The organism is Thalassoroseus sp. (genome assembly GCF_984380535.1).
On the sequence record NZ_CFHRBF010000008.1, the window covers coordinates 1 to 115,343 of the forward strand.

Below are 115,343 nucleotides of genomic sequence, written 5' to 3' on the forward strand. Positions count from 1 at the left end.
GCGAGATAGGCATATCGGCACCGAAAGGAGGCTCGTGCAAGATGGATCGCCCTCAAGTACACGGCCTCCGCATTGAGAGACAACGTGCACTCAAGATCACGCGGCATCGTAACCCGAGTCATTCAGAAAGGTCAAAACAGCCGCCTTTACTGCCATCCCAGTCGATTAGCCACCGGTTGATATTCGGATTGCTTTCTGTCGTCGCGGACGTACGTTGCAGTCCGCTTGTTGCTTGACAAAAAGCCTACGCGAACAGTTCTCGGCGGATGTGTCGAGAAAGTCCAGGTTACCGTAGGAGCAGATCATGATGGTACCAGAATCGGAGATCGGTACTGGGAGGCTTAACGCTCGACTCGATACGATCTTGCCAGTCTCGCTGTTGGATGCGAATTTCATCCGTTCCGATCCGAGCCGTTCCAGACTCGGCCCCGGCTGGTCGCGTTATCCGGCTGGCTTCCAAAGCAGTCCGCATCGCTGCAACGTCGATCGGTTCACGGACGGCACGCTGCACTTGCTCTAGGATGCCAGACAACGTTTCTGGCGGAATCTCGAAACGATTAAGAAAGCGATCGTCCCACTTAATAGCCGTTGGTGAGGGACCGGTCAGTCGATGTTGAAGTTCCGCAATCTTCGTTCGAGCTTAGTTCGCCTTCGCCATGAGAATCTCGCCGCTGGCACACAGCCATCTATTCCGAGATTGCTTGCTCGTACTCCGCAAGAAACGGCTTGGGCTGTTTCGCTCGCTCCGCGTCGAGCTTTCTCCTCCAGCCAACGAGCGAAAGCCACTTTGTAAGCTGGAACGTCGCTCTTCGACGGGATGGTTCCCAGATAGGTGTCTGGCCTCGATATTTCTTCTTCCAGCGTCCGCTCCGACCGTCAGTACCAGCTTGCCAGGTCAGCTGAATCTTACGCGGCAAAAAAACACACTTCACATCGCGAGATACCTTTTTCGGAAAAATGGTATCTCGGTGATATTTGTGAGTGAAGGGACAAAAGCCAGAACGTATGAATTTTCAAGGGGGTATGATTGGAGACGATGGGATTCGAACCCACGACCTCTGCATTGCGAACGTGGGTTGTCGCCGTAAGTCGTTATTTTCCAACGGAATTGGCAAGCGCATCTGACCAAATATCGGACTTTTCCTTGCCAAAAGCGCTTGCCAGTTTAAAGTACGCTGCGTACGTACCTTGCCAGTGGTAGCGCACAACACCGGAAGACACGACATGGCCCACAGCGATCCAATGACTTGGCGACAGAACGAAAAACGCTGGAGCAAGTGGTACCGCGGGAAAATATACAATGTCTCGCCCCGCAAGCTGATCAATGAGGGCCTGCTTCCCAAGGGCACGCCACCTACAAAAGACGCGACTCGCACCGCGATGCGAGCTTGGTGGAAGCAGACGCAGGCGGCTCTCGACGCTGAGTTGGAAGCTGCCCGCGAACCTCAGCAACCAACTGGTGTGTACTTGTCCGGCGTGGGCATGGACTACGACGAAGAGGGGCAACCGAATCAACACCGGATCCGCATGCGTGTGACGCGCCAAGTCAGCGACCCAGACGGGGTACTCCCCGACCACGTCAGCAAACTGATCGCGGAGGGAAAGAAACGAGCGGCACGCCTTCACGATGAGCCACCTGCTGAGCAGACGATTGGCCCAAACGTTGCCGACTTCTTAGCATTCAAACGCGGCGGGGAATGCAGCATTGATCGCGTCGATTGTCTACGAGTTCACTTAGACCATTTCATGGCCTGGTTTGGCGACGGGCCCGTCACTGGAATCGAAGAAGACACGTTGGACAACTACTACCAACACGTCCTCAGCCAGGCCCGCAAGGGCACCTACAGCCGAACTTATGCGCGAGACCTGTTTGCTTCTTTCAAACAATTTGCCCGCTGGCTGGCGAGTCGTCGCCGAATCAAAATGCCTTACAACCTAGCATCACGGGAATTCGGCTTCAAACTACGTCCCAAAATCAAGACGTTCTCTGACGAGGATATCAATCTACTTCTTGGGGCCGCCACCGAAAGAACGAAACTCTACATCCTTCTGATGCTCAACACCGGAGCGACACAAATCGACATTGCCGAGTTGAGCAAGAGCAATATCGACTTGAACCGTGGCAAGCTCACTCGGAAACGCTTCAAGACGGAGGACCATGACAACGTGCCAGAAGTGGTTTATCCGATGTGGCCCCAGACGCTCCGTCTCCTGAAAGCCCATCTCAACACGGACGACAATCTCGTCAATCGTCACAATGAGCCGCTGGCTCTGATCGGTGAGAGCGGCAATCCATTGCTAGTCAAGAGCCATAATGCAAAAGGTCAGCTGACCAAAAAGGACGCGATCCGCTCCGCCTTCAACCGCCTGATCCGGAAGCTCAAGCAGGCCGGTACTCCAGTCGACGGCAGCCTGAAACTACTCCGCAAAACGGCGGCCACGAAACTGGAGTCTCACCCAACTTACGGCCGCTACATCATCCATTTTCTCGGCCAGTCGCCCGATACTGTCGCCGGCCGACACTACGTCACGCCGGATTCCAAGCAGTTCGACGCGGCTGTGATGTGGTTAGGCGAGCAGTGGGGGAGCTGAACACGTAGTTCACCGATCGACTCGATCTCGTGGCCAAAGATGCCCACCAACCACCATCGATCTGCGCGAGACTTCCCAAGGTCAGTGTGAATTCGAGCTGAGTCCATTGACCCCGAGATGGCCAACTGGAAGTGTGTACTGCTCCATGTTATCAAATTGGTTGCGAAAACGTTGAACCCCATCAGCTTGTTCGCAACCTCAAGGACCTCGCCCAATCAATGTCCAACGACAAATTTCCCCACGCCACCAACCCCGAAAAAGCGCAACAGATGCTCGACAGAATTCGTGAACGATATTCTCGGGGCCACGAAGCCAACCAAGCCGCGGAGAATGACCCGGACATGAAGACGCGGCGGTTTGCCGGGGAGCAACGAGTCCCTATGCAGCACATCCGTCGGGACAAGCAACTTGCTTCAGTCTTCTCGAAAGCAGAATTGGAACGGGCCTGCAAACTGAGGCAACCAAACGGAATGCCGCTTCAATTGGGGCATTTGCAAAAAGTGGTTTCGATCGCCAACCACGAAGAACGGCAAGATTGGCTGGCAAGAGCTGCTGTCAACGGATGGCCAGCCGATGAGCTATCCACGGGCGTCAAATCAAACAGCCATCGTCTGTTATCAATGGACTCAATCAGCTAGTTCACGAAGGGAATCTTTGGCTCGGGCGGTTGGAGAAATTGGTTGAATTCATTGATGGACAATCCGAAGCCAAGTCGTCTAGCAAGAACTTGGCCGTAGCGTTGGAGGGGCATATCGGCGCAACATCCACGCAGAAGGAACGAAGATCTTTGGCCAAGAAAATAGGGCCGGCTGTGGAAGCACTTGGGGAAGCGATGACAAAGATGCGAAAGTCTTCTTCTCTCAACATCGAGCGAAACTTGAAGGAAGTCGTTGCGAAGCGCTAGTGTGACTCGGCGACAGACAAGCAAGTGTCTAATCCCAACTTACGACGTTTTCGAACGTTCGACACACAAGAACGTGCTTCGGGCAAAACGCGAAGAGTGTTATCTTCTCAGCAACCAAATATTCGCCTGAATCCGGTGCATCCGCGACTCCGAATCGAACGACAACAGCGTGCAAACCTTGGTCAAAGTATTCGGGAAGGACGTCGAACTTTCCGAAGCAATCGCCGATCTATTGTGGACAAGCTGTTTATTGAGGTGCTCTCGGACAGCGAGTACATCAACCTCCTCATCGTGCGATTGGGCAATTTGCACCGGCCCAAACGGTCTGAAGGATGAATTTTGGTGATCGTCAGCCGGTTAACGCTTGCGTTCGGCTTTGGCCTCTGGGATTCTGCGCTTGATGGAACCGCGCAGTGCGTCGTCGAATGTGTTCGTTCGGCGGAAACCAAGAGTCATGATGAGACCGTCGCCATGTCATCGCAATCGTCTGATCGACCGATGAAGCATCGGGAGGTGACCCATTTGCTCCAACAGGTCGCCTCATGGGAGCCGGCAAGTGACGATCGATTGTGGCTCCGGTTGATGTTCTTTGAAGGCCGTCGTCCAGAGGAATTCGCGACGGTCACGGCAAATCTCGGCAGCCGGATCGAGAACCCGCTGGGCACGGTTCACTTTCAATCTCTGCGAGAGAACCAATTTCAGTTGAGAGTCTTGGACCTCTTTCCTGGATTGCGGGTCCACGCCCTCGATGTGATTCCGCCAGCGTGGGTCGATGCTGCAGAATCGATCATGTTGAAACAATCATTTTCGAGCCTCGCGTCGGGACCGGAGCCTTCGTCCAATCTGAAAGCGATTTACCCGATTCGATTACCGCGTGTCTACGCGATAACTTATCAACACTATCAGAGTCTACTGGCGGGCGGGATTGCGTTCGATGCAATCGAATTGACGCCGCACGACTCGCGTTGGCAATTCGAATTTCGAGCAGACTCATCAAACCAGCTGAATCGATTGCTCGATCGCAACAGCGTTTGGTTTCTCGAGTGTACCGTTGATCGAGAGATGCGAAGTCAAGTGCTGCGGGCCTTATTCCCAGGTCGGTAACTGCCCGCTGGTCAACGGACAGTTACTGAACTTCTTCCTCAACTCGCGACTTTAACACTATGGGCTAGATAGGTGTTAAAGGACGGGCATTTCATGTCCAAGTCGGTCGGCCAACGCAGAAATCGCCAACTCATATTGGTGAGCAACTTCGGCTTTCTCCATCGAAAAAACGCCAGCAATACGCGATAAACTCCACGGATCGTACTGTGAAGCCGGCGGAAATCCCACATGCAATCGTACGATTTGCTGATGGAACTTCGAAAGACTTGCGAGTGCCGTTTTCACGATCGACTGGATTTCATTGTTGGCATATGCATTCTCTTCGACGCTGTACCCCTTGCTTGAGCAGACGCTGAACGGGTCGTGACAATCAGGGGCACCGACGCCGATCCCGGTTCCAGAGGCGAGTTGTGAATTGGCGTCCGGAAATCTTCGTTCAAACAGTGTTTTGATGGGCTGGCCATGGTTGGTCAGTTGAAACGCAATCCATTCAAAGTTTGGGTCCGACAGCTGCTCGGTCCGCCAGCGCTCCAGCCAAAGATCCGCCCGTACAATGGCTTCCCAGGCCAGCCAAAAGGTCGCCATAGGTTCTGTTCTGAGAATCATCGTAACAGTGTCATCTTGGACCTCGACTCGGTGACGATACATGGCCCGAGATTGATCGAAGAAAGCTCTAACGGCTTTGGGCCACGAAAGAAAGTCAATGCTATAGACAGCCGCAATTTTCTGAGCCCGCATCTGACGACTCTCGTTCGGAAACAATTTGATGCCCGCCTCCCTTGCCAATTCGTTGGTAACCTCTTCGATCTTCTCCAACTTGCTCATCGGAAACTCTGGGCGAGGCGAGCATTCAATTCCGCATCCTGTCATGGTCATTCCCTTCAAATCGATATTCTTTGGGAACCGCGGCTTTCGCCGGACCTTCGGGCTCGCTCCTTGCGAGGGAAACTAGTCGATGTCACCACGTTACGGGCGGCATGTAAGGGTTTAATAAATCATTAATGAGTTTTGGCCGATGTTGCGATCCACGGTTTCAATGACTTCAATTCAACGAGTTTCTTATCGAAAAGTCGTTTGCTGACTATGCAAGAGGATACGCATCAATATGTGTTTCTGTGTGGGCTGGAAACGAAATTCTGATGAGATCTGCCGGAGAGGTGGTCGCCTTGGACACGACACAACCTTTATGCATAACACTATGTCAAAGCTGGGCTTATAGCATCGCTATCCGCGATTCTGATGAGTGAGCATAGTCAAACTGGCCCAACTTGAATGTTTGCCATCAACCGCATTTTTCCGTCAGCCTGCCGCATCCAAACGCCGGGTAAGACTCGCACTTACAACAATTTGCGTCATAGACGCATTAAGTCGACGCCGGTAAAATATCACTATGTTTATCCTTTAAGCACAAACTGCAAATAATTCAAATTTCGCATTCTCTTAGTATTGCATGCTTTCCCTTAATGGTTTTCGTTTGAAATTCGCGATTGGAGCCCGATGTGACGGATCCGCTGAAGTGGGACGGCGTCCCTGTGGAGATGCTGGCCGAAATTGAGCAAATCTTTTGTCGCTGCCGAAACCGCCGCTCGCGTTTTGGTGGTGATGATCAAAGCGTGATCGGACGCGGTCATGTGGCGATGCTGGGGCTCCTTGTCGCGGGAGTCTACGAGTACGTGGCGAACCACGTTGGGCGGCTCAATCGGAACAATTTTGGCAGTGCCGTCGGGATGAGTTCCAACGAAACCACGAAAATGTTTAACGGAATGTTGCAGAACGAAGATCGACGCAGAACGACGGCGATGGAGTTCCTCGAATTGCTGTTGCTCGGCAATACCGACAAGTATCTCGATCCGGACGGTCGGCGGGGTGCGATCTTTGATCGGGTCAAGGGCTATTTCGAACGCGGTTCCAACGAGGGAAAAGCCTCGTCCTATTTCTCGGAACCAAGGCAGTCTTGCGGGGATCCATGTTCACCAACGGAATTGGCTGGCGAGATTGCGTTTCTCGCTCGCGAACGGCTTTTGCGAAACCGCGAAATGCGTTTGATCTTGGTCTCGGGTGAAAGCGAATTTCCGTTTGACTGGTCGTCGCCGGAACGTCCAATCAAGAAAGCACTCAGCGAAGCACTCGCCAATGGTGTGCGGACCCAATTCGTTTTTTCCACCGATCAGACGCCAGCAGGAATCTCAATCCAGGACTTCTACGACAACAGAGGGAAGTCGCATTGTGAACTGATTGAAAGGCACGCTCTACAGGATGCCGAATCGTCACATCCAAGCTGGTGGGAGTTTCTCAACCCCGTCATGCAATTTGTCTATCTTGATACCGGGCAAGGCCCTCGACATGAGGAAACACTGTTCATCGTCCGGGCACTCCGCCATGATTCGGAACCCCACAATGGGCATGTCGCCCTTGCATTGGAGGCGAACCAGACAGAGCTTGATCGGTTTCGGATGTGGATCAACGATGTGCTTTGAGCTCGTCGGTTTTTGGAGCCTGCCTCACGTCAATTGTGGGTTGCACGGAGGCGGCTTATTCAGTCGACGAGTTGACAAACCGATGGCGAATTGACGGACCATGGGGGCCGATTCATTGGTCCCGTCAAAGGACGCTCTGTTGCAGCGGGTGCTGGCGACATTTCGAACTCGATCCAGTTACTGCACCGGTATCCGTAGGGTCAAGGCGTTTGAGTTGGGGAACCGCGACCGAGATCAGCCCGAAAATTGCTTGGGATCGTTCATGGCTATTACGCGTCAACACTTTGTTCTGATTCGCATTTTTCCGATGGCGGACCATCACCATGAATGCTGACAACCAAGAACTGCAAGATCGCAATCACATAGCACAACCATCCGAACCAACCGATGTAGAACAACGCCAGAAGGGCAAAGGCTGGAGTCGAACACCCCAGCCAATCGCACATGGTGTTTCTTAACCAATGGCGAGCATATGAAACACCTGTGTTCCACCAGCCGATTCTTTCTGACCGGGAATATTTCATCGGGCAACGGACTCTTTCCTGCCAAATCGTGAGACCGGGCATCATGACGATCAAACGCATGCCGAGCATTGTACGGAACAAGATTCCGACGTAGTGAGCGGTCGCTTGAAGATCGGTGGAGTGAACTCCGAAGAGCCATTGGTCGACGTTCCGCGAAACAACGAGTAGGATCAAACTTCCCTTGAGCCAATCGACGAGAGTATCTTCCCATCGATCGATTGGCACGCCGCACCATCGGAGCAACTTCAACAGCGGCCACGCCAGAAGGCCGAACGCCCAACGCAATCCGGGACGCGCGGCTTGCTCGAAGAACGGAAGATGTTTGAAGAAGGACCACAAGTGTTGCATTTCGCTCTCCTTCGACGAATCGAGTCAAAGAAAACACCACTGAACCGCCATTGGTAAAGGCAGCTCGGTGGTGATCGATGCGTTCTCAATCGTCCACGCCCATTTCGTCGTCGACGTCATCTTCGATGTCCGCATCAGCTCCGCCGGCCCCAGCATCATCCATGTGTCCGGCGCTGCCGGCACGGTAGACCAGCATCCGTCTTAGGAAATTTCGAGCGAGCTCGGCGTTGATACCGTATCGCAGGTAGATCAACTGGAAGAAAAGCAAGATCAGCAACAGCACGCACAGCGATTGACTTGTTGTGACAAACAAAGACGTCATTGTCACGGGCACGGAAAAGACGAGGATGACTGTCACCAAGCTAATCATGCGTTCGCCGGTGAAGGCCGAGAGAATCGAAAGCACGACAGCCTCGACGTAATTCGGCAGATTGATCAACCACAGCGTCAGGATCGCAATCGCGATCGCGACGGTTGCGAATCGCCCCAGGAAGAGTAGCGTAGTCACGACTCCCGTCTGATCGCTGCGAACAACGGTTTCTAAGAGTTGCTCCCAGCCTCTCTCGGCGATGTCTAGCCCTGAAAACACTGCGGAACGCAGGCCGAGTCGTTCTTGCATCATGCCCGAAAACATCCACAGGAACGGCACGGTTAGGAGTAATTCGAGAAAGCCTCGAAAACCGCGAGCTGAAACAGATCGTCTGAGCGGATTGAGCAAGTGCAGCGTGCGCCGAATCAGAAAGACCAACAAATTGATGGTCCAACGGATTCCACGACGCAGCCACGATTGTCGACGGCGGGACCGTCCCGCAGAGTGATGGCCAATACTTTGTGCGACAGACATTGAAAAACCTCCTGCAAACTAAAGAGAGTCAGTCGAGCTCACTTCTCTAAAGGCAGCAGGAGGTGGGGCGATGCGGTTCAAAAACCAAATTTCCATGAATTGGAAAGTCCTAGCCTCAAGCTAGTCTTGCTTCGACGGAAACAAGTTCGAGTTTTGTTGTCATGTCGGCGATTCTTCCGATTTTGTAATAACGAATGTTTCCGTCTTCCAAAACCAAGCCATGGGTGTTCGAAACCGTAGGACGGTGGTTATCTGTGGTTCTTCATTGGCACTGCTTCGGCAAAGGTGTTCGATGGAGATCGTGCTTCAAGTTTTGATGTTGGCTGCTGTCTGGGTTGTTCCGATCTTTCCGGTATGTCGAGACTTGATCGAAGCTCCGTCCGATCAGACGAGTCGCAACGTGTTGGCCGCCGCCGTGTCGGAATGGAGATTTGCAGGAAAAATGGATTCTTCCGCACTCTTGGTGGAGCTGATATCCTAAGGTCGTCGGTAGCCAGGGAGGTTTTGATTCTACAAGAGGCAGAAGCACAGATCCGATGGTGCTGCAGGAGTTGTTGCCTGACGGCTCGGGTCTGCGCGTTAAGCAGATCGAGTTAAACAACGCAGACATGGACGTCGATTTGAAGGTTACTCGGCTCCAGGCGAACTGTGGTTCCGCGTGTCATCGAGTGCGTGCTCTTTATCAGTGGACGATCCACGATCAGCCGTGTTTGGGCCGACAAATCGTCTATCGAGTCACGCCGCGGAAATTCCGGTGCGACAATTACGAATGCCAAACTCGTGTGTTTTGCGAGCGGATGCCGGAACTGATCTCGCCATTTTCCCGAACAACGACTTCGCTCACGGGATCTCATCGGGCGATCGGCGAACCAATTGGCGGTGCCGACCAGTCCGGACACGCTGCTGCGGCGAATGCGCTCGACCCCTCGGCCAGTCGGTCCACCACCGCGCTTCGTCGGGATCGACGACTTTGCAACCAAGAAAGGTCAGCACTATGGCACAATCGTAATCGACCTCGAACGCAGTTGTGTACTCGACTTGCTGCCGGGTCGAAATGGGCCGCCTTGGAAGCATGGCTGGACGCCAACCCGCATGTGGAAGTCGTCACTCGCGACCATTGGGCCGTTTACGCCACGGCAATTCGTGCGTCCGCCCCGTAAGCGCAGGAAGTGGCCGACCTTTGGCACTTCTTGAAGAACCTGCGTGAAGCCATCGAGCGAGTGATCAGCCGACATGCCAGCGACGTGAGAACGGTTGCTACGGAGCAGGCAGCTTACAATCTAGCGGCATGTGGTCCCGACGCAGATCAGTCGACTGAAACGATTTCTCAATATGATCACTCCTCGATCGATCCACCACTGTTACACGAGGAAGAGGAACCAATCGATTCTCCTCGACAGTGGAGCCACGCCGACCGCTTCCGACAAGTTTGTGAGTTCGCGCGACAGGGCATTTCGATTCACGGCATCGTGAGGAGAACCGGATTGAGTCGAAAGACCGTTCGCCGCTACCTCCGGGAAGCCCGTTGTACCGATTGGCGTCCCGGTCGGCACGGCCCTTCACAACTCGACCCGTTCCAAGATTTCATCAAGAGTTGGATCGCGGCCCAGGGACGAGTGTGAACACGGTCGATCTGTGGGGGCCGGAGGTCGCAATGCCTGCGAACTCCATCGGCGACTCCTCGACTGAGGTAGCTCGGCTTCCCTGGACAAATTCCGCAGCCATCGTGCTAAAAACCATTGGTGCGTCCGTGCGCTCTTGAAGGCAATCGTTGTCCGCAAGCAAACTCCGGCAATATCAACTCTACACATGATTGTAGAGAGCCCGCTTGAAGCACTTTCCATTCCTCCGAACGGCGATTATGCTCAGCCGCAACTGCGGCAAGCACCAATGAACACATGGCTCCTGCCGATTCAAACGCATTTTCAAATCATGCAACAAGTGCAAATCCGCGAGAGCCGTTTTACGCTCCACAATAATAACCCGCTTCTCATAACCGATTGGTGACATCTTAACGGAAGCATTGTCCGTTTGAAGCCAGTGAATTGAGGTGCTATTAGAATTGACGACACACCAAAAAACGATTGTAGACCTCCCTTCAAGAGAACAACACAGCTGCGAAACAAACTGTAAGCCATTCTCCTCAAACATGTTACGACAAGAAATCCGTGTGCCAGCCAAAAAATTGAAAAACTTGCATGCTTTGGAAGTTAAATGCCTTTGTAGAAGTGTCAAACGTAAGGAGCTTGTGGTGGACATCCCGCCCTAGCACTGCGAACCAATTTCTCAGGAGATGAATGCGATGAGTTTGGACGAAAATGCTTTGAAGCAGTTTCTTGATGGCACATCTACACACGACGAGCAAATCGAATTCTTGAACCGCTGGAACGCACGATCTAAAAACGACATTCAGACAGCCCAAGAAGTGCAACTAATTGGACGCCAACTGCAACGGGAGATTGAACTGGCGACCTGGTTCCGTGGTTTGAGTCTGTGTCAAGTTTCGTTCGACCCGACAGAAGCGAGTGCATACTCGCGTGGTGAATCTAATTCACTCAACATCTTTTTGGATCAGGCGAACAAAGATCCACAATTGGTGCACATCGAACGCGACGATCGTGGTCAAGAAGGTATTTTTAGTGATGGACCGACCCAAGTGATTGCTGCCTTTCCCAAGCCGACGTCCATAGATCCGTTTGTGTATGTCGAAGGAAGCAAATCGGTCAACGAGTTTCGATCAGTACAAATTCAAAAGCCGATATGGTCTTCACATTATCGTCTCTCTCGAATGACAGCTGGGGCTCGACGACCCCGTTCCAACGTTAATCCAAAGCCGGTTTTGGTGCTAAACGCACGAAACGATGACGACGACGAGCCTGCTGCCCGCTTCCGCGCCAGCCTACATCCTAATGGTCGGTTGGAAGTAGAAGTGGCAATTCGATCGCGCGTACATTTGAACGAATTACCCCTGATCATCGAACAAACTGTCATCTCGAGAAAGTCTCGGGATCCATCACCAAGTCAATCAATGCCTCTGGTTGTCAGGAGGGTAGCTGCTGCTGATCATGATTCGTGTGAATTCGTGCGATCATTTGGTGCCGATCCAAATGACTGTATTTTGGTCGGCAGCGTTTGTTTTGAGCAAGCTGTTGGTTTAGACGATAACGTAGCGTTGCATGTTATTGTTCGCTCCATTCTACCGGACGACCCAGGACAATGGCGTTCTCAGAGTGCGTCTGAACCAGTCGTCTGGCTCGCATTGATTGATACACGTCCGCAGATGCCGCCGGATTCCATACGGCGGACTGACGAATCAGAAGCACTGGAACTGGCAAGATTCTTCCATCAACATAAGTTTCAGTTGGTTGTCGTGGCGCGAAGTCAGGCGAAATCGATTGACTTCGTTGAGCCTGAAGACATTGTCCAGGAGTGCTTCATAGCTGCAGTCAGGAGAGTAGAGCAGTGGAAAGCATATACCGGCTCCAAGCTAGCGTGGTTGCTCAAGCTTATGACTTGGACTGCAAACGAAATGAGGCGACGAGTGCGCGGTCGAAATGGGCACAAGAAGCGCGAAAGGCCGATTGCGGATCTATTCCACTTCTCCAAATCCGCTGCCCATATGATCTTTAGGGCGAAGTTCGATGAGTGCCAAGCATTCCAGTTTGCCGAACAGAGTGAGTTTTTCGAGATCCTACTCGATGCAATTTCAGAGCTTCCGGAGCCGCAACGCATTTGCTTTCAGCTGCGATATTTCGAGGAACTCACAATTTCCGAAATTGCCCAGCTGCTCAACGCAGGCGAATCCACAGTGCGATCCCGACTCCATCGATCCAAGGAGAGACTTCAAGCTAAACTCAGCGGCATGTTGGAGTAGGGCAACTGTAGATATGGTTTTTGCTACCGCGAATCCGTCTAGTTTAGAGACTATAACTGCGATAGATGTTTGTGTTGTAATGGCGAAGCCATAGACTGAACGGAAACAACGCAGCGGGTCGCAGACTCCGTTGGGGTCGTCTGGCACCTCAGTGCGCTGTGTAAGGATGGTTGCGGCCCATACGGCAAGGATTGCTCTCCGGCGATGTCGCCGCGCTCAACGAATGCCCCATAATTCAGAGCTGAGACCTAGAAACATTGAGCCGTCCTGTCTGGTTTTGGGTTTCGTCGTGTTCTCAAACGATTTTGTGGTACTTACGGAGTGACGAGTCTGGTTCACGAATAACGCGTTTACTTAGTACCGGTCGTTTAGTTACTGTCTGGTTTGAGTGTGTCGTTCCATCTAAACGGATGACGTCTTTCATCGCCTGTGTGGCTTTGCGACCACGTTCGTAGAGCCGATTGATCACATAGACCGTTGTTCGCAAGCCGGTGGAGGTCGAAGCCTTTCGCATCAGGTTGACAGCCGTTGCTAGTACGTCAAATAGCATCCCGGTGCAAGCCCGCGTGAGGTGTGGAAAGAAGCGGCGTTCAATCGGATTGTACTTGGAACAATAGCTTGGATAGTGAGCGACTCGAATCGGAAGGCCAATCGCGTTGGCCACATCTTGCAGATCGTGCTTGAAGAGATACTTGTTCGCCGAGTTGCTACCACCGCCGTCCATCAACAGCAAGATCGAACTAGCGTGAGGATAACACTGCTGACCGATCCGGCTCCAATACCACTGCAAACTGTCGCAGGCAAGCTGGGTGGTGTCTCGCGACAGGCCGATGTTCAAATGGCCGCGATTGCGAACGATGTCATAGATGCCGTGCGGAATGATCACGCCCTCGGCCCAACTCGGAAAATCATGATCGAACGCTTCGAAGGCTCTGCTGCAGCGAACGCGGCCTTGGCGAAAGAGATGGCCTTAGAACTCTTTGGCCTTGGAATCCACCGAAAAATAGGGAGAGCAGCCATAACTGACTCCCCAACCATGTTACTTCACGGCTCGCCTTCGGCAGCCAAGCTGCAATCGAGTCATTGGGAACGCCAGGCGATCGTCTATGTCCGCCAATCGACGTCGCAGCAAGTCACCGATCATCAGGAATCGACGGCCCGCCAATATGCCCTGAAGGAACGAGCCGTCCAACTCGGCTGGCCGACCACTCGGGTGCTCGTCATCGACGACGACCTGGGCAAAAGCGGCCAATCGATCGAAGGCCGTTTGGGTTTTCAGCGGCTGTTGGCCGAAGTCGCTTTGGATCATGTCGGCTTGATCCTGGGACTGGAGATGAGTCGCCTGGCTCGCAGTTGCAAGGACTGGCATCGCCAGTTGGAGCTGTGCGCTCGATACCGCACTTTGCTGGCCGATGCGGAAGGCATCTATGATCCGACGGACTATCACGATCGTCTGCTGTTGGCACTGACGGGCATGATGAACGAAGCCGAATTGCACGTGCTCAAGGAGCGAATGTACCAAGGTAAACTGAACAAGGCCCGCCGCGGCGAGCTCGTGGTCGGTGTGCCGATGGGGTATTTGAAACGCTCGGGTGGTCAAGTCACGCTGGACCCGGATGAACAGGTGCAGGATATCGTGCGATTGCTCTTCGCCGAGTTCGACCGACAGGGCACGATTCATGGTGTTTTACGATCTCTCCACGAGCATCAGATTCGTTTACCCATTCGCGTGCCGCCCGGCCAAGAGCAGGGAACGCTGGATTGGTAGCAGCCGTGTCGAGAGACGATCCGGCAACTGCTGCACAACCCGATCTATGCCGGGGCTTACCGCTATGGTCATCGCCCGGTCGACCCACGGCGGCAGCAACCCGGAGGACGCAGCAGCGGACGGCTGAGCGGTGCGATGGAAAACTGCATGGTGTTGTTGAAGGACCGCTTCCAAGCTTACATTTCCTGGGAACGATTCGAAACCAACCAAGGTGTGAACAACGGCCCGGCTGGCCGCCAATCGAGCCCGGGCCGAAAGTCCGGGGGGCGTCCGCAACGGCACCGCCTTGTTGGCCGGACTGATGTGGTGCGGTCGTTGCGGGCGGCGGATGTACGTGTATTATGCTGGCCGCGGTCGACGACCGAGATACATCTGCAGTTGGCAACAGAGCGACTAGGGTCTCCCGCTGTGCCAGAGCTTGGCCGCGGAAACAGTCGATGCCTGGGTCGGCGAGCAACTGATCGAGGCCATGCAGCCGGCCGCTCTGGCGGCCAGTCTGACGGCGGTCGCGGAACTCGAGCAACAGCGGGCTCAGCTGACACGGCATTGGCAGCAACGGCTCGAACGCAGCCGCTACGAGGCGGAACGAGCCGCCCGGCAGTACCATGCGGTGGAACCGGAGAACCGCTTGGTCGCCCGCGAATTGTAGCGGTGTAAGCGAGTCAATTCGTCGTCATCGGCCCAGGCGATCCAGGGTCCTCGACGCCCAGTCGGCTGTCGGGCTGCGATCCAGCCGCGTCGTCGCCAACTATGCAAGGTGTGCACGCTCAACCTCAAACGCTCCGCCAAGTCGGCCAGCCACCATTCTTGAGCCCTCTGTTCGTCTTGGTTGTGGGCGGAAGAGGTCTGTAAGTAAACGAAACGACGCAAAAAGCATACGCCATAGCATATCATGCGAGATTTCGATGCGATGGCGTCCTTCCGGCGTGGGTGCAAAGTCTTGAGGAGTGGATGCGGTGAGGATCAGCTCGTGGATGGGAGACCGGCTGGAGCCTGGCGGCTATCTGGTGATCATCAAGGACAACCAGCTGGCTCTGCGGCGGGAATGCGAGCAAGCCTTCTGCGAGCCGGAAGGCTTTTCCCCCCTACCAAAAACGGCTCTGGCAGGCTGATCTGCGAACCGCTCAAACCTGCGGCAAAAGCCGAGGCCGCGTGGAAACTCGCTGCTTGAGCACGGCCACCCGCACCAGCGAGCATCTCTCCTGGCCAGGAGCCGCCCAGGTGCTGCGTCTGGAACGGATCACGCTGCGTGGCGGTTAAACGCACCGCACGGTGAGCTACGCCATCACCAGCGTCGACCGCAGGCGTGCGAACACCGCAGACCTGCTGCGTTGGCTGCGTGGCCGCTGGGCGATCGAAAACCGCACCTTCTGAGTGCGAGACGTGACGCTCGACGAAGATCGCTGCCGCATCCGCACCGGCACTGCTGCCGACGCCTTCAGCCGCATCAGCAATGCCGTCATCAACATGATGCACGCTTGGGGAAGAACAAACATGGCAGCCATGCTCCGAGAACACGCCTGGCAAACCCACCGCCTCCTCCCCAAACTCGGCATCTTCATTCAATGACCAACCCTGTGCATCACGCCACACAGACGCATCGCTTCTGGGAGGTTTTTGCCTCGTAACAGTTGCATGTTGCCTAGATTGCAGATAATTTCTCACTTTTGGACTCTCGGTCAATTCAACGAAAGGTTTTCGACGAATGCCAGGTTCCGGACTCTATTCCTCTGGGGACGGTAACCCTTCAAGAACCACTACGCGTCTCATTCCTACTCACAAACTGCTGCTCAACACTCCAATCATTGCACAAGAGGGAACTGGTGATTGTCAGACGGCCGTTGCCCGAATGATGCTCGGGACGATTCTGGCTTACCCTGAAGTGCACCGTCTCGAAGAGAGCGTCGATAAGTATCTCAGACTGAAGGCGGATCTGCTCAACTGGGCTATCCGTAAGGGAATTTTTGAGCGGCATTGGGGAAAACCCTGTAGTCAGACGTTCGTGACAGACATGATCCCGCACGAATATCTAGAGCATCTTCTTGTTCCCTTACGGGTTGAATCCTGGTGGCACTATTTGGCAGGAGGCCCACCCTCCGAATCTCGACTACTTGAGGAGCTTCGTCATTATCGTCCGGTTGGCCTTTTCTTGGCACCTGTCAATGGCCTTGACTCACAGGGGCATCTGGTGCTGATAGTCGGTGCGCTCGGTATCGTCAGTGCCGATGAAACATTCAACTTGACCAATTTTGTATGCGTTGATCCGCATGCGGAAAGCAGCAACCTCGACGAATTCTTCCCGAGCGGTCTTTCGATCCAGACTCTTGACGGATCTACGAGGCACCAAAATCCTTTGCATGATCTGGATGATTCATGGTCAGATGTTGCAGAGTGTGTTATCGAGCATTTTTCACGAACGTCTTCCAGGTCGTCAGACAGCATTAAGCAACAGCTGCTTCTGATTCCCGGGCAAATACCGCGGCATGTTTTTCGCAATTGGATTGCCACAGAATTCATTGACCTCCCAAATAACCAGGATTAACCCCCATGACTGTTCCCGACGCGACCAAGCCGATCGCTGGACGATCAAATAGCGTTCGTCGCCAGGATCCGTGTATGGTTGACGTGAAAGAAACTTTAGTCAAGTTGGACCAGACGGGGGAAAACTGTGTGCCATTCTATCTCCCGATTCTCTGGCTGAGACCACAGTTTCTACAATCAGTTGGCAAATCCTCAGAAGATGTGGATGCTACGGAGGTTCTTGCACGAGAAGACACTGCTTACTGGCCAGATTCAGACGGTAACACGACTCAACAACTTCATGCTGGATTATACTTTGAGGTGTCATCTAAAGACCCCTCTCGAGGTCGAACGAGTCCGGCATTTGCGTGGATTCGGGGCACCACTGGTCAGCCTGTAGAGCTTACACGCTGTGAACAGTCTGCAATGGGAGCGGCTGTTGGTAATGGATTGTGTTCTTCCTGGGAGAATTGGTTCCACGTAATTGGATCAACTCTGTACGTCGTGATGGTGCACGTACCAAGCACCGCCCGTTCTGCACTTCTTGGCTGGAATGTGGAAGGAAAACGGGCGACTAATCTGCCAGGCTACTTCACCCCTACACCTCTTGAGCTCAGAGAGTTGTTACGCCAAACCGAGACTCACGATCCCGCCTTTCGAGCTCGATGGATCAAGCTGACCGGTGAAATTTCGCATCTATCTGAGGATTGCGAATCTAACGTGGAGGCGTTTCATTGGCTTGCTGAACCAGAACGCCGAACCAGCTTCAGACGTCGTCGCCCTCACAATCGCAACGATGGACGTGACGATGTACGAGGTTTCTTTGGGAAATCTTGGCTAGATTAAGTCTACTTTTCTGAAGGCTTAGCAGAAAGCCGCAAACATCTTATGAATTGAATCTGACGCCAATTGAAGTTGGACTTCTGTGTCCGAAGCTAAATTTCGTACACACTCTTTGCTCGTATTCCAACGGCGCTGGATGATCCCCTCTCAATTTACAGGCCACGACAAATTGTCTTCGATTACAAACGAATCACAATATGGGTTCCGTTATCGGAACCTTCTCGCCATCCTCTGTTTTGTTAAAGACGAGGTAAATACTCGGACGACGCGCACGCTTAGCAATACACCCAGGACAGAGAAAATCGGCCAGTCATTTGACAAGCGAATTGACGAGTATCGCGAAAAACTTGGCAGACAAATTCGGCAGGCTCAACCAAATAGCGCCCATTTAGAAGACTTTCTCTATCGAGTTGCGTGCTTCAATGCGTTTGGCTACACAGATTATGTTAAGTTGCTAGTTGCCGACGACTATGATCTCTTCTTCCGTCTGACGTCGGATCGCGAACTACCCATCAATCAAATCAGCCTAGGTTTCCTTCCAGAACTCGAATCCTTTGGTGTTTACGGTAAGAAAATATGCGGTCCAAACAGGGCTGAATGGGAAGACCACAAACTGGATAATTGGCTTCAGGAGTCGGTTAGCAAGCAGTTTTTTCCAAATTTAGCTAGTGTCGACCGAGATGAATTAATCAGACGATCGCCATTTATCGACATCGAAGATATTCTCCGAAGGCCGAGCGAGTCAGCATCACACCGAGAGAATCCCTTCCATCGCGAAACACCGTTGGTTGCATTCAGTCGATTGCGGCTCAACGGAATAGCAACGCTAGCACCCGGACTTCTAAGAAGACGCGCGATATTCCGCGCACTCGCTCGCCAAGTTGTACGTGTGCAAGCCCGCTTGCTGGAGTCGATAAATTCGCGCGGATGGCTTGGCAGAGCTCGGCATACGCGAAGACTACTTCAGAAATTAGAGATTGACCGAGAAAGTATACTTAATCTATCTGTCGCTTTTCTCGAAATGCAAGGACCAGAAGAGATTGCCGTTGTGATTGGCTGTCGGAACTACTCTATTGCGGCGTCGTTGTCGGTAGCCTTTCAAGATCTTACGTTCGGAGATCTATATGACAATGAAATTGGTGGACAACATCTGAAGGAATTCGAACAACAAACGGATACGCACAGGGTTGTTCGCGATCTGCTCAGGGACACGACACAAGATAGCTTGCTCACCGGTAACCATCTGATCTCCCAAGTTTATTCTGTTATGACGGTTACAGAATCAATCGACCAGGAAGCTCTGTTGGACGAACCTTCTCGCACAATACCGATTTCTGGAAAAGTTGAAGTTTACTCACGCAGCAACGTGAGCGGCGGCCATTTAGCAGGCATACAAGATACATTAATAGATTTCCTGTCGACTCCATCCAGTAATATTCCCATCACAAAGCTGAATTGGCGGGATGTGCTACGATATCTCGTTGGGCGTTACGACTATGACTATTCGTATGCTTGGGGGGTTGATCAGAAACTATCTTTGTTGGCAACCCGTCAGTTCTTAGGCCGATCCTTCGAACTTCAAGTTCTTTTTGGAATTACTTGTCCGAAGCAATTCGAAAATCATTCGATGGACTCTGACGCCTTTGCTGAGGAAACTGGACTGCTCGATATTTCAAGTCATCTTGTAGTCCCGGTGCCACGGATCGATGCGCAAGGCTGGACGTTTCCGAAAACTCAATTCGAGAATCATCATTCGATTAACACTGCACTTGTCCGTCTGGTAGATCGAGTCTTTGGGCCACCCTCATCGCCAAATGACAATTCTCCTCCTCATTTCCGTAATGCCCCCCCTTTATGCTATCGAACATTGGAGCAGGCATTACATGATTCGCGGTTACCGATTCGTGTTCAACGTTCTGTGCTACAACTATTTAAGAACTTTCATCAAGCATTGCAAGATGCTCTACTGTTTGACCACGTACTCGATCTATATGATGCGATGCTCGCATTGCATTCGAAGTTGACAATCGACTTGCCGGCGATGGCAAAGTCTCTACTCGACACTCTACGAAGCGGACAAGGTAACGATTTTAAATTAGATCCGAGAGAATTTGCATCGCGTCAAATTGCCCTATTCGATCAACGTCTGATTGAGGGGATTGTCGATTACGTCGATGCAATGCAAAACGCTCTTGACCACCGAATTTACCAAGAGTCGTCCCTAGAGTTCGCTGAGTGGTCGGTCGATCTTCGCGGAGGTCTAGTCCAACTTGCGTTAGGAGCAACTTTGCCGATGAAGGTCGGTGTCGGTCTTTTGCGTTGGGCAATTGAGCACGATTTCGGAAACAGTCGCAGCGAGGGGCAAACCCACTTTCCGACCGATCGAAAATTCGGTGTCGTTGCCAGGCTGTCATTAAACCAGCGGTCGGAAGTCCGTCAAATGTTTCGCTATCCAAGTGATCGCTCGACACTTGCCATCCTAACATTTTCAGTTGCTCATATATTCAGCCCCGGAGAATTTACGCAGTATCTGCACGAGACTGGACATCTCTTGCTTCGGGAGTGGGATCGTTTCGAAGGCTTACTAGAAACGGACTTGGATCGTGATCAGGAGAATGTGCGGCACCAGAATCTTGAGAATCATTGTTACAATCATGAGGCCACGTTTGACTTGCTCGATCTCGACCTACCCAGCTTATATGAGCAACATTTAAGCGGTCTTGATGCTCGAAAGAAGGAGTTCCGTGAAGAACTCTTTGCTATCCTGTTGACTCAGCTTTTTGTTTTTCAGTCGGATTGGGAGGTTGGGCAACGTCACCGCATGCTCTTGTTCGAAACATCGAATGAATCTGGGGGCTCGAATCTGGACGACGCTTACGCACGCTTCACAGAGGCTGCATTTGATGCATTTCTTGCAGTCAGCGGGATTTTGGAGTTAAGAGAGCAACGCTCTGCAGTGTATTTGCTGCATCCCGGCAATTGGGTCGATCAACATCCGTGGATTGATTATTCCCAGCCATATCAATTACGTAGCGAGTTTGCATGGTCAAAAAACATTGCAGATCGGTTCAAGAAATTTATTGAGTCTGTTGGAAATGTCTATCATGGAGGGAGACGTTACTATAACCCCGATGGCGATACAGGCTGGCTGAATAAGGTACTAGATTGGAGTACGTCGGATTGGAAGTTGTCCGATCATCAACAGAATATTCGAAAGATTCTAAAACAGAAATGTCTTTATGCCCGACGCATTTTGCCAGACGTCTGGCGAAGAGCTGTTCAGATTCGTCGTGCGTTTTTCAATGATTGCTGGGGGAAAAGCGGACATGACACCGATTGGCTCGAATCCTTCAGGGAGACTATTGAAGAATGCTTACAAACTGGTCAAGGGTCCACTTGCGAGCTGTTTCACCGGTTGGCCTTAACCGATTGCAATGCTGCAAAATATTTGGGGCACATCGATGAATTCGCCATATTCTTGGAAGTGATTCGATCGTCAGTTGAGTGGTCTATGAAACATTGGAATAGTTCTGCCGAATTACACATGACCCCGCAGGAGATTGACCGAAGGTCTCCCTACTTTCTGGACTGGGGTCTGCACGAAGCATTTTCTGAGAGGCCGTTTGACACCGCATCCGTGAATACCGACCCACAGATCGACCGTGTTCACACACGTCCCTGCTGGTTGTCACCGGAGTCCCGCCGAATGCAACTTAGACGGGACATTGCAGCGTTAAGATTGTTGTGGGATTTAGCAGCAAGGCAGCGGGCTCGTCGTTTTAAGCGACTGTCCTCCCAGACCCACAAATCGCCTACAATACAGACTTTGCTGGATCCGATTCCTATTTCCCAATGACTGCTTCTACCTCTCAAGCAGAGCATCGCTCCTAATCCAAAGGACTCTCTTTCTGAAATGTTTGTTGGATTAGTACGCCACAGACAAGAATACGGAATCGTCGCTATCCTTGCCTGCGCCAGAAGAAGTCTAGTGCAGCGATCATGAGAGCCACTTACAAATGTCATTGGCAAGCGCACTAGATCTAACACTTGTCTAGACGACCAAGGGACTGTCCCTTAGCGGTCCATCACTTCCAAACGTTCGCGTTTTCGATCGTTTTTGGCATTATGCACTGGTTGGACGTCCAACAGGTCTCGCAACGGCGACCACAAAGTGGCCAGACATGAAGTGGTTCTCGATCGTCGTATAGTTATTGATGCGGCATTTGTAACGATTCCTCTAAAAAAATTCGAAGAACTGTTCCAACAATGCGTTTTTTAACTGATTCTTTGGGGCAGTTCACCGGGGCTGAGCGCAGAGGAAAATATCAAGATTGTTGAGATTTTGCCGTAAACTATTGCCTCCTTGGAGTTTGTGGGTACAGAATATTTTGGAGGCAATTGGGACAACGTGTGTTCGTCACGTGAAATCATGTTTGAACTTGGCAAACCTCGCATTCCCGGAGTGCCGCGACCGCCGCCGCGTTGACTTCGAGGCCGAAGCCATTTTGCCACTGCAATCGGTGCCATTGGGAGTTGCGAACGGTGCCGGCGAGCAAATCGAGCCAAAGCTGGAGGCCGGTCGAAACCGCGAGCGCATTGATTGTAATCAGAGACCCTGCTCGTTCCTCGTGCCAAACGGGTTTCGCTCGCCTCGGAAGAGCGCCCGGGGGTGTCATGAGTTCGTAGCGAGCGTCCACTTCTCGGCTCAAACCACCCACACAACAGACACACCCTTGTTGCGGCAGCAGCAACCGAACATCGCCTGTCAGTGTGCGGCGATCGGGGGCCGATTCGTCTGTCATTACGGCAGTGCCCACATCGAGATGCACCTTCAGGAACCGATGGGCCAACATGGCAGCAGCCAACCGTGGCGTATCGTTGTCGACACAACTGACAATCAAATCGACGTTGCGAGCCTGTTCGACAACCTGGCCGTGAGTGACCGAATGAGGAATCGCCGTGATCGCACAATCCGACCGAAAAGCCAGCAACCGTTCCTGCAAGGCCATTGCCTTGGGACGCCCGACATCCGCTTCGAGTATTGTGTAAGAAGCATCCAAGTTTTCGGGTCCGACATGATCCGGATCGACAATCGTGAGGGACCGGACTCCCAAGGCGACCAACTGAAAGGCAATGGCCGATCCGTTGCGACCGGCTCCGAAGAGCATCACACGACTCTCAGCGGCTTTATGCCAGACGTCGGCACCCAACGCTCCACGGGTGCGACTCCAGCGATCGTCGGTTGATTCGAATGGCTCGACCACATCAGTCACCTCGCGTCGAGCCTGAAGCATGCCGGGACCGATCACCCGGAGTGCGTCAAGTGGATAAGACTGGCCATCTTGGGTCACGATGCCGTCCCAATGGCTTCGCTGGGGACCGAAGCCGACCAGGAGGATCGCGAGCAATTGGCTCGGACGTGGCCAGAGATGTTTGATCCACGCGGCCGCCTGTGAGCTCCGAGTTGCGTCAGGCACGGCCAACACCACCCAATCCGCGAGCGGGGGACGTTCTTTGCCAGTCGGCAATTCGTCGACGATTTCCAGTGTCTCCACAAGGAGTTCGAGGGTCTCGTCATGCGGGTTTCGCCGACATCGGCCCACCGCGAATCGGTCGGGACGAGTCAACATGTCGCGCAACGCCCGCTCCCATGCAGGTCGGGCCAGCACAATTTCGCGAAGAGCTGCGTGAGCAACGGTTGTCATGATGAGCTTTCGATGATGCCTGTTCGTAGTGTTCGATCAAAAAACGGGCCGCGAAACACTCCGCGGCCCGTCGGATTCAGTCACATTGTGCGACCGAGCAACTCGTCAGTCCAAATCTGCGATTCGCCGTAGTCGGGCCAGTTGCTCTTGTCGCCGTCGGTCGATGGCCGCTCGCTCCTCATGTTCGATCCGACTGATGTCGTGACTGAGTTCGAGGGAACTCGCTTCCGGTCGCGATGTGACCTCAGGTTCGTGGACCGCAACCTGGCTGGGCCGCAATTGCGGTTCCGGCTGCCGACTCGAAGCGGCTGTTGGGGTGAGGGTTAGCATGTGACTCTCCTCGTGAATGAGGTTGCAAAGGTTAGGTGGGCGAGACGTTCCGGACCACTAAACGGTTGTTCAGATCTATGAACTAACATCGACTGAGTGTGGTTGCGACGAGTGGGTATGGGACTGCGTCATCGGAAGTTGATGGTCCCGCTCATCGGATTCGGGTGTTGTGTGGTTGGCTCCACCCAGTCCAAGTCGGAACCAAGCTCCGGCGATCCCGATAAATGTCGCCTGTTGTTCGGGAAAACGGACCACACTGAAAAAGCCGTAGTCGATGTATTCGTGGTCGATTGTTGACATCGCAGCCACAGTCATTGAACGACCAATCGCGTTCGCGAAGGACTTGCCAGTTGCTTGTCCGGAGTGCCGAACCATGTGACGCTGGAAACTCTCCGCATCGGGCCGCGAACGCATCGCCATGAACGCGATCAGCAGCAACATGACCATCGATCCCGAAATGAGGCGAACGGGTCGAGCGGATGTCGAGATGGGTTGGGTCGTGGGCTGAGACATGTTTTCTTCTCCATGTTGAGGCAGGTTGTTTTCTGGCCTACAGCTCCAAGAAAATCAGGAGGTGGTTCCTAAAGAATAAAGGCAGTGGGTCCGACTGTTTTCCCTGTCGAATTGAGTCAAAGAAGCAAAACACGAAAAGTTTTGAGTGTGGTTCGATAGGATTAATGGCGGTTTCGACGCGATTACTTGCGCTGACTGGTTCATTGTTGTTGCTCTCGCACACGCAGAACTCGGAATGCCGACATGCCGTCGACAGGATCCGTCTGCATAAACCGAACCACGGTGACGACTCGCCCAGTTGGTTGAGTGCCCGTCTGGGACAGGTATTGTCGCTGCGCTCGGAGGATCTCCTGGTCGTAGGCCACTGGCAGAGCCAACAGCAATTGGAATGGCCGGTTGGCAGACGCTGGGAATTGCTGATGCAGACGATCGAGCAGTGCCCGGGTCGACGGCGTGCGGGGAAGGGGGGCCATACGCGCTGCGTAGCCCTGGAGATCATCGCGTTTGATTTCCTCCCAGCGGGCATATCGCGGATTGAGCGAGCGACCAATTTGCACAAAACGCTCGCCGTCGAAGCCCAGAATCAATCCGCGATGGTTTGCGGCGAGTTCTTCGTATTCTCCCAGTGTCTCTAAGCAAAATGGGGCGGCGGTCACGCCATCGGTCTCGGTGATCGCACCGATCGGCCAAGTTTCATCGTCTTCGGAGTCCTGATTCGCCAATCCGCCATCAGGACTGGATTCATCGGAAAGGATTTCCTCTTCAATGACCTGTGGTTCGGCGATCGGTTCATTGATTGAAACGGGCGGATCGGTTGCTGATTCGGCAATTTGCAGTGAAGTGTCCACTTCGACCGCCGCTGGCTTCGGTGTCGGAGCGTCTTCCGTCGGCGAAGTCGGTACCCCCACCACTGCCCGCGAACGGTACTGGATCGTCGGCGGGGTCTCAGCGTCCCCGTTGTCGGCAGCGAGATCAGTTTTCTGTTCGGAAACAACCCGATCGTCGGCCGGTAATTCGGTGTGCGGAGTCGGTCCCAGCGTGCTGAATGCTTGCCAGCAAAGGACCAACAAAACGAGCATGAATGCGAACACACCTCGAGCCTGCCAACGACTCACTGCATCGACAAGTGCTCGATCTTCGCGATTAGACGCGGCAAGCGAAATTCGAGTACGGTTGATCTCCGAATTCTTGGAAAACTGGTCCATTAGGGATTCCCTTGTGAAAGAGTGGAATCGGATTCTGCAACTTCGACGAGTTCGACTACGGCGATTTGTTCGCGTTTCAGACGCTCCATCAGTTTCACGGGGCACTCGTGCCGGACATCCGGATCACACTGCAGCACGATTCCCCGGGTAGCGTCGTCGGCAAACACCGTCTCAAGATGTTCCACCAATTGGTCACGATCCACGACGTCATCTTGGAATCGGATCAAACCAGCGGCGTCAATTTCGACGACAGGACAATCCGAATAATCCTCGGCAGATTGAGCTTCCGCCGGCTTGTTGTCGACTCGGCTGACGGCAACCCGGATCACTTCGTCTTGGATCAGCAGCGTCAATGCAATCAGCAGGATAAAGACGACATCCAGCAATGGTGCGAGCGTGTCGTCGTGGGTGGAGGGTTCACGCGTTGACATCGGACTCTCCCAGATGGTTCGCTTTCAGTTGGACGAGCGTTGACGACAGGCAATCGGGGCATCGGCCGTTCTGCTCCGGCTGCAAATTCGTTCGTGCCAGTTCGATCGACGTTGTTTTCGCGGTTTGTTTCCGGGATGCCGATTGTTTTTTCCTGCGACGGCTTGGCTTCGACTTGGTTGGTGGGGCATCGGCGGACTCTACATCTTTGGTACTGTGTTGAGCGGTTTGATGGGACTCTCCGATCGTCTGGAGCTTCGCCGCCGCGTTCGCGATCCACAGCCCACATTCCTCGACCGTATCGGTCAGTTCGGCATATGCGGGTGCAAACACCTTGGCTCGCGCGGAATGGACGATCAGAGCCATCACCAAACCAACCGCGGTCGTCCCCAACGCAAATGCCAACGCGCCCATGCGAGCGTCGATTCCGCCATCGACGGCAAATGCTTCCGCCGCGCCAATGACGGTACCCAACAGCCCCATTCTCTGGACCGTGGTTTCCCAAAAGGCTTCTTCATGGACGCGGAACCGCAAGCGGTTCAGATAGATCCGCCGTTCCTGCTCCGCCAATCCGCTTCGCCCATTGAGTTCGTGATCGAGCATGCGTTCGGCCAAGCTGAAGACGTTATCCTCACCGCACTCGGAATAGGGACTCAGCGATTCGGTGGAAGCGACTCTTGTGCCCGGTGATTCGAAGGACGGTGACGGATTCGACTCCCGGGTTGTTAAGAGTTTCTGCTGCATCCGGGCAAACATTACGGGCAAGTCCAAACCCAGCAAATCTTTCCAGCTCCGGATGGCAGCGTGTAGTTGGCATCGTCGACGACGGGTGGCTAAGACGATGGTCAACACTCGGTAGCCCAAATAGACGAAGACCAGCCACACGGTCGTGTCGATTAGGGATGCGTTTGAAGTCACAGTCATTGCAGTTCACACCTCGCGAGTGGGAAGTTGAAAGGAAGTCTTAGCACGGGCGGCCGAGTTGGCCGCCCTAGGATTGGCAACTCAGCGGTGAACTGTGGATGACGAACTCAGCGACTCGATGAGACCTTCCACTTCCTTTTGCAAGCGGTCCAAATCGTCCGCCAGACCCCTCAAGGCCGGTTTCAAACGCGGATTTTCAAGAGGAGCCAGGTTTCGGGCTCGAAATACTCGGATGACTTCCGGACTCGGCGTCGCCATGGGGGGCGGTGGCGGAAACCGCTCCCACGCCGTGTTGATCACTGGTTGTGATTCGGAGGCAACTGGTTCGACGGCACGTGGTTTCTCGGCGATCGCTGGTGGTCGATGGATTGAAGGTGCGTCGCTAGTCGTAGTCAACGGAACCACATGCTCCGACTCTGTTGTCTGAGCAGCTTGCTCACTGGGATTTGCCGTGCTGTCCGGTTCTGTGAGTGGTTGAGCGATCACCGGATCTTCGAGTTTCTGAGGTTCGACCTTGTCCGGCAGCAATGGCTCGGCATCTGTGGGTACCGCTGGTGGTTTGGGGAGCGGATATTCGTCCAACAACCGCTTGATCAACTCTTGCAGTGCTTGCCGATCGCGTTCGGCCCGCTCCTGACGTTCGGGATCAAGCGAGCCTTCAATGATCTGCCGATAGTGCTCGGCGGCGGCTTCGTACTGAGCGGCGACCGATGAACTCGTTTCGGTCGTGGTCGTGGATTCAGGCTCAGCGGCGACGCCGATGCTCGCAGTGGAGGCAAAAAGTAAAGCGATGGCGATCAAGTTTTTCATGGGAACACTCCTAGTTGAAAGGGTCTCATTTTCGGTCGAGGAAAGGGTGACAGGATTTCACACTGATCAGCAGGCCGAGGTCATACGGCTCAGTCGGTTTCGGTCGGGGAACCGGCCTCGGGAATCCGGTCGTTTTCGTATTGCTGGAGCAAGGTTTCGAAGAGGTAATACTCCGGCGACAGGTTGACATCGGGTTCCGGCGTTGTGGCGATGGGAGTCGTTTCGCGTTCCAAATCGTCGACGCCGACATCTGGCTCGGAAACCGGGGACAGCGTTTTCTCGGCTTCGGGTTCAGGAATATCCGTGCTGTATGGAATCGGCGGCATGGCATCGCTCGATGACCCACCGCAACCGAGTGAGCTGAACGTGAAGAGGCTGGCCAATGCCGCGGCCACGAATACGGAACTCACGCCGAGGACCTTGGCAATCGAAGGAGATTTCGACATCGTTGGTTGTCCTTGTAGAATCAGTGAAACGAATTGGAAACTTGGCTACATCGCGAAAGGCTTTAGGGAGTTGCTTCTACGGGTTCAGCGGTCATCTCGCCCGCCAAATTCTCGTCGTCTAGGGGTGGCAAGTGGCTGAGGATGTCGGTTGCCTTCCGGTTGGTTTCGACGTTGCCGGCTGGCCGGACCTCACCACGTTTTCGGAACGTGGCGATTCGCTGTTCGATCTCCCCAAAGGTGGCTGACCAAATCGCCTCACCACCAAGCGGTTTCAATCGGTCTCGATCAGCGGTTAATTGGTTCCGCTGGCCGCGAACCCGGTGGCGACGCATGGCATCGACGCCGTGAGCGGCAATGTCGGCGATCAGCGTTTGATCGTCGGTAGCGATCGAGAAGCGGGTGTCCAATTCGCCCCACATTTGCTTGGCGGCGGTCAGAGTGGCTTCCAAATCGGCTTGATTCTCAAGCGCGGAAATGGCTCGGCTTTCCGCCAACAGTCGCTGACGTTCGGCGTTCTGGCGTTGGTTATTGAGTTTGACTACCGCGAATTGCACTTCACTCGGCAACTGGGTCGCTGGTTGATCCAGCTCGGGAAATCGCGCTTTGAGTTCGTGCAATTGCTTAAGAAAACCGCGGGACTCCTGGCGATACTCCTGGGCGTGCTCCTTATGTCTGCCATATTGACGTTTCTCTCCGGCAATCTGACCTTGGAGGTCCTTTTCCAGCTCTGTGAAAGTCGCCACGACTGCCTTTTGAGTTTGCAGAAACGCTTCGATGTCTTGATCGACATCCTTCAGGGCCGCAGCGAATGCCTCTTCGAAGTCGGCTCGGGCCTTGGGGTCATCAGGGTGCCGAGCGTAGTGCGAGTGGGCCTTGCGAGCGGCTTGAATCGCGAGTGAATCGGGATCGCCGATTGTGTTCCAGGCTTGAACGGCTTGCTTACCGGCGGCTTCGCGGAACTTGTCCAAGCGGTCTTCCAAATCAACGATCACCGAAGGCGGAGCCGCAACCGTATCGGTCGGAACAGAAGTTTTGGTGGCGACTTGACCAAAAACGGTGGGTTGCAATCCGATGAATGCAGCCATTGCAAACAACGTCAATTGGACTGCCTTTGTCAGTTCGACATTCGTTGTGATTCCTGTGCGAAACATTTTGAACATTCCTTTGGCAAGGGGATTGAAAAAGTCAGGTGGTGTTCTCGATCGATCGTTCACGTCTAATAAAGGCAGCGCTCTAGCGGGGACACTCGCGAATTTTTGGAAACTTTCCCGTTTTGTTGGCGACGTGCATTCGCCTTACGACTCATCAGGCGATTGCGACGCAGAGTTGTTCTCTGCGACGTCAGTGGCCTGTTCGGTGATATCCAATTCGACGCGAATGTCGTCGAGGACTCGGCAGGCGACTTCGACGTGCTGTACGATCTGCCGCAAATGACACTCGAGCGAATAAACTAAAGAACGCAGATTTTGTTTGGGCATCGCGGCTCCTTAGGCTTGACGCTTCAAAACGCTGGGGGTGATACGACTGAGCTGGCTACACACTTCAAAGGCAGTTCACCGGCCCGTGTTCGCGAAGAAATTGTCGACTTTCAGCGCCGTTGAGTTGCACGCTACGAGATGGCACAATCAAACGGCCATCCCGACCAAATCGAAGTGTGCTCCTGATACCAAGAGAATGTTTCCCCGTGATGTCGAATCCACCTTTCATTGCCGAGCAACGACTGTTTCGTCTTAACCTCCCATGGCGGTCTGGCGAACAGAAAGATTGGCCAAGCGACGCGTTAGTCCAGAAACGACTTGAACGCTCTGCGGACGACGATGAGGGTCAGTCCGCCGAAAAACGCGGCTGGATTCAGGTCGAAAACCGCCAAGAGTTCTTGACGGACCCCAGTATCAAACGGTTGTGTGTCGTCGAAGATGCTGGCATGGGAAAGACGAAATTGTTGGAACAGATTCAGTATCTACGACAGGCGGACGACCCCGGTCTTCTGGCAATACGGTTCGAGTTCCACGAACTACCGGAGAATGCACGTGACTATCTAGCTGGCCCGTGCCCACGCTTGATCGAGCGTCTTCACAAGTATCTCCCCGGGGTGCCGGAGACTGACGCAGTCGATCGAGGACTGGAGCGGTTGATTCAACGCAAAATCCGCCAAGGAAAGCTGACGCTGATCGTCGATGCGCTCGATCAATCGAATTCCGCCGAGGCCCGTGAAAAAATGGTAACGGCGTTACGTGACTTCCTCACCAAGAATCCGGATGTTCGCTGTGTGATCTCGGGGCGTCAGTTTGCGGTTCAGCGGTTCTGGCCGAAGTTGTTCAAAGAGACCGGTCCGTGGGATTTGGTACAAATTGACTCGTTCACGGACGAGGAACGGAAGACGTTTCTTGGCGACGAAAGATCCAACAAGCTCCAGCAATTGGAAGCCGATGTATTGGCGATTCCGCGGGCTCTGGAAACTGTCCGCGACATCCCAGAGGACGAGTTGAATGTCGTTCGCACGGCGAGTGATCTCTATTGGCGATGTGTCAATCGGATGCTGCAAAGAGGTCTCCGGCAGCAATCGATTCGGATTGGATTCGAACAAGCCTTGAGCCTGTTTGCATTGCTGGCCTTTGAAACCGTGCGGCGGAGCTTGCTGGCCGGTGTCGAGAATCAACCAACGACGTTGGATGGTGTCGAGTGCCGTGAGTTTGTTCGCCAGGTTTGGCAAGCCAGAAAGGATGCGGAGCTTAACGAGTATGTAGACTGTCAACGGCCCTTCGACGAGTTCTGTCGCGATTTGGGCCGGTTAGTGGCGCTGAATTTGCACCTTGATCCGGGGGTGCTGGAGGCGGGAGGCGACGATCCGTACGCTCCGGAACTGACGCAGATTGTTTGGCGGAATCGTACGCTTCAGGATTTCTTTGCGGCATTGTGGGTCACACGGTATTCGCAGTCGGATGCCGATCGGGAGTGGTTGCGGACTCATTTGCATCTTCGCGGCGAGTGGAGCAATCATCATGCTCATCCCGAACTGCATGAGTTTTGGCGTATGGCCGCGGAGATGCCAGCGGATGCGCGAAGCGATGCGGTTTGGGTTCGCTCACTGTCGGTGTTGTATTTGCCGCCACCGGCCGACAAGCCCGTTGTGCGGTCCACAGAGATGGTTTACCGCAGTTGGCGGTGTTTGCTGAAGATCGCCGGGGAATTGTCGGAAGAAAACGGGTCTGAATCGGTTGTCCAAGACGTGACGACGGACCTTCAATTCCAAATTCGCGACGTGGTCGATTCTGGAGATGCCCTCCCGGTGGAGATCGATTGGATGGCGAGTGCCCTCATGGTGGCTCAGCAAATCTTATCACTGTTTTTGAGTGAGTTTCCCCGGATGGTTCGTGAATCCTCAGCTGATAGCGTGCTGTGCCGTTTTGACCGGGACTTGCCGGAAGGCGACCGCGAGGGGTTGATGGCGATTCCGGCCGGGGAGTTTTGGATGGGCAAAACCGAATCGTCGGTGTCGTTGGGATTTCTTATGAGTGGTTGCGCGGTGACGAATGCCATCTATCGATTGTTCGATCCTGGTCATCATGGGGAGCGGTTTTCATCTTACGAAGACTATAGCCCTGAGCCGGATTGTCCAGCAATTTATTTGAATTGGTACGACGGATGGTGTGTGTCACTGTGGCTTCATGGTCGATTGCCGAGCGAGCATGAGTGGGAATACGCTTGTCGCGGGCAACTTGGCACTGACGAGCCTCCTACGAAGTGGTGCTTTGGCGATGACGAAAGCCAGTTAGCGGAATATGCTTGGTACGAGACGAACTCCGAACGAAAGACACATGCCGTAGGTGGGCTTCGAGCGAATGGGATTGGTCTGTCCGACATGCACGGGAACGTGGTTGAGTGGACAAGTAGTTGGCATCATCTGGATCCTGAGGAGGGCCGAAGACCGAATTTTGTCAGCCGGTTTCGTGTGTTGCGGGGTGGTTCCTTCCTCAACTACTCCTCCTTCTGCCGTTCGGCCTTCCGCCTCAACTGGGTCCATCCGTCCGACTCGGGTCACTACTTCGGGGTTCGTGTCGCCAGGGCTCTTCGCGAAAACCTGAGTTCTTAAACCCTCAATCCTATCCTCGCCGCAGGCGAGGATCCGCGCAAAAATTTCGATGCATTCAGTCACTTTCTCATCAAATAATAATCGATGGTTGAAAGCAATTGCTGAAAAACCCGACTATAGCATCGTCGAGCGAAGTCGCATTCCAATACCGCCGTTCTACAAAATCGGAATTGAGGATCCTTGTGTTCGTCTCACACCCTAAGCTCAATTCATTTCCGACGAAGAATACGATTAACTTCTGAACGAATCGAAAATCCATCGAGATCTGCTCCGACAACTGCCTTTGTGAGGGAAAAGCAAGTCACCAAGCCACTTGGTCGATGACAACTCCTTTCACCCTTCGACGAATCCGCAGTTAATCGGAGCTACTACATGCCATGCAACGGCAGTCTGCAACCACGAACAAATTCTTCCCCGATTCTGGGGTGGCAAACCGTCAATCGCCCAGCCTTCGGCTTTGCACCGTCTCAATCGCCTTCGAGTGAAGCCTCACTTCAAGCATTGGATGTCGATGGTCACTTAATGACCGTGGCTCCCACGGGGGCGGGCAAAGGCCGCGGCGTGTTGATTCCGAACTTGCTCACGTATGCCGGGCCGGTGTTCGTGATCGATCCGAAGGGCGAACTCTACAACGTGACGGCTGAACGCCGAAGACAGCTCGGCCAGCACGTCGTGCGGCTCGATCCATTTCGGATCACCGGCAGTGACACCGACGCACTCAATCCGTTCGATGTGCTATCGCTACCAGGAGCCGATCTCGAATCGGACAGCTACTGGCTGGCGTCGTCTCTGACAGTCAATGGAGCAATTTCCAAAGACCCGTTCTGGAACGAAACGGCGACCGCCTTTATCGGTGGGCTGATCACCTACCTCGCGACCCAGTCACACGAGCGGCGGACGTTGAACGAACTCCGTCGCATGCTCCATGCCGACGACACAATCTACAATTTGGCGGTCGTGCTCGACACACAGGGCAAAGATATGAATCCGCTCGCCAAACAAGAGATCGCCGCCGTGCTGCAGATGCCCGACGTGACGCGGGGCGGTGCATTAGCGACCGCCATCTCGTTCCTGAAACCTTTTGCCAGCCAACAGGCTGCCGAAGCGTTTCAGCCCTCGACGGTTCCACTCGAAGATGTGATCTCTGGGCGTCCTCTCAGTATTTATATCACAATTCCCCCGGACAAACTCCGTAGCCATCGGGCCTTGATCAAGTTGTGGGTCGGCACGCTGTTGAAGGCAATTATGGCCCGCACACAACGACCTGCGTTGCCAACATTGTTCTTGATCGATGAGACTGCCCGCTTGGAGCATTTTCCGCTACTCGAAACTGCAATCACACTTTGTCGCGGCTACGGATTGCATGTGTGGACGTTCTGGCAGGATCTGCAACAGATTCAGGACTCGTTCCCAACTGGTTGGCGAACACTAATCAACAACTCGGCCGTGTTACAGACCTTCGGCATTGCCACTCAAGCGATGGCCTACCAATGGGGAGAATTCCTCAGCCACTCGCCTTCGGAGCTGATGTCGCTTGCCCGCGATGAGCAGATTCTGTCAGTCCATGGCCGAGGCGAACAACGGGGGCAACGGTTCGACTACTTGCAAGACGAACTCTTTCAGGGACTCTATCGGGCAAATCCGTTGTTCGCAGATCACGAAGTATCCCCTAGTAAAGCAACGATCTCACAGGAGCAGCCCCATGTTCGCTAGTAAACCTTCCAACTTTTCTGAGCGACTGCGGAAGAAACCAGACCCGAAACCGGATTTCAAAATCATCGAAGCCGAGAACGACTTCCCCTTCGCAGCCGGTTCCATCACGGACATCAGGGTCGGGTCCGCACATGCCGTGGCCACAGCACCTCAGGAAGCAGCGCTCCACGAACTGATGCGAAAGCTCGTCGACCTGGTCAACCACCGAAACACCGATATGCCGAAGTCGAATATTAAAATCGTCTATAAATGAAACCCAACCGTGACGGGAAGTCATCATGAGCTATAGTCTGGAACTCGGCCATACCGAGCGATTGCATTTGCAGAATCTGTATTTGTGCGTCTGTCTGCAAGGTGCAAATCTCGATGGAGAAGAGTGTTATGCGTATTTTGGAATCTTCCTCGATAGCCTGTTGCCGATGTTGAATGCCATCGATGCAGGCAGAGCAATCAACCCGAAGGATCATCAGTCGATCGTGCTCGCCCGTGGACTCGGACAGCCAAGCCAGGAGGTGCAAGAGTTCATGCGTCGCAAATTCAGTTTCGGTCATCCAGACCAGGACGTGATCCTGGAAATCTCTCGGCCGAATGCGTGACGTCTGCGGCTTGGTTGAGGTTCTTCGGACGGCACGGCAAGATGAACAACCTTTGTCCTTGTTGAGCACGAACTGTTGACGTCATCGTGATTGAGTCGCAAATGTGTCAGGAATCCCAACCGCTGTTTATTTCAACGCAGCGATTGTTTCGTCTGAATGCTCCTTGGTCACCCAGACAGACCAAGCAATGGCTTCGCGATCAGCGGTTTCGACACCTGTTGCGAAAGGGCGATGAAGCCGCATTGGCAGAGCCACTCGATGAGTCGCAAGATTCACAGCTTGGCTGGGAGCGGGTCGACGACCGCTCGAAATTTCTATCCGATAGCAGCATTCGGCGGTTGTGTGTTGTGGAAGATGCGGGGATGGGCAAGACCAAAGCCCTGCACCAGATCCAATACCTCCGGCAAACCGCGGACGCCGGTCACTTGGCAGTTCGTGTTGAATTCCACGAGCTGCCATGTCGGTTCGATGAATATCTTGGTAACGAGAAAACACCGTCTTGGCTCGTCGATCAAATTCAACCGCTGTGTGGAGTCGAGGAGTGTGAGGGGCAAGCGGTCTACGAGGGCCTGCGAAACCTGGTGCGTCGCAAGATCCGTCAAGGGAAACTGACGCTGTTGGTCGACGCGTTGGATCAATCGAATCTTGCGGATCAGCCGTTTGAAAGAGCCAAAATTCTAGCGAAGTTCTTGAACCACTACTCCGATGTCCGGTGTGTGGTCTCCGGTCGCCCATATTCGGTACAGGACTACTGGGAAACCCTGTTTGCGCAAACGGGACCTTGGGACTTGGTGCAAATCGATTCGTTCACCGAGGAGGAACGGAGAGCATTCTTAGGAGCCGAACGGTTTGCCCGGCTTGAGCAATTGGAGGCTGATGTCTTGGCGATCCCAAGGGCTCTGGAGGCTGTCCGCAACATTCCAGTTGACGAATTGAATGGCGTTCGCACCGCGAGTGATCTCTATTGGCGATGTGTCGAGAGTATGTTGGAAGAAGGTCTGGCCGACCCACCGGTCGACATGACGGTCAGTTGCGCTCTGAAGTTGTTTTCGTTGTTGGCATTTGAAACGGTTCAGAGCGGATTATGGGCCGAGGTCGATGAGAGTCCGGTGGTGGTCGATGGAGCTCGCTTGGAAGAATTTTTGGGGGAGATCTGGGATCGACGAGAAGGCGTCGAACTCATACGGCGGGACTACCCTGGCGGATACCGCGAATTCCGTCAGGATCTCGACCGGCTGGTCGCGACCAACTTGCTGCTCGATCCAGGTGTGCTGGCTTCCAAATCGTTGACACCGGAATTACGGCATTTGGCTTGGCGGAACCGGACGCTGCAGGACTTTTTTGCGGCATTGTGGGTCACACGGTATTCGCAATCGGATGCCGACCGGGAATGGCTGCGGACCCATTTGCATATTCGCGGCGAGCTTGATTCGCATCACACGCATCCCGAACTGTACGAGTTTTGGCGTCTCGCAGCGGAGATGCCGCGAGACGCCAGAAGCGATGCTGTGTGGATTCGCTCGCTGTCGGTGTTGTATGTGCCATTACCGGCCGACGAGCCCGTTGTGCGATCGACAGAGATGATGTACCGCAGTTGGCGAGGGGTATTGGGGGTTGCTCAGGAACTACGTGACGAGAACACTTTAGAACCGATCGTCCAAGAGTTGACGACGCAACTGCAATTCCGTATCCGCGACGCGGTTGAACGTGGCAGAGATTTCGCAACTGAGATGGATTGGACGGCGAGTGCCCCCATGGTAGCTCAGCAAGTCTTATCGCAGTTTTTGGGAGAGTTTCCGCGGCTGGTTCGTGAATCCTCAGCTGATAGCGTGCTGTGCCGTTTTGACCGGGATTTGCCGGAAGGAGACCGCGAGGGGTTTGTGAAGATTCCAGCTGGAGAGTTCTGGATGGGGGACGCGGAATGCGAACGTGAAAATGAGCCGCTGCACACAGCAACCGTCGACGTGGGTTTTCGAATGAGCGGTTGTGCGGTGACGAATGCCATCTATGACTTGTTCGATCCTGGTCATGCGGAGCGGTTTTCGGATTACGCAGACTTCAGTCCCGATGCGACATGTCCTGCGATTTATTTGAATTGGTATGATGGATGGTGTGTGTCGCTGTGGCTTCATGGCCGGTTGCCGAGCGAGCAGGAGTGGGAATACGCTTGTCGCGGCCAGCTTGGCACGGACGAACCGCCTATGAAGTGGTGCTTTGGCGATGACGAGAGCCAGTTGAAGGAATATGCTTGGTACGAGACGAACTCCGAGAGCCGAACTCATTCTGTGGGCACTCGCCAAGAGAACGCATTCTTGCTGTCGGATATGCACGGTAACGTTTGGGAGTGGACAAGCAGTTGGTATTATAAGGATCCTGAGGAAAGCCGAAGATCGCATTTTTTTGACCCTGTGGTGCGGGGTAGCTCGTTCGACTTCGGCTCCGACTCCGATAGCTGCCGTTCGGCATGCCGCGACTACAACCATCCGGCCAACGCGATTCGCAACTACGGGGTTCGTGTCGCCAGGGGTCATTGCGAAAACCTCAATTCTTCCGCTTGAGGTCAGGTTGAAGGAATGTAATCTCCCGCGCTACGTACAAACGGGTAGCCTGCCAGCAGACGCGCGGCGTACCGCCACGCATCGGCATGCTGTGCGTGTCCCCACCAACTGACGATGCGTTGCCGAACGTCTTCACTGGAGATCTCGCCGGCGGCGTACTGACGCTGCATCTGAAGCAAGCGCCGTCGGAAGCGAACAGTATTTCGTCGCCCCAACTGGCGATGCGTCGGAAACAATCGAAAGCCGAGGAATGGAATGCCATTCTTTACAGGGAAAATCACGGTTTTGTCGTCATGCAGCCGTAATCGCAGTGTCTGTAGGAAATACCTGACGGACCGACGAACGTCGTGCAATTCGGCTTTGTCGTCACCGAAGATCAAAAAATCATCGGCATATCGCACATAGCCGCGACGCCGCAATTTCTCTTTGGCAAAATGATCCAGCGGATTGAGCATCACATTCCCGAAGAACTGGCTGGTTTGGTTGTCGATCGGCAGACCACAAACACGTTCGAGGGGCACAAAGAGATTGTCGCCAGCAAACCAGGATGGCGCACGTTGAGCGGGAAAATGGTGGCGGACAATTTGCTCGACAATCCGAAGCACTCGTTGGTCTTTGAGTTTCCGTCGTAGTCGATCGAGCAAAATCTCATGGTCCACCGTGGGAAAGAACTGCTGGATATCTCCCTGGAGCACGTAGCGGAACTTGCGGGTGAACTGAGTAGCCCGGTTCAATGCGGCATGGGTGCCCTTGCCACGCCGGCAGGCATAGCTGTCGCTGACAAACGTCGGTTCAAACAGTGGCTCAATCACATTGCAGACGGCATGATGGACGACACGATCTCGATAAGGCGCGGCACTGATCTGTCTTCGCTTGGGTTCGTGAATGATGAATGTGCGGTATCGGCCGAGTTCATACGTTCCTTGAGTCAGCTCGGACTGAATTCGCAGCAGTTCATATTCCACGTTGAATTCGAAGTCGGCGACGTTCGGACGGAAACGTTTGCCGCGTCGAGCTCGCGCAGCGGCCATCAGCAAGTTGGGCCACGAGACCAGGGTCTCAAACAAAAATCCGCAACGTTTCATGCTCGGTCATCCAGATGTTTCCGCCACGCACCGATCTGTCGACCGATTTCTGCAAGTCGCTCGCAGCCATGTCCATGACTGTTCAGAGCGAGAATTTGCAAGTCTTTGGACACCCGAAACAGCATGCGAATTTGCTCAGTCCGCAACGCCGCCTGCCGTAACAACTCCGCCTTCTCATGAGCGTACTTCGCTTCGAGCAAGAGATCCAACAGTTCGAAGAACTTCGTCTCGATGCGGTTCCCGACGCCATATCGATGGAGACGCGGGAACTTTTCCACGTGCCGGAGTGTCCAAAGGAGCAAATCGTAGCTGTGGGTGATGACGGCCAGCTCTTCAGTCATCCGTTCCCTATGCAGCCGGCGGGGGTTTCGAACCGTGCGGCCTACTGACTCCACCGGCTGCGGGAATCATTCGGCCGAATCCACAGATTCGACACGGGACGCTGACCTGGGCTCTTCCAGGCCGAATTGTTGGACGGCGAGCGTCGAACAATCCTCCACTCCGCCGATCCGTAAACCGACGGATTCTCACCTCAAAGCGACACGTCGCTGAAGAGCGCTGGCGACACGAACCCCATTGTTGTGATTCGTGTTGGTCGGATGGTTGTTGTTACGGTATGCCGAACGGTAGTTGGAGGTGTTGTTGTTGAACGAGCCACCCCGCAACACACGAGACCAAACGGTCAGTCGCCCACTTGCATCACGGTATCGAAATCACGTGTCCGCGGCAAGAAAAATGAGGGAGACCCCGAAATTTTTTTCGCGGATCCTCGCCTGCGGCGAGGATAGGATTAAGGGTTTAAGAGTTGAGATTTTCGGGAAGAGCCCTGGCGACACGAACCCCATAGTCGTGAATCGCGACGGTCGGATGGTTGAGGTCACGGTAAGCCGAACGGCAGGTGGAGGTGCTGACGCTGAACGAGCCACCCCGCAACACACGAGACCCGTGGGAACTGCCCGGTGCATCGCTAATGGTCTGCACGTATTGACCGCGATAAAGGTCTTGGCACCATTCCTCGACATTGCCCAGCAAATCCATCAGCCCGATGTCCAGTCGATCAAGCGAGCGTGTCGCTGGATTGGCATGTTCGGAAGAAGGAACGGTCGTTTTGCCGATGTTCCAATCCGCATTGCATTTTTGCGGGTCGAACTCCCCGTCCCACCAATAATCGGCATCCCAGAGTGTGCCGTACTTGGCCGCATATTCCCATTCATTCTCCCACGGTAAGCGACAACTCTGTCCCTCCCACCGCGCCCACCAACAAAAGGCCCAGGCATTGAACCAACTCAGATAAATTGCAGGTTGATCACTGCCGGCGCTATATTTCTGGTAGTTAGACTCAAAGGGACTCCCGTTCAAGCCGTGGCGCGGCTGATAGAGCCGGTACCAGCAATTCAATGCTGGTGATCGGCTCAATTGGAAGCTGGCAATCTGTTGGTCAGGGTCATCGGGAGTTTCATCGCTGGGATAGAGGCCGGCACTTAGCATTTCGATGCCGCCACCACTCAACACCCGTAATAGAAAACTTTGAAAATTCGATTTCCTTCGCTGTACGTCTTTTCCAAACCCAAAGTTCCAGTCGGCCAGATAGTCCGCCACATAGTCCGCCACATAGCCGGATGGATCACCCTCGGGAGCTTCGTCAATGAACTCTTGCCAGTGGCGGCGTTTATCCGCTGGCATGCCCGCTTTGCCCAGCGGTGAACCCATGCGATATTTGCCAGCCGGTAATGTGAGGAAGCTATCCCGAAACGCCTTCGCGGCTTCCCGCCGCTCGTCCCCTTGCTGTCCGGCCAAAATCTGCTCGAACTCTCCCCACCAACGCTCGCGAATTTCCAGCGCTCGTTGCTTCCCCCTCATGCACAACGCTTCCAGTCGTGGCCAAGACCGAAAGATCATCTCACTGGAGCGTTTGGCTTCCCAGTCGCCATCCTTGTTCGGAGAACACGGCCGATAGAGCGGTTCAATCGCTTCCAGCCAACATTGCGGATCATGGGCTTTCTGCGGCATCTCGCACAGGAATTGCCAAATGTAATAGAACTCCTCGGTGTCCGTTCGCTCCGTCAAATACACCCACTCCCAAAGCCGCGTACGATCCTGCTCGAGCCGTCGGCTTCCCGATTCACTTTCGGTGTCATCGAGCCAGTGATTGGCCAGATAGTACGCACATAAGAATTCCTGGAGTGAGCGGTTGCGGAACTGAATTTCCTGCAGACCGGCTAGATCGGTATCGAAGACGCCGTGTTCCAAAATATCGTTGAGGGCCGCTAGTGCCGTCATGTCCCGAGCAAAACTGTGGTTGGGTGGAACCAGATACCGATCCCGCCGCAAGCGATCGGTGAATCGTTGAAACTCGCGATTCTGGCGGCCGATCCGATCGAAATTCGGTTTGGTCTGCCACTCCCCGTTGACTTGGACGCGGATGGATTGGCTCGTCATCTCGAAGGCGATGGCACTCAACAACCGAAACCCGTGATCCAAGTTGTCGACATGCGGTTGCTGGGGTGGAGTGTCCGTTTCCCATCCCAAGAGCCGGGCCTGGGGAGAACCGGCCAGCCCTTGTTTCAGGAGTTCGCGGATCGCTTGATAGTACACATCGGCCGCGGTGTGAACTTCGGCCAAATCGTCGTCGGTTAGTCTCCGAAGATAGTCCAACACCCGCGGCACACCAAGGATGGGCCGTGCGTCTTCGGGGATCAAATCAAACTGCGATTCTCCGGAACTCGTTTTGCCGAGATACCGTCGTTGTTGGTCTTCATCAAACTCTTCCAACCGCAGGAACCGCCAGTCCTGGACCTGATTGGCGAAGAGCCGTTCCCAGTTCGATTTGAGCGCGTACGGTCGCCCGGCGAGCACGAAGCGGCAAGGAGACCAGTAAGACGAACTGAGAACATGCTCCAATCCGGCGACACCTTTTCCCGCTTGATCCAACCCATCGAATAGCAACACGAGCCGATTCGTCCGGCGATGAAATTCCACGAGTCGCTCGGCATCAGCCGTCGAGCAGCGATCTTCACGGGCAGCGTTCCGAACTTGCCCCGCCAAGTAGTCGAGCAAACGATCATCCACAGAACCTGCCGATCCGGCCAACTCGGAGATTGGCACATTGAAGGCCAAGCAGCGTGTGTGTGGTCGGTTGAACTGATAGGTTAACCACTCAACGGCCTTCGTCTTGCCGACCCCCGCGTCGGTCGTGATCACCAACCGCCGCAAATCTCCCGGACTGATGCCATCCTGATTGAACCGATCGAGAACCACATCTTCGTGGTCCGGGACTTCGACCCACGGATCGTCGTACGGGACATCCGCCGGCAAAGCGGCCCCCGGCCGGCCCGTCCGAAACTGCGCGGTTGTCAGGTATCGTTCAGGATGCTCGAACTCGGTCAACACACGCCACTCTTGATCAGCGATATAAGGCGGTTGCTGTATGCAGCCATCTGTCATTGGGAATCTCACTCGTCGGAATCGGATGCCATTTCGACCGGCTCGTTTTCATCATCGGGACCAGGACCATCATCCTCGGGATGCCGAGCCGTTCGGGGAGCCCATTGAGTCAACCACTTCTCCCGCACCTGATGTTGGTATTTCTTCAAATAACGGTTGGTGACCAACAACAGATCGAGGGCTTCTCCAACAGTTTGTACGTGTTCAATTACAAGATCTTGAAATCTGTCTGGTCCTGTGTATTCTTCCGTGGCAAAAACGAGCGTGTCGAGAGCTCGATAGGAATTCCCAACTTTTTCAGGAATTCCTCCTACAGGTCCAAGCTGTCGGTCGGCCAGTCTATCTTCGACGCCAAGTGGTCCCAGTTGTGCCGTGATTGCTACATCGTCGACCAAGGGCTCCGCGGGCGTATCCTGATGTAGATCCTCTTGATAAGGATTGCCACTTGCCGCCAAGACAGCGCACAGTGCCGCGGCTTGAGCCGAATTTCCCAAGAAGCGACTCGGGAAGAGGGGACCGCCGTCTCCTCGCTTGATCTCTGGCGGGTTTGTAATTCGCCATCGTCCGCGAAAGCGGGCACCAAGCCCGGACACATCCCATACTTCGTTCATGGCCTCGAACAAGGGTTCCGGTTCGGCGACAATCGAGCTTAAGCCAAGGTACAGCGGATCCGGACAAAACGGGCCGCCGTTTCGCACGGGGCAGAGTTCTACGGTCAACCAAAGCAGTCGATTTCCTTGCCCACCCGGCATTCCGCCGACAATCGGTGTGTAGACTGTACGCCACGCCTCGGATGTCTTGTCGGCTCGAGTTGCGATCCGAAATATCAAGTCGTGAGTTGTCCAATAGCCGACGGCATTCTCCCTTGAGTGGGGAGGTAGAAGTTTTGTCGCCTCGTCATCGAGAATGAGAGCCTGCCATGGACTTCTCTCAATGCTTGATACTTCTTGAGTGAGCGTCGTTTCAGGAACCGACGTGTCTAGCGTTATAACGAATCGTGGATCCCAAGCCGCATTGAATTGCTCAACAGCGATTGCAAATTGCCAGCGGGCGTTGTCAAGATCCCCGACTGAATTGGCATGGACACCGCGAAGGACGGCCGCTTCTCCTGCCAGAGTATGGCGTGCTGCACTTGCTAACCGCTCCTGCTGTCGAAACGCAATCCACGATGGTAGCTTCGGATTATGTGCCAGTTTGGCAAGTCTTGCTGCCAACCCAAGGAGTGGCACATTTCTGTTGCCTGCTCGCAAGAGCAAGTCGGACAATTTACTCGCATCGCCGAATAGCAATTCAGGAGGGATGCCAGTTTGCATTTCACCGCTGAGTAGTTGATCGAGTGCCATCATTCCTGTGTCTCCAATTTCTGTGCAAGTCGTTCGGCTGCTTGTTGTACGTCTGGGTCAGATGCGACTACGTCTTCGTCAAGAAATTCTTCGACTAGCTTGAGTGAGATTCGGCTAAGTACGTTCATATCGTCTCGTACCTGCCAAAGATGGGGGATCAACTCCTGTTCTGGATCGGTAGGCAATTGTGCCTTGATCGGAACTCGTCCCTGAAACCGTGGTGGCTGAGTTCTGTCATTCCGAACGGCTGGTACGAGTTGTGCCGCGACAACCTCTCCCTTGTTGTCACACAGTTCGATGAGTGCTGTGCGATAGGGAAAGGATTTTGAGCGGTCTTCTAATTGGTCTGACGGATAATCAAGTATCACCCATTGACGATTCGACGACAATCCAAACCATTCGCCCTCAGGCAGCTGATTGAGGCTCTCTCCTAGCAGGACTTCTAGATAGATGCTGGTTCCCCGTATTGGTCGCGATGGAGTATACTTCGTTGGCCGAGGGCTGCTACTAGCTGCTAGTCGCGGGATCGGCTGGGGTGGTGGATCGGCTTCAATTGCTGAGGACTCGTTGCGATCGAACAGGCCTAGGGTCTTCAGCGACGCGGGAATCGGGCGATCGAAGTTGAGATGGAAAGACTGACTCCTCACGTGAGCATCAAGCCAAATTGTGAAATGGCCGTTCGTGTTTGTCCAACCATCTGCGACGGGTTGCCCGTGTTGATCAGCCAAGTGCCAAGGCATCTCCCCCACACGCTCACGTATTCCCGGCTCGATCAGTACCGAGCCACACAAAGCCGCTTGCCCGTCGGCAGATGTCTTCCATTCAAGTCGCAATGTGACTAGGCCCCGGGTGACAACACGTGCTTCGCCACGATGCAGACGCAACTCCTCACAGAGTTCGTGAAGATCGGTTTGAACTCGATCCAAAATATCTTTGATCATGGTCATCATTTTATCTCCCATTAGCGAGCTCCAAGTTCGGGCTCAAATGTATTCTGAATGACTTAAAGGTAGCTCACTTCGATTTGCGCTGGTGGTCTGCAAGATGCCGCAGAAGATATACTGACAAAGGACACACGTCGGTTAGCGAATCCGTCAGTTCACCAAGTGTCGTTTGCCACTTCAAACAGACCGCTTCCACGCTGTCTTGGAGATTGTCAATGGCGTTCTCGTGATCGCGTGCTCTGATGAATCGACGAAGAATTTGTCCAGTTTGTTGATGGCATTTGCTGGTGGAATCGAACAGCGGTCGCAGTTCCGAGATGGCGTCTTCGATGGCAGTCTGTCGCGTATTGCAGTCGTCTCCCTTTAAATCGTCTGAGACGGGCTGTACGGTCCGATCATCATCCTCATCGTATGGATCTGAATTTGGGGGTCTGTCATCTTCCCGCTGCCAACCGGGATCGAGTGTTTGGGTCTGGACAGGCACCCAGACATGGGACGGGGGGCTGTCTAACTTCCAGGCGACAGCACCACACCGGGGGCATGGTGTTGAAGTCGGATTGGCAATGATGCTCAATGGATGCTTCCCTTTGGCATCTTGAGGACAAGACTTGCATCGAAATGCTGTCGCCTCCCGACATTCTTCATGGGCAAAGTATTGGAATTTGGGCTCGACAACGGCAGGACTCGCTGAGCAGTTGCAGCGACCTGCTGGCGGCAGATGTTTATCGCAATCGGGGCAGACCAATGCCCGAGCCACTCGAATCTTTCGCGACTCGTTGCTGAAACGGTCGACTTCGCAACTATCCCCATCTGCATCGAAGGCATAATCACCTTCGTACCTAGCGTACGGTACGAGGACTCCCTTGCGAGCATCGTTGATCAAATTGACCGAATCGCTGAGTGGAAGCGGCAAATGCACGAGAAACCGACTAAGAAAACTGTTGAGATGCTCCCCTTCCTGCCAAGCTGAGAGGTGGTGTTCTGTTCGACATCGTTGCAGCCAATTGTCAACCCGCGACGATTCTCTGGAGATCGCTGCCGTCGTCTCTTTGATTACGTCTTGCGATGTCAGGATCAGCGCATCCCACTCCGCGATTTTCTCTTTGATCTGTTCTCGTTCTTTTTCCGCAATCGTTTTCGAGGCTAATTCACGAAGTAATTCGTTTTTTTTGCCAGGGGCCATTTGCCAAATTGCGTAGCTGTCCTGCCAAGTTCGTAGCATTTTTTCGATCTGTATCCGATCAGTTTCCCGGCGAATTTCGTCATGTGATTGACTCGGTGAAAGCCCGCGGCGTTCGAAATGAAGCCAGCAGGTGCAGTTTCCACTGAGCAGCATACCAGCGAGTTCCCCTCCCAGTTGGAATCCAAAGCTCGCGTTTTGACCCCCTTCGATCGGGATCTTGGTCCAATTGACCACCTGAATCGGAACTTGAGTTTGTTGGCGTCGGGATTCGTACTCTTGCCAGCCAGCATCGCCGCCTTGCCAACCCCACCAGGGGCAGACAGTGCCCTGACCAGAAACTTTGCTTCCGACAGCGTGCGTCAAGGCCCCCAAGAAATGCCGCTGTCCGTCTTCGCCAATGACCCACCAGCAATGGTGCATTTCATAGTTCGAGGATTTCTGTTCGGTTGGGCAATCTGGGATCCAACCGCTCCAGCGTCGCAAGGTTCTCAGATTGCTGCCCGTCCCCAAGAGCACCATCTCCCCTAAACGCCGCAGCGGCATGATCTGCAATGCCTCGATTCGCAATGCGAGAGCCTGATAAAGGTTCTGCCACCACGGTTGAATCTTGAGGTGCATTTCTTGTGAGCCCAATTCCTTAATCTCGTCATCTGAGTAAGGCTCGTGAGCCACCCCCAATTCCTCGCAGAGTCGCCGAAACTCCTTCGGCGATGGTCTTTTAGGCAATCCAGACGTCTGACACATGCGTATTAACTCCCAAGTCAGAACAGGAATGTTCATCCACGCTTCAACGTCATTCACTTGAACTTGATCTGGCACACCGATCTCAAAGGTAGGGGGCTCACCCTGAACTCACGACAAATCTGCGAATTTTTGGCACTCATGCTTCCCTTTGAACCCTAAGTGGATTTTTCTGAATGGGTTACGACAAGAGTGAGCCGGAAGATTATCGTTGAATCCGGACAAAAAAGGCCATTTTCGCGTGCACCGTACCATTCCCGACTCATCCACGCGCGTTACGAATTTGAACGTCATGACAGAGACTGATTGTACAGGCATTCAAGTAATTTGTCGCGCCCCTGACGGTATCGGATCGATCTTTCCGGTCGGATTTTCCCAAGATAAAGGCAGCGAAGGAGGTCCCACTGCGACTGTTTCTTCGTTTTGCATGCAGACCGAAATCCAGGGCTACTGCCTTTGGGAAGGGAGGTCCTGATGGTCTCTCAAGTCGAAAGAGTGTCTCGACGGTTGAGCACGGCTTCCTCTGACGGCACAATCACAGGCGACGCAACAGAAGAGCAGGTTCTGTTCCTCGTGAGGTGGTAATGTCCTTAAAGTCAAACGATATGCCCCCGTTTATTGCCGACCAGCAAATGTTCCGATTGAATGCACCGTGGTCGGGCGGCCAGATGAGTGAGTGGTTGCGGGATCGGCGGTTCCGATTCATGGCCGAGGGCGAGAAGAACTCGCCTGATTCGGAGTTTGGCTGGGAGGCGGTAGACGATCGCACCGCGTTTCTGGCCGACCCGGCGATCAAGCGATTGTGCATGGTCGAAGATGCCGGGATGGGGAAAACGAAGTCACTGGAGCAGATTCAATATCTGCGGCAAGCGGCCGATCCTGGTCATCTCGCGGTGCGATTCGAGTTTCATCAGTTGCCGAATGATCACAATGCCTATCTCGGTTCGATTGACGGCAAAACACCCCGACTGATCGCACCGCTGCAGGTTGCACTTGGATCGTCGAGTGCGGGGGCCGATAGCAACGAAGTTCAGAAGAGGCTGTTGCGGCTTGTGCATCGCAAGATTCGCCAGGGTCAGTTCACATTGCTTGTGGATGCGTTGGATCAAGCGAACCAAGCGAAATCTCCGAAGGAGACCGCGGAGGCTTTAGCGAGTTTCCTGGTTGCCTATCCCAAAGTGCGCTGCGTGATTTCGGGCCGACCGTTTGCCGTGCAGTATTACTGGGATTCGTTGTTCGCCTGCGATACGACGATCGGCTCCACGGGGCCGTGGGAACTCGTGCAGATCGATTCCTTCACGGACGAGCAGCAAAAGACATTTTTGGGCTCCGAACGATACAAGAAGCTCAAGCAACTCGACTCGGATGTGATAGCGATTCCGCGAGCTTTGGAGACGGTTCGCAGCCTTTCAAAAAACGAGTTGAACGGTGTCCGCACGGCGAGCGATTTGTATTGGCGGTGCGTGGACAAAATGCTCGAGCGCGGCCTTGCCAATCCGCCCGTGAAGATGAAAAAGAATCGAGCCCTCAAGTTATTCTCATTGCTGGCGTTTGAAACGGTCTCGCAGGGCAACTTTGCCGACTTGGAGACCTTCATCGAGGACATCTGGATTCGCCGTGGTGACGAGCTGCAGTACGAATACAACGGCGATAGCGAAAGGTTCGAGGCGGATTTGGGTCGATTGGTCGCCGTCAACTTGTTGCTTGATCCGGGGGTGCTAGCGGTCAAGGCCGATGGCAATCCGTTTGCCGCGGAACTCACGCATTTGAATTGGCGAAACCGCACATTGCAAGATTTTCTAGCGGCATTGTGGGTGACGAGGTATTCCACCTCGGCAGCCGACCGGGATTGGCTGCGAACGCATCCGTATCTTCGAGGTGAAGGCCATAGACACTATGCCCACGGGAAACTCTATGAATTCTGGCGGTTGGCGGCCGAGATGCCGGGGGCGAAGGGAACGCAGGAAGCCGCTCGGCGTGATCAGGTGTGGATTTCATCGCTGTCGGTACTGTTCTTGCGACCCCCTGAGGGCGAGGCGGTGGTCCGGTCTACGGAGATCATATATCGCAGTTGGCGGGGGCTACTGGGAATTGCCGGGCATCTCCGGGACGAGAACGCTTTTGAGTCCTTGGTGCAGGCGATCACGACGAAACTCCAACATCAGATTCGCGCCGCAGTCGAATCGAATGAGGGATCCGACCTGGAGAGTCAGTTGCCGGACGAACCGCCGTTGGCAGCTCGGTGGGTGATACGGCAGTTTCTAGGAGAATTTCCGCAGTTGGTTGGTGAATCTTCGGCCGATAGTCCGCAACGTCGTTTTGATCGGGATATGCCTAGTGGAGAGCGGGAAGGGTTTGTCAGCATTCTGGCAGGGGAGTTTTGGATGGGGGATGCGGAATCGGGCTATATGAAAGAGCCACTACATAAATCGGCGGTGGATGGGGGTTTTCAGCTCAGTGGTTGTACGGTGACGAATGCGGTGTATCAGCAGTTCGATCCTACTCACGCCGAACGATTTTCCGAATATGAAAAATGCAGTTCTGAGCCAGACTGTCCGGTAATCCATCTGAATTGGTATGACGCTTGGTGCGTGTCTTTGTGGCTGCACGGGCGTTTACCGAGCGAGCACGAGTGGGAGTACGTCTGTCGCGGGAAGTCCGGCATGGATGAGCCGCCAACGAAGTGGTGCTTTGGTGATGATGAAAAGCTGCTGCGAGAATATGCATGGGTTCGTGAAAATACGAAGAAAACGCGAAGTGTAGGCACTCGTCGACCGAATGGCTTTGGAGTGTCCGACGTGCATGGGAATGTGTGGGAGTGGACGAGCAGTTGGTGGCACAAGAACCCTGAAGAAGGCCGGAAACCGGACTTTGTCGGTAGGTATCGTGTATTGCGGGGTGGCTCATTCGACGACGGGGATGTCTCCGTTTGCCGTTCGGCATGTCGCGTGGGCCGCCTTCCACCAGACGCGGTTCACGTCTTCGGGGTTCGTGTCGCCAGGGCTATTCCCGAAAACCATTTTTAAGCCTTCGACCCATCCTCGCCGCAGGCGAGGATCCGCGTAAATAGTCTGCGACGGCATCAAGATGAATCAGGTGATCTTATTCCGAGACAACAGAGTGAAACGAGGTTGCGTCCGAAATCAAGCCAAATCTGAGTATCTGTCGGAAATCTCACCAATTTTCTTCATCTGGTTGATGAGCCCACTGCCTTTGAAATTGTGACCCGCGTAGACATAGATTTCCAAACGCTAGCACGTCTGGCTTTTGGAACTTCTGAAGTCTATCGGTCACGATTGCAAGCAGGGTGTTGGATTCCCTGCCCACAGACTACGGCTTCAAAGGTAGGGAACGGACTATGGACGTCAGCCGAATTGAACAACACGCCGGCGAAATTCGGAGCTGGTTTTGGGGACTTTCGCAAGCTGAGTGGTTGGATGTCATCGAGATTGCTGTTGTGTTGTTCGCGGCGTGGGTGGCTTGGCGACAACTTTCGCTATTGCGTCGGCAAATGCAAGACGACCAGCTACGGCATCGCCGTGAGAATGCGTTGAAATACTCGCTTTCGAACAACCCGATTCTACGGGAAGCCCAGATGCGGGTCGATATGGCATTCTCACCCGAGGTCTGGGGGACACGTCCCATTCCCGCCGAGGTTCTCCAAAAAACACTGACCGATCAACCTGAAATCCGCAACGAGTTAATCACGCTGCTGGCGAATTGGGAAAACCTGAGTTTGTGCAATGCCTCAGACATCGCAGACCACGACCTAGCCTTCGAGATGGTCGCAACAACACTGGTGCAATACGTCGATCGATTTCAGAACTTCATTGCTTTGCGTCAACAGGACAAACCACGGGCCTATGCCTATCTGGTCCATCAAGCGGACCAATGGCGAAGGCCAATTGTCACCCATGAAAAACGCCGACTCTATAAACTCACTCATCGCTGCCTTTAATACCTCGAAGCGAACTTTTTAATTCCAGTTTCAGGTCCACTGATGCAGGGTGCCTCCTAGCATTCCGCAACGGCTCGGCGAACCGCGGTCAATTTCTCACCGGGCAGCGGTGAACGCTGTCTATCACTATTTTCGCGGCTTGCAAGAGCACGTACTCGGCGAACTCAAGAGTCAATGCCAGATGAACTTTGTTTCATTTCGAAATCGACTCGGCAAGGCCACGCCATTCGCATATTGGATTGCCTCGATTTCTGGAATTTTACCCTGAAATCATCGAGTGGCCTGCCTTTCTAAAAGTGACCCCCACGCGAAGCAGCTCGGCAAGTCATACTGAAGCAGGTGTCCTTCGCGTTTCCCAAGTTTTTCATTGGAAAGGCTCAAGGTGCCCATCATGGTGTCAACTCAGAATGCCGAGGTTTTCTATCTGACGTCCGAAACGCTACCGGACCTCATTTCGCATGGTCTCCACGAACAACCAAGGCGGAGTGTCGAAATCGAGATCGAGGACATTCGAGGGATTAGTCGGCCCTGGCTTGAGCAATTTGCCGAACGGTCGGACGTGCAATGGTCTGAACAGGCTTGGAACCAATGGCAAGCGTCTGAGCACCCGTCGCCTCCGCGAGCCTGGATTCCCCGGCAGCTCGCGCTTCGCTTTGCAGCCACGCTGCTCGCCATTTTGGCAACATCATTGGCAGCTGCAGCGTTGATGTAGGTGAAGTGATTTCGAAATTACCCGGTAAAAAGAAGCCACCGGCAGAGCCGGTGGCGTTTAGGACAAGCCTAGCTGAGGCACGGACAGGTCGATTGTCGTGAAAGGAATAGCTTGTTGAAGTTCAGAGAAACAAACATAGTCGTACTGGCAAAGCCGTGAACTCTGACCACCGCCAGGAGGCGGTGAATCTCGATGATGAATTAGAGACCGTATTGGTCGGACGATCAAGAAGCAACGCGATCGCTTCCGGAAGTCACAGCCGGCAGTTCATCGTACCAACCGGCTGCCGTCCACGATGCGACTCGCTGTGGCAGCACTTTCTTCCACGCCGACCGCAGTTCGCTGCGTCGCTTCCGCAGCGTGGCAGCGAACTCGGCCCCCAAGAAAATCCGTTCGTTTTGCAGCAACGCAAAAATGTCTTCGCTATCAACATCGCTTGGTGGCAGCAATTGATCACCGCCGGGGAACACCGGGCCGCACACCCCGAGGCCGGACCATTGGTATCGGCTTGTATTGAAGATCAGCATCCACAAGGAGATCCACGCGGCGATCTTGCGAAATTCGGTCGTTCCACTATGGATGCGAACTTCCAACTTTTGAATGTCGTCATAGGCATGAGCAAGGTTGACGGTGTAATAGCGATCGTTGGCCAGGGCAAAATCTTGCAATCGTAGTCCTGCGATGTCGTGGATTGTTTCCCGCATGGGCCGACAATAGCCGTTGCGTTCGGTGAGGTGGTAGCTTGTGCCATCAAACTCGCAGAACCGGGACGGTGCGACCAGGGTCATCAAACCAGGCTCTAAACGCTGTAATCGTTTGACGAATCCTTGCAAGCGTTCGTCCGAGTCCAAACGCGTGGCGAGCGTGACATGCAGACCCGTGCGATAGTTGAGATGAAAACGGTCATCGGTCCGCACCAACGCATCCAGACCGGAACAGACCCGCTGGAGTTCTTCAAAGCCAGCTTTGTTCTCTAGGATCGGCGAAACGACTTCCCAACCCGCGGACCGGTCGTGCTCGACAACCCAGCGGGTCGGGTCACAACTCTCGTGATAGCCCATCGGGCGAGTCGCGACTGGCGCATGGGCATGGGTTCGCAGACACGCCAGCAATGTATGAGCGCCGGTCCGCCACTCGGGTGAACTCCAATCGGGTATTCCGTTTGGTGACGTCAACTCAATCTCGACCCCAAAGGTCTGATTCGGAACGAAGACCAGTTCACCGACATCGGGCAGCGTCAGCGATTCGAGATGAACTTCACGGGGTTCTGCGTGCCGTCGCGGTCCCACGGGTTTGCGTTGCCACGACGTATCGGTGGCATTCTTGTCGTCAATCAAGTCTGAAGCGTGAAAGAACTCTTCGGCCCGATTTCGAATCTCATCGCTGAACTCGATGATCCAAAATTCAGACTTCTCGGCGGTCAATCGACTCCCACGACCGATCATCTGTTGGAGCATAACTTGGCTTGTCGTTGGTCGTGCGATAAAAACGGAATCGATCTCGGGAACATTTTCTCCCTCGACAAACTTTTGGACGTTGACAAGGACGTCGACAGTCCCAGTCCGAAACTGGCGAAGGATCTCTTGCTGTTGACGAACACGTAAGCCGGAATGCAGCACTCGGGCCGGGGTTCCCCCGATCGTAAGCATCTCGCCAAGCTGTTTGGCATGGTCGATATTGCACGCAAACACGACCGATTTTCGATATTTCCCCTGTTCCCGACCGATCTGCAGTTCGTGAACAATCATCTCATTACGATCACGGTTCGTTGCCAGAACATCGAGCGACTCTGCCGTCACAGAGTGATTGCGAATGATCGGGTCCCAGGAAACTTTGGTTTGGACGTTCTTGACGATCGGACGTGCCAAGCGAGTGCCCACCAGTTCGGCGTACGAAATGTGCGAAACCAATTCGGTGGGCCGGCAGACATTCCGCTTGGGCGTTGCCGACAAGCCAACTACGACCGGCCGTTGTTGCCCACCACGGCCATCGAGATAAAACTTCTGAAACTCTCGGCCGGTTGGGGCATTGATCGCCCAGTGGCATTCGTCCCAAACAACCAGCAATTTGCGATTCCGGCGGATACGTTTCGGGAAGTCTTTTCGACTATGTCGTGTCCGCCAGGTCTGCAAGGTCGTCAAGTAGATTTTTCCCCGGTTGTTCGTCGGCAGGTGGCGTAGCCGTTCCGACTCGCCCCCAACACGTCGCAATTGGTTGCGATAGTGTGGGAAAAGCTGTAGCAATTCATCGGTCACTTGTTCGAGTAAAGTCCATTTCTTGGCCACCCACAAAATTGAATAACCCTGTTCGACGTAGTGTTGGATCAGACCGATCCCGACTCGGGTTTTGCCGAGCCCGGTTGGACCTTGAATGATATAGATGCCCGAACGATCGTTCTCAGCGGCACTGGTTAGGGCCAATGCGGCATCAAGTTGTTCTTCCGAGAAGTCACCATTTAGAGACAGCTGAAATAAACTGCTTTGCATTCAATCTCTCCCGACGATACCGAACTTGGAACACCCTTCTCCAAGAAAAGGCAGCCGGACAACGGAGATTGCCGACGTCCGCAAGGATCTCTGCGATATCGCGGACCGGAAGACCTCAAGGTAGCTGAGATGGTGGCCACTCAGTCATTCACAATGTGGAACTTGTGGTACCCCCTACTTTGACAGTCCAAGTTGTCGCTTCGGCCGCTCTGCCGACTATCAAAGGCAGTTCCCCCCAGCTGAGATTGCAACTTTTTTGCGCACGAGACGACGTAGAAGAACACAGCACCGCAGTCTTACGACCAATGGCAGCCGGTTCGATGCCGTTCACAACGGCGATGGGATGAGGTTGCCAATCACAACGGAATTCGTTCTCACAACGCGAACTGAATCTGGAGCCGTTGTCAAAGCTGCATGACACTAGGGGCGTCTTCGTTTTTAGGTTTACTTTCACAACAACTGAAGCCTGCGTCGTTGCTAGCTCGGACACTTATTTGAGAATCCAATGCTTTGGATTCGTCTTCGATCTCGATCAAGAATTCCCTGAGAACTTCGGATCAGCGAAGCTAAGAAGTGCCTTTATCAAGGTGAGGCCTCAATTGAGCCAGTTCATTGCGGCTGGCACATCGTCGTCGCTCGCGTTTACTTTCACTTTGAGAGGGTCTATCGATGCAGAAAGTTCACACAGAATGCCCGTTCGACGGGTTGGAACGCACAGAAATTTGGACTGGCGACGGTCAACACGACCACACGCGATACGACTTGGATCCCGAGTTTCAAGAAGCGCCCGCTGACCCAGAGAATACCCCTTCGTACTCGCTAATGTGGCCGCGGCTTTTGTGGTTCCATTTGGGCATGTTCGTCGGCGGTCTGGGTTCTTGGCTGTTCTTCCCAATCGCGTAACACAGAACATGCTGATGTCGAACGAGCCTCTGGTAATTACCAGGGGCTCGTTCCATTATGTCCCGGGATGTTCCTTCATGGCGGCAGATCGACATCGTTGTGCTTAAGGCACTCGAACAAGAATATCGCTGAATAGACGCACCCTGACCGCAGCTGACGACTTTCAAGTCGAGACAAAGTTCCTGCCAGAGAGTGGCCTACTGCGGAACTTACCACCTCGACCGCAAAGCAGGTGCATCGAATGGCTCGAAGCCAACGAACTCGCTGAGCACTTCTCAGATCGGTGCTGTTGGAATAGACGACCGGTTTGGCTGTTGCTCTCCTCTCAAATAGTCTCGGCTCGCCCTGAAACAAATCATGATCGTGGGACGTCGCTCCCACGCTCCCGGCGTATGCGGGAGGTCGTTGGTGTGTGCGGCAGCGCACGTGAGATGTAGCAGACAGAAGGTACTGAGTACGGAATTCGATATCGACAGAGGTCAGACAGATATACTGACCTCTATCCAACCGAGCGGGACAACTTCATCCATCGTGTCCTCCCACATGATGCAGCCTCTCGGATTTCCGCCAAGGAAAACTCCCGAAACCCACATCGTCGTGTGATGTTGAGTGCCTGATCCATAATCTCTCGTGATGTCGTGTTCGTGAACGCCGGGCCAATCGCTTCCATCCATCCCGTCACCACGGATCGTGAAATCAGTGTGGGGTTGGGATATTCCATGGATTTGATGAGACCTTGTTCGAGATTCTTAAAGCTGGCTTCCGGGATAGTAAATTTCAACTGGCCATCCTGCCATCTTGGGATTAATCCCAGGACGGATGTGTTGAATTTCGGGTCTCGGATATCCTGGGGGTCGCCATCTGTTCCTTTTAGATTCATTTCCAATTCGGATAAGATAGCTTTGGCCCGGTAGAGAATCTCGTGGCCTTCACGTTCGTTGTTGCAGACGAATGTCAAATTGTCGACATACCGTAGTAACAACGGGTATCCTCGGCGGGGTGTATTGATTACCTCGTCGAAGCGGGTGTGGAGCAGGAGCTCCATGCCGACCGGGCTGTAGGGCGAACCTTGGTCCAGTCCGATCGTGCGTTGGGGGCCGTCATGGCCCCGGAGGATTCGGTCGATCAGCCAGAGCAGCTCTGGCTGGCCAATAAATCGGCGATGTGAATTGAAGACGTCTTCAATTCTCGCGCTGGGAAAACAATTCTCGATGTCGTCAATCGCCAACACGTAGTGATTTCGCTCTCGCATCACGCGCTGCATCTTGGCATAAATGCGGTAGACATCCCGGCCGATGCCGGGAAGTCGGCGGCGCCAAAACGTGTTCAGCGCGAGTTGGAGTGACTTGGCGACGGTGCGATCGGTGATTCGCTGGAGACTCAACTCGCGGAACCGACCGTCACCCTTGGGAGCCAGAACCGACAACGTCTCGTAGGGCTGGTAAGTTTGATTCTGAATCGCCTCCGAGACTTGCCGCAACGCTTCAAATACTTCTCCGGGTGAAAAGTCCTCGAATGTCAAATGGTCGATGCCTGCCCCGTGGCCACCGTCTTGCTCCAGAATCCGGTACGCGGAGTTCAGATTGCGAACGTCAGCCAATTTCTGCAAACAGAACTGGTTTGCCGCTGTCACCTCGTAATACTTGTGTTTGCGATGGTTCCGCCGGCATCCCCAATCGAGTCGGGGGGTATTGAAGTTGGAGGTGAGATTACCGCTCACGAGCATTGTCGTCCTCCTCGCCAGTGGCGATGGAGAAATCGTTCGATTCGGCCAATCAGCGGGTCGACACCGACCTCGAAGATGTCTTGCTGGTCGTAACGTTCGCGCCGTCTGTGCTGCCACTGGCGGGTTTGAGCGTTGAACAAGTCAAGGAAGTCGACCACCAGCAGAGGATGTTCGGTGTCCCGCTCCTGACCAAACCACGAGTCCGGCATTTCCGGGCCATGCGGCCCGCCGCCTGCCCAAATGACAACATCGGAGCAGTTCCCGGCGACCGAGGCGGCGGAGTCCGTCAGCACGATTTGACGGGGGCCGTCGATCCAAAGTTGTCGGCCGCGCTTGAGCCGCGTTTTGATCGAGCGCGGCAAGCCCACAAGGTCGAGGTCTTCGCCGGCGATGATCGGCCAGTCCGGGAGTTTTTTCGCGAGCGCCACCGCATGCACCAAACGGTCGACCAGAACGGTGACTGCTTGGGGCATATAGTTTCGGCCTTCAAACCAAACGACAACACTTTGATGTTGTTCTTCGTCGAGAGCCTCACCCCTGGCCAATGCCTTGGCGAGTTTGGCAATCGCGCGATTCCGTGTCTCGTTGTGCCACAGACATTTGAAATCGAAGGCACTGGTTTCCCGTTGTTCTAAGTTTTGGGGTTGATTGTGCCGGATCCAAGCGACGTGAACATTGCGTCGTGTTCGACCGTTCGGCATCAGTTCAATCACTTCAGGCCCGAGAACACCCATAACTTTGCCTGCTTCGTAGGGTGACAATCGGTCACTGGCACGTGTGATTCCAAACAAGCGAAATTGGGCGTCGATCTGTTGCAGGGCGATTTGGACCCTTTCGTGGACGCAGTGTTTGGCATCCGTGAGGATCACGAGATCGCATGTGGCGAAATCAAGGTCGCCAACGCCAAGTGGAGTCGACAGAACCAATCGGGGCATATCCTCCTCAACATCGAGCGTCAATTGCTCGCGGGAGTAGTGGACCGGATTCGCTCTGTGTTGTGCTTCAGGAATGCCGACTCGATGTTGCGCTTCGCATAACTTCCGTTCCATCTGTTTCAACTTTGCCACCGTTGGGCCGATCACGATGATCTGCCTGGCGGGAAACGCGTCCGCTAGTTCAGCCACCGGAATCACTTCGTCCATCTGATCAGGAACCCGAATGACGCCACGTTCGTGGGCGCGAACGAAGTCCGCTAGCTGTGGATAGTGGAGGTCATCCCGGGTTTCCAACTCCGGGAGTTCGGTAATCGAGACAGCCATTCGCCGATTGATTCGGAAACCCGAAACATGTGCGACGTATCCCAGGAGCGGCAGGCATCCGGCGTTCGCGATTCGCTGGCCCTCGGGAGAATAGAGCAAGGATTCTTGTTGTGGCTGGAGCTCATAGCCATGGTCGGCATCAGCCCTCGCTCTAATGCGCGGTACAGCAATAACTCCCAGCAAGGCAGATTGCTCATCGGTCAGGAAGACGTGTTGGCCGTTTTGTTCGAGTGCGATCACACGCGGTATTGCCAAGTCAGGCTGCATCATCGCTTCGCCAATTTTACAGGTTTGTAACTACCGGCCAAAATGTCCGGCTTCAGGCCGTTCTTCGGGTTGGGATTCATTGCGGGATGTTGCATAGCACGTTTCCAACACATGATCGTACAGAGCCCGGCTGTATTTGCGACGTCCGCAACCTGGGACGCAGTGTTCGTACTGCTTTAACTCCCCACGACACGCCCGCAGGGAAGCCGTCTTCGCTGAAATTCCGAGCAATGCGGCCAGTTCTCCTTGGTCAATCCAATCGGCGCAGGGATCGGGTCGGGGCGTGGGTGTCGAGCCATCATCCGGCGAATGGGTCGAATTTTCCATTTCCTTCTTCCTTTAATGCATTCTGCGAATCATTGACAAACACAGAACACAGTCTATACAATTAGTAATTGAATTCAATACAATAAGGTCTTGTGATGAAAAAACAACCAGCCCAATATGGATTGGAAGTCGAGCGGATTCGTCATCTCTTGGCTTTATTGTTCGAGGGAAACCAGTCCCGGATGGCCCGCGAACTGGGTGTCGCCCAGCCATTGATCTCCCGAGTGCTGAGTGGAGACATCAATCCAGGCAAACGCTTAGTCACCAATTTGTCTGCGCACCCCAAAGTCAATCCCGCATGGTTATCCACCGGCAAAGGCGATCCGCTACTCGCCGAACCGGAGGCCGCTGACTCAGCTGGCTGGCCGATTCCCATTGCATCCTGCCTTTTACCCGGTCCACCAGGTGAAAATCGCATACACCTCACTCCTCAAGTTCATTACGTCCCCGGCGTCACCTATCGCGAGACGCTCTATGCGATCGAAGCGGGTACCTACCTGCCAGAGGATCTATTGGCCCTACTCCGAATTTTTCCCGGCGACCTGTTGCTCATCGAGACGGACGAAACTGTGTGGCGAGAAAACCTTGATGTGCTGCACGGTCGGCTCGGAGTTCTCCGCCTTCAAGCCGGTAGCTCCCAGCGAATCGTGTTGAATTCGCTGCGCGTAGGAAATCGGAAGGACCCCAATGCTGTTCTTGCTGACTCGGTGGATGAACTGCGTGGTCGCCTTTTCCAGGACGAAGAAGACAGGAAATGTTTTGAGGAACACAGAAAGTATCCTCCTGGGATTCAGCTGCGTGAAGAAGCAACCGACCCAAAGAAGCCAAATGCTTCAAAAGCCACAGAGAATCGCGTGCAACTGGACGAGATTATTGGCTTGTTAGTCCAGCTCATCCGAGTATTTCCGCGACGCATTACGGAGGAGGTCTGATGCCAGCGCGTAGAATCGAAAAGCGAAGAATAACGGCACTCAAGCCGCATCCCCGGCAGCGAGAGTTTTTTCGGATGCCCTCGGACGTTGAACTCACGGAACTCGCGGACGACATCGACAAAAATGGGCTACGTAATCACCCCCACATCGACTCGGACAACACGATCCTGATGGGACACCGGCGCATTGAGGCTTGCAAAGTACTCGGTTGGGAGGAGATCGAGGTCGTCGTTCGTTACGACTTAGGTGGCGACGACGCCCGAGCGATGTGCGAGTTTGTTTCTGACAATTTGTATAGTCAACAGTTAGATCCCATTGGCATTGCGAAAAGTTACGAAGAACTACGTGCGCTGGAAGGTCGGCTCGGAGGCCACCATCAGGATGACCAAAATCCTGGAGAGCTTCGGGATCGGATTGCGGCGAAAATGCCCGTCAAGATGTCGGGGCGGCAACTTGATCGGCTCCGCCGACTATTAAAACTGCCGCTGCCGGTCCAAAACGCGATCCGGGAAGGATTGTTGAGAGCGAACCATGGCGACGCGATCCTCGGACGTTCACACGATACACAACAAGAGATTGCTAAGGCCTTAGCGGAAGGCGAAGTCCCAGAACGCATAATCCAGCGCTTTGGGCTGAAAAATTTAACTGCAAGACGAGCCCCAGATAAGTCGTTGAAGAGCTTGTTAGAAGCGCTCAGTAAAGAGCTTCCAGCGTTGCAAGACAATCTCCATGCTGTGGATTCTGTGCGGCTAAGAAACAACCGCAACATCCTGGAAGTGCTCGAAGGCGCTGCGGAACTCTTTGTCAAGCTGCGTGATCGCCAGCGAGCTCGCTCGGCCGAATCTGCGACCGACCCGACCCAGTTTACGAAAGTTGGGTTTCGACCATTGCCGGACAATTTGGCCGATTAACTGGAACCCTACGCAATTGTTTTCTATTTACCCTCCAATTTGGCGAGTCCTATCAGCAAAACTCAAAGAAGTATCGAGAACGCCTAACACTTAAAGAATGGAACCATGAATACCCACCGAGGACGCGAACGAATCGACGAACTCTTACGCCTTCGAGGCCTCGCCTTCATCTTGGTTTTTGGACGTGACTTTAGTTATGAACCGGCGATCGATTTCGTTGTCCGGGTGCTCGAATGGGCCGGCCATCATTGTGCTTACCTCGACCGAGATGTCGCTGACCAAGACGTGGGCCGCGCTAATCGGGCGGTTGCTGAGGCCGTAGAAGCCCTGCGAGCAAGCGGCGAGCCTTACATCCTTGTCACACATGTATTCGGGAACAACGACGTCGACACTCAATGCGGCGGCGGAATGACGCTCGATGACGGCATGGCGCAGATTCGTAACCAGCTCATTAAGGACATTGAGATGCTTGGGTGACCGGCACGCCTCCGTTCTCCTTGATAACAGCCACCCACAAACGGTGTGGCCATACATGTCAGCGACGCTAGTTCATAAACGGACTTGCTGATTTTGTTTCCAAAAGATTCAACAATGAGAAACAAACTGAGAATTGTGGAAGTGCCGTCCATCAAGGAGCCGATTCGTCCCTCGCCTGGCTTTCAGAAGAAGGCCTTAGCCGACCACAAGCTGGACATACTGGGGCTTTGCGGTTTTGGTTGCCGCTACTGCAGCAGCAATGCGGGCAATTACCTACGGATCAATCGTGCCAAATTTGCAGACCTCACCGAGAAGCAGTTGGGAGAGCGGTTGTTGCCTGAGCAGCACCCCCAACTCACATTCCATTGGTCCGATATCGTTGAGAAGTTGACTGCCCAACTCAATCGCAAAAAGAAATCATGGGGCCAAGGTTGGACGCTGGTTTTTTCCATGCTGACAGACGGCTTTTCGCCGTTGTTGGTCGGGCGAGGGATTACGGAGACGGTGCTCAATATGGTCCTTGAAAACACTTCGTTTCGTATTCGGGTTTTGACAAAAAATGCTATCGTCGGCACCGACAAGTGGCTGCAATTTTTTAGCGAGCACCGAGACAGAATAGTCGTAGGGCTCTCGGTCGGCACATTGGATGACACTTGGGCCCGCCGTGTTGAGGTCGGGACATCCAGTCCAACTGCAAGGATTGAGGCCTTGCACCGGTTGCAAAACTCGGGCGTACCAACGTACGGCATGCTCTGCCCAGTTTTCCCGGATGTGCTCCTTGAAGACCGGTTGGACGAACTGGTCGATCACATCCGCCCCGATGTTGTCGAGGAAATGTGGTGCGAGCCCTACAACGATCGTCAGAACTGGCAGGTAGTCCGCGAGGGCTATGCCCCTGGCACTGCCGGCCGTCATTGGTTGGAGACCGTCTATCGAGGAAAGCGTTGGGATTTGTGGAGCAAATATGCAACCGATCTGTTCCTTTCTCTACATGATCGGGCCGAACGTGAAGGATGGCTGTGGAAACTCCGGTACTTGCTCTACGAGGACTTGGTAACCGCGGTGGACGCCAACCGAATGGGTGACATGGCAGGCATCATGCTCCAAGGCAAGCCGAATGAAAAGGGCCAGAGTCGCAATCCGTACATTGCCGCAATCCGGAGGTAATATGATGCCTGAAAATCGGAAATCTATGAGAATCGATACTCCATGGTTAACACCCGATTGGCGATGGCGTCGAGCTTGCCAAATTGTTGAGCGAGGCCTCAACGCCACAAAGAAACGCGACGGACAACTCGTCCAACGAACGGTGCGTTGTGTCAAGAGACTCGACAAAGTGGCGACTGATCGTGGAGTGCGAGGTGTTGTTAAGAAATACCCCAACGTCTTTCTTGCGATAAAACTCGTCCGCGAAGACTCACTGCGGGTGTGGGAGATCAAGGCCCGTACCCTGGCTGGTCAGACTGACCGGACAATCGCCCGTGCAGTCGGCCTGACGGTGTCAATCATCGCCACGTTTCTGGATCTATTCTTCGATGTGCGCGGTCGATTGGCGGCTCGGTCATGGATCCGGTGGCAGGCTATCGGCTTGTGTCTCGATCAGCCTCCGAGTGCGGAATCCCTGGCATTGTGGCACTGCTGGCGACGTGGATCAGCGGTGATTGAGCCCTGGCGAGACTATCTTGAACACCAAGGTCTGCAAAATGATTTGGAAACTGAGATCGGTCGTCGGAGGGCAGCCATTCAACTGCTCATTGATGTCCAACAACTGCACGACTCACCCGAAATCCACGAATCTTTGCTCAAAAAGTTCGCTTTTCTGATTCAGAAACTCCCTGAAATCCCCAAATCCGTGTCGGTTTCAGGGGTGTTTTCCAGAAATGAGGCTCAATTCTTGGAGGAAATTGTCTGGAAGGAGTCTGATGAAGAGGTCGGTTCCCTTGAAACAAAACCTCAACTTGAAAGTCACAAAGCGACTGCGCGTCAAACGGTTGGTTTTGCAAAAGCTGGGTAATAGCTTTTCGGGGGATTACGTTTCGTCAGCGCGCCTTTAGACGCGAGGCCAAAAGTGTAGGACAAAATCGAATCGATGATGACTAATCGGAAGAAACCAAAACGGTATGTCCGACGAAGCGAACGGGTCGGGGATCAGGTTCACACCCACTACATCGGGACCCTGAATGATCCCATCACGCGCATCCTAGTGCAGTCCGATGAACTTTCGCAGGCGATTAAGCGGTCTGCTTCGGATTTCAACGAAAGTGCATTAGTGCGTCAACACGAGTTGGAACCTTGCCAACAATACCTCGCTACCAGGGTCACTCGCTTCCTAGCAGGTGAGCAACAACGCCAGGGTCGTGAACAAGAAAAGCAGGGTTCCCATCGAAGGATATCAAGCATGGAAACCATATTGGAAATGGGTCTCGGCCACGTCTCACTCAGCCGAGACGAGTGGGATGAGATTGTTGAGGATGCAGCCCAGGGCGATGAGACGGCCTTGGCGGAACTCAAAGAGATCCTTTATGCCAACCCAGCCGTTCGAGAGCTGCTCGGAGATTTGAGCCGGCACGTCCAGACAACCCTTATCGACATTGTCGGGGCGGAGTCGATCGCCACTCGGGAAGCATTGAAAATTCAAATCGAGGCACTTCGAAATAAACTTCACCACCGAGACGCCAATCCTTTGGAACGCCTCGTGATCGAGCAGGTTATCACGACCAAACTTGATTTGGCGATTCAGCAAATCGGATGTGCCGGACCGCACATCAAGGAAACCCATCGTCGCCGCTGGGAAGGCCGCATGGCCCGGGCTCAAAAACGGCATTTGGCAGCTCTTTCGGCACTCGCTGAAATTATAAAGTGCTCGAACGGCGAATCTCGGAAGTTTTAAATCTACGACAGCATGAGGAACATGAAGAAATGGTCAAATATAGCCAAAGTTTATGGCCCCACATCCGGGCATTAAAACATGCTCAACGTGAGAACGAACAATGGAAAAAACTCGACCTCTACCGAAGCATTCGCAGCCAAATCAATGACTTTTTCGTTGAATGCAAAGAGGCCCGACGAAGATTCCTCGCGGCTGCTTCGGATTTGTCCATCGATGCATGCCAGATTGAGTCCCTTGTGGCCGACTCCGAAGTTTCATTGCTTGCACTGGTGCGGGAAGATCAACATCAGAGGCTCCTGTCTCAGGCCAACCGATTGGCCTCTGAATGCGCCAAGCATCTCGGTGAAGAAATTGGGCCGGTAGCGTACGGCGAGATGAAACTGCGGAAATTGGTCGTGCTTTGCCTTACATCCGGGCAATACCAATGGGCCAAAAAGGCCCGTCTGTCCGCTTGGGAAGCGCAAATCAGTATTGCTCAGAAGGAGCTTTGGGAGTTGACGAACGAATGGCGGAGATTTCGCAAGGAATTAGGGTGGAGAGGTCTGTTGCAAAGACGGTCTTGAGAGATCAAATGTTTCTCGAAAAAACAGCCACTGACTTTGATACTTCGTCGTTTGGGACCAGAAACAGTGGATTTGGAACGAGAATCCGGCATTTGTGAAGAGAAATCTCTTTCATAATGGACGAGAATCTTAACTTTGTAATCTGACCAAAAGGACTCACAGCAGTTTGTCACAAGCATAGTCATTCTTTTTCTTCATATTATTGGACGAGTAGGGGGGCCAACGATGAACCAAGCATCAACATTGGAATGTGGCGATATTCGACTGCAGATTGAGATTGCGAAACGAGTCGATCACCTGAAACAACAACTTAATGGTGAAGCAACACCAGCATCTCATTGTATTGAAAAAGCAATGTACAACCGAGGCACGGAAACAGACATTGATATTCTGGCAGGTCTGCTGGAAGTTGCCGACCACGAACTTTCCGTGACCGCCGCTCAATGGATCAATCACCAAGCGCAATCCTTTCACGAAGTGGGAAATTCAAGCGGGAGCACATGGTGGTTGCATTCTCACGAGCGGTTCGCGAGAGGAGTGTGATGCGGTCGCGAAAGAGGCCTTTCACGAGTTGAATGGTTATAAGACAGTCCCGAGGTATGCCATTGACGAAATTGCGGAAACGATTGTGACACCCCTCCCAGAGTTGACGGCTGTAGTGTTGGCATCGGCCGCACTCTGCGCGGTGGACCAAGTGAAAAGTGCAGCAATTAATATTCCTCCGTGCGACCACGAGTGGGAATGGGGGAATGAACGAACACCACCTGACGACATGCGTCTCGAACGATGTTCGCATTGTCAGGCTATTCGCCATGTGTGCGATAATATCGCGAACCAAGCTGCAAACTCATGATGGAACACAGTTTTGAAAAGTGAACTTCCGATAAGATGCGAAATCCGTTTCAGGCCTCAGTTTTCCAATGCGGCGAGTTTATGGAGGCAACTTAAAATCGACCGAAAGTAAACGCAACTCGTTCACGGAGTTCAGCAAGGGCCGTGACAGCCGCCAAATGGCGTTATTGAACCCGATCCATCCGCTGTGCGTATCGGCGCTGCAATGTCTCCTTCACATGAGGATGGAAGCAACCAATTTGCTGGATCGACACTGCATTCCCTCTTTGTGGAGCTGTAACTTGAAAAACAATAAAGAACCTAACAGTCATGAAGTTAAATCCCGCGGATTGCGTGCTCTGCAGGCGGCTCAACAGGTGGCCCAGCAAATGCACAGCGAGCCCACCTCCTTGCGTGCCGACCAAAAGATTAAATCGGACGATGATCAGTTTACACACGGCGCTCCTGATTATGGAAAAGAAAGTCTCGACGAAGCGCTGAAACAATTCGGAGCGAAACCTTGGCCACCACTACTCATTCATTTGGCTGAGACGCTCCGAAATGCGAAGTGCATAGCTTTTGCAGTCCAAGTAACCGGTCATATGGCTGAGTGTTATCCCTCCCACGGTCAAGTGATGGATCTGCTGTTCATGTTCACAAGTCTATCTGTGATGACACAATTGAGCAGTGGTGGGGGTTGGAAGCCCAACCGTATAGTGACGAGCTTCGTCAGAAAATTGCGAACGAAATTGATTTCCTCGTCGAAAAGTTGAAAACCGAAACAAACCACGGATTCGTTCTGATTTGGCGATTCGCCGGCGAAGCGGAAGTGCGACTCGATTATGCCGGCCATCGGAACAGCTACACCGCCGTGAAGTCTCTTTCCTTGGACATCGAACGCGGTCTCGAGGCTTGTACGGAATACATAATTTATGAACATGCGGCAGGATGCCTTCACCACGGCAACTTCACCTAAACTAGGGAGCGACAAAATGAGCAACAGCCAAGAACGAAACCGTCAACGATCCGAGGGTGGTAGTGCGACATTGGGATTTGCTGCGAGACATCTAGATCTCCCCCCTTACCACCCAATCGTAAGGCATCTAGTCTACTTGCTGCGCGATGCGGACACAATCGCCTACACGTTGATTGTGAACGACAAGTGGGATTTAGAATATCACCCATCCTACGGTCGGGTGATTGATCTATTGCTCGACGCAAATCTCATATTTCATGATCGCAGATTGACTGATCCGGAAATACAAATCGCAGGTCAAATTGAAGCTGCAGTTTCACGGATTCAATCGGAAACGGATGAGAGTTTTGCATTGATTTGGGCATTCCCCGAAGATCGAGTGCCTCGCTTCGACTATGCACGTTATCGCGACCGTCGAAATGCTGTATCCGCACTTGCCGCGGCTGTCCAATTCGCCGTGAACGATTGCATCGCGGACTGGATACACGCATACGCCGACACCCCGCCCGGAGTCTGATTGTCCACAGCTTCGTGATGGTGTGAGGATTGTATTCAGATCACTATGGCAATCCTCGCCACAAGAGTGGCGAGGATTGCTCAGACCAGTTTGTCAACCAACTAGAAAAGCGTCAGATGCACCCAAGCCGTCGCTTCCCAGCGGAAATCCAGAGCCTCTATCGGACTATTGCATGCATTACGAAGATGCTGGACTCCGTCGTTCGGCGGCATCTGGCCAATTCCACTTCGGACGTGGGCATCGTCAACGCTCCCGTTACGGAGGTAGGAACTCCCATGGAAGTATCGGACTATCAGAAAATGAAAGCCCTCATCGATCCGGTTTGGAGTGGAGATCGCTCAGCCGAAGGTGAGTTGTGCGAATTCTTCGCCCAGCACCCGGACCTTTACAGTGTGGTTGGCAATTTCACCGACCACTTGGAGGAACTTTTACTCCAGGTGGTGATGCGTGAGTCGGTGGCGGGCTGCGTGGCCACCCAAATTGGACTTGAGCAATGGCGGATCATCTGAATCGCGAAGAAGCTTCTCCGTTGGAAATGCTGACTGACCAAGTCGTATGCCCCTATGTACACGTCAGTGTTATCCGCTTCGCATCGACGAATGCTCGGGACACACGAATCAGGAGTGGGTTTACACCGTATTCCACGGCCCTATGCTACCAGGATGAAAATCCGTTAGACAATCCGATTGAGAAATCGAGGGATACTATTGCATCGCTAGCAGCCCTATTGCAGACTCTGTCATCCGTTCTCGCCTCCAACTCCCCCCACAAGTTGGAGTGCGAAATTGGCAACGCAATTGAGCTTGTTCGTCCTCACTTCTGGGGTCCGATTCGCGGAGAAAGCCGGCTGGCTGACCTGCCCCAAAGAACCGTCATGGGGATTCAAAATGCCAGCCTGGCGCCATCAGTTCGACGACACCATTCACCCACATGAGCTGCGGTCGGTCGTTTTCCCCGCTGCAAGTTGCGCCGGAGCTGTAGCCTCCGAGGACGATGCATCCGCCGCGAGTTTGAAAAATCGCGAAATGCAGTCGGTGAGTCCACCTCTGCACTTTGAAACAATCTGTCGTAACTTGATTTCCGGCAGGAGCAGTCAAGGGCTCACACACATCAACGAATTCTCATGGCTAAATTGTGCTCATGACAACGAATTAACCACCAATCTCTCCCCCTCCATTCACTTCGGGGGAAAAGTCCATTTCGTGTGATCGTTCGGTTACATTGATGGAGATGTCTCTCATCAACCAGTTATGATCCCAAGAGCGCGCGGTATCCACATCCGAATAAGTGGAACTTGGCGGTCAAGAATTGGCTCAAACGATTTGGACGCGGGGCAGGAAGCGTCGCACTGCGGGGGCAACGGTCATCTTCACTTTCAGTTTTTTTCGGCAGATTCAATGACCTCGTGCATATGCCTTGTGAAGCCAATCCTTTTATATCAATTGATGCCAAATGACCGATTCCGAACACGACGACTTCACTGCACTTTACGTCGCAAATGAACAGGCGATCTATGGGTTTGTGTACTCATTGCTGCACAGTCGGACGGATGCGGATGACGTGATTCAGGAGACGATGACGCAGCTCTGGGAGCATTTCGGCGAGTACGATCCGTCACGGCCGTTTCTTCCATGGGCCAATCGTTTTGCGTATCGACAGGTGCTGATGCACCGGCGACGCGAGAGCGTGCGGCGAATCTATCTGAGTGAGGACGTGATTCGATCGTTGGCTCAGGACTATCCCGAAACCGCCGAATCGGAAGAGTTGCGGCGACGAGCACTGAAAACGTGCCTGCAAAAACTGACGGATCGGCAACGCGAGTTGTTGAAATGTCGTTATGAGGGCGAGGAACCGCTCGTCGAGTTGGCTGTTCGTAAGGGACGAACTGTCAATTCGCTTTACAAATCGCTACAGAGAATTCGCCAAATCCTTGTGGGCTGCGTCGAGCGACAATTGGCGACGGAGGCGGATGGATGAGTCAGGCTTTGGACAAAAATCGGTTGATCGCGCTTGTCGGCCAGCTTTGCGATCAGGATATCGACGAAGCGGATCTCGCCGAGCTGGAAGCCATGCTCAGGGAGAGCAAGCAAGCGCGGGATCTTTACCACTTGATAGTTGCGCTGAATCGCGATCTTGAGTTGTGTGAAATCGCTGGCGAGGGAAGCACGGAATCGCCCAATACTAGCAAAAGCGAATCGACAATTTGCCCGACTCGCAAGCGTGCGACGGTCACGGCACTCTCCCTGGCCCTTGCCGCCAGCATCCTCTTGGTGGTTTCGCTTGTTGGCTTCTACCTATTTCGCAGTGGGACCAACACGATCCCACCCACGAAGATTGCCATTGTAACGGACTTGATCGGCGTCGAGTGGGCTGAAGGGCAAACCCAATTCCAGTTGGGTGAGGAAATCTCGGCAAAGCGATTGAACTTTGTGACGGGAACGGTGTTTCTGACCTACAAACAGGGTGTCGTCGTTGCCATTGAAGGTCCTGCGGATCTTGAACTGGTGGCCCAAGACCACGCCATCCTGCACGAAGGCCAGTTGGTGGCGTATGTGCCGGAGGGAGCAGAAGGTTTTCGGGTCTCGACTGATGCCGCCAATGTGGTTGATCTTGGAACAGAGTTCGGTGTTACGGCTCGTCACGATGGGAGTTCGGATGTGATTGTGTTTGATGGCGAAGTGGAACTGACTCCGAAAAATGCCTCGCAAGCCGATCTAAGACGCGTTGTCGCCGGACTGGCCTATCGCGTTGAACGCGACGGAACAACTCGTCAAGAAGAATTTCGACAGTCCGGTTTTGAGGAGTCGCGATCGATCCTTCGCGGGCGGAAAATTATTCGCGAACCGTTTCGCAAGGATGAATTGTTTCCAGGAAAAGCAAGAAATGGTTGGGCAGGACCGTGGGAGTTCGATGTTGACAATTTCACAGTGGATGGTAACGAGACAGGCATCTACTCAGACAACCCGCTTGGCTCCGGGTCAAAGAACTACCTCACGATTGCGGGGCACAGTGGAGGCAATGGCAAACCGGGGAGTGTGCGGCTTTTCCGTCCGTTTGATTCGTTTGGTCGATTCGATGCAACGCAGCCTTACACGGTGGAGTTTCTGTTTCGACTGGAAAGCGACCCGACGGCGATTGAGCAGATTCACGTCTTTGGGGTTCAGGTTCCGGTCGATGTGGAAAACCGTCGTAGCGACTGGAGGACGGGTACCGCCCTCCGAAAGGAAAACGATGACCTGCGTTGGCAACTCTACCGACCGCAGGCGACCACCACGGACACGCTGGCCTTAGTACAAGGCCAAACATACCGTTTCTTGATTGAGGTCCATCCTCAACATCTTCGCTGGCGAGCATCAATTTCCGATGGTTCACATGCCATTTGGAACACCATCAAAGATGGCGAACCTCTTCGGCTTCGTACAGGTGAGCCGACCAATCACAATGTTCTTGGATGGGAAATTCGCACCGCGTCCGGCCAGGAACTTCGCTACTCGTTGGACGCAATTTTCATACAAAACAATCCGACTGCCGCGCTGGAGGCAAAACCTTGAAAGATCGAACGACTCTATTGATTTGCGTTCTTGGCCTTGTTTTCGGGCTTCCTCCGCAGACCTTTGCTGAAGGGAATGTGCGGGGGACGCTCCCAGATTATGCCAAACGCGTGAAGCCATTTTTTCAGAAGTACTGTTTCGGGTGTCATGCTTCCGACACTGCCAAAGGGGGAATGCGATTGGATCAGCTTTCCCCGATTGTGGCCGACGAGCATTCGGCAGAAGCTTGGCAGGAGGTGCTTGACGTGCTCAACGGTGCGGAAATGCCGCCCGAAGATGCCAAGCAGCCGGGACGTGACGAGCTTGCGGAAGTCATTGGGCACTTGACGGACGGACTTTTCGACGCACGGAAGCGATTGGTCGATAAGCGGGAAGTCACCATTCGGCGATTGAACCAACGCGAGTACGCCAATACCATCCGGGATTTGCTGGGCGTGCCTGTTGATACAAAGGACTTTCCCGACGACGGGACGGTCGATGGATTTGACACGGTTGGCGAAGCCCATTTCATGTCGGTCACGCAGTTTGAGAGTTACCTGGAACTTGGTCGCCAAACACTTGATCGTGCATTGGTTGCCGGTCGGATGCCGGAGCGGAGTGTTTCCCGAATTGACCCGGAACGGGATCGGAACAAAAAGGCCAAAGGAGACCCAATCGGCGAGGCCTATCTTGCACAACCGGCGTCGCAAACCGGTTTTATTCTGGACCTGACGCAGAAGCCGTTCGGCGGTCAGAGGCATGACAAGGCCTGGGTGGCATTGCCGCGAGCCGATCAAGCGGGGATTGAACCGAACGGCCTAGCAGCGGCGACAATTGGTCGTCCAATCGGCCGTTATGTGGCCCGCTTTCGCGTCGGCCTGACGTGCCCACCGGAACCAGGCCGCCGGCTGTATGTGGAACTGGTGCGAACCGACGCCTTTACGCAGCAGGTTACCTACACCTATCCGTTGGGGACTTTCGAAGTCACCAGCACGATGGATGAACCGCAGATATTTGAAATTCCTTTTGAGAACCTTGGGGAGACACGCGACCTGATCGCGGTGCAGGTGAGTGAACTGAATGCTGCGAAGCGGGGCGACCGGAAAAAGACGAGCAGGCGGGACAAGAAGGATCTTGTTCCTGATTCCAGTCGCATTGCGCATGTCTGGCTCGATTGGCTCGAAGTCGAGGGACCGTTCATCGACCAGTGGCCGCCGGCTGCCTGGAGACAGACGTTCTTCAAGGGACTCCCTGGTGAGTCGACCGATGAATCGGCATACGCCCGCGAAATTATCGAGCGATTCGCCTACCGCGCGTTCCGGCATCGTGAGCCAAGCAAAGTCTACGTCGACAAGCTGCACGCCATTTACGCGGGTCATCGCAAGGATGGGGCCTCGTTTGTCGAGTCGGTCAAGGAATCGCTCGCTGTCGTGCTGGCCTCGCCAAGTTTCGCGTACATGGTTGAGCGGCCAGCGGCCGGGAAAAGTTCACAGCTGAGCGACTTGGAACTGGCTTCGCGGTTGTCGTATTTCCTCTGGAGTCATCCGCCCGACGCGACACTTTATCAACTCGCCGAGCAGGGGCGACTCTCCGCCCCGTCCGTGCTCCGACAACAGGTCGATCGCATGCTCGACGATCCCAAGTCGAACGACTTTTTCGATGCCTTTACTTCACAATGGCTGAATTTGCCTTGGCTCGACATGATCGTTGTGGATACGAATCTTTATCCGGATTTTAACGAGAATTTGCGATCTTGCTTCCGCGAAGAGACCGTGCAATTTGTCCGGCACCTGATTTTGAACAATCTCAGCGTTACGAACTTGATCGACTCCGACTTTGTTGTGATCAACAGAAAGTTGTCCGAGTTCTACGGGATCAACACGCGCTTAGGAAATGGGACCGAGGCCGTCAAGCTGCCGGCGGACTCGCCGCGCGGCGGGTTGTTGGGGCAGGCGTCCGTCCTGACAATGACGGGGACAGGTGACCGAACCTCGCCGGTCTTGCGCGGCGTGTTTGTCTACTCTCGGCTTCTTGGGAAGCAAATTCCGCCTCCGCCACCAAACGTGCCTCAGCTGGAAATTGATAACGAAAAGAATTTGACTGTTCGCCAAACTCTCAACGCGCACATCGAGAAGGCCCAGTGTGCGTCGTGCCACCGCCGTATGGACCCCCTTGGATTTGGTCTGGAACACTTCGACGCGATTGGGCAGTGGCGAGACCGCGAACGCCCGTTGGTAACCGGAGGACGGCGTCGAAGCAAGAAGGCTAAGTCAGCCAATGACGGTTTGACAATCGATGCCACGGGCCTGATGCCTGACGGCAAGCGGGCGTTTGACGGGCACGAACAGATGAAGTCGCTGATTTTGGAGGATACGGACAGTGTGGCCACAGGCTTGGCGACATCCATGCTGACCTATGCACTCGGTCGGCGAGTCGGCTTTGCGGACGGCGACTTTGTCGAACGATTTCAAACGGATTGGAAAAAAAATGGGTACCGCATGCGAGCCCTAATCCATGCCATCGTCCAAAGTGAGGAGTTCCAATCAAAATAGATATCGTTTAAGGAGTGAATTCGCAGGTCAGCTTTGTCGACTGTTCGCTCAGAATGCCGTTCTGTGTCACGGACATCGCACGGAATTCACGACCGCTGGTAAATTTCAACGAACCCTGAACAAGTTACTCAAGGAGATTCTCCATGAAGTCTACGATGAATCGACGAACGGTTTTGCGCGGTGCAGGCGCGGCCTTATTTCTCCCCCTGCTGGGATCGATGTCGCGTGCGGGAGGGTTGGCGGCTTCAGGTAAACCGCCGGTCCGCCTCATCTTTCTCAACTTCGGCTTTGGGCCCTCGTTGGAATGGTACCCGGACACGGCTCAGGCCGGACGAAACTTTACATTGCCCGTTGCCATGCGACCGCTGGCCCGCCACCGCGAATCGTTCTCGGTCTTGAGTAACCTGACCAACATCCAGTCGACAGGCACCGGGTCGCACTGGGGCAGCACGACATTCCTGACGGGTGTGGACGTGCGTCGCACGCCCGGGCGTGAGTTTCACAACGCCATCTCGTGTGACCAGGTTGCCGCGCAGTTCATTGGACAGGATGTCCGCTTCCCTTCGCTCTCGCTAACCGGCGCATCGGGTGATGTGGCGGGGGCGGGGCCCGGGGCGTCGCTGGCCTGGGACACCCAGGGCAATCCAATCCAGGGGATATCGAATCATGTGGCCTTGTTCAGCAAGTTGTTCGGCGATGGCGGGTTGACGATCGAACAACGCCGGCACTTGATCGACCAAAACCGTAGCGTGCTGGATGCCGTTGCCACCGATGCCAAATCAGTCATGGGTCAGGTCAGCACGAATGATCAACGGAAGGTCAACGAGTATTTTGATCTTATCCGCGACATCGAGTTGAACTTGAAGCGAGACGAGGATTGGTTGGAACGTCCCAAGCCTGCCGCCCCCTTCAAGGAGCCATCAGAATCTCCCAAAGGGACGAAAGGCATCGAGTTGATGTTCGACTTGATGGTGGCCGCATTGCAAACAGACTCAACGCGAGTGATTACCTATCGCATGCCGACCGACAGTCTCCTCCAGGAATTTGGAGCAGAGTCCGGGAACAAGACGACGGGAGCCCACCGAATGACACACTCGGGCAAGGGAACGGTCGGTTACGAGCAATTGATTTGGCGCGACCACAAGCTTTGTGAACTGTTCGCGACATTTCTGGACAAACTGAAAGCCACTCTCGAACCCGACGGAAGCACCCTGCTGGACAACTCACTGATTGTGATGGGCAGCAGCTTGCGGTACGGGCATAAGCGTGAGAACTTGCCGATCCTGTTTGCCGGTGGCGGAGGGAGCGGTGTCCGCCAGGGCCAACACGTTGTTTACGAGGAGAACAAGTCCACCCTCTGCAACCTTTGGTTCAGCATGCTGAAGCACACCGGTTGCCCAGTCGACCACTTCTCAGATGGGGATCATGTCCTCAGTGAGATTTTCTCATAAGAAGACGGGCGATATTCGGTCCGCTGTCACTCAGCGAGGGACCAGTCTTGTTACGCAACGGTTTTGCATAGGACACCGCAAATGAAACGCATGATATCAATCACCGTGACGGCCGTCGCCCTCTCTAGCTCATTCGTGATAGGAGACGATAGGGGCCAGGCGATCCCGGGGCTGTCCGCTGGAACGAAGCCTCAGCTGATTTACAGCGATGCTTTCGAGCGTGAGCACCTCGCGGATCCGATGAAGTTCGCCGGGGCGTGGAGACCGGTCGCTAAAAAGGTCAAGAATGGCAACACAATCAAACTGAAGGACGGACGCCTCATCGTCATACACAACCCGGATGTCAAACATCCGCTTGGTCTGTTCTATAGTCTTCACAAGAAGGATTATTTGAAGGACATGGCGGTCTATGCACGATTTCGATTGACAAAAGTGGACGATTCGTTGGACATCGGCTTGACCGGCGAGAATTTCACTGAAGGCCATTCCCGAATCTGCGGTTTGAAAGTGACGCACACGGGATTTGATGTGACGGATACAACCGGCAAAGGCAAACACGAGTCCCGTTCGGTGAAGACCCCGATCGAGATGAATACCTGGCATACGGTGTTCCTGGTCATTCAGGGAACCAAAGCCAGCGTTCACATCGATGAGATGCCCCCGATGACTTTGGAATCCAAGGGCCTGAGCTGCGAAAAGCGAACGTTGAAACTGGGAACAAAGACCGGGTTTGAAGTTGATGAACTCAAGTTGTGGTCGTTGGCTGGACAGTCGCAATCCCCACCGTCTCGGACGAAAATCGAGTGACGGATCAGAACTGCCAGGTATTTCATTTGTTGCTCCTTGAAGTGTAGGGAAAACATAAGGTCACCCAGAAATCAGGCCGCGTAGGTCTGCTTGCCATCCATCCAGGTTTCCAACACCTTGATATCCTTGATCGTGTCCGGGTGGACTTGGCGCGGGTCCTTGTCGAGAATCACCAGGTCGGCAAACTTGCCCGTTTCGAGACTGCCGATTTCATGCTCGGAGCTGAGCTGCCAGGCCGCCTCTGAAGTTAGAGCGCGGATGGCTGATTCGACCGAGACCCGTTCGTCGGGGGCCAGCACATAATCGGGTTCCTTCCAGGTTTTGCGGGTCACCGTCATTTCGATCATGTGCAGCGGGTCGGGATCGGTGACGAAGAAATCGGAATGGACCGAATAGCGAATGCCCGCCTTCTCGCAACTGCGCACCCGGTCCAGCAGTTTCGCCTTGGCCTCGCCAAAGATGACATCGCGCATGGCCACCCCCCAATAGTGGACGTGCCCGATCAGGAAGCTGGGCGAGACGCCAAGGTCCTTCATCCGCGCAATCTGATCGTCGTGTAAAATTGAGCAGTGTTCGATGCGCGGTCGCAGTGCCGCGACATCGAGCCCTTCCTTGCTGGCTGTCGTCAATGCGTCGAGAATGTTGTCGATCGCCTTATCGCCATTTCCGTGGATTGCAAGCGGCCAGCCCTGACCGCCCCGTTTCATGATGAGGCGTTTGAGTTCTTCCGGGGAGTTGTAGGCGAGTCCCGTGCTAGTGGAATTGAGATAGGGCTCGCGCTGGAGTCCCGTAAAGCCCTGGTTGGATCCGTCGGCGATCAGCTTATAGCCTGCGATCCGAACCATCGCGTTGCCGTCGCCGGGTTTCACGCCCGCCGCATCCCACGCTTCATCGACAGTGTAGAACGGATAAACTCGCATCCGCGCGCGTAAGGCTCCGCTGGCGTCTGCTTGTTGGAAGGCCTGCCAGTCCTTGGCGGCATAGAGGCCTCCCATGCCCAAATCACTCAGCGTGGTGAGCCCCTTTTTGGCAAACTCACTTGAGAGCTGAATGAGCGATTTGACGGGGTCGGCATTGCCCAGGGCCGGGTAGTGCTGAAGCACTTTCAAGAACGCAACGTTGTTCTTCATGATGCCGGTCAGTTTTCCGTCCTCATCGCGGACGAACTCCGCTCCCGCCGGGTTCTCCACCGTTTCATCGATCCCGGCGACCTTGAAAGCGGCGCGGTTGGCATAGGCCAGATGTCCGGACGAGTTCAGGACGAAGATCGGGTGCCGGGTGGATACGGCATCAAGTTCCTTGAAAGTCAGCGCCTCGGGGCCGTCCTGCAGGGAAGGATCGAAGTTGCGGGCGACGATCCATTCACCAGCCATTCGCTTGGTAGCAAGCGAACGCAGATGTCCCAACACAGCGGAGGTCTTATCGAACTTCGCCACGCCGACATATTCCATCAGGCTGGCGATCAGTGATCCGGACATCATGTGGGTGTGCGGGTCGATAAAACCAGGCAGCATGACGCGGCCTTTCAGATCGATGACTTGAGCACCTCTGCCTGCGGCTTTGCGGACGTCAGCGTCACGGCCAACCGCGATGATCTTGTTGCCGCGGATGGCAATGGCCTGGGCGATGGAGAACTTCTTATCGACCGTCAGAATTGTTCCGCCGCGGAATACCCGTGTCCCACTCTCCTGGGCATGTGCCGACCTGGTCGCAAGGCCAAGCGAAAGTGACGCTCCAACGATCGCCGATACGCCAAGGTTGAAATCTCGCCGATTGATTTCACGCGCCTCATTCGCATGGCAGCCCTCATCGCCGCATTGACACGTTGCGGCGGCCATTTTCGACTCCAAATCTGTGCCTTTGAAAAGATCGGATACTAGGGGGCTGCAGCACAGGCAGCTGTAGGCATCATGAATCACGGAGGTGTGCTCCCGGAAAGTGGATACGGGCGAACTACCCTATGCACTGGTTTCGCAGAACGCAGTGGCAGTGGCTGGCATTGGAGATCTCTCCCTATTGTTTCATGTTAATGGTCGCGGGTTTCCTCGCCAACCATCGGCGATTCGATTGCGATCATCTCCCGCCGTGAACGGACCAGCGGCTACGAGCCTCCAGTCGGTCAACATGCATAGGTGTCTTAACCTCCGCGAGTTCGTCACGAGTTTAACTCGCTGAAGATGGACAAACCGCCGCGTTTTCAATTCGACGCTAATTCGCAGAGGTGGTAACGACCTCTGCAGCAGTGTAGTCATGTTGATGAAAGCAAGTTTCTGGTTAGAGAGGTGGTGTATTTCCCAACGCCGGGGACACAAAATTCGACGAGCTTGACTTTATATCTGCCCGACAGGGGGTGACGGACCCGGATCCACTTTCTAAATGATAAAGAAAATCCCCCGCCGCCCGGCCACACGGGGCCGGGCGAACGGAGGACCCAAAGCAGGAGGGACGATCTATCTGCGACCGCGACGCCATCGTCGGGGAATGTGATCATGGCCTCGCGGATTCGGTGAATTCTGCAGGCCCGCTTGGTAGCCGGCATATCCGGCCGCTGCAAACAGAGTAATTCCCAAAAGCAGTTCCATTGAACATCTCCTTTCAGGGGATGGGTTGTCCGTTGAAATCTTTGTCTGAAGTGCTCATCCACACCGAGGACGTCGGCGGGATTGACAGTTTTTTGGGGACGCGTGCCGGTTGGACTTGCGATCAAGCATCGAAGGCATGAAGCCATAGAGGGTCATCGCACTGAGAGCCCAGATCACAATCGCTCCCGGTCCGATGAAGGGCAAGACAATCAGGCACGCCACGCCTAGCCAGCTCACAGAATGGTGAATGGCTTGGCGATAGATTGAACTCAAAAGTTTCTCCTTCCGTTTGGATTGCGGAAGTTCAGCTCACGATCAACTCGCTGGCCAACAGATTGAGCGCCAAATCGCGATCCAGCGGCAATCCGCGCAGCCAACGAGCGAATTGATGAACCATCAAGGCCGCACAAAGATTGGCCGTGTAGATCGTGCTCCGCGCGGTGCAGCGGCCCGGTACCGCTGCCGCGGCGGGAAACAGCGTCGTGCCGTAATGTTGCCGATCTTGCTCGGATGAGGCGGTAAGAACCCGGATGGTCTCCGCGAGCATCCTGCCGTCCGCCCAGAAACGGCAGGTCCTCCCGACGTATCGCCAAATGGCTTCGCGGGCGGCGATTTTGTCAACACAGCAGAACACGATCTCGCCCGACTGATAGCGGGGGCGAAAACGATCCAAAACGGGCGTGACAACAATGTCGGGGTCGATCCGACCGATGGCCTGCTGCGTGGCCAGGACCTTCGGCAGGCCGAGATCATCGTACTCGTAGCCCTGGGTCGTAATGTTAGTCGGCTCGACATGGTCGAAGTCAAAAATCTGAAGCTGGCGAACGCCGATCGCCGCAAGCTGGAGGGCGAGTTGCCGGCCCACCGCTCCCACGCCAATCACGGTCGCCGTCAGTGTTTGAAGTTTCTCCTGCGGCACCAATTCGGCTTGGCGGTAGAATCGATCCGTCAAATTTGTATTCGTCATCGTGAATTTCAGTCCTCCCAATATTGGATTTCCTGAGACGGGAAAAGCTCCCAATCCTCGATCAGTTCCAGATAGTCCTCCAACAAGGCCAGTTCCTCCGTGTTTGAGCGCTGCTTTCCGGGAGACTTTTGCGGGGCAACGGGCATCACGCAGGCGTCGTATTCCGCCTCCCAAGCTTCCTGGTCGGTTCCGGCAAACGGCACATCCCAGGCGATCTCCACCGGGACCCGAAGCTCCGCCCTCGAACCGCAGCCGAATCGCAAACGGGCGTACGTTTCTCCGCCGCGAGCCAGAATGAACATCAAAGCCCAGTTTGCATCACCGAACGCCCTTGCGAAGGTCTCCTCATCCGTGCTGCTGGGTGCTGCGCTGTCACCCGGATGTGTATGAATCCAACAACGGCTGAATTGTTCCAACGGTCGCCCGAGGTCGACTTGCTCATCGAAGAAATCCGCGACGGCATCATCGTCGAACTTGACCGAAGCGAAGGTCGAAGACTGCTTGATCAACTGAAAATCTTCGATCAGAAACAGATCGTCATCCGAGCTGATGCCAAACCCGCCGACCTCCGTGTCACCGATGTCGCGTAAATAAAGCAGCTTGCTCCAGGCGTAGGGTGTGAATCGCAACGTCGGCACGGCGGAATCATCCGAGCGACGAAACCACCGGCGAGGGGTGTTCCACACTGACGGAATGTCCCCCGCATCCGCCAAGTGGCGTTTCGGTTTGTTGTTCGGATTGGACTTCTTCGTCACGCGTTTCTTGTTGGCAGGCATTGCAAATTCCTTCATCAAGGCATCGGTCGCAGAAATTCTCCTCGCACCGATGGCAGCGTTCGACGAGATCGGGGCAAAAGTCTTGATCGCAGTCGGAACAGGTTTCAGCACATTCACAACACAACGGATCGCAGGTCCGAGAACAACTCGTTCGTTCATCATCGTTGACGTATTCGCCGCAGGCGGTGCAGGAGATCCCCTGCCATTCGTCTAACGCGACATACGCCGAGCCGCCGTTGTAGGTCTGGAGGACTTGATCCACGATCTGGAAGAAATCCCCCAGTCGGCCTTCAGCGAGGGCGTTGCGGATGGGCAGTGTGCCTTCGCCTTCGCAAAGGCAGTTGTCACGGACGTGGGGATGCGTCACGTCTTCATCGTTGCCGGCAGGATTGGGGTCGGTAGCGATCACCGAGTAGCTCAATCCGTTTGTGCTGTTGGCATCGAGTTCAATGCAGAACGCGCCGAGGTCAACGTCTTCCAGCGTGATCGAATCGGTGATCACCGAAATCGTTTTGCTTCGGAGATTGCAATCGGCATTGGGATACTCGCCGTAGAGCCCCAACAGCTCTTTGTAGAGTTCCCGGAGCGACGGGGACACGACTGGCTTTTGGTTCTGGTTGGTCAGCGTTTGCGTCAAACAGGCTTGGAGTTCCCGCAGGGCTTGCTCCAGCCGAGGACGGATGCGTTGGGCTGCGGCTAACCAGCCCTTGTTGATGGCTTTTTCGTGGAGCCGTCCCAGGCGTTGGCACTCCCGCCATTCGGTTTCTGGCAACAGCAGAGACACGGGTTTTCCGGCCCCGGAGAGCCGTTGGTGCAAAAGCACGGCCATGCGAATCATGTTGCGGCTTTGCTTTTTTCGTTTGGGCATTTTTCATACTTTCCACATTAGGTTTGGGAAACGAAATAACGGAGGCTGCCAGTTTTCGGCTGAGAGCCTCCGTTGTGATGAATCGTGTGTCGCCGCGGAGAACTAAGCCGCTCCTTCAATTTTGCGCGGCGTGATGGAAACGCGGTCGCCGTCTTGCAGGATGTAATCCGCGGCGACCGGCCCGCGATTGAGGCGGATCAGATAATCCTGGGGCGAAGCGTGTTTGACGGTCTGCTCGAACAAGGTTTTGATAGTCGTGCCCTCGGGAAGTTCGACCGTGTCCGCGAAGCCTGCGCCTTGATTATTGATGACAAAAATTTTCATGGTGGATTCCTTGTGAAAAGAAAACGGGTAAGTGGGTGGTGAAGTGCGACCGTGACTTGCTGCGAGGAAGCAATCAGCCAGCGATAGCCGGCCGTTTCCGCTGCGGGAAGATGTTGACGTTGCGGTTCGCTTCGAGTTCGTCCCAGTCGATGGGCGGTTCGCAATCGCGGTCGAGGTCATCCAAGGACACGAAACCCCTGCGGGAAATCTCCGTAACGGTTTCGCCGGTCGAGTGGGCCACGGCCCGGTTCAGATCACGTTGAGTCATCGCTTGCTCCTTGGGAGGAATTGAGAGAAAGCGACCGCCCACCTCACATGGGGGCGATCGCGTTGACAGAAAACGCAATCGCCCCGTCCGGTGCGGGGCGAATAGAACTTGTCAGATCCTAGGACGCCGGGAGTTACTGAGCCCTCGTCTTTCGGGTTTTCTTGGATTTCGTCGACTTGCTCGTCGAGCGTTTGCGAGTGGGTTGTTTGGTCTCGTTTGCCGAACTCTCCAGCTTTGGAATCTCGGCTTCACTGGTGTCTCCTACAAAGCCATCGAGGGCTGGGAGCATCGACGCCAACGGTTTCTCGTTGGACAAGTTCATCGCTTGCCCTCGGACTTCGTCGGCCAAATCGTCGAGGCCTTGTTCCGCATACTTGTGAGCCTTCCGCAGGAGTTCTGCTTTGAGTTCGGCATGCTGATCGAGGAACTCGGCTTCCAGATCAAGCGCGGCATCGGCAATGAGCAGAGCCTTCATTCGCTCACGAATCTTCTTGAGTACCCAAAGCACGGTTTACTCCTCTCTGAGGGGGGACTAAAAGTGATTCGGTTCCCTGAGGAACCAGCCAGTTCGTTTCTAGCCAATTACGTTCGGCTTCCAATGCAGCGGAGCGATGGGGAAAGGGTCCTAATACGATCCCACCGACTGGAGACAAATCCGCCTTCCATCGGCCTTCGATCGAGGGTTCGACATGCGAGGCCCGGCGAATCGAGAGCGATCCCAAGGCATGCAGATCCAATTCTTCGCTATAAAGACATTGCAGCGTTCCACTGGGCATGATCACAATCTGCATGGTGATCACCGGGGTTTGCGGATGATGTTTCGACGCGGACGATCCACCAATAGATCATCCAGGGCATTTTGCACTCGTCCCAGTTGCTCACCGACTTGCTCTCGGAGCCCGAGGTTTTCACGGAGTTGCTGCGGCTGGATACCACGCACGATGTCCTGGGCCTGAGACACCAACTCGTCAAGTTGCTCGTTGGAGCGAATGTTGAGACGCCGAAACCGCTGGAAAAAGTCGGCGAGATTGGTGATCGAGGTATCGCGGAAGACTTTCGGTTTTCCATCCCGTTCGCCAGTTAGCCGTTCCGAGAGATTCGCGACGAGCCGGGTGAGTTCTTCGGTGAAGGCTTGCTCGGCCATCTGCACGGCTTCGTTGAAGCGGGCCTGCATCCGTTCACATTCCTGGCGGTAGAGTTCCGGCGAAAGCTGTTGGAGGTAATGGGGCGGTTCAACGGACGGAAAGTCCCAGGACACATCGAACAACCCATTCAGTGTGACTGGATAGTCGCTCTCGTTGTAAAGATTGCCCAGGCGTTGTCGCGCTGCGGCTTTCAATTCGTCGTAGTTTTGGTCGAGTTCTTCCACGGCATCTTCGAGTTCCGTTTTGAAACTTGCCATTTGCGTGTTGACCGCGGCGATGTCGGCTTGCCGGATCAAACGCAATCCTGGTTCCGGGAACGGCAAGCTGATGCCCTTGAAATAGGAGGTCGCACGCGTCTTGATGCTAGTTACGGCACGGAACTTCGGATGGGCAACATTCAACAGCTTTTTGCCAGCACTAAGATACTCCCCCTCCGCACCAAATGATTCGGCCGCGCGGGCTTTCTGCTCGGGGGACAGAGTCTTGCGAGTTCCGAACCAAGTGAACGAGAGCCGCATCGCGGCCATTGTGCGACGCAACAGATTGGACGCAGATGTCGTTTCTTCGGTTTGAGATGCGGGTTCATCCAAGAGTGTGCTCATCAGAATTCTCCAAATCGAGACCATAAAAAAGCCGAACCGAAATCCACATGGGGTCGGCTCGGCAGAAGAAAGTGACAACACGGGTCGAACGCTATTGCGTCCAGTCACCGTTTTGCCAGGCGAGCCGGATCGGAGTGTCCCGGGCGTTGGCCGCCTTCACAAAAATCTCAATGACAAGTGGCAGCGCGGGATCGTAATTTGGAAGCGAGAACTGAACGGTCACGGCATGTTGCTGGTTGGGACTCCACCTCTCAAAGCTATGGACGTGCGATGAGCTTTCTTTTGGGATGTCCTTACCATGAATTCTAATTGTGAGTCGTCCGTTCTTCAGATCGCCTTCATGCTGATGCCACACGGTAAGCGTGAATGTTGGGTCGTCGAAAAAATGTCCTTGGATCTGTCCCGATACACGGACATCGACGGGTTTCTTCTTGGGATTCAACAGTCCCGCGAGGAAGACCAGCCCGATTACGACGAGGACCACGACCAGACAACCGCCTTCGTACTTAGCAAATTGGCTCTTGGGTTCTTCGGTCATACATTTCCCTTTCACTTGAAGATCAAGCCGCGAGATTCACCGGAAAAAAAAGCGGCTTCAGTTGTTGGAGGGATCGCGACTGACGCGTCGCCGAGATCTGCCGCTACTGACATTGTGCTGATAGATGCCCGGTCGGCTGGCATCGAGGCAGCGGCCACTGGCCCAGGTCCGCAATCGCTCGACCGATTCGGCAGCGGTCACCGCCACCGGAACGACGTTCTGAGCCGCTTGCATCAATGGCACATCCAAGAGCGCCGCCAAACGGCAGCATGCCCGGATCTCAGCGCCGGTAAACTGGTCATCCTTAGGCCGGCACTGACTCGGCTCGATCTCGAACAGATTCAGATAAATGTCCCAGATCGCGTCTTTTTCCTCGCGAGTCGGCAGATCGACGAAGAATACGCCGTCAAACCTCTCGCTCCGGCTGAACTCCGGTGGCAACTTGCTGACGTCGTTGGCCGTGCAAACAACAAACACGTCTGACGAATGGTCGTTGAGCCAACTCAGGAACGTCCCGAACATCCGTGACGATACGCCCGAGTCACTGTTGCCGTTCACACCGGCGAACGCTTTCTCAACTTCGTCAAGCATGAGCAGGCACGGAGCCATCGCGTCGATGGTTCGCAACGCGTGCCGTGTTCGCTCCTCACTCTGACCGACGAGCGAACCCATCAGACTACCAACATCCAGAATCAACACCGGTCGACCGACTTCACTGCCGAGGGCTTTGCAAAATTGTGACTTTCCGCAGCCAGGTGGCGACAACAGCATCACGCCGCGCGGCCGCTTGAGCGGATTGCTGCGGCTCGGTTGCAACAGCGCCCGTTTTGTGAACGCCTTGAGTGCTGATAATCCACCAAGGCGGCTGAAGTCATCGCCGCCGCGATAGAGTTGAAGCGTGCCACTTTTCTTGAGCATCTGGGCTTTTTGTTCCCACAGCGTCGAAGCGGTCAGTCGGCCCTCGCGAATGAGCGACAAACTGAAAGCGTTTTCGGCTTCGTAACGCGTCAGCCCCACGGCCGCGTCCAGGATCGTTTCACGTTCTTGCCCCATCGGAAACTCACCTTCTTCAGTGGCGACACCTTCCGCGATTTCCGTCAGCTGCTCACGATCGGGAAGTTCGTGCTCCAGCACAACGAACAGTTTTTCCAGTTCGACGGGTAACGAAACCACTGGCGAGAGCACCACGATGATGGTGCGGTTCTGCTTGCCGGTGACAACTTGTTGGGCGAGGGCCTGGACGACCTCCGCCGATTGCATGAACCGGTGGAAGTTCTGAAGCACCAGAATCGCCGTCCCCTCTGGCGAGGCGAGTGAGTTGATTGCCCGGATCGCCGCCAGTGGATCGCTGGCCCCGGAGTCGGTCTCGGCTCCGGGGATCTTCAAGCCTTGGTCAATGTCCCAAGTTGCCAATCGCCAATCTTCCTGGCGACAGAGTTGGGCCATGGCAACGAGCGCATCTTGATGTTCGTGGGATTCAATCCAAAGACCGGTGAAGCATGCTCGCACATACTCCGCCAGCCGATCGGTCAATGTCATCGAAGATTCCTAGATTGAAGATGCGAGAAATGGATGAGAGCCAGTCCTGAAAATGGGAAGCTATTCGCCTTGTCGAATCTGTTGCTGGTTCGCCGCGGTCTGATGGAACTCGGGTTTGAGCAGCTCGTCGGTTTGTTGGCCGAGTGCCTTTTCGATGAAGCGGCTCGCGTCGCGACATTCACTGCCAACAAAGCCTTTGGTTTCGACTCGCGACTGACCGTTGAGTGCAATGATGATCTCGATGGTTTTGCTCATACTGCACCTCCGACATTGATGGTCAGCTTTACCGAGCCGTCTTCGAGCGCCTGCTCGGTCACGGTGTGGCCCTTCTTGCGGGCTTCGATCTTGGCCTTCTCGACCGCGTACCCCTGAAGGAAACGGTCGAGCTGGTTTTGATCGCCCCAGCGACCGCCGTAGTTGTCGAAGGCAATCTTGGCCGTGTTGACGTCGCAGACGATTGGAAAACGCCATTCGGGCAACTGCACAGCCCAGCCGGTTGCCGAACTGCTGAACAACTTCATCTCGCCAAAGACGGGCTCCGGCAAACGCAGGCGATCACACGCCAACCGGATGGCGACTGGATCACGAACTTCAGTCTGAATGGAAACGATGTGCGACATGTAGTCCTCCACAAAGGAAACTGCGGCGAGCTGACCATCGACTCGCCAAGAAACGAAAAAAGCCCGCGATCTCCGAACAACGTCGGAAATCACGTGGCAACAGGGCCAATCAGCGGCTCATGCGAGCTAAGCCAACGGCATCAACTTACTTGACGCGAAAAGCCCCTAGATTCAGCAGATCCGAACTGCCCGCCCCCGCGTTGTGGAAGGACCGGAAAAATGAAAATTGGTCGCTTTCGGTGCCTGGGTTGTGTTTGATACTCTGTGCATCCGCTCCGTATTACGGATTTTTGGGCGTTCACGATGATTCCGTAGCTGGGCTAAATCAGCGCATGAAAACCGCTGAGGAATAGCTCCTGCGATTCAGATTGGACTGTTCAAGGGAGAAGACCTGTCAGCGTCTTTTCAGCACCTTGAGTAACTGGCATCGGACAGACGGAAAAAAACGTAGGACATAATTGAAATGAGCGAGATCGGGCTCGAACTCAATCAGCTCTCAAATCACCTTTGGGAATCCGCCAACATCCTGCGCGGCCCCGTTGATGCTGCCGATTTCAAGACGTTTATCTTTCCGCTGCTATTCTTTAAGCGGATCTCCGACGTCTACGACGAAGAAATCGCCGAGGCACTCGCAGAATCGGACGGGGACCGGCAATACGCTCTGTTCCCGGAGAACCATCGCTTCCAAATCCCGAAGGATTGCCACTGGGACGATGTCCGCAAAAAGACGACTAACGTCGGCAAAGCCCTGGCTCGGGCGATGCGCGAGATCGAAAAAGCCAACCCCGACACGCTGTACGGCATCTTTGGTGACGCCCAGTGGACCAACAAAGACCGTCTCTCGGATGCGCTCCTCTGCGATCTGATCGAACATTTCTCTAAGCTGCCGCTGGGTAATAAAGCCGCCCGCGCCGATGTGCTGGGGCAATCCTATGAATACCTGATCAAGAAGTTTGCCGACGCCACTAACAAAAAGGCGGGCGAGTTCTACACCCCGCGGAGTGTCGTCAACCTCATGGTTCGCATCCTCGATCCGCGCGAGGGCGAAACGATCTACGACCCAGCCTGCGGGACCGGCGGCATGCTGATCGAGGCGATCCACCACGTTCGCGAGGCGGGCGGCAACATCAAGACCCTTTGGGGAAAGCTGTTCGGACAAGAGAAGAATCTGACCACCTCGGCCATCGCCCGCATGAACCTGTTCCTGCATGGCGTGGAAGATTTCCAGGTCGTGCGCGGCGACACACTCCGTCAGCCGGCGTTTCACACCGGCGACAGTCTGGCCACATTTGATTGCGTAATCGCCAACCCGCCTTTTTCGCTCGAAAAGTGGGGCGATGACGTTTGGACCAGCGATCCCTATGGTCGCAACTTCGCCGGCATGCCCCCGGCCAAGAGCGGCGACTATGCCTGGGTTCAGCACATGATCATGTCGATGGCGCCCAAGACGGGACGCATGGCGGTTGTACTTCCGCACGGCGCACTGTTCCGCATGGGGGCCGAAGGCAAGATTCGCAAGAAGCTGCTCGGCATGGACAGCCTCGATGCTGTCATCGGTCTTGGGCAGAATCTGTTCTACGGCACTGGGCTGGCCGCCTGCATCATGGTCTTCCGGCAACGCAGGCCGGCCAAGCACCGTAAAAAGGTGCTCATCATCGACGGCTCTCGCGAGTTCAAGAAGGGCCGTGCCCAAAACGAGTTGCTGCCCGAACACGTCGATCAAATCTATCAGTGGTACGAAGCCCGCGAAGATGTCGAAGGCGTCGCACGGCTCGTCTCGCTCGATGCGATCAAGGAGAACGATTTCAACCTCAACATCCCACGCTACGTTGAGCCAGTGTTTGAGGAAGAAACCATCACCGTCGCCGAAGCGATGGCAAACCTGAAAGCCAGTTTGGAACAAGCGTATGAAGCTGAAGACCTTTTGCGAGTTTTACTTTCTCAACAAGGACTAACGGAGAACTAGAAGATGATCGAGATCACGTACAGCGATTGGATGAGTGAAGCTGGTCCAGGTATGCACGGTACTCCACGATACGAGGAGCTACACAAGGCAGCTGAGGAAGGAAACCTGGTTGTAATTGATCATGAGGGAAATCGCCTTGTGCCGGTAAGGTTTGGTGAGAGCTGGAAGCTAGAACCAGAAAAGAAATGAGCAAACGCATCACCCAATCCCAACTCGAAAGCTACCTCTGGGGTGCGGCGGTTTTGCTGCGCGGGTACATCGACGCCGGGGATTACAAGCAGTTCATTTTTCCGCTGCTGTTCTACAAGCGGTTGTGCGATGTCTATGACGAAGAAGTTGCGTTGGCGCTGGAGGAATCCGGCGGCGACAAGCAGTATGCGCTGTTCCCGGAGAATCACCGGTTTCAAATCCCAGAAGACGCTCATTGGTCAAAGACTCGGCAGGTGAGCAAGAACGTCGGCAAGGCGCTTCAGGATGCGATGCGGGCCATCGAGACGGCGAACCCGGAAAAGTTGTTTGGCATTTTTGGTGTGTTTATGAAGATCGAGATTTTGTCGATCAACTGTGGCCAAGAATGAGGCCATACATTCCTGAACTCTCGCAGTTGTACGATGCTTCATTTCAACCCGAACCTATGCCGGTCTATCCGATAGATGCGTTTCACCCTCTCGGTTTTAATGAATTGTTGCGGTGTTACAAATACCGTCCAGGAGAGCAATTCCGACGACATGAAGATTTCGCACATGAATGGGACTCGACGAAGCGCACTTTCTTGACCGTACTGTTGTATCTCAATGATGACTTTACTGGCGGTGAAACCCGATTCGAGGAAGGAACGATTGAACCGAAAATTGGAAGGACCGTGATTTTCCCGCACGAGTTGGTTCACGAAGGCTGTCAGGTTTCGACCGGCGCGAAGTATGCGTTGCGTTCCGACGTCGTGTTCTCTGTTGGAAGTGAAGTGGGCTGATGGTCCAAGGGGAAGACACCGCCCTGGCGTGGCGGAAATCCGAGTTCGACTCTCGGTCAGTCCATTGATACGGAAGGTAACCGAACTGGCTTAGGAAACTGGTTGCTAACCAGTCGCCCTGGAAACGGGGTTGGAGGGTTCAATTCCCCCACCTTCCGCTTACGGCTCGATGGTGAAACGGACATCATGTCTCGCTTCTAACGAGAGGTTCCAGGTTCAAATCCTGGTCGGGCTACTGATAGAAAAAAAACGGAAGGGCAACCCGATTGGCGACGGGACCCGGTTGGAAGCCGGCTGAGCTTGACGGCCTTGAGGGTTCGATTCCCTCTCCTTCCGCTGAGAACTTGATGGTGTCCGTGGTGTACGCGGTAGGCACATCTGCCTGTGAAGCAGAAGGTATGGGTTCAACTCCCATCGGTCACCCTTTTTTGATGACTCGGTATCGTAGGAAGGCAACTATGGAAGCAAATAAGATAGTCGCCATGGTGTCGCTAGGAATGACACGCGAGCAGGTCATCGAAACACTCGGCGAACCGAATGCTACTGGCAACACGTCGCGCAAGTTCAAGACGCCAAGCGTTTTCAAATACGGTGACATCGAACTATGGTTTGAACCATGGAAAACTGGAATACTTCATGGAATCTGGGACGAGAACAACTTGAAGCTCTTGTCAGGAGAACCTCGATAGAACATTTCATAAATGCCGACGTGGCTCGACTGAGAAAGGCGTCCGTCTTGTAAGCGGAATGATGCTGGTGCGAATCCAGTCGTCGGCTCTTTTTGTATCAGGTTGCAGAAACGATGCGAACCGACTGTGACTCAAAACTGTCAATGATTGGCAGCCTGCAATCGCTGTATCGTTGATTACCCAAAACATGCCTTGCGAGTGTGATGGACGCACGGTGGTCTTCGGAATCACAAGACGGGGTTCGACTCCCTGGCGGGGTACTGAAATCAACATGTCCTGGGAGTGTGCTGGATTCGCACGCGAGCCCGCGAAGCTCGAAGATCAGGTTCGACTCCTGGCCGGGACACTTTTGATACTATGTGCGTTTGTTTTGCGACTCAGACACTCATTAGGATTTCGAAAATGGCAACGGACGAGGACTGCCTCGATAACGACGAAGTAGACGAATACGTGCTTCATTTGATGAAGCAAGTGATTCGGCAAGCCAACGAGTGTAGTGAGAATGACAGTGTAGCCCGGGCGTTGTTGTTCTTCCTGTTGCGCGTGGCCAATACCTGGCGGTCGATCCGCACACTGCGTAACAACACTCCCGATGAGGAAGGTTTCGCAGTTGACGCTGGAACTTTACTACGAGCTATGTTCGACGCCTACATCCAAGCGGAGTACATAGTTCACGATCCGAGCAAAGCCGATGAGCGGGCACGTGACTACTTGGATTTCGAGCATGTAGAGCGATTCAAGTCAGCAACATCCGTAATGAAGCACGACACACCATTGTCGAATCACTTGAAGGCATCGCCCAAGAGAGCAGAAGGCGAAAAGCGGTTGCAACAAGAATACGATCGCGTGAAGGAGCGATACTTCGTTGAGAAGCGACGCTCCGACGGAACGGTCAAGTATGGACCTGGGACACGAAATACGTGGTACGCGCAGAATCTATCCGATCTCGCGCGCACGTTGGGAAGAGAGGACGAATACGACAGCCTCTTAAAGAACTTTCACGGCTGCGTACATTCCAGTCCGATGGCTGTTAGACGTGGTCCAATGGTATCGGCAAGACATGTCTTGGATTGGGCGTCGACGATTGCTGCTCGCGTTGCGAAATTGAGCGTCGAACATCACAAGTTTGAGTTGGACGATCTCTATAGCCGGATTCTCAATGCCCTTTGCAAGCCGTATTTTTGAATAACATCGCGAGATAGCCTGTGAGACGCTTCGAGGCATTTCCAGAAAGTTGATGCTGGAGCCAGACGGCGAGGCAATCGGCTGCAACCCGATCGAAGTGGGTTCGACTCCCACCGGCGTCTCTGACCAACCAACTGCCGGTTTGGACTGCATCAGTCCATGAGGAAAATCATCCGAACCAATTCTTTGTTGGCTGGTCTACAAGTTAGCTCAACTGCCCGTCGAGACTACATCCCAGGCTGTGAACCTGGTGCCATGAGCACCGTCTCGATGACACTTCGTTGAGCACCTATTGAAACAACATGCCCAAATGCCTGCTAGGAGTCCATGACGGTCCTAAGGTAGCGATGCCGGGTGACCGGCTAGTGAATGGCGCTGGAGTCTCATTAGAGATCAAGGGGCCAGTCAACAGTCAGTGGTTTCGACCACTGACACGGACGGCCGTAATGCTGGAAGGCACCTCTTAGTAACCCTTCGTTTCGGTTGGCTGACGGACAAGGAGACCGAGAAGTGGGCTCCGGCAACCGAGGCCGACCTGCCGGCGCAGGTGCAAGGACTGATTGCGTACCGTCAGGCGGATTCCGCCGAGACGCAGTCGCTGATCGCCGGTGACCTGTCGGTGCGTTGGGACCTGTCGGTGCGTTGGGACCTGTTGGCCGATGCGGCTAAGAGTCCGCTCGTCTGGAAGGCGATCGCCCGCCAGATGGGACCGCAGGCGCTATGAATGAACCTCAACACACTGCTGCGTCACGAGGTGCTGAATGATCGTGAGATGGTGGATTACGTGGCGAGCCGCTTGGCGGACGGCGACGCGATCCATCGCTCGCGTCAGTTCCCGTACCAGTTCCTGGCGGCGTACCTGAACGCTGCGGCTGAAGTTCCGAACAAGATTAAGACGGCACTGCATCAGGCCGCCGAGATCGCCTGCGGTAACGTGCCGGAGCTGCCGGGGCCGGTCGTCATCGGTCTGGACACGTCCGGTTCGATGAGCTGCCCGGTCACGGGTTACCGTGGACGAGGCGACACGACGAAGATGCGCTGTGTCGACGTGGCGGCATTGTTCGCCGCGGCGATCCTGCGTAAGAACCCGGACAGCGTGGTCGTTCCATTCGACACTCGGGCGTACGACGTCCGCACTGATCCGTCCGACTCGATTCTGAGTCTGTCGGAGCGGCTGGCGAAGTACGGCGGCGGTGGAACCAACTGCTCGATCCCGCTGCGTGTAGCCAACACGAAGCACAGCAAGCGACAGTTTGCTGGCTGTGTGCTGGTCAGCGACAACGAGAGCTGGGTCGGCACAGGTCGCTACGGTTCGACCGGCGTGATGACCGTGTGGCAACGATTCGTCGAGAACCAACGAAAGCTGATGCCGCGAGATCAAACCGCCTGTGGCGGTTCAAAGCTAGTTTGCATCGACATCCAGCCGTACGGTTCGACACAGGCTCCAGAGCGTGACGACATCCTGAACATCGGCGGCTTCAGTGACGCGGTGTTCCATGTGGTCGCCTCATACCTGAGCGACGATGCCGCAAGGTTCGTCGCAGAAGTGGAGTCGATCGAGCTGTAAAGCGGCTCTGTTGTTGAAAACCGACGCCCCTTGTCTGAGCTATCGGGCCAGGGGCGTATTCGTAAGCAATACTCTGATCCGGAAGGCCCTCGTCATCTTTTTCGAGGATCGCCTTGCACGAGGTAGTTGAGCGTCCGCTGATACACCATCGCGTTCTTGAAGATCCCGCCACCGCGACGATTTCACCCAATGGGATTACGTCGAGCTCCCAACCAGTGAAGGCATCGAACGAATGTGGGGGAGTCAGCGATTTGGGTCGATGGCCAACGAGTCTTCAACATCACTCTTTATGGAGGCAGTGCGTTGGCATTGGTTGCTATGAGCGAAGACTATGCGCAAACTCGGACTCCATCGTGAGTCGGTAACTAGTCAATCACGATTGCGGTGAAAGCTACCGGTCAAAATGTCCTTCGTGCGGTGTTCGTGATTCGCCGGTCTCGGCATCCCGACCAATCTTTCGAATCAGCCTATCGACTGAGTTTTTCGTGCCCCTGCGCTGTGGAACACGAAGAACTTATACATCGTGTATTCCAATAATGGTGGCCGCCGCGGCAACCTCAACAGTGCCGAACTGCCGATCATCCCGATTTAGCAACTTACGGCATAATTGCCGTCGTTAATGAACCTAGGTAGCGACTCATCTCATCGAATTCGCGTCGGCTGTCAAAACCCTCATTGAGAACGCCGGCGTAACTGCTTGGGCGGCCATGTTCGATTCGCTAGGTCCGCAGACTCGCGAAGCCATCATGAAAATCAGCAGAACATCAGACACTCGTCAGCGTTATCGCATCGACGGATTAGCAAAAGGACAAGTGCGATCGATTGCTCCGCAAATAAGTGACACCGTGTTCGATACGGCGAAATTCGGCGAGGTCCCCAGTCGACTTGCCAGAGCGCGAGGATGCCTTGAGATTCTGGGATGCCATTTGAGCTTTCCGTACGACCCATCGACTCGTCGAAGATGCGAAACGCTTATGCCAACCCTTTTGTTTGGTCGCGGAGCGTTCTGAAATATGCTTCACCAGTCTTTCAGAGTCGTCACCGATGGTTCCGAGTCGGCTTCCGAAAGAAGCGATCATTCCAGCGTTGAAATCGAGCGTTGTTAAAGGAAAAACGATCGGCTTTGCTCGTCAAGCGATCCGGCTGATCGTCAAGAATCTGTGGGATTACGAGGAAATGATGTGACGTGGCCTCGTTCCGACCGAGAGGGAACTTCGTACGACAATGCGAGAGTTGGCAAGGATTCGAAGCATTACCGGTGAGATTGAACAGACAATATACCTGGAACCCCTGCTGCTCGTACGAAATTGAAGTCAAGTATCGCAGTCACATCAACCGAGAACGGTTCCGCGCGGTTGAAACCTGTTGCGGCTGTTCGCAAGTCCGCATTGCTCTCATCAGACCTTTTTGGCCTTGCCATTTGGACCGGCGCTTGCCAAAATTCTTGCCAGAAGCTGCGCTTGCCAAAAAACGGAAATAAAAAATCCTCGCAAGTCATTGACCTGCAAGGATTTGGGGATTGGAGACGAAGGGATTCGAACCCTCGACCTCTGCATTGCGAACGCAGCGCTCTCCCAACTGAGCTACGTCCCCTTTGTCCTTTTCCGACACGATAATCCTATTCAATTCCCAGATAGAAAGAAAGCGAATCGGGGTTCTATCGTGGTGAAAAGCTGGGGAAACCAAGTGAGTTGTGCTGGATCTGCTGGCAATTCCTTGACAGGCCTAAAACCTCAGACCACAATTTCGTTAGCGGGTTCGGTTGGCGTTCACTTTTTCGTCGTGCTCGTTTTCTTAGCGCCGGTTCTTCCAACCGACTTTACGCAGTTGTCATGGCAACGCTGATCGCCGAGCCACTCCCACTCCTCCATTCGAAATCTGCCATGCGGAGCGTCTTAACGTTTGACTGCCTCGTCCGCTATGGCGATCCGACACTTCATGCCGGTTTCCAGAACCAACCGCGGAACCGATCTTCATCGTCAGCACCACCGGAAACTTACAATCCACATAAGCCGCCGTAAGGCTTGGCGTTGATGGCATGACCACATAATTGCCGAACTCATTTCAACACCGATTAAGCAAGCACTCCTTGCCAAATTGCTTTTGGAGATACACGACATGGCTGGTGACTGGCTACAACAACTTGTGGATGATGGTTTGATCAGTGCCGATCAGCTTGCCGAGGCTGAGTCCATGGCGAAAAGCATGGGCCTGAAAGTCGCGGATGCCTTGGTTCGAAACGGCTATGTCGACCAAGAAACGGTCTGCCAGTACCAAGCTCGACAGTTTGGATATGAGTATGTCAACCTCGATGATATTCAGATTCCAGGCGAGGTCATCCAACTGGTGACCGAATCGATGGCACGGGAGAACGTGATTGTCCCGGTGGCCCTGCAAGGCGAAACCGCTCAGATCGCCTTTCACGACCCGATGGCTTATGACCTTCTCGAGCGATTGCAATTTCTGCTGAACCGTACCGTTGATATCGTCATTGCCCCGAAGGACTCGATTCAGAACTGCATCAACCGCCACTATGGACAGACGGGCACCGAGGAATCCGTCGATTCCATGATCCAAGAGTTTACGGAAACCCAGATCGACTTGACCCAAGTCGAGACTGGCGGAGATGTTGCGGACGAGGATGATAGTGCCCCGGTCATTCGATTGGTCAACCTGATCATCGAGGAAGCCGTCAAGATGCGGGCGAGCGACATTCACATCGAACCATTCGAGGATCGCGTTCGCATTCGGTACCGCATCGATGGCAGCCTGATCGAACGAGATAACCCGCCACGACGTTTGCTGGGTGCGATTGTTTCGCGTATCAAAATTATGGCGAGAATCGACATCGCCGAGAAACGACGACCTCAAGACGGTCGGATCAAAACTCGCGTAGGCGTGCTCGATTACGACCTGCGGGTCAGTATCATCCCCACGAACCATGGCCAAGCAGTGGTCATGCGTATCCTCGACCGAGAAAACATCAAGATCGGGATCCGCAACCTTGGGTTTAGTGAAGAAAAGTACAGAACTTTCCAAAACATCATTCGCCGCCCGAATGGTATCTTTTTGGTCACTGGTCCGACGGGGTCCGGCAAGACCACCACTCTTTACAGTGCTCTTGGGGAACTGAACAAACCTGACCGTAAGGTGATCACTGCTGAAGACCCGGTCGAATACTACCTGCCTGGCATCAATCAGTGTGAAGTGCGACACGAGATCGGTTTGGATTTCTCGCGGATTATTCGGGCGATGTTGCGACAGGCACCGAATGTGATCCTGGTGGGAGAAATTCGCGATTTAGAGACGGCTGAGATGGCGATCCAAGCGAGTCTAACAGGACACTTGGTTTTCAGTACTCTTCATACGAACGATGCGCCCAGTTCTATTACACGTCTGATTGACATGAATGTTCAGCCATTCCTCGTGGCGAGTAGTGTGATGGCGGTCATGGCTCAGCGATTAGTGCGTCGTGTTTGCAAGAAATGTGTAACCACTTACAAGCCGGATTCGAGCGAAATCGAACAACTCGAAGTGACCGAGGAAGAGCTCGCTACCGCTCAATTTGTTCGTGGCAAAGGCTGTAACGAATGCCAACACACGGGGTACAAAGGTCGAGTTGCTGTCTTCGAATTGATGACAATGAATTCGACGCTGCGAGAGATGACGTTCCGTAGCGAACCCGCCCAAGCTATTCGGCGACAAGCACGACTCTTCGGCATGAAAACACTGGTCGATGACGCAAAAGACAAAGCCCTACAAGGACTTACAACTCTTGCCGAAGTCTACAAATTGAAAACTAGTCGCGATTAACCTTATTGGAATGGCTTCCCGATCGAGTGCACCTCGGCTCAGGCAAACGGAAATGTGTACGGCACTGCACATTTCCGTTAGGTTGTTGACTCAAGAGCCATGTCAGAGGTTCAAGGCAGCAACGAACTTCTGGCGACCGCCATCGATTCTGTTGCAAAATGCAACACCTCAAATCTCGTCAACCGATTGTTTCGAATCGTGGTGAAAAGACGTTAGTAAGTGAATTGCTATCCGGTGCCGATGACCGAGAAGAGGTCAACACGAAAACTGATCAGACCAACCGAAAAACGACATTTATTTGAGATTGTTCGAAAATCGCCCCACAATGAGGGCACTATCGAGGAAAAACACGTATGGCAACAATCCAAATTGACAAGCTTCTCGAAACGGTGGTGAAAGAACGCGTGAGCGACTTGCACATCACTGCCGGGCAGCCGCCGGTTGTGCGGTTGGGGGGGCGAATGGTGCGGCTCGAGACGAAATCGCTCGATGCTGAAGACTGCACCGCGTTGATGAAAAGTATTACGCCAGAACGAAACCAACAGGAACTTCAAGAGGTCGGTGGGACCGACTTCGGGTTTGCCTTCGGTGACAAAGCTCGATTTCGTGTCGCCGTGTTCAAGCAACGCGGCATGATCGGCATGGTGCTTCGGCGGATTCCAACGGACTTCCTCACCTTCGAACAACTCGGTTTGCCACCGGTGATCGAAGATTTGATTCAACGACCACGGGGTTTGTTTCTCGTGACCGGGCCGACGGGTTCCGGCAAGACGACCAGTTTGGCGAGTATGCTCAACTGGATGAACCACAACCTCGATCACCATATCATCACACTCGAAGACCCGATCGAGTACTACCACGATCACAAATCGAGCACATTCAATCAACGTGAGATTGGTGTCGATGTGCCGACGTTCCCGGAAGCACTGCGACGGGCGTTGCGGATGGACCCGGACGTGATTCTCGTGGGGGAAATGCGGGACTTGGAAACCATTTCCGCAGCCATCACCGCCGCGGAAACCGGGCACGTTGTGTTCGGCACACTGCACACGACCGGTGCTCAAGGGACCGTCGACCGGATCATCGACGTGTTTCCGACCAACCAACAAGAACAGATTCGAACCCAACTTTCGACGGCGATCATCGGGATTTTGAGCCAGGCTTTGTTGCCACGGATTCCGAAAGGCTTGGTCGCTGCATATGAACTTCTCGTCGTGACGCCGGCGATTGCGAACCTGATTCGTGAAGGAAAGACCTTCCGGATCAACTCGTCGATCCAAACCGGACGGAAGTTCGGCATGCAACTTCTCGACGATGCCTTGTACAACCTCTGGAAAGACGGTTTGTGCGAGGAAAAAGACGTGATGTACAAATCGAACAATCCCGGTGAACTGAAAGTTCGCATCGAACGAGCCAAACGTGGCATGTTCGACGAGGAAGCTGAAGAAGAAGATGACGACGACGAATGGGATGATGAAGACGAAGACGAGGACTAAACCCACCAAGGCCTCTTGTGCCTAGGAATAGTAAGCGAGAAGGTCTTCGTTCTCCAACTTCGACAAAACAATAACCACGACAACGAAACCCGTTCTAACAAGTGCTTTGAGTTGATGATCTGATTCAAAGCACGTTTAGAACTGAAGCATGACGAACCGTTCGCCTGCAGAGTCGAATCAATTCTTGATGAAGATTCGGGGCGAACGTTGCGACGACAATTGAGGCTGGGCATCATGCATCCGATTCTGGACCGGCAGCCTCGACGATTCGACTCACGATATATCAACAGTCAACAACTGAAGTCTAACAAAGAGCGTTTCCATGGCGCAGCGTAAGCTTGGGCAAATCCTGGTCGATCTTGGCTATCTCTCGGAAGACCAACTCTGGGATGTTCTGGAAGAACAGAAACAAAGTCCCGGTGAGGTCATCGGCCAAGTTGCGATCCGCATGGGTCTTGTGACCGATGCCCAAGTGACCGAGGCTCTCGCCGAACAATGGGGCATGAGCGTTGTCAATCTGCCCGAGACGAACATCCCGCCGAAAGTGCTGGAAGTCGTCCCGCAGACAATGGCCGAGATTTATCACATCATGCCGATCTCGCTTAAAGACGGTGTGCTTACAGTCGCGATGGCGGAACCGCAAAACGTGGGGGCCCTCGACGACTTGCGGAACTTCCTTGGTTACGACGTTCGCGGGACGATCTCGACAGCCAAAGACGTCGAAGCCGCCATCGCCGAATATTATGCCGACCATCAAGACAGCATCGCTGATGTCGTCAGCAGCTTGGAAGAAGACTACGACGAAGACGACGAATCCAAAGGCTACAGCCTGGAAGACGACGGCGACAGCGGACCAATTCGCAAGCTGCTCAACATGGTGTTGCTGCTCGCGATTCGGGACCAAGCCAGCGACATTCACTTCGAACCGTTCGAAGAGGAATTCAAGATTCGTGTGAAAGCCGACGGCGTGCTGTATGAAATGGTTCCACCGCCGCGACACATGGCGAACGCGATTGTCTCGCGGATCAAAGTCATGAGCGACTTGGATATCGCCGAACGTCGTCTGCCACAGGACGGGCGGATTGAACTCAACGTCGGTGGCAACTCGGTCGACTTGCGGGTCAGCGTGTTGCCGACATTGTTCGGCGAGTCCGTCGTTATGCGGGTGCTGGATAAAACCGTCGTGCAACTCGACCTCAACAAAATCGGGATGGACGCCGGCACGCTATCCCGGTTTCGCGACTTTATTAAACGTCCCAACGGAATTATCCTCGTGACCGGACCAACGGGTTCGGGCAAAACGACGACTCTGTATTCCGCTTTAAACGAACTTAATACCATCGAGGACAAACTCCTCACCGCGGAAGACCCGATCGAATACGACATCGACGGCCTGATTCAAGTGCCCGTCAATCCAGACATCGACGTGACCTTCGCGAACGTGTTGCGTGCCTTCCTGCGACACGATCCGGATACGATTCTCGTCGGTGAGATTCGGGACCACGAAACTGCGGAAATCGCGGTGCAAGCCGCTCTTACCGGGCACCGTGTGTTTAGCACGTTGCACACCAACGACGCCCCGTCGGCGATCACGCGATTGCTCGATATGGGTGTGCCATCGTTCCTGATTACAGCGGCGTTGGAAGCGATTCAGGCTCAACGACTTGTTCGTCGAATTTGCACCGAATGCCGCACGCGGTTCGATCCCAGTGATGAACTCCTCATGGAACTTCAACTGCCGATCGAACGCGCCCGAAAATACAAATTCTATTACGGCAAAGGCTGCGGCCGGTGCAACAACACGGGTTACAAAGGCCGAACCGGGATTTACGAACTCATGGAGATCACCGATGAAATCCGCGACATGATCGGTGCGGACGCTTCGGTCGACGAGATGCGAAACGTGGCTCGTTCGCAAGGCATGACAACCCTGCGGGAAGCCGGCTTAAAACTGATTTTCGACGGTGTCACAACGATCGACGAGATCGTTCGCGAAACCGTGATGGAAGATATCGAATAACACCAGGCCCCACGACCCGCCGGTCGGGATCGGCGGTTTGGCAATCTACAACGGAAGACGGACCACTAACCACGGACAACGCTCATGCCAGTCTATCAATATGAGGCCATGGACAATACCGGCCTCGAGATCAAAGAGACGATCGAGGCGGCGGACGAGAACGAAGCCCAGTCTAAGATTCGCGAGAAGGGCTTCTTCGTTACGAAGATCCAAGAACGCTCGAAGAAGCAGAAGAAAAAGAAGACTGGTAAAGAAACCAAGCAGCAGCCCACCCGAAAAAAGAAAAAGGGCGGTGGGTTCTCGATTGGCGGGGTGAGCCAGAAGAAACTCTGTACGTTCACTCGGCAACTCTCGACACTGCAAGACGCCGGTCTGCCGATTCTGCGATCCCTGCGAATTCTCGAAGGCCAAGCCAAACCGGGCCCACTCAAGAACGCACTGAGTGAAATCATCGAAGACATCGAAGGCGGGAACACGCTGTCCGAAGCGATGGCTCGACACCCCAAAGCCTTCGACAATTTGTATGTCAACATGGTGAAAGCCGGGGAAGCCGGTGGGGCACTCGAAGTGATTCTCCGGCGACTCGCCGAGTTCAAAGAACGGGCCCAAAGTTTGAAGCGGAAGGTCAAAGGGGCCATGATCTATCCGTGTGCGGTCATCACGGTCGCCACGTTGATCGTCGGCTTCATCATGTACTACATCATTCCGAAGTTCAAAAAGATCTTCGAAGACTTCAACACCGAACTGCCCGGCATGACCAAAACGCTCATCGGCATGAGCGACTGGGTCGTGAATTACTTCTACCTGATCCCGGCCATCCCCATCGGGATCTGGTTAATGATCAAGATCATCAAGAAGAACAAAACAGGGGCGTTTGCGGTCGACTGGCTGATGCTCAGGATGCCGTTATTGGGGCCGATTGTTAGGAAGTCGATCATCGCGCGAATATCCCGAACGCTCGGAACATTGATTGCCTCCGGGGTGCCGATTTTGGAGGCCCTGATTATTGCCCGCGATACGGCGGGGAACGCGGTGTTCAAGAAAGCGTTCGACCAAATTTATGCAGCTATTCGTGAAGGGGAATCGATGGCGGTTCCGCTTCGGGAAACACGAATCGTGGACGACATGGTTGTCAACATGGTCGACGTGGGTGAAGAAACCGGGGCACTCGACGAGATGCTCTACAAAGTCGCCGATGTGTACGACGAAGAAGTGTCGGTGTTGGTCGAAGGTTTGATCAACTTGCTCGAACCGTTGATGGTCGTCGTGCTGGGTCTGATCGTCGGTTTCATCGTCATCGCATTGTTTATGCCTTTGGTGAAACTGCTGAACGACCTGTCTTAAATCGTGTCTGATCTGAACCCTCCATGCCCGGCGGTATTCCGTCGCCGGGCGGGTTCCACACCAACATTTTGTTGCCCAGCGTAAAAAACCCACGCCCCCGGTTCGCCCCTCGTGCCGGCAGATATTGAGATACCCAAGGAGTTTCCAACCATGAAAACCAACTCTCACCCGGCCAACACCCGCCCCCCACAGCGAACCGCCGGTTTCACCCTGATCGAACTACTCATCGTCATCGTCATCCTGGCGATTCTGATGTCGTTGATTTTGCCAGCGATCAGCAGCGCTCAGAAAAACGCTCGGGTGTCGGCGGTGGTGAATGAGATCAAATCCCTTGAGAGTGGTCTTGCGAACTTCAATGCCAAGTATGGGTTTTACCCGCCAAGCACAATCACACTTCATGAAGCAGCGACGGGCTGGAGCGGTGACTCAGAAAGCCGAGCCTTAATTCGCCGCATGTTCCCGAACTTCGACTTTACCGCTGCTCGTGATCTCAATGGTGATGGTGACGCGACAGATAGCATTTTATTAAACGGCAACGAATGTCTCGTGTTCTTCCTCGGCGGTCTTCCGATTCGTGACACCACCAGTGGCAGCACCGTGTTCGCGATGAATGGGTTTTCAAAGAACCCTGCAAACCCGTTTGCGACCGCCGGCAGCAGTCGGATCGGGCCTTTCACCGAATTTGATACGACTCGCCTTGTAGACGTTTACGCCGGTGCCAGCGCGGGTAGCAATGGCTTTCCGGAGTATGTCGATCCGCTGCCGAATCAAACCGCTCCCTATGGTTTCCTAAGTGCAAACAACGGTCGTGGTTACCCAGCAGGTTCGTCGCCGTATCGAGCGCCTGGCGAAGACGACAACCTTAATAATGTGTTGGATTCCGGTGAAGATGCCAACGGCAACATGGTGCTTGACCCGGGCCTACCTTTCAAACCCGAGACATATCAAATCGTCTCACCCGGGTTTGATGGCGACTATGGTGCCGGCGGGACTTATGACCCGGAAACTGCGAGTGCCAAACTCGGCTACGATGCTGAGCCTTCATCTCGTCGCGGCGATCGTGACAACATCACGAATTTCCATCAAGGCATGCTTGCTGACTAATCAAGTTCACACACGACCGCACAACTGCATAGAAATGGAACTCTCATGCGAACTCATCGCAATCGACGCCAACAACCGGTCGGGTTTACTTTGGTGGAACTCTTGATGGTCATTGGGATCATTGGTTTTCTAATTACGGTTTCCGGCTTTGTCATCGGCAACATGATCGGTGCGTCTAAGGAAGCCGCCACCCTCGCCACCATTCAAAAAGTGCACGGGGTGGTCATGGAACGCATCCGCGGTTTGGACATCGCGTTAGAAACCCAAGCCGAAATGCGAAAGCGTTCGAAGAACTTCTCAGTCACTCTAGATTCGAGTGCCGGATTCGTCGTCGGTGGGCCGATCGCATTTCGAAAATTACAGACACGGGCACTCATTCCGACACGCTTGGAAGACCTTCCGACATCAGGACGAACGGTGTTCCTTACCGGTACCGGACATGCCAATGTTGCGGCATATCGGGGTGCCTCGGATTGGTCCGCTGCGGTCGAGAGTTCCGAACTGTTGTTTTTCTCGCTGACGCAAGGGACCGCGTTCGGTGAAGCCTCAAGTGCAGCCGACTTGTTCCGCGATAGCGAACTCAAAGACACCAATGGCAATGGAAAAATGGAAATCGTTGATGGCTGGGGAAACCCGCTGCGATTCTATGGCACGCCAACACGATTACTACGTCCCGATGGTTGGAATGCCACAACCGACGAGCTGAACCCATTGAATCAATCGTTAATTACCGCCGCGTTCCCGTCACTAGCCGGTCGCGAATTAGCCGTCGATCCAGATGACCCCGGCAACGGATTTCTGAACACATACGTCAATGCTTACTTCTCGGCCTACGGCAGCACGGATGTCGACGCGGCAGTCTCATCTTATGAAGGCAACTTTCATACGCATGGCACCTACCATATTCCGCTAATTGTCTCGGCAGGCCCTGATGGCGTGCTAGGAATTGAAGAACCGAATACGTCTCTCGGACGACTAGCACACCCCATCGGTGGAGTTGCAAACGAAGACATTTACGACAACCTAACAAACTACCAAGGCAGCACCGACTAGGGTCACGAACAATCGGAGTGTCACCGAGTTTGCTAGTCAGCTCGAGTGAACTCCGAACAGGGAAGTACTAACGAAGCCAGTGGCAACTAGTCTTAGATCACGCGGTCGAAAACATCTTTTGAGAATCACACTCATGCAACGGACTCAACCACACAACTCAAGACGCGGTTTCACGCTAGTGGAAATGTTGGTGGTGATCAGTATTTTGCTGATTCTCTCCTACATGAGCCTATCCATTTACAATGTGGCTGCCGATAGCGATCGGATTCGTTCTTCGGCGCGACAGATTCAATCGTACCTGGAAGGTGCTCGTGACCGAGCGATCCTAGCCGGCCGGAACGACCCCGACACCTCCATCGGTGTGCGGTTCCTCGCCAACCCCAACGGCCCCCAAGGCTCGACGTCCCACGTGACCGTTAACAGCATGGTATTCGTGAAGAGAACCGAACCAATCACGGGCACATTGACCGCGTTCGGTACAGGTGATGATCCTAGCACTCCGTCGCCTGCCGATGAATCGCCCTCTAAACCAGATAGTCCGTTGGTCGACGGTGGTTCAAATTTTCCGGCTGTCGGCCGGTTGGACTTCGACGTTCCCAATGTGACGATTGCAAACCTCGTCTTACAAGACTTGTTGCATCTCGGGGCAAAACTGAAGGTTTATCGTGGTGCGGATCGCTCTACGATTCCACAAACTGTCTTTGTGGCCGACATCAAACCGGACACCTCAGCAACTCGCGGTCGGTTGATCACTAGCGAAGCGATCACATGGAACAGCAAAACCAGTCCTGGTGATTCCTCATTGGCTCAGTCCAACGATAATCACTTTTCCCAATTTGGTCCGTTTGCATTTGAGTTGGAGCTTTCTCCTTCTGTGATGCCCAATCAAGAACCGGCGAACTTGGGAACGGGGATCGCAATTGATGTTGCCAATGCGAATGGTGACATCAGCGAGTACCCGGCGGCTTGGAAGTCAAAACCTTACGACATCATGTTTTCGCCTCGGGGCACAGTCACTGGGTCAGCGGCGGCTTCGGGTTTGATTCACCTCGTGCTGCGAGATGTGGCGGACATTGAAAAAGAAGTCACGCTGGGCAACGTTGACGATCCGAACCGCGAGGGTGAAGAACTTATTGTGACCTTGTTCACACGAACTGGGCACATCTCTTCGCACCCCGTGCATCCGAGTGACATATTTCAATTTGCCGAAACCGGGCAGGTGGCCCAATGAGAGTTTCTATGCATTCTTCCCAACACATGCCGACTGATTTTCGCGGTTCCCGTTCTGGGGCCACGCTGACGGAGGTGTTGATTTCTCTGCTGGCGATGGGAATCGGTGTGGTCGCCGTGGCTACGATGTTTCCGATTTCCGTGCTGAAAAGCGTGCGAGCTACGCAACTCACACGGGCCGCCATTCTCAGCATGAATGCGAACAGCCAAATCCATGCGGATCAACGGTTCCTCAACGATCCTGATTTCTATCGTGACTCCCTCAGCGGTGCCCCCTACGACTCGGAATCCAAAGGCCCGTTCGAACACTTCTCGGAAGATATCAACGGCAACGGTCGTCTCGACCAAGGCGAAGACTTCGATGGTAACGGGGTGTTGAACCGTGGGATCTACATGGTCGATCCCCTCGGTTGGGCGTACAACAACAGTTTGAGCAACTCGATCATCGGGACCTTCGGCAACAATGGCCCATCGGGGGCAACTGGATTCCCTCGGTTTCACGGCATGTCCACGCTGGCACCAACTGAGAACGCCGCCCGTGACTTGGTCGGCCTACCTGATAGCTGGGAAACAGTCGGTGAAGATGTCCTGACTGCCATCGGGAATAACACTCCCTCTGAGAATTCGTCGACTCTCACATTTCCGAGCACCACCCAACTCGACTTCTCGGTAATCACGACAGGTGCGACTCCGCCATCACGCGTCATCTTGTTCCTATTTCAGCCAAACGGAGGAGCACAAGCGATTACCCGGCGGATCGCGGACTTCGATGATATGGCTAAAACCATCAAAGTTACTCCGGCGATTCCTGGGGCTGGCGGGGCAATCACCGCGGCCACAATCGACCGCGTCCGCGTGGAAACTCAGCAACTGCAATTCACATGGATGCTGACCGTGCGGAAGTCGCCACATGGCACGCCGCTGGCAGACGTGGTGATCTTCTACAACCGGTCCTTCGATCCCGATGACGAACGACTCTACGCAGCCGATTTCATCACCGCGGCCAACGCCGATGGTGTGACGACGCTCAACGATGTCGTCAACATCTCGTGGTCGACCGTGAAGCCAAACTACAAACGCGGCAACTTCATTTTCAGTACGGCAAACGGCGAATGGTATCGCATTATCAATGTGCTCGGCGAAACCGCGACGGGTGCAACATTGCAACTCAATCGTCCGGTGAAAGCCTTGCCAACCGCTTTGCCAGCGACTGCCGACAACGCAATTTTGCCACGCGGCGTGATCGACGTTTTCCCATACAAAGCCCCGTGAAATCCAGTCTTTGAACAGACTCGACGAATACAATTTTACTCCTGACGGTGCACTATGAAAACCGCCCGCCAATTCGATCAATCGCATCGCCCCGGCTTCACTTTGGTGGAGTTGATGGTTGCGGCGGCGCTCGTCGTGTTGATCATGTTCCTGTTCGCGCAAATCTTTCAGATTGCCACCGGAACCATGGTCGATATGAAAGGTCTCGCTGAGAACGACCAACGCGCCCGCACGCTTACGACTATTATCAAGAACGACCTCAAACGTCGTACATTCCAGAACCTCGTGCCCTGGTTGCCGAATGAGGGTGTCGGTGATGATGACCCCGATGCGGCTCCCAGTCAGCGGGTCGGGTACTTCTACATTTCCGAAAACGATCCTGACAACGACTCCGACGACGTGCTGCAATTCACCATGCGAGCCAAGTCAGATGAAGACCCCTTCTACGGGCGAGCCGGTTGGAGCTTGTCCGCGGCGGACGTCGCTGCAAATCGCGTCACGTTTTTGACCGATGGCGACAACGAGCCCGACCTCAATCAACCGGTTTTCTCGAACGGGATCCTCCAGGATCAAGCAGCGATCTCACCGAACGCCGAGGTCTGCTACTTCTTGCGAAACGGTATCTTGTATCGACGAGTTATGCTCATTCGTGACGAGGACAAGAACGATGCCGAACCGACGAACTCACCTGACACTGGCTCTTCGGCACCAATGCCGCCTAATCCGCAGATCGACTTTTTCGATCGCAATGCAGGGGAAACGTTCTCGTATGCCAATACGGTCGGCTCGTTAAACCCAGGGCAAAACCCCGCCTTCTGGCGTGACTTCGACTTTTCCGTCTATTACAACCCGGCGACTTCGAGTCAACGCTTGGAGTTCCACAGTACGGACGATTTGAGCAACGAACCATTACGTGGTTTCTTCCCGTTCGGCAAACCCCCGACACGATTTGGTTTCGACCCATTCACGGGTCAACCGCAGGAGTTTTTGCCCGACACGACTTCGGGGAGTTCTCCACCGCCGCAGGTTTTCATCGGGCGTTATACACACGAGGAAACTTCAAACAACGGATTCGTGTTTCCGCACCAAGTGACCCTTGGGTCGAACGGTGCGAACGCCATGAGTAACTCTGGCCCGTTTGGCATGCAAAATGGCACAGTAAACTGGCCAGACCGTGAAGTCGCAAGCAACTTCAGTGGGACGCGTCGAGCGGAAGACATCTTGATGACGAATGTTTTTTCGTTCGATATCAAAGTTCTTGATGAACGTTATCAGGAAACAGACCCGAAGGGCACGCCGACTGGGATTGTTAACCCGGCCAACGCTGCCGATCTGGCAAACGATGCCAACCGAAATGGGGTCTTCGAAAACTGGTCGAGTGGGTTGTCGGATCGTGTTCCCGTCTTCGCGGATATCGGGCACGCCGCCTCGGATGGTTGGTTTGCACAGACCGTCAGTGGTGAGCCGCATCTCGGTAACCATCGTCCGGGTTATGGGGACAACCCTGGCAATAACAACATCTTCGACACTTGGCATCCCGAATACAATTTCAGCGATCCGCTCGGATCGAGTGCTTCGGATTCGATTGTCACTTGGTCGCCGTTTACGAATGCAGGAAGTGAAGATATTCCGCCGTTCCCACTGCGACACAACGACACGGTTCCCACAAGATTCCCGCCAGTTGAGTCGGGTGACCCTGAACCGCTGAAAGCAATCCAGATCAAGATTTTGCTACACGACATTTCCAGCGACCAACTCCGCGAATTGACGATCGTTCAATCGCTAACGCCAGAAGGTGGTATTCTCGATTCGTTCGAGTACCAAGACTAACGCAACATTCGCGTGCGACGGATTTCCATCTATTCAACTTCGAGAGCCGGTTCGGGCCACGGCCAGCGCCTCGTTACCAGGATGAGACGACATGAAACGCCTGCACCATCACAGACACCACCCAAGATCGAATCCCCCACTTCCACCCGGCGGTGACCAACGTCGTGGAACCGTTCTGATTGTGGTCATGGGCTTGCTTGGCTTGCTCATGCTACTGGGTTTCGCGTTCTATACGTTCTCCCGTCAGGAGGAGAGCAACGCGGAATTCTTCGCTGCTGCAGAACGCGTTGGAGCCTCTGCGGTCGAAACGAAAAACATCTTCGAATGGGGACTAGCCAGCCTCATCAACGGCGGTCCGTCGGACCTGCCTAACAGCGCCCTATGGGGCGGGCGTCATTCGCTGATGGCCAACGCCTTCGGTCGCGACATTCACCCGTTCTCCGGTCGTGGAACACGCGTGGCCGTTGATCAAAACGGATTACAAATTATCGACCAAGACTTCGATCTATCAACAAGTGAATCCAATACGCCGTTCTATTTCAATGATTCACCGTCAGCAATTGCAGATTCCTCTCAAGTGGGTTTGACGTTTGTTGATCCGGGAACTGCGATGGGCAGTGAACCGGAACTGCCAGACTTCAGGTCCATGGCCGCTCCCGATGCCGGCTACACCTACCCCGATCTCAATAACATCTTTCTGGCCTACAACGGCTACGGCATTGATAGCAATGGTAATCCGTTACGAACAATCATTCCCTCATTCGACCGTCCGCAGTATTTGAGGGAAAACGTTGGTTCTGTACAGCCAATTCCAAACGACCAACGAAATCGTCGAACAGATACTGCTCAGCGCATCATGCGTGCTCACCGAGAGCACATGCATATCGCTCCTGATGGAACTGTCCTTGGGTACCGATACCTTCGTGCCGCATCAAGTGGGGTTGAACCGTTCGCCCGCTACGACGGAAGCACGGCAACCGATCTTTTTGACTTCAAAGGGACCGTAGACCCTATGGATTCCAATGTGGGGGTTCAGGGCGTCTGGGAATTTACCGATGCTACGCATGGTCCAGGCAGCATTCCCTATTACTCATACGACGTTGATGCCGATGGCGATGGAATCAACGAGGCCGTCTATTTGGACCTGGATTACCCGGTGCAAACCCTCTCTGACGGCAACGACACACGGTACATCCCATTGTTTGCTTTCACGATCTACGACGCAGACGGGTTATTGAACTTGTTGGCTCATGGAAACGTCGAAGGCTTTCGGAATGGTCAGCTGGCACGGTCACCGAACCCGAACACGCCGCTCAATGTTCTCGTCGGTAAAGAATTGAACGACCCGAGTAATATTTCGCGGTTAGAAATGTTGCACCGATCCAACTTGGGAGCAACTACGACCGAGACGAATCCTCAGTGGGGCCTGACTGCGGCACTTCCAAATCCGTCAGACAGCAACTACAGCACTGAAATCGCCAAGCTACAACAACATGCGTTTTACTTCGATCGAGACTTCGACGCCAATGCGAGCGGCATTCACGCCACTGAGACGGAAATTGCCAACATGGAATGGTTTTTCGCTCGGCACGGGCGAATCGAATACGGCAGCGAACGATCTGACGTGATTGACGAGTTCCCCGGAATCTACGGCGAAGATCAATATTTGATCGCCACCGCCACCGGCACGGGACCGTTCCAAGACACGACATTCCCGAAACCCGGTCGCACGTTTGGCGATGACAATGGCAACCGAGTCTTCGGCGAACCGATTGCCGCTAACAATCAATACTACAACTTCCGTCAGCCCCTTGATGTTCTCGGCAGCGGACGCGGGTACGACATAACGACTGCAATTGGCGGACGAAGAACACTCACAGCGTTGCCGACTGGTTTCGACGGTCGTTTTCCTGGCTTTATCGACTACCAAACTACCCAAGGTTTCGCTGGTTGGCGGACCTATTTTGGTGGGAACTTGATGGGCAGTGTCGACGTTCCAATCCCAAACCAGCTAATTGACGAAGCTTTTGAACTCAATGTCGATCACCCAACAGCAAGTCCGGATGACGACATTCTGCCGATCTCGGATATGACCTACCTCCAAGCCAGCACGGGTGACATTGATGCGGACAACCTCACCGCTCGTGCCGCCAACCTAATGCCTTACAACTTCGTCGAACATGACGAAGCCGAAGAAATTCGCAAACGCTTCACGACTCTAAGTTGGGATATGAAGAACTTCGGCATTGGCTTTCCGGAAGGCACGCTATCCAATACAGATCGAGCCTGGGAGTTTTCGATCAACGGAGATGGTGACAATGAATTTCCGCCCTACTTCAATACGGCTCAAGCCCAACGTTTCGATCCAACAGATCGTGGTGACTGGAATCCGTTATTTCCTGGAAGTAGGTATCCATCTAATGAACCATTCCGACTCGCGATCCGCTTAGCATTGCGAACCGTTGCAGGTGACAAGTCACGCGATCCTCTTCCGCGTCAACAACGTGCGTTGGCACTCAACGGTATAACGTGCTCGTATGTTGGCCCGAATCAACCTGCCATTGAAGACAACCGACGCGTGGCTTACACCCGGGAACTGACAGCACATGCCAGCGATCCTGGAAATAACGTGATTTCACCAGTTGCATCTGGCACAGATCCAGGGGAACGCCCCAATACCTTGACGAATGCGAATCGAGAAGCCTGGGCACGCTACGATCGTCAACTTCTTGCCCGTGATATTTACGTCATGCTTTATACGCTTGGCGGCGGTAGTACAATCGACGTCACAACGAATTCCAACGCGATTACTAGCAACGGTCCCGACGGAGTAGCTGGTGGTGGTGACGATCTCCGTGAAATCTATGACGATGTTCAGCTCAACGAAATGGCTCAGTTTGCCATTAACTTTGTCGATCGCCTCGACCCAGACAACGTAATCGACAAGTTCGAATTCGACCGCGATCTTTCTGATGGCTGGGATCTTGATGACGACCCGTTTGACGTTGGAGAAACACCAGAAGGAACTACGGACCGCGGTGTCGTCTATGGTATCGAGAACCAAGAATTGACCATTGTTGAAGGTCTAGCATTTCGAACGGAAGAAATTGACACCAACATGGATGGCCTAGGGGATCAAGATCTCTTGGCGACACGTCACGAAGAACTCTACCGGTTCTACTGGACGTATCTCGACCTCTTGAATGCTGCCCCTTATTCGTTGAACAATTTGGCCAACCGGTGGCAGATAGAGTTGCAAGTTGGGCCATTGAGCACACCAGTTGATACCCGCGTGTTTACATTTCTCGACAATCCAACAGGTGGTGCAGTCGGCGGTGCTCAATCATTTACGATCATGTCAGCAGGTTCGACTGAGGGATCGACGGGAACCGGGCAGAAGGTCGACGATAGCCGATTCATGGCGGATTTAGATTACGACGAAGCGGCATCGGCGATGGCTAACATGGGAATGGCTGCCGCCCCTCCGAACAGTGATATGGAAGTCATTGTTCCGGCGACAACACCGACCAGTAAAATCGACTTAGTGACTGATACAAGTCGCTACGAATTGGTGCTTTCCGACGGGACAACATCGGTTGGCCAGTTCCTTGACGATGTCAACTTCGAAACAGGAACGCCAACGCTGACCTTTACGTTGCGTCGACGACTGCACCTGGGACGGACCGTCAACACGACCGACCCGCAGTATGATGACGATAACCCTTGGATCGATGTCGATGTCCATCAAATGACTGGCTACACCGAGCCTTCAAGCATTCCTGCCACTCCGGCGAACTCGCGAAACGGCATCGGTGGTGTAGCCGCCCTCGCACTGGATCAGAACGATAAGAATGGATGGAACATCAAAGCGAAGATACTCAAAAACTCAGTGATTAGTTTGGAACGACTAGATCGACTGGACCGGCAGGATCGGCGACCGCACTCGGAGGCCATTGTGGCTTCAACAGGTGACTCTGTACAGGCTGACCTCGACCACAATGGAACACCAGAGACTTATGCCGACGCGGCAAACTTTCAAAATTACAAAGACGCCGCGAATAATCTATTCCGACTGAACTCGATTGGCCGCGCGAATCGCCAAGCAGAGTACAATCTGTGGCAAATGCAGTCCGATCGTTATTACCATTCGGTGAGCGAGATACTTAACATTCCATTATTCGGGCCGGAAGATGTAACGTTGCGAACTGAGAATGCTACGACATCCGGCACGCTGCTTGCCGGCAACACGAAAATCTTGAGGCCGTTTGATTCGAATAGTTACGGGGCCAATGGTGCCGATGATAATGGCGGTGGCGACGATGACTATAGCCTCAACAATTATTGGTACCGCTTGCTGGAATTCCTGGAACGCCCCTCACCGATCTCTCGCGAAGGCGAAATTCGTGATCCGGGGATGATGAACCTGAACACGATTCGTTACCCGGCATCACTCGCGGGACTGGTCGATGATCCGTATGCGTTCAGCTTCACTGCTTATCAAGACATCAAGAACAACAATCTCGCAACCCAAACTAGCTATATGCCGGACTCGTATGAGAGCGGCCGCGATTGGTGGACGCAATTCCTGATGTCACGCGACGGTGGCTATAACTTCATCGATACCGATGGGAGCGGTACGGTCAATGCAGCCGACTCCAACCCGGTCCGCTACGACTGGACCACCGGCCGAATTCTACCAGGTGCACCGGGCGCCATGCCCTTCCGTCCGATGTCGCTCACGACAGCAGGGGCTGAATTCAGTCTCGAACACACTGCACTTCGGCATTTACCAAAGGCTTGGGACTCTGATCCTGGCACGACAGTTAACAACACATTCCCGACTCGGCGATTGTTCGAACTGCGAACCGACAACGAACCTGGCAGCAATATCGACGCATACGCGCCGTATCGGCTGTATTCGAAGATTCTCAATAACGCCACGGTGCGAAGTAACACGTTCTTTGTGTTCATGCAAATTGATTACTTCGAAGTATTGGAGATCGATGGGGGAGATGTCGATCCGGATTCCGGAACGACTGTACCCGCCGGCTACGTGTTGCAAAAGATCGGTCGGCAACTCGATCCGAATGCGGCTGCCACGCCGAAGTCACAACGCGGATTCTTTGTGATTGACCGTTCCAAAGCGTTCGGCAAATTGACAGAAGAGAATTTCGATGGCGGCACGAACCCGACGTTCGCGTTCTGGGGCGATCGTGCCACCAGCGACAACCCAGTCGAATTCGACTACAAGTCGCTAGTTGTCCACCAACACGTTTTCCAGAACTAACCACTAACTTTTTGTACACAGCCCCCCAAAACCACAGTTTCCTAGACAGCACAAACCCGTCGGTCGGAACCGGCGGGTTTGTTTTTTGTTTCGCGGTTTTTCAGACAATTCTTGATATTTTCTGTTTTTGTGGGAGAATCGCTGTTGATCCTCGCCGACCGAATGCGTTTCTAGCAGAGACGTCCGATACCTCTGCAGGTCGGCGTATCATTTCGCGGCGAAACTTCTCGCGAAACCAATCAAATGGCACCGCTCTCAGCCACGAATAGAACCTATTCTAGTACACACTCTCGGACCTTTCGTTTGAACCAAAGAAGGATGATCATGAACGTTTCTCGCCATCGCACCGCGTCGCGCCGTCGCGGATTCACTTTGATCGAATTGCTGGTGGTGATTTCGATCATCGCTACGTTGATTTCGCTCATCGCCCCTGCGGTGCAAAGTGCACGTGCTGCCGCCCGACGAACCCAATGCCTGAACAACTTGCACAACCTGGGCTTGGCGTTGCAGAACTTCGCCAGTTCCCACGGCGGCAACCTGCCTTACGTTCGTGACATGACCCAAGGCACTGAGGCCGAGCAAGACATCAGCGGTTGGCCAATTCAAATCTTGAGTCAGCTCGACAACGAAGCTGTTCAACGTCAATTGCGAACGAATGCCGCTGCTATCGGTACGACCGCTACGACAGCAACTTTGAATCCTTTCACTCCCGGTGCAACGACTGGAACCGCTCCTGTCGAAACCTGGCTGCAAGTTTTCACCTGCCCAGATGACCTCAATTCTTGGCAACAAAGCTACGGCCTGAGCTATCGTTTGAACAGTGGCTACTTGGGAACCGGCACAACTGGCCCAGGGGGCTTTGATCCGGGTGACCTGGTTGCGACAACGATGCTGGGATCTTTGGAAGCCTACTCGACCGGTGCGACATTCCAACGTATCGGCACTGGTGACCGCAGAATGAGTTTCGACTTCATCAACCAAGGTGACGGAACTGGCAGCACAATCTTGATCGCAGAAAACATTAACCCTGGTTTGGCTTCATACGGTTGGAACATCAATACGATGGAAGCATTGGTCTTCGGGGCCTATCAGGAAGACATCTTGAATGGATCGACACCAATCTACGACATGAGCAAAGCCAACCTGAACGACAACGGGTGTACAACGCTCGCAGACTCCGCTCCTAACTCTGCGGTTGGTGGTGCGATTGCGTCTTCAGGTCACCAAGACATTGTCCATGTGTCCTTCGCCGATGCCGCAGCAAAAGGCATCTCCGACACGATCGACCCGACCGTCTACCTCAAACTGTTGACCTCGAACGGCCAACGATACGGTCAAGGTATTTTGAACCAAGCTAACTACTAAGAGTCTGTTCACGGACTGAAAGCAGCATGCCAAAGCCTCACGGGAAACCGTGGGGCTTTTTTCGTTGGGAATCAGCGATGCATCCGGCACGGTTTGAGTTCGCTTGTGATCAACAATAGGATAAAGATCGTGAGTCGGCCGACGTTTTGAACAAAACTGTTTCGGGATTTTTGTACGATTGATTGGGCATTTATCTCGTTGTGCTTCACATTCCACGAGGCTTTTTCGATGCTGCGATTCCAAATTTCGTGTGGGTTGATAATTTTTCTGACGCTAACCGCCCGTGTGTCCGCTGAGTTCACTCACCTGGAACCCATTGCCGCTAAACTCGCGGAAAAAATTGCCGAGGATTTAAAAGGGCGAACGGTTGTCGTTGCTGCTCGCAGTCAAACGCCAGTTCCCTGGCCGATTCATGAGGCTATTGCCGTCGAGTTGACGGCTGCTTTGCAAACCCGGCGAATCAATGTGATAAGATCGGCGACTCATCCGGCGACAAAGTCACTCAGTAGCGATTCATCCCTGTTCACGTCCCGCGATGCTAAGCGAGTCAAGACTGCTGAAAGAGACGTGTTGTGCGGAGTCTATGTGACGCCGGCTAATCCAGTCCGTATTGACGTCACTCTTTGGCAAGCGAATGGGCACGGACCAATCAGTCGAGCCCAGGCGACATGTTCCTTGGCCAATGCGAATTTGGAGGCAAATGTGCCTTCACGGAATCGAGACGTGGTCAAGTTTTGTCAGAAAAACCTCGGAGACGCCGTTGGAGATGGCATCTGTGCAACACTGGCCAAAGAAGCTCTTCAAGCTGCCAACGCCGAAAGAACCGGGATTTACACGTGGGGGCGGGAAATGGATGGCCAGGAACCAATTATGCCGGGAGATATCCTTCAGTTGGAGTTGGTGAAACTGAAAGGGAATCGTTTCTCTCGTTCCTACCATCATCATACAGCCGTCGTCGAAACCGTCCGTCCAGACTACATCACTGTCTTGCATCAGAATGTTGCACCAAAAGGCAAAGTTGTTCAACGAGACACTTGGCCTACCAATGTGACTCGCGAGGGAATCGTTCAGGCGTTTCGACCTTGGAACGGAAAGAGTCCCCTCCCAGCGGTCTCGCCACGACGTCGTACGTCGGCACAAGTGATTCATCGGTCTGGCAAGATTGATCTATTACACACTCTCGATCCTCGTGCCGACTCCGTCCGAGGAATCTGGTTTTGGGAAGGCGGTGGCTTGAGATGGAATCGTGATTCGTACGCCCGTTTGCAAATCCCATATGCCCCACCAAAAGCATACACGTTAAATCTCAAAATCCGTCGGCTCGTTGGGGCCGATTCTTTCGGCATTGGATTGATTGTTGCAGGTCGGCAAACATTGCTCGCAATCGATGGATATGGAGGCACGTTCACGGGATTGAATTTGCTTGACGGTAAGAAGTGCAAGGACAATGAATCCACCTATCGGGGTACCGTATTGCCCGCGGACCAAGTCGTCGATTTGATCGTCCGCGTTCGACCAGATTCCGTATTATTGAAAGCGGATGAGAAGACAATTGTCGATTGGCAAGGTGACCCAGCACGTCTGAGCATGCAGGACGAGTACGCCGTCCCTCGAACCGATTGGTTGTTCCTTACCAGTTGGAATACGCACTGCGAAATCTCCGAGTTTACGTTGACGGAAGATTGACCGCAGATGGTAACAAAATCGAGCCCCCCTCATGGGGATCCTCAACATCGCTCGACATTTACGCTATAACATTCTTCTGGGCGTCGATTGCGTTGCAACGCAATCGACGATTTCCCTTTAGTGCTCAAACTCGTCGATCAACGAGGACTTCAATGAAAGACGCTCGCGTGCGGTGGATGTGGGTGGGAGTCGGGTTGGCTCTCAGTATGGTGGGTTCTGTGATGGCGGAAGACTTCATTCCGCGTCGGCAAAGCCAACCGCCAGGCCCGCCGCTCTCGCCGCAAGACGCGATCAAAAAAATGACCGTGCCGGAAGGTTTCTCGGTCGAATTGGTCGCTTCGGAACCGGACCTCGTCAATCCTGTTTCGATGACTTTCGACGAGCAAGGTCGGGTGTGGGTTACAGAAAGTTTCGAGTACCCCCGACGAGAACCCGGCCCCGGTCGCGACCGCATCAAAGTCTTGGAAGACACCGATGGCGACGGCCGAATGGACAAAACCACGATCTTCGCTGAAGGCCTAAATATTCCCTCCGGAATTGCCGTCGGGCATGGCGGAGTCTGGGTGGCCAACGCCCCGGACATCCTCTTCATGCAAGACACCGACGGAGACCTGAAAGCCGACACTTCCCAGGTCGTCGTCACTGGGTTCGGTCGGTTCGACACGCACGAACTTCCGAATTCATTCACCTGGGGACCGGACGGTTATCTCTACGGTTTGAACGGCGTTTTCAATGCGTGTCATGTGAAGTATCCCGCCGACTCGCCGCACGCAAAGAGCAACCCCGATGGTTTCCGCTTCACATGCGCGTTGTTCCGCATTCACCCGAAAACCTGGGAGTTCGAAGTCTTCTGCGAGGGCACGAGTAATCCTTGGGGTGTGGCGTTCAATCCGGTGGGTGATGCGTTCATCAGTGCGTGCGTGATCGATCACCTATGGCATCTCACGGAATCCGGCTATTACCATCGGCAGGGTGGTCCTTATCCGCCGCACACGTGGAAGCTGGAGTCGATCGTCAAGCACAAGCACCAAATGGCGGCTTACTGTGGAATTGAATACTACGATTCCCACGCCTACCCGGAGGAGTACCGCGGACACCTCTACATGGGCAACATTCACGGCGGTTGCATCAATGTCGACACCCTCGAAGATCGCGGTGCGACTTACTTCGCAAAACCTCGACCGGACTTCCTCACCGCCAACGATGTGTGGTTCATGCCGGTCGATCAGAAAACCGGCCCCGATGGCTCGTTGTACGTTCTCGATTGGTACGATCGCTACCACTGCTATCAAGACGCCAACC

Annotated in this window: 96 protein-coding genes, 8 tRNA genes and 3 pseudogenes (1 of these 107 running past the window's edge); 66 read left to right on the forward strand and 41 right to left on the reverse strand. The window is 54.0% G+C overall.

All coding sequences use genetic code 11. From position 1 onward, the window contains the following. The first annotated feature begins 304 nt into the window (after window positions 1-304). From AC5DDB_RS12065 to AC5DDB_RS12080, 4 genes are all read left to right on the forward strand, one after another. Entirely contained in the window at window positions 305-520 is a 216-nt protein-coding gene (locus AC5DDB_RS12065; RefSeq protein WP_491739985.1) for a hypothetical protein, read from the forward strand. Between the two features lie 704 nt (window positions 521-1,224). Further along, window positions 1,225-2,592 (forward strand): tyrosine-type recombinase/integrase, encoded by a 1,368-nt coding sequence (locus AC5DDB_RS12070; RefSeq protein ID WP_491739986.1) that lies wholly within the window; start codon window positions 1,225-1,227, stop codon window positions 2,590-2,592. A gap of 218 nt (window positions 2,593-2,810) precedes the next feature. After that, window positions 2,811-3,230: a hypothetical protein gene (locus AC5DDB_RS12075; RefSeq protein WP_491739987.1), complete on the forward strand. Its 420-nt coding sequence runs from the start codon at window positions 2,811-2,813 to the stop codon at window positions 3,228-3,230. 737 nt (window positions 3,231-3,967) lie between these two features. After that, window positions 3,968-4,600: a hypothetical protein gene (locus AC5DDB_RS12080; protein ID WP_491739988.1), complete on the forward strand. Its 633-nt coding sequence runs from the start codon at window positions 3,968-3,970 to the stop codon at window positions 4,598-4,600. A gap of 75 nt (window positions 4,601-4,675) precedes the next feature. Here AC5DDB_RS12080 and AC5DDB_RS12085 read toward each other — a convergent pair whose 3' ends face one another. Further along, window positions 4,676-5,425: a hypothetical protein gene (locus tag AC5DDB_RS12085; RefSeq protein WP_491739989.1), complete on the reverse strand. Its 750-nt coding sequence runs from the start codon at window positions 5,423-5,425 to the stop codon at window positions 4,676-4,678. Between the two features lie 674 nt (window positions 5,426-6,099). Here AC5DDB_RS12085 and AC5DDB_RS12090 point away from each other — a divergent pair. Continuing rightward, entirely contained in the window at window positions 6,100-7,077 is a 978-nt protein-coding gene (locus AC5DDB_RS12090; protein ID WP_491739990.1) for a hypothetical protein, read from the forward strand. Window positions 7,078-7,346: 269 nt separating this feature from the next. Here the strand turns inward: AC5DDB_RS12090 and AC5DDB_RS12095 are convergent, their stop codons facing one another. Continuing rightward, on the reverse strand, window positions 7,347-7,949 hold the full coding sequence (locus AC5DDB_RS12095) for a hypothetical protein (RefSeq protein ID WP_491739991.1): 603 nt from the start codon (window positions 7,947-7,949) through the stop codon (window positions 7,347-7,349). A gap of 85 nt (window positions 7,950-8,034) precedes the next feature. Beyond that, entirely contained in the window at window positions 8,035-8,793 is a 759-nt protein-coding gene (locus tag AC5DDB_RS12100; protein ID WP_491739992.1) for a hypothetical protein, read from the reverse strand. Window positions 8,794-9,329: 536 nt separating this feature from the next. Here AC5DDB_RS12100 and AC5DDB_RS12105 point away from each other — a divergent pair. From AC5DDB_RS12105 to AC5DDB_RS12115, 3 genes are all read left to right on the forward strand, one after another. Next, window positions 9,330-9,953 carry a transposase gene (locus tag AC5DDB_RS12105; protein WP_491739993.1) on the forward strand — a complete coding sequence of 208 codons (624 nt, stop codon included), beginning with the start codon at window positions 9,330-9,332 and terminating at the stop codon, window positions 9,951-9,953. A 9-nt stretch (window positions 9,954-9,962) separates the two neighbouring features. Further along, a complete protein-coding gene (locus AC5DDB_RS12110; protein WP_491739994.1) occupies window positions 9,963-10,415 on the forward strand; it encodes a helix-turn-helix domain-containing protein in 453 nt (150 codons plus the stop codon). A gap of 680 nt (window positions 10,416-11,095) precedes the next feature. Next, complete coding sequence (locus tag AC5DDB_RS12115) at window positions 11,096-12,667, forward strand: RNA polymerase sigma factor (RefSeq protein WP_491739995.1); 1,572 nt, start codon at window positions 11,096-11,098, stop codon at window positions 12,665-12,667. 295 nt (window positions 12,668-12,962) lie between these two features. Here the strand turns inward: AC5DDB_RS12115 and AC5DDB_RS12120 are convergent. After that, window positions 12,963-13,625 (reverse strand): annotated as a pseudogene (locus AC5DDB_RS12120) (ISAzo13 family transposase); the annotation flags it as partial. A gap of 78 nt (window positions 13,626-13,703) precedes the next feature. On the opposite strand from AC5DDB_RS12120, the gene AC5DDB_RS12125 reads away from it, so the two are divergent. The 4 genes and pseudogenes from AC5DDB_RS12125 (at window position 13,704) to AC5DDB_RS12140 (ending at window position 15,084) form a co-directional block, all read left to right on the forward strand. Continuing rightward, window positions 13,704-14,435 (forward strand): recombinase family protein, encoded by a 732-nt coding sequence (locus AC5DDB_RS12125; RefSeq protein WP_491739996.1) that lies wholly within the window; start codon window positions 13,704-13,706, stop codon window positions 14,433-14,435. An 18-nt stretch (window positions 14,436-14,453) separates the two neighbouring features. Next, a pseudogene (locus tag AC5DDB_RS12130) lies at window positions 14,454-14,636 on the forward strand (hypothetical protein); the annotation flags it as partial. An 88-nt stretch (window positions 14,637-14,724) separates the two neighbouring features. Next, the gene (locus AC5DDB_RS12135) at window positions 14,725-14,832 is read left to right on the forward strand and encodes a recombinase zinc ribbon domain-containing protein (RefSeq protein WP_491739997.1); all 108 of its coding nucleotides are present in this window, start codon (window positions 14,725-14,727) and stop codon (window positions 14,830-14,832) included. Between the two features lie 21 nt (window positions 14,833-14,853). Next, window positions 14,854-15,084: a hypothetical protein gene (locus AC5DDB_RS12140; protein WP_491739998.1), complete on the forward strand. Its 231-nt coding sequence runs from the start codon at window positions 14,854-14,856 to the stop codon at window positions 15,082-15,084. Between the two features lie 365 nt (window positions 15,085-15,449). On the opposite strand, the gene AC5DDB_RS12145 is transcribed toward AC5DDB_RS12140, so the two are convergent. After that, window positions 15,450-16,028 carry a hypothetical protein gene (locus tag AC5DDB_RS12145; protein WP_491739999.1) on the reverse strand — a complete coding sequence of 193 codons (579 nt, stop codon included), beginning with the start codon at window positions 16,026-16,028 and terminating at the stop codon, window positions 15,450-15,452. 112 nt (window positions 16,029-16,140) lie between these two features. Here AC5DDB_RS12145 and AC5DDB_RS12150 point away from each other — a divergent pair, with 112 nt between their 5' ends. Both AC5DDB_RS12150 and AC5DDB_RS12155 read left to right on the forward strand, forming a co-directional pair. Continuing rightward, window positions 16,141-16,977 carry a hypothetical protein gene (locus tag AC5DDB_RS12150; protein WP_491740000.1) on the forward strand — a complete coding sequence of 279 codons (837 nt, stop codon included), beginning with the start codon at window positions 16,141-16,143 and terminating at the stop codon, window positions 16,975-16,977. 903 nt (window positions 16,978-17,880) lie between these two features. Continuing rightward, window positions 17,881-21,654, forward strand: coding sequence for a hypothetical protein (locus AC5DDB_RS12155; protein WP_491740001.1), 3,774 nt, complete (start codon window positions 17,881-17,883; stop codon window positions 21,652-21,654). A gap of 571 nt (window positions 21,655-22,225) precedes the next feature. Here AC5DDB_RS12155 and AC5DDB_RS12160 read toward each other — a convergent pair. From AC5DDB_RS12160 to AC5DDB_RS12205, 10 genes are all read right to left on the reverse strand, one after another. Beyond that, on the reverse strand, window positions 22,226-23,503 hold the full coding sequence (locus AC5DDB_RS12160) for a HesA/MoeB/ThiF family protein (protein ID WP_491740002.1): 1,278 nt from the start codon (window positions 23,501-23,503) through the stop codon (window positions 22,226-22,228). 105 nt (window positions 23,504-23,608) lie between these two features. Then, window positions 23,609-23,833 (reverse strand): hypothetical protein, encoded by a 225-nt coding sequence (locus tag AC5DDB_RS12165; protein ID WP_491740003.1) that lies wholly within the window; start codon window positions 23,831-23,833, stop codon window positions 23,609-23,611. Between the two features lie 75 nt (window positions 23,834-23,908). Beyond that, window positions 23,909-24,346, reverse strand: a complete 438-nt coding sequence (locus AC5DDB_RS12170) for a hypothetical protein (RefSeq protein ID WP_491740004.1) — start codon at window positions 24,344-24,346, stop codon at window positions 23,909-23,911. 200 nt (window positions 24,347-24,546) lie between these two features. Continuing rightward, the gene (locus AC5DDB_RS12175) at window positions 24,547-25,551 is read right to left on the reverse strand and encodes a hypothetical protein (RefSeq protein WP_491740005.1); all 1,005 of its coding nucleotides are present in this window, start codon (window positions 25,549-25,551) and stop codon (window positions 24,547-24,549) included. Continuing rightward, window positions 25,551-25,982 (reverse strand): ExbD/TolR family protein, encoded by a 432-nt coding sequence (locus AC5DDB_RS12180; protein ID WP_491740006.1) that lies wholly within the window; start codon window positions 25,980-25,982, stop codon window positions 25,551-25,553. The genes AC5DDB_RS12175 and AC5DDB_RS12180 overlap by 1 nt, the downstream gene beginning before the upstream one ends. Further along, window positions 25,969-26,904 carry a MotA/TolQ/ExbB proton channel family protein gene (locus AC5DDB_RS12185; protein WP_491740007.1) on the reverse strand — a complete coding sequence of 312 codons (936 nt, stop codon included), beginning with the start codon at window positions 26,902-26,904 and terminating at the stop codon, window positions 25,969-25,971. Before AC5DDB_RS12185 ends, AC5DDB_RS12180 begins: the two co-directional genes overlap by 14 nt. Window positions 26,905-26,985: 81 nt before the next feature. Beyond that, window positions 26,986-27,714: a hypothetical protein gene (locus AC5DDB_RS12190; RefSeq protein ID WP_491740008.1), complete on the reverse strand. Its 729-nt coding sequence runs from the start codon at window positions 27,712-27,714 to the stop codon at window positions 26,986-26,988. A gap of 89 nt (window positions 27,715-27,803) precedes the next feature. Continuing rightward, entirely contained in the window at window positions 27,804-28,160 is a 357-nt protein-coding gene (locus AC5DDB_RS12195; RefSeq protein WP_491740009.1) for a hypothetical protein, read from the reverse strand. A gap of 62 nt (window positions 28,161-28,222) precedes the next feature. Beyond that, on the reverse strand, window positions 28,223-29,311 hold the full coding sequence (locus tag AC5DDB_RS12200; RefSeq protein WP_491740010.1) for a hypothetical protein: 1,089 nt from the start codon (window positions 29,309-29,311) through the stop codon (window positions 28,223-28,225). 144 nt (window positions 29,312-29,455) lie between these two features. After that, entirely contained in the window at window positions 29,456-29,638 is a 183-nt protein-coding gene (locus AC5DDB_RS12205) for a hypothetical protein (RefSeq protein ID WP_491740011.1), read from the reverse strand. Window positions 29,639-29,847: 209 nt separating this feature from the next. Between AC5DDB_RS12205 and AC5DDB_RS12210 the strand changes: the two genes are divergently transcribed. The 5 genes from AC5DDB_RS12210 to AC5DDB_RS12230 all read left to right on the forward strand — a co-directional run bounded on the left by AC5DDB_RS12210 (window position 29,848) and on the right by AC5DDB_RS12230 (window position 37,120). Further along, window positions 29,848-32,253 (forward strand): SUMF1/EgtB/PvdO family nonheme iron enzyme, encoded by a 2,406-nt coding sequence (locus tag AC5DDB_RS12210; protein ID WP_491740012.1) that lies wholly within the window; start codon window positions 29,848-29,850, stop codon window positions 32,251-32,253. A 372-nt stretch (window positions 32,254-32,625) separates the two neighbouring features. Continuing rightward, entirely contained in the window at window positions 32,626-33,966 is a 1,341-nt protein-coding gene (locus tag AC5DDB_RS12215; protein ID WP_491740013.1) for a type IV secretory system conjugative DNA transfer family protein, read from the forward strand. Then, the gene (locus AC5DDB_RS12220; RefSeq protein WP_491740014.1) at window positions 33,956-34,219 is read left to right on the forward strand and encodes a hypothetical protein; all 264 of its coding nucleotides are present in this window, start codon (window positions 33,956-33,958) and stop codon (window positions 34,217-34,219) included. Before AC5DDB_RS12215 ends, AC5DDB_RS12220 begins: the two co-directional genes overlap by 11 nt. A 25-nt stretch (window positions 34,220-34,244) precedes the next feature. Next, on the forward strand, window positions 34,245-34,562 hold the full coding sequence (locus AC5DDB_RS12225) for a hypothetical protein (RefSeq protein ID WP_491740015.1): 318 nt from the start codon (window positions 34,245-34,247) through the stop codon (window positions 34,560-34,562). Between the two features lie 101 nt (window positions 34,563-34,663). Next, entirely contained in the window at window positions 34,664-37,120 is a 2,457-nt protein-coding gene (locus AC5DDB_RS12230) for an SUMF1/EgtB/PvdO family nonheme iron enzyme (protein ID WP_491740016.1), read from the forward strand. A gap of 2 nt (window positions 37,121-37,122) precedes the next feature. Here AC5DDB_RS12230 and AC5DDB_RS12235 read toward each other — a convergent pair whose 3' ends face one another. The 7 genes from AC5DDB_RS12235 to AC5DDB_RS12265 form a co-directional block, all read right to left on the reverse strand. Then, window positions 37,123-38,205, reverse strand: coding sequence for a reverse transcriptase domain-containing protein (locus AC5DDB_RS12235; RefSeq protein WP_491740017.1), 1,083 nt, complete (start codon window positions 38,203-38,205; stop codon window positions 37,123-37,125). Then, window positions 38,202-38,546 (reverse strand): diversity-generating retroelement protein Avd, encoded by a 345-nt coding sequence (gene avd / locus AC5DDB_RS12240; protein ID WP_491740018.1) that lies wholly within the window; start codon window positions 38,544-38,546, stop codon window positions 38,202-38,204. The genes AC5DDB_RS12235 and avd overlap by 4 nt, the downstream gene beginning before the upstream one ends. A gap of 186 nt (window positions 38,547-38,732) precedes the next feature. Beyond that, the gene (locus AC5DDB_RS12245; protein WP_491740019.1) at window positions 38,733-38,873 is read right to left on the reverse strand and encodes an SUMF1/EgtB/PvdO family nonheme iron enzyme; all 141 of its coding nucleotides are present in this window, start codon (window positions 38,871-38,873) and stop codon (window positions 38,733-38,735) included. A 130-nt stretch (window positions 38,874-39,003) separates the two neighbouring features. Then, entirely contained in the window at window positions 39,004-41,649 is a 2,646-nt protein-coding gene (locus tag AC5DDB_RS12250) for an SUMF1/EgtB/PvdO family nonheme iron enzyme (RefSeq protein ID WP_491740020.1), read from the reverse strand. A gap of 8 nt (window positions 41,650-41,657) precedes the next feature. Next, entirely contained in the window at window positions 41,658-42,995 is a 1,338-nt protein-coding gene (locus AC5DDB_RS12255) for a hypothetical protein (RefSeq protein WP_491740021.1), read from the reverse strand. Further along, the gene (locus AC5DDB_RS12260) at window positions 42,992-43,942 is read right to left on the reverse strand and encodes a hypothetical protein (RefSeq protein WP_491740022.1); all 951 of its coding nucleotides are present in this window, start codon (window positions 43,940-43,942) and stop codon (window positions 42,992-42,994) included. The genes AC5DDB_RS12255 and AC5DDB_RS12260 overlap by 4 nt, the downstream gene beginning before the upstream one ends. 64 nt (window positions 43,943-44,006) lie before the next feature. Next, window positions 44,007-45,863 carry a hypothetical protein gene (locus AC5DDB_RS12265; protein ID WP_491740023.1) on the reverse strand — a complete coding sequence of 619 codons (1,857 nt, stop codon included), beginning with the start codon at window positions 45,861-45,863 and terminating at the stop codon, window positions 44,007-44,009. 581 nt (window positions 45,864-46,444) lie between these two features. Here AC5DDB_RS12265 and AC5DDB_RS12270 point away from each other — a divergent pair. The 3 genes from AC5DDB_RS12270 to AC5DDB_RS12280 all read left to right on the forward strand — a co-directional run bounded on the left by AC5DDB_RS12270 (window position 46,445) and on the right by AC5DDB_RS12280 (window position 50,530). Next, the gene (locus AC5DDB_RS12270; protein WP_491740024.1) at window positions 46,445-48,886 is read left to right on the forward strand and encodes an SUMF1/EgtB/PvdO family nonheme iron enzyme; all 2,442 of its coding nucleotides are present in this window, start codon (window positions 46,445-46,447) and stop codon (window positions 48,884-48,886) included. Window positions 48,887-49,218: 332 nt separating this feature from the next. Beyond that, the gene (locus tag AC5DDB_RS12275; RefSeq protein WP_491740025.1) at window positions 49,219-49,818 is read left to right on the forward strand and encodes a DUF4760 domain-containing protein; all 600 of its coding nucleotides are present in this window, start codon (window positions 49,219-49,221) and stop codon (window positions 49,816-49,818) included. 391 nt (window positions 49,819-50,209) lie between these two features. Further along, window positions 50,210-50,530, forward strand: coding sequence for a hypothetical protein (locus tag AC5DDB_RS12280; protein ID WP_491740026.1), 321 nt, complete (start codon window positions 50,210-50,212; stop codon window positions 50,528-50,530). A gap of 224 nt (window positions 50,531-50,754) precedes the next feature. Here AC5DDB_RS12280 and AC5DDB_RS12285 read toward each other — a convergent pair whose 3' ends face one another. Continuing rightward, window positions 50,755-53,016 carry a DEAD/DEAH box helicase family protein gene (locus AC5DDB_RS12285; RefSeq protein ID WP_491740027.1) on the reverse strand — a complete coding sequence of 754 codons (2,262 nt, stop codon included), beginning with the start codon at window positions 53,014-53,016 and terminating at the stop codon, window positions 50,755-50,757. Window positions 53,017-53,685: 669 nt separating this feature from the next. Here AC5DDB_RS12285 and AC5DDB_RS12290 point away from each other — a divergent pair. Then, a complete protein-coding gene (locus AC5DDB_RS12290; protein ID WP_491740028.1) occupies window positions 53,686-53,919 on the forward strand; it encodes a hypothetical protein in 234 nt (77 codons plus the stop codon). A 499-nt stretch (window positions 53,920-54,418) separates the two neighbouring features. On the opposite strand, the gene AC5DDB_RS12295 is transcribed toward AC5DDB_RS12290, so the two are convergent. From AC5DDB_RS12295 to AC5DDB_RS12305, 3 genes are read right to left on the reverse strand one after another with little or no spacing between them, the layout of a single operon-like run. Next, window positions 54,419-55,645: a reverse transcriptase domain-containing protein gene (locus AC5DDB_RS12295; protein ID WP_491740029.1), complete on the reverse strand. Its 1,227-nt coding sequence runs from the start codon at window positions 55,643-55,645 to the stop codon at window positions 54,419-54,421. Beyond that, the gene (locus AC5DDB_RS12300) at window positions 55,636-57,174 is read right to left on the reverse strand and encodes a hypothetical protein (protein ID WP_491740030.1); all 1,539 of its coding nucleotides are present in this window, start codon (window positions 57,172-57,174) and stop codon (window positions 55,636-55,638) included. The genes AC5DDB_RS12295 and AC5DDB_RS12300 overlap by 10 nt, the downstream gene beginning before the upstream one ends. A 27-nt stretch (window positions 57,175-57,201) precedes the next feature. Beyond that, window positions 57,202-57,498, reverse strand: a complete 297-nt coding sequence (locus AC5DDB_RS12305; protein WP_491740031.1) for a hypothetical protein — start codon at window positions 57,496-57,498, stop codon at window positions 57,202-57,204. A gap of 95 nt (window positions 57,499-57,593) precedes the next feature. On the opposite strand from AC5DDB_RS12305, the gene AC5DDB_RS12310 reads away from it, so the two are divergent. The 16 genes from AC5DDB_RS12310 to AC5DDB_RS12385 all read left to right on the forward strand — a co-directional run bounded on the left by AC5DDB_RS12310 (window position 57,594) and on the right by AC5DDB_RS12385 (window position 73,935). Continuing rightward, the gene (locus tag AC5DDB_RS12310) at window positions 57,594-58,430 is read left to right on the forward strand and encodes a hypothetical protein (RefSeq protein WP_491740032.1); all 837 of its coding nucleotides are present in this window, start codon (window positions 57,594-57,596) and stop codon (window positions 58,428-58,430) included. Continuing rightward, window positions 58,430-59,341, forward strand: a complete 912-nt coding sequence (locus AC5DDB_RS12315) for a ParB/RepB/Spo0J family partition protein (protein ID WP_491740033.1) — start codon at window positions 58,430-58,432, stop codon at window positions 59,339-59,341. The genes AC5DDB_RS12310 and AC5DDB_RS12315 overlap by 1 nt, the downstream gene beginning before the upstream one ends. 105 nt (window positions 59,342-59,446) lie before the next feature. Beyond that, complete coding sequence (locus AC5DDB_RS12320; RefSeq protein ID WP_491740034.1) at window positions 59,447-59,818, forward strand: hypothetical protein; 372 nt, start codon at window positions 59,447-59,449, stop codon at window positions 59,816-59,818. Window positions 59,819-59,932: 114 nt separating this feature from the next. Then, window positions 59,933-60,985, forward strand: coding sequence for a radical SAM family protein (locus AC5DDB_RS12325; protein ID WP_491740035.1), 1,053 nt, complete (start codon window positions 59,933-59,935; stop codon window positions 60,983-60,985). A gap of 169 nt (window positions 60,986-61,154) precedes the next feature. Next, window positions 61,155-61,832, forward strand: a complete 678-nt coding sequence (locus AC5DDB_RS12330; protein ID WP_491740036.1) for a hypothetical protein — start codon at window positions 61,155-61,157, stop codon at window positions 61,830-61,832. A 384-nt stretch (window positions 61,833-62,216) separates the two neighbouring features. Continuing rightward, window positions 62,217-62,708, forward strand: coding sequence for a hypothetical protein (locus AC5DDB_RS12335; RefSeq protein ID WP_491740037.1), 492 nt, complete (start codon window positions 62,217-62,219; stop codon window positions 62,706-62,708). Between the two features lie 29 nt (window positions 62,709-62,737). Continuing rightward, window positions 62,738-63,271: a hypothetical protein gene (locus tag AC5DDB_RS12340; RefSeq protein WP_491740038.1), complete on the forward strand. Its 534-nt coding sequence runs from the start codon at window positions 62,738-62,740 to the stop codon at window positions 63,269-63,271. Window positions 63,272-63,496: 225 nt separating this feature from the next. Continuing rightward, window positions 63,497-63,814 (forward strand): hypothetical protein, encoded by a 318-nt coding sequence (locus tag AC5DDB_RS12345; RefSeq protein WP_491740039.1) that lies wholly within the window; start codon window positions 63,497-63,499, stop codon window positions 63,812-63,814. Between the two features lie 590 nt (window positions 63,815-64,404). Further along, on the forward strand, window positions 64,405-64,875 hold the full coding sequence (locus tag AC5DDB_RS12350; RefSeq protein WP_491740040.1) for a hypothetical protein: 471 nt from the start codon (window positions 64,405-64,407) through the stop codon (window positions 64,873-64,875). A 219-nt stretch (window positions 64,876-65,094) separates the two neighbouring features. Next, window positions 65,095-65,595: a hypothetical protein gene (locus AC5DDB_RS12355; RefSeq protein WP_491740041.1), complete on the forward strand. Its 501-nt coding sequence runs from the start codon at window positions 65,095-65,097 to the stop codon at window positions 65,593-65,595. 275 nt (window positions 65,596-65,870) lie between these two features. After that, window positions 65,871-66,104: a hypothetical protein gene (locus AC5DDB_RS12360; RefSeq protein ID WP_491740042.1), complete on the forward strand. Its 234-nt coding sequence runs from the start codon at window positions 65,871-65,873 to the stop codon at window positions 66,102-66,104. A gap of 943 nt (window positions 66,105-67,047) precedes the next feature. Beyond that, complete coding sequence (locus tag AC5DDB_RS12365) at window positions 67,048-67,572, forward strand: sigma-70 family RNA polymerase sigma factor (RefSeq protein ID WP_491740043.1); 525 nt, start codon at window positions 67,048-67,050, stop codon at window positions 67,570-67,572. Then, on the forward strand, window positions 67,569-69,146 hold the full coding sequence (locus AC5DDB_RS12370; RefSeq protein ID WP_491740044.1) for a FecR domain-containing protein: 1,578 nt from the start codon (window positions 67,569-67,571) through the stop codon (window positions 69,144-69,146). The genes AC5DDB_RS12365 and AC5DDB_RS12370 overlap by 4 nt, the downstream gene beginning before the upstream one ends. Continuing rightward, on the forward strand, window positions 69,143-71,677 hold the full coding sequence (locus tag AC5DDB_RS12375; protein WP_491740045.1) for a DUF1592 domain-containing protein: 2,535 nt from the start codon (window positions 69,143-69,145) through the stop codon (window positions 71,675-71,677). The genes AC5DDB_RS12370 and AC5DDB_RS12375 overlap by 4 nt, the downstream gene beginning before the upstream one ends. 143 nt (window positions 71,678-71,820) lie before the next feature. Then, window positions 71,821-73,128, forward strand: a complete 1,308-nt coding sequence (locus tag AC5DDB_RS12380) for a DUF1552 domain-containing protein (protein ID WP_491740046.1) — start codon at window positions 71,821-71,823, stop codon at window positions 73,126-73,128. 81 nt (window positions 73,129-73,209) lie between these two features. Continuing rightward, entirely contained in the window at window positions 73,210-73,935 is a 726-nt protein-coding gene (locus tag AC5DDB_RS12385; RefSeq protein ID WP_491740047.1) for a hypothetical protein, read from the forward strand. Between the two features lie 71 nt (window positions 73,936-74,006). Here the strand turns inward: AC5DDB_RS12385 and AC5DDB_RS12390 are convergent, their stop codons facing one another. The 14 genes from AC5DDB_RS12390 to AC5DDB_RS12455 all read right to left on the reverse strand — a co-directional run bounded on the left by AC5DDB_RS12390 (window position 74,007) and on the right by AC5DDB_RS12455 (window position 84,164). Beyond that, window positions 74,007-75,773: an amidohydrolase gene (locus AC5DDB_RS12390; protein WP_491740048.1), complete on the reverse strand. Its 1,767-nt coding sequence runs from the start codon at window positions 75,771-75,773 to the stop codon at window positions 74,007-74,009. A gap of 612 nt (window positions 75,774-76,385) precedes the next feature. After that, a complete protein-coding gene (locus tag AC5DDB_RS12395; RefSeq protein WP_491740049.1) occupies window positions 76,386-76,517 on the reverse strand; it encodes a hypothetical protein in 132 nt (43 codons plus the stop codon). 304 nt (window positions 76,518-76,821) lie between these two features. Beyond that, window positions 76,822-77,484 carry a ThiF family adenylyltransferase gene (locus AC5DDB_RS12400; protein WP_491740050.1) on the reverse strand — a complete coding sequence of 221 codons (663 nt, stop codon included), beginning with the start codon at window positions 77,482-77,484 and terminating at the stop codon, window positions 76,822-76,824. Between the two features lie 8 nt (window positions 77,485-77,492). Then, window positions 77,493-78,239 carry a hypothetical protein gene (locus AC5DDB_RS12405; protein ID WP_491740051.1) on the reverse strand — a complete coding sequence of 249 codons (747 nt, stop codon included), beginning with the start codon at window positions 78,237-78,239 and terminating at the stop codon, window positions 77,493-77,495. Next, complete coding sequence (locus tag AC5DDB_RS12410) at window positions 78,130-79,128, reverse strand: hypothetical protein (RefSeq protein WP_491740052.1); 999 nt, start codon at window positions 79,126-79,128, stop codon at window positions 78,130-78,132. Before AC5DDB_RS12410 ends, AC5DDB_RS12405 begins: the two co-directional genes overlap by 110 nt. A gap of 102 nt (window positions 79,129-79,230) precedes the next feature. Continuing rightward, window positions 79,231-79,452, reverse strand: a complete 222-nt coding sequence (locus AC5DDB_RS12415; protein ID WP_491740053.1) for a MoaD/ThiS family protein — start codon at window positions 79,450-79,452, stop codon at window positions 79,231-79,233. 73 nt (window positions 79,453-79,525) lie between these two features. Next, window positions 79,526-79,720, reverse strand: a complete 195-nt coding sequence (locus AC5DDB_RS12420) for a hypothetical protein (protein WP_491740054.1) — start codon at window positions 79,718-79,720, stop codon at window positions 79,526-79,528. Window positions 79,721-79,853: 133 nt separating this feature from the next. Beyond that, window positions 79,854-80,228 carry a hypothetical protein gene (locus AC5DDB_RS12425; protein ID WP_491740055.1) on the reverse strand — a complete coding sequence of 125 codons (375 nt, stop codon included), beginning with the start codon at window positions 80,226-80,228 and terminating at the stop codon, window positions 79,854-79,856. After that, complete coding sequence (locus AC5DDB_RS12430; protein ID WP_491740056.1) at window positions 80,200-80,511, reverse strand: hypothetical protein; 312 nt, start codon at window positions 80,509-80,511, stop codon at window positions 80,200-80,202. Before AC5DDB_RS12430 ends, AC5DDB_RS12425 begins: the two co-directional genes overlap by 29 nt. Before the next feature lie 5 nt (window positions 80,512-80,516). After that, window positions 80,517-81,467, reverse strand: coding sequence for a hypothetical protein (locus AC5DDB_RS12435; protein WP_491740057.1), 951 nt, complete (start codon window positions 81,465-81,467; stop codon window positions 80,517-80,519). Between the two features lie 91 nt (window positions 81,468-81,558). Then, window positions 81,559-82,005, reverse strand: a complete 447-nt coding sequence (locus AC5DDB_RS12440; protein WP_491740058.1) for a hypothetical protein — start codon at window positions 82,003-82,005, stop codon at window positions 81,559-81,561. 57 nt (window positions 82,006-82,062) lie between these two features. Then, window positions 82,063-83,544 (reverse strand): AAA family ATPase, encoded by a 1,482-nt coding sequence (locus tag AC5DDB_RS12445; protein WP_491740059.1) that lies wholly within the window; start codon window positions 83,542-83,544, stop codon window positions 82,063-82,065. Between the two features lie 60 nt (window positions 83,545-83,604). Continuing rightward, window positions 83,605-83,799: a DUF2997 domain-containing protein gene (locus tag AC5DDB_RS12450; protein ID WP_491740060.1), complete on the reverse strand. Its 195-nt coding sequence runs from the start codon at window positions 83,797-83,799 to the stop codon at window positions 83,605-83,607. After that, a complete protein-coding gene (locus AC5DDB_RS12455) occupies window positions 83,796-84,164 on the reverse strand; it encodes a DUF1257 domain-containing protein (protein WP_491740061.1) in 369 nt (122 codons plus the stop codon). The genes AC5DDB_RS12450 and AC5DDB_RS12455 overlap by 4 nt, the downstream gene beginning before the upstream one ends. 463 nt (window positions 84,165-84,627) lie before the next feature. Here AC5DDB_RS12455 and AC5DDB_RS12460 point away from each other — a divergent pair, with 463 nt between their 5' ends. The 14 genes and pseudogenes from AC5DDB_RS12460 to AC5DDB_RS12525 all read left to right on the forward strand — a co-directional run bounded on the left by AC5DDB_RS12460 (window position 84,628) and on the right by AC5DDB_RS12525 (window position 91,726). Next, the gene (locus AC5DDB_RS12460) at window positions 84,628-86,130 is read left to right on the forward strand and encodes a type I restriction-modification system subunit M (protein WP_491740062.1); all 1,503 of its coding nucleotides are present in this window, start codon (window positions 84,628-84,630) and stop codon (window positions 86,128-86,130) included. A gap of 185 nt (window positions 86,131-86,315) precedes the next feature. Beyond that, window positions 86,316-86,660 (forward strand): annotated as a pseudogene (locus tag AC5DDB_RS12465) (type I restriction-modification system subunit M N-terminal domain-containing protein); the annotation flags it as partial. Window positions 86,661-86,764: 104 nt separating this feature from the next. Further along, complete coding sequence (locus AC5DDB_RS12470; protein WP_491740258.1) at window positions 86,765-87,100, forward strand: 2OG-Fe(II) oxygenase; 336 nt, start codon at window positions 86,765-86,767, stop codon at window positions 87,098-87,100. Then, a tRNA-Ala gene (locus tag AC5DDB_RS12475) sits at window positions 87,094-87,164 on the forward strand. The genes AC5DDB_RS12470 and AC5DDB_RS12475 overlap by 7 nt, the downstream gene beginning before the upstream one ends. A gap of 7 nt (window positions 87,165-87,171) precedes the next feature. Then, window positions 87,172-87,258: transfer RNA gene (locus tag AC5DDB_RS12480), tRNA-Ser, on the forward strand. Window positions 87,259-87,263: 5 nt separating this feature from the next. Beyond that, window positions 87,264-87,335: transfer RNA gene (locus AC5DDB_RS12485), tRNA-Arg, on the forward strand. 16 nt (window positions 87,336-87,351) lie between these two features. Next, window positions 87,352-87,436 (forward strand) — tRNA-Ser (locus AC5DDB_RS12490). 13 nt (window positions 87,437-87,449) lie between these two features. Continuing rightward, a tRNA-His gene (locus AC5DDB_RS12495) sits at window positions 87,450-87,524 on the forward strand. A 279-nt stretch (window positions 87,525-87,803) separates the two neighbouring features. Further along, window positions 87,804-87,877: transfer RNA gene (locus AC5DDB_RS12500), tRNA-Thr, on the forward strand. Between the two features lie 314 nt (window positions 87,878-88,191). Next, a complete protein-coding gene (locus AC5DDB_RS12505) occupies window positions 88,192-88,974 on the forward strand; it encodes a DUF5677 domain-containing protein (protein WP_491740063.1) in 783 nt (260 codons plus the stop codon). Window positions 88,975-89,025: 51 nt separating this feature from the next. Then, window positions 89,026-89,096: transfer RNA gene (locus AC5DDB_RS12510), tRNA-Cys, on the forward strand. 425 nt (window positions 89,097-89,521) lie between these two features. Then, the gene (locus AC5DDB_RS12515; RefSeq protein ID WP_491740064.1) at window positions 89,522-89,698 is read left to right on the forward strand and encodes a hypothetical protein; all 177 of its coding nucleotides are present in this window, start codon (window positions 89,522-89,524) and stop codon (window positions 89,696-89,698) included. After that, the gene (locus tag AC5DDB_RS12520; RefSeq protein WP_491740065.1) at window positions 89,699-90,541 is read left to right on the forward strand and encodes a vWA domain-containing protein; all 843 of its coding nucleotides are present in this window, start codon (window positions 89,699-89,701) and stop codon (window positions 90,539-90,541) included. Window positions 90,542-91,585: 1,044 nt separating this feature from the next. Next, complete coding sequence (locus AC5DDB_RS12525) at window positions 91,586-91,726, forward strand: hypothetical protein (protein ID WP_491740066.1); 141 nt, start codon at window positions 91,586-91,588, stop codon at window positions 91,724-91,726. 335 nt (window positions 91,727-92,061) lie between these two features. On the opposite strand, the gene AC5DDB_RS12530 is transcribed toward AC5DDB_RS12525, so the two are convergent. Then, window positions 92,062-92,134: transfer RNA gene (locus AC5DDB_RS12530), tRNA-Ala, on the reverse strand. Window positions 92,135-92,659: 525 nt separating this feature from the next. Here AC5DDB_RS12530 and AC5DDB_RS12535 point away from each other — a divergent pair. The 13 genes from AC5DDB_RS12535 to AC5DDB_RS12595 all read left to right on the forward strand — a co-directional run. Continuing rightward, window positions 92,660-94,354 carry a GspE/PulE family protein gene (locus AC5DDB_RS12535; RefSeq protein WP_491740067.1) on the forward strand — a complete coding sequence of 565 codons (1,695 nt, stop codon included), beginning with the start codon at window positions 92,660-92,662 and terminating at the stop codon, window positions 94,352-94,354. A gap of 353 nt (window positions 94,355-94,707) precedes the next feature. Then, on the forward strand, window positions 94,708-95,850 hold the full coding sequence (locus tag AC5DDB_RS12540; RefSeq protein ID WP_491740068.1) for a type IV pilus twitching motility protein PilT: 1,143 nt from the start codon (window positions 94,708-94,710) through the stop codon (window positions 95,848-95,850). A 322-nt stretch (window positions 95,851-96,172) separates the two neighbouring features. Then, window positions 96,173-97,870 (forward strand): GspE/PulE family protein, encoded by a 1,698-nt coding sequence (locus AC5DDB_RS12545; RefSeq protein ID WP_491740069.1) that lies wholly within the window; start codon window positions 96,173-96,175, stop codon window positions 97,868-97,870. A gap of 84 nt (window positions 97,871-97,954) precedes the next feature. After that, window positions 97,955-99,214 (forward strand): type II secretion system F family protein, encoded by a 1,260-nt coding sequence (locus AC5DDB_RS12550; RefSeq protein WP_491740070.1) that lies wholly within the window; start codon window positions 97,955-97,957, stop codon window positions 99,212-99,214. A gap of 150 nt (window positions 99,215-99,364) precedes the next feature. Continuing rightward, on the forward strand, window positions 99,365-100,318 hold the full coding sequence (locus tag AC5DDB_RS12555) for a type II secretion system protein (RefSeq protein WP_491740071.1): 954 nt from the start codon (window positions 99,365-99,367) through the stop codon (window positions 100,316-100,318). Window positions 100,319-100,363: 45 nt separating this feature from the next. Continuing rightward, window positions 100,364-101,371, forward strand: coding sequence for a type II secretion system protein (locus AC5DDB_RS12560; RefSeq protein WP_491740072.1), 1,008 nt, complete (start codon window positions 100,364-100,366; stop codon window positions 101,369-101,371). 133 nt (window positions 101,372-101,504) lie between these two features. Beyond that, window positions 101,505-102,602 (forward strand): pilus assembly FimT family protein, encoded by a 1,098-nt coding sequence (locus AC5DDB_RS12565; protein WP_491740073.1) that lies wholly within the window; start codon window positions 101,505-101,507, stop codon window positions 102,600-102,602. Window positions 102,603-102,610: 8 nt separating this feature from the next. Beyond that, a complete protein-coding gene (locus AC5DDB_RS12570) occupies window positions 102,611-103,873 on the forward strand; it encodes a type IV pilus modification PilV family protein (RefSeq protein ID WP_491740074.1) in 1,263 nt (420 codons plus the stop codon). Between the two features lie 54 nt (window positions 103,874-103,927). After that, window positions 103,928-105,703, forward strand: coding sequence for a PulJ/GspJ family protein (locus AC5DDB_RS12575; protein WP_491740075.1), 1,776 nt, complete (start codon window positions 103,928-103,930; stop codon window positions 105,701-105,703). A gap of 91 nt (window positions 105,704-105,794) precedes the next feature. Further along, window positions 105,795-110,990: a hypothetical protein gene (locus AC5DDB_RS12580; protein WP_491740076.1), complete on the forward strand. Its 5,196-nt coding sequence runs from the start codon at window positions 105,795-105,797 to the stop codon at window positions 110,988-110,990. 324 nt (window positions 110,991-111,314) lie between these two features. Next, a complete protein-coding gene (locus AC5DDB_RS12585; protein ID WP_491740077.1) occupies window positions 111,315-112,355 on the forward strand; it encodes a DUF1559 family PulG-like putative transporter in 1,041 nt (346 codons plus the stop codon). Window positions 112,356-112,583: 228 nt separating this feature from the next. Further along, entirely contained in the window at window positions 112,584-114,041 is a 1,458-nt protein-coding gene (locus AC5DDB_RS12590) for a hypothetical protein (RefSeq protein WP_491740078.1), read from the forward strand. Between the two features lie 152 nt (window positions 114,042-114,193). After that, on the forward strand, window positions 114,194-115,343 hold the beginning of the coding sequence (locus tag AC5DDB_RS12595; RefSeq protein ID WP_491740079.1) for a PVC-type heme-binding CxxCH protein. 1,895 nt of this gene lie beyond the right edge of the window; the window shows 1,150 of its 3,045 coding nt (coding positions 1-1,150); the start codon lies at window positions 114,194-114,196; its stop codon lies off the right edge, out of view.

Bases quoted from the DNA above. Each gene is read 5' to 3' on its own strand.
- AC5DDB_RS12065 (WP_491739985.1), top strand. From the start codon at position 305: ATGATGGTACCAGAATCGGAGATCGGTACTGGGAGGCTTAACGCTCGA.
- AC5DDB_RS12070 (WP_491739986.1), top strand. From the start codon at position 1,225: ATGGCCCACAGCGATCCAATGACTTGGCGACAGAACGAAAAACGCTGG.
- AC5DDB_RS12075 (WP_491739987.1), top strand. From the start codon at position 2,811: ATGTCCAACGACAAATTTCCCCACGCCACCAACCCCGAAAAAGCGCAA.
- AC5DDB_RS12080 (WP_491739988.1), top strand. From the start codon at position 3,968: ATGTCATCGCAATCGTCTGATCGACCGATGAAGCATCGGGAGGTGACC.
- AC5DDB_RS12085 (WP_491739989.1), bottom strand. From the start codon at position 5,425: ATGAGCAAGTTGGAGAAGATCGAAGAGGTTACCAACGAATTGGCAAGG.
- AC5DDB_RS12095 (WP_491739991.1), bottom strand. From the start codon at position 7,949: ATGCAACACTTGTGGTCCTTCTTCAAACATCTTCCGTTCTTCGAGCAA.
- AC5DDB_RS12100 (WP_491739992.1), bottom strand. From the start codon at position 8,793: ATGTCTGTCGCACAAAGTATTGGCCATCACTCTGCGGGACGGTCCCGC.
- AC5DDB_RS12105 (WP_491739993.1), top strand. From the start codon at position 9,330: ATGGTGCTGCAGGAGTTGTTGCCTGACGGCTCGGGTCTGCGCGTTAAG.
- AC5DDB_RS12115 (WP_491739995.1), top strand. From the start codon at position 11,096: ATGAGTTTGGACGAAAATGCTTTGAAGCAGTTTCTTGATGGCACATCT.
- AC5DDB_RS12125 (WP_491739996.1), top strand. From the start codon at position 13,704: ATGTTACTTCACGGCTCGCCTTCGGCAGCCAAGCTGCAATCGAGTCAT.
- AC5DDB_RS12150 (WP_491740000.1), top strand. From the start codon at position 16,141: ATGCCAGGTTCCGGACTCTATTCCTCTGGGGACGGTAACCCTTCAAGA.
- AC5DDB_RS12160 (WP_491740002.1), bottom strand. From the start codon at position 23,503: ATGACAACCGTTGCTCACGCAGCTCTTCGCGAAATTGTGCTGGCCCGA.
- AC5DDB_RS12165 (WP_491740003.1), bottom strand. From the start codon at position 23,833: ATGCTAACCCTCACCCCAACAGCCGCTTCGAGTCGGCAGCCGGAACCG.
- AC5DDB_RS12170 (WP_491740004.1), bottom strand. From the start codon at position 24,346: ATGTCTCAGCCCACGACCCAACCCATCTCGACATCCGCTCGACCCGTT.
- AC5DDB_RS12175 (WP_491740005.1), bottom strand. From the start codon at position 25,551: ATGGACCAGTTTTCCAAGAATTCGGAGATCAACCGTACTCGAATTTCG.
- AC5DDB_RS12180 (WP_491740006.1), bottom strand. From the start codon at position 25,982: ATGTCAACGCGTGAACCCTCCACCCACGACGACACGCTCGCACCATTG.
- AC5DDB_RS12185 (WP_491740007.1), bottom strand. From the start codon at position 26,904: ATGACTGTGACTTCAAACGCATCCCTAATCGACACGACCGTGTGGCTG.
- AC5DDB_RS12190 (WP_491740008.1), bottom strand. From the start codon at position 27,714: ATGAAAAACTTGATCGCCATCGCTTTACTTTTTGCCTCCACTGCGAGC.
- AC5DDB_RS12195 (WP_491740009.1), bottom strand. From the start codon at position 28,160: ATGTCGAAATCTCCTTCGATTGCCAAGGTCCTCGGCGTGAGTTCCGTA.
- AC5DDB_RS12200 (WP_491740010.1), bottom strand. From the start codon at position 29,311: ATGTTTCGCACAGGAATCACAACGAATGTCGAACTGACAAAGGCAGTC.
- AC5DDB_RS12205 (WP_491740011.1), bottom strand. From the start codon at position 29,638: ATGCCCAAACAAAATCTGCGTTCTTTAGTTTATTCGCTCGAGTGTCAT.
- AC5DDB_RS12210 (WP_491740012.1), top strand. From the start codon at position 29,848: ATGTCGAATCCACCTTTCATTGCCGAGCAACGACTGTTTCGTCTTAAC.
- AC5DDB_RS12215 (WP_491740013.1), top strand. From the start codon at position 32,626: ATGCCATGCAACGGCAGTCTGCAACCACGAACAAATTCTTCCCCGATT.
- AC5DDB_RS12220 (WP_491740014.1), top strand. From the start codon at position 33,956: ATGTTCGCTAGTAAACCTTCCAACTTTTCTGAGCGACTGCGGAAGAAA.
- AC5DDB_RS12225 (WP_491740015.1), top strand. From the start codon at position 34,245: ATGAGCTATAGTCTGGAACTCGGCCATACCGAGCGATTGCATTTGCAG.
- AC5DDB_RS12230 (WP_491740016.1), top strand. From the start codon at position 34,664: ATGTGTCAGGAATCCCAACCGCTGTTTATTTCAACGCAGCGATTGTTT.
- AC5DDB_RS12235 (WP_491740017.1), bottom strand. From the start codon at position 38,205: ATGAAACGTTGCGGATTTTTGTTTGAGACCCTGGTCTCGTGGCCCAAC.
- avd (WP_491740018.1), bottom strand. From the start codon at position 38,546: ATGACTGAAGAGCTGGCCGTCATCACCCACAGCTACGATTTGCTCCTT.
- AC5DDB_RS12250 (WP_491740020.1), bottom strand. From the start codon at position 41,649: ATGACAGATGGCTGCATACAGCAACCGCCTTATATCGCTGATCAAGAG.
- AC5DDB_RS12255 (WP_491740021.1), bottom strand. From the start codon at position 42,995: ATGATGGCACTCGATCAACTACTCAGCGGTGAAATGCAAACTGGCATC.
- AC5DDB_RS12260 (WP_491740022.1), bottom strand. From the start codon at position 43,942: ATGATGACCATGATCAAAGATATTTTGGATCGAGTTCAAACCGATCTT.
- AC5DDB_RS12265 (WP_491740023.1), bottom strand. From the start codon at position 45,863: ATGTGTCAGACGTCTGGATTGCCTAAAAGACCATCGCCGAAGGAGTTT.
- AC5DDB_RS12270 (WP_491740024.1), top strand. From the start codon at position 46,445: ATGTCCTTAAAGTCAAACGATATGCCCCCGTTTATTGCCGACCAGCAA.
- AC5DDB_RS12275 (WP_491740025.1), top strand. From the start codon at position 49,219: ATGGACGTCAGCCGAATTGAACAACACGCCGGCGAAATTCGGAGCTGG.
- AC5DDB_RS12280 (WP_491740026.1), top strand. From the start codon at position 50,210: ATGGTGTCAACTCAGAATGCCGAGGTTTTCTATCTGACGTCCGAAACG.
- AC5DDB_RS12285 (WP_491740027.1), bottom strand. From the start codon at position 53,016: ATGCAAAGCAGTTTATTTCAGCTGTCTCTAAATGGTGACTTCTCGGAA.
- AC5DDB_RS12290 (WP_491740028.1), top strand. From the start codon at position 53,686: ATGCAGAAAGTTCACACAGAATGCCCGTTCGACGGGTTGGAACGCACA.
- AC5DDB_RS12295 (WP_491740029.1), bottom strand. From the start codon at position 55,645: ATGCTCGTGAGCGGTAATCTCACCTCCAACTTCAATACCCCCCGACTC.
- AC5DDB_RS12300 (WP_491740030.1), bottom strand. From the start codon at position 57,174: ATGATGCAGCCTGACTTGGCAATACCGCGTGTGATCGCACTCGAACAA.
- AC5DDB_RS12305 (WP_491740031.1), bottom strand. From the start codon at position 57,498: ATGGAAAATTCGACCCATTCGCCGGATGATGGCTCGACACCCACGCCC.
- AC5DDB_RS12310 (WP_491740032.1), top strand. From the start codon at position 57,594: ATGAAAAAACAACCAGCCCAATATGGATTGGAAGTCGAGCGGATTCGT.
- AC5DDB_RS12315 (WP_491740033.1), top strand. From the start codon at position 58,430: ATGCCAGCGCGTAGAATCGAAAAGCGAAGAATAACGGCACTCAAGCCG.
- AC5DDB_RS12320 (WP_491740034.1), top strand. From the start codon at position 59,447: ATGAATACCCACCGAGGACGCGAACGAATCGACGAACTCTTACGCCTT.
- AC5DDB_RS12325 (WP_491740035.1), top strand. From the start codon at position 59,933: ATGAGAAACAAACTGAGAATTGTGGAAGTGCCGTCCATCAAGGAGCCG.
- AC5DDB_RS12335 (WP_491740037.1), top strand. From the start codon at position 62,217: ATGGAAACCATATTGGAAATGGGTCTCGGCCACGTCTCACTCAGCCGA.
- AC5DDB_RS12340 (WP_491740038.1), top strand. From the start codon at position 62,738: ATGGTCAAATATAGCCAAAGTTTATGGCCCCACATCCGGGCATTAAAA.
- AC5DDB_RS12345 (WP_491740039.1), top strand. From the start codon at position 63,497: ATGAACCAAGCATCAACATTGGAATGTGGCGATATTCGACTGCAGATT.
- AC5DDB_RS12355 (WP_491740041.1), top strand. From the start codon at position 65,095: ATGAGCAACAGCCAAGAACGAAACCGTCAACGATCCGAGGGTGGTAGT.
- AC5DDB_RS12360 (WP_491740042.1), top strand. From the start codon at position 65,871: ATGGAAGTATCGGACTATCAGAAAATGAAAGCCCTCATCGATCCGGTT.
- AC5DDB_RS12365 (WP_491740043.1), top strand. From the start codon at position 67,048: ATGACCGATTCCGAACACGACGACTTCACTGCACTTTACGTCGCAAAT.
- AC5DDB_RS12370 (WP_491740044.1), top strand. From the start codon at position 67,569: ATGAGTCAGGCTTTGGACAAAAATCGGTTGATCGCGCTTGTCGGCCAG.
- AC5DDB_RS12380 (WP_491740046.1), top strand. From the start codon at position 71,821: ATGAAGTCTACGATGAATCGACGAACGGTTTTGCGCGGTGCAGGCGCG.
- AC5DDB_RS12385 (WP_491740047.1), top strand. From the start codon at position 73,210: ATGAAACGCATGATATCAATCACCGTGACGGCCGTCGCCCTCTCTAGC.
- AC5DDB_RS12390 (WP_491740048.1), bottom strand. From the start codon at position 75,773: ATGGCCGCCGCAACGTGTCAATGCGGCGATGAGGGCTGCCATGCGAAT.
- AC5DDB_RS12395 (WP_491740049.1), bottom strand. From the start codon at position 76,517: ATGGAACTGCTTTTGGGAATTACTCTGTTTGCAGCGGCCGGATATGCC.
- AC5DDB_RS12400 (WP_491740050.1), bottom strand. From the start codon at position 77,484: ATGACGAATACAAATTTGACGGATCGATTCTACCGCCAAGCCGAATTG.
- AC5DDB_RS12410 (WP_491740052.1), bottom strand. From the start codon at position 79,128: ATGCCCAAACGAAAAAAGCAAAGCCGCAACATGATTCGCATGGCCGTG.
- AC5DDB_RS12415 (WP_491740053.1), bottom strand. From the start codon at position 79,452: ATGAAAATTTTTGTCATCAATAATCAAGGCGCAGGCTTCGCGGACACG.
- AC5DDB_RS12420 (WP_491740054.1), bottom strand. From the start codon at position 79,720: ATGACTCAACGTGATCTGAACCGGGCCGTGGCCCACTCGACCGGCGAA.
- AC5DDB_RS12430 (WP_491740056.1), bottom strand. From the start codon at position 80,511: ATGCAGATTGTGATCATGCCCAGTGGAACGCTGCAATGTCTTTATAGC.
- AC5DDB_RS12435 (WP_491740057.1), bottom strand. From the start codon at position 81,467: ATGAGCACACTCTTGGATGAACCCGCATCTCAAACCGAAGAAACGACA.
- AC5DDB_RS12440 (WP_491740058.1), bottom strand. From the start codon at position 82,005: ATGACCGAAGAACCCAAGAGCCAATTTGCTAAGTACGAAGGCGGTTGT.
- AC5DDB_RS12445 (WP_491740059.1), bottom strand. From the start codon at position 83,544: ATGACATTGACCGATCGGCTGGCGGAGTATGTGCGAGCATGCTTCACC.
- AC5DDB_RS12450 (WP_491740060.1), bottom strand. From the start codon at position 83,799: ATGAGCAAAACCATCGAGATCATCATTGCACTCAACGGTCAGTCGCGA.
- AC5DDB_RS12455 (WP_491740061.1), bottom strand. From the start codon at position 84,164: ATGTCGCACATCGTTTCCATTCAGACTGAAGTTCGTGATCCAGTCGCC.
- AC5DDB_RS12460 (WP_491740062.1), top strand. From the start codon at position 84,628: ATGAGCGAGATCGGGCTCGAACTCAATCAGCTCTCAAATCACCTTTGG.
- AC5DDB_RS12470 (WP_491740258.1), top strand. From the start codon at position 86,765: ATGCCGGTCTATCCGATAGATGCGTTTCACCCTCTCGGTTTTAATGAA.
- AC5DDB_RS12505 (WP_491740063.1), top strand. From the start codon at position 88,192: ATGGCAACGGACGAGGACTGCCTCGATAACGACGAAGTAGACGAATAC.
- AC5DDB_RS12520 (WP_491740065.1), top strand. From the start codon at position 89,699: ATGAACCTCAACACACTGCTGCGTCACGAGGTGCTGAATGATCGTGAG.
- AC5DDB_RS12525 (WP_491740066.1), top strand. From the start codon at position 91,586: ATGGTTCCGAGTCGGCTTCCGAAAGAAGCGATCATTCCAGCGTTGAAA.
- AC5DDB_RS12535 (WP_491740067.1), top strand. From the start codon at position 92,660: ATGGCTGGTGACTGGCTACAACAACTTGTGGATGATGGTTTGATCAGT.
- AC5DDB_RS12540 (WP_491740068.1), top strand. From the start codon at position 94,708: ATGGCAACAATCCAAATTGACAAGCTTCTCGAAACGGTGGTGAAAGAA.
- AC5DDB_RS12545 (WP_491740069.1), top strand. From the start codon at position 96,173: ATGGCGCAGCGTAAGCTTGGGCAAATCCTGGTCGATCTTGGCTATCTC.
- AC5DDB_RS12550 (WP_491740070.1), top strand. From the start codon at position 97,955: ATGCCAGTCTATCAATATGAGGCCATGGACAATACCGGCCTCGAGATC.
- AC5DDB_RS12555 (WP_491740071.1), top strand. From the start codon at position 99,365: ATGAAAACCAACTCTCACCCGGCCAACACCCGCCCCCCACAGCGAACC.
- AC5DDB_RS12560 (WP_491740072.1), top strand. From the start codon at position 100,364: ATGCGAACTCATCGCAATCGACGCCAACAACCGGTCGGGTTTACTTTG.
- AC5DDB_RS12565 (WP_491740073.1), top strand. From the start codon at position 101,505: ATGCAACGGACTCAACCACACAACTCAAGACGCGGTTTCACGCTAGTG.
- AC5DDB_RS12570 (WP_491740074.1), top strand. From the start codon at position 102,611: ATGCATTCTTCCCAACACATGCCGACTGATTTTCGCGGTTCCCGTTCT.
- AC5DDB_RS12575 (WP_491740075.1), top strand. From the start codon at position 103,928: ATGAAAACCGCCCGCCAATTCGATCAATCGCATCGCCCCGGCTTCACT.
- AC5DDB_RS12580 (WP_491740076.1), top strand. From the start codon at position 105,795: ATGAAACGCCTGCACCATCACAGACACCACCCAAGATCGAATCCCCCA.
- AC5DDB_RS12585 (WP_491740077.1), top strand. From the start codon at position 111,315: ATGAACGTTTCTCGCCATCGCACCGCGTCGCGCCGTCGCGGATTCACT.
- AC5DDB_RS12590 (WP_491740078.1), top strand. From the start codon at position 112,584: ATGCTGCGATTCCAAATTTCGTGTGGGTTGATAATTTTTCTGACGCTA.